Below are 113,325 nucleotides of genomic sequence, written 5' to 3' on the forward strand. Positions count from 1 at the left end.
TGGGCCGCGAAGCAGATCGGCGTGGGACAGCTGGGCCGGATGCGTGCCGGGGCAGCACTGATCGCGCGCGGCGAGTTCTCCATCGTCATCGCGGGTCTGGCCGTCGCGGCCGGCGCCGTGGAGAGCGAGCTGGCCGCACTCGCCACGGCCTACGTGCTGATCATGGCCGTCGCCGGACCCATCGCAGCCAGGGTCGTCGAGCCCGTGACGCTGCGCGTGCTGGCGGCGCGGGGTCCGACGTCATGAGACCGGCCTGTTGCAGCGATGCCTTCTTCGCCAAGAGCGCTGCCCGAGCCGCTGACCGGTCCCGGGTCCACTGCGCGACCACCTCGTCGGCGTCGACGCGGCCGATGGGTACCTGAGGTCCCACGGGCGCCCGCAGCCAGTCCATGATGCGCGCGTTCAGGTCCTTGACGATCGCACGGACCGCGTCCTCGGACCGTACGTCCCGCAGCGCCTCCGGGAGACGCTCGACCTCCTTGCGCAGGCGGAGCGGCGTCGGCAGAAGAGCATCGCCCGAGAGGTTCTCGCGCTTCAGATACCCCCGCACCCAGGACAACTCGTCGGTGCTCGACGGCGGGATCGGCTTGCCGAGGCCCGGCAGGTTCTCGAAGGCGCCGTTCTCCTGAGCGGACGCGATCTGCCGGTCCACCCACGTCTGGACACTGATGTCCGACGGCTTGCGTTCCGTCATGCGACGAGACCTCCTGCGCTGCTGTGCCTATCCGACGGGGTCGGACCCGAGCTCCTCCACGAAGTCGCGGACCAGTTGCTCCGCGATCACCCGAGCCTTGACGTTGGCGGCCTGACTCATCGTCGCGATGTGGTCGAAGGCCGCCTCCGGCGACATCCGCTGCGTGACCATCAGCAGGCCCACTGCCTGACTCAGGACACTGCGGCTGTCGAGCGCCGTGCGCAGCGAGGACACCTCGCGTTGCGCGCTGCCGAGCAGCTGCTCCCGCAACCGGGCGAGCTCGAGGTGCACCCGGACACGTGCGACGAGCTCCGCCGGCTGGAACGGCTTGGTCACGTAGTCGTCCGCACCGAGGCGGAGGCCTTCGACGACCGACTCGGATCCCGCACGTGCACTGAGCAACACGATCGGGACGCGCACCAGCCGGCCGTCGGACCTCGCCTCGTCGACGAGCGAGAGACCGGAGCGTCCCGGCAGCATGATGTCGCTGACGATGACGTCCGGCGGGTGGGCGCGGGCGTGCGCCATCGCGGAGTCGACATCGGCGAACATGGTCACGTGCCAGTTCTGTTCGCGGAGCAGTCCGACGAGGTAGTCGCGCATGTCGGCGTTGTCCTCGACGAGCACCACCTGGCGCTGATCGGGTGCCGGATCGGTCCGGACGCCGTCCAGCGGTCGCCAGGTGTCGGCTTCACCGATGTACCCGGCGCCCAACGCTTCCGCGACCTCCTGTGTGGTGGCGTCGGAGGCGGGCGGCGCGGACGCCACCGTGCGGGGAAGCGTCACGGTGAACGTGGATCCCGTGCCGTCCGGGCCGTCGCTCACGTCGATGGTGCCGTGCAGGGCGGCCACGAGGTCGCGCACCAGGGAGAGTCCGACGCCGGACCCCTCGCGGCTGCGACCGGCGGCGGCCGCGACCTGATAGAACCGGTCGAAGATCTTCGCTCGGTCGGCCTCGGGGACACCCGGTCCCGTGTCCGTGACCGTCAACGTCACCGTGTCCGCGTCGTCTCGCAGGCTGACGGTCACCGATCCCGCCGTCGTGAACTTGACCGCGTTGGACACCAGGTTCATCACCACGTGAGTCCACATCGTGCGGTCCATCTCGGCGAAGCGGTGGGTGACGTCGTCGAGTGCGAGGTGCAGTTCCACGCCGGCCCGCGCCGTCGCGTCGCGGAACATCGAGGCGCAGTCCGTGGTGAGCGAGACGATGTCGGTCGGTTCGAGAGACACGACGAATCCGTCGGCATCGCCGCGGGCGACGTCGAGCAGGGTGTCCACCAGTCGCTGCAGTCGCAGTGCCGCGCGCCGCGCGGTCTGCAGCGATCGCACCCGGTGCGGCGGCAGTGGGTTCTCCTGGTCGTCCACCACGTCGCCCAACGGACCCAGGAGCAGTGTCAGCGGGGTGCGGAACTCGTGGCTGACGTTCTCGAAGAACCGGGTCTTGGCAGCATCCAGCTCTTCCAGGTCGCGAGCCCGGCGGCGTTCTGCCGCATACGAGTACGCATCCGTCAGCGCCGTCGAGATGCGTCCGGCCACCAGATCGAGGAACACGCGGTACGGCTCGTCGAAGCGCCGCAACGCGCTGATGCCGGCCACGAGAACGCCGACGGGTCGGCCCGACGACGCGTGCAGGGGGAGCACGACGGCGGTCGTGCCCACGATCTCGCCGACACCGCTCGTGCTGACGCGATCGATCACGCCGCGATCGACGGTCGTGGCGGTGTGCGGCCGACCGGGGAGCGTCGTGGACGTCGAGGCGACGGGACGGATCTCGCCGAGTTCCGCGTCGTGGGTGGTGCGGAGGTGGATAGACGCGAACGGCACGTCGGCCTCGTTGCCGGCGAGCAGGTCCAGTGACGCCCGGCAGACGTCGTCGATGTCGCGGGAGGCCACGGAGATCGAGCCCAGCTCGTGCAGCACCGACATGCGGCGCTCCGCCAGCACCTGCTGGGTCACGTCGGTGGTGGCGACGAAGACCCCGTTCACCGTGTCGCCGGAACCGAGGATCGGGCTGTAGGAGAACGTGAAGAACGTCTCCTCGAGGTAGCCGAAACGGTCCAGCAGGACGCGCTGACGGGTGCGATGGACGGCGGTGCCGCGCAGGGCGTCGTGCGCCAACGGGCCGAGCTGCTCCCAGCCGACGCGCCAGCAGTCCGCGGCGCGCTGGCCCACGGCCTCGGGAAACAGGTCGCCTGCCATCGGGGTGTAGGCGTGGTTGAAGAGCTGGACCAGATCCTCGCCCCACCACACGAGCTGTCCCACCTCGGACGGGAACAGCGTGCGGATGGCGGTCACCAGTGCGTCCGGCCAGTTCTCGACCGGTCCGAGTGACGTCGTCGACCAGTCGAACTCGCGATGGGCGGTCGAGGTGGCGTCCGTGCCGGGGAACAGCTCGTCGCGGGTCGTCACGCGACCACGTGCATCATGCGAGCACACCCGTCATGCGCTGTGTGCTGTCGTCGTCCCCGGCATTCCTGATGAACCTTCCTCGCGCGTCTCCGTACAGTGTAAAGGTGCGCGCGGGGTGGTGACGACTGCGAGCGGATCAGGCCAGCGCACTCCCGGCGAGCCACTCGGACCACGGGACGCTCCAGTCACCGTTCTGCCACTGCTGCAGCGGTGCACCGCCGGTGTCGCGCACCTCGACGACGTCGCCGGGCACCGAGAAGTCGTAGAACCAGGACGCGTTGGCCCGGCTCAGGTTGAGGCAGCCGTGCGAGACGTCGGTGTTGCCCTGCGCCCACACGGTGTCCTCGAGTTCGTGCAGGTAGATGCCGTCGTTGCTGATGCGCGTCGCGTAGTTGATCGACTCCTTGTACCCGAGGCGCGAGTTCACCGGCAGCCCGTACGTCGAGGAGTCCATGATCACCGGGTTCGCCTTGTCCAGCACGGTGTAGACGCCGGGCTGAGTCCAGAACGTCAACGTCTGGCCACCGACGGTCTCGCTGCCGCCCATGCCCATCGACGTGGGCATGGTGCGCACGAGCGTGCCGTTCTCGTACACCTCTACCTGCTTGGTGTCGTCGTCGGCGACGGAGACGTGCGAGTCGCCGATGGTGAACGACGTGGTGACGTCCTCCTGTCCGAAGAGGCCCTCACCGACCTCGACGCCGTACACCTTCGCGGAGATGGTCACCGCGGTTCCGGGCGTGTAGTAGTTCTCCGGCCGCCAGTGGACGTTCTGGTCGTCGGCCCAGTACCAGGATCCGGTCACGGCGGGCGTGGTCTGGACGGACAGCGTGCGCTCGGCGGCGGCGCGGTCACCGATGGGCTCGTCGAAGTGCACCACCGCGACGATGCCGACGCCGAAGGTGCCCCCGTCCGTGAGCAGGTTGCCGCCCGACGTCACGAAGGACGGCAGCGTGTAGTTGTCCGGCTCCAGGGTCGTGAACGTGCTCGTCTGCTCGTGCGCGGCGCCGTCGGTCGCCTCGGTGTCGATCTCCAGTGAGTACTGCTTCCCGTAGCCGAGCGTGGTGGCCGGCTTCCAGGTGGATCCGTCGGGTGTCACGACCCCGTCGACGACGACACCGTCCGCGTTCGTCATCCGCACCGCGGTGATGGTGCCGTTCGACGCCGTCACGCTCACCGGCGCGAGCGGGTTGACGTCGGCCGCGCCGTCCGGCGGGTCGAGGGTGAGGGTCGGCGCGGGTGCGGCCTGCGTCGTCTCCGGCGCGCCGCCGGAATCACCTCCCGAGCCGCCGTCACTCGATCCGATGGTGCAGGCCGAGGCCAGCAGCATCACGAACGCGAGGCACGCCAGGAGAACGGTGCGGAGAAGGGCAGGACGGGACGACATGCGGGTGCTCCGTAAGGTGCGGAATCGGGTAGCGCGACGACATGGCGCTGACCACCACGGTAGCGCGTGCGCGGCGCTCACCCCCGCCGAGCGGGAGTGCGGGTTCGATGGAAGCATCGCGGGCATGACCACGACTCGCCGCCGATCCTCCGTCCCGGACGCGTTGCCGCCCCAGGTGGTCGTCCTCTTCGGTGCCACCGGAGACCTGGCCAAACGCAAGCTGCTCTCGGGGATGATGCACCTCGTCCTGTCCGAACTGGCGCCGCGGATGCGCGTCGTCGGTACGTCGTTGCAGGAGATGACGTCGGACGAGTTCCGAGCGATGGCGAAGGAGGCGATCGAGCAGTTCTCCACGCGCACACCGACGGAGGACGAGTGGGACCGCTTCGCGACTCGCCTGACCTACGTGCCCCAGACCGCCGGCCCGCAGGCGTTGTCGGACGCGGTGGCAGCGGCGGAGAAGGAACTCGGGGACGGCGTGCAGCGGCTGCACTATCTGTCGGTACCGCCGTCCGCGGCGCTCGCCGTCATCGACATGCTTTCCGAGGCGACGCTCGTCGAGCGGGCCCGCATCATCATGGAGAAGCCGTTCGGCACCGATCTCGCCAGCGCCGTCGCGCTCAACGCGGCTGTGCACGAGACCTTCGCCGAGGAGCAGATCTTTCGCATCGACCACTTCCTCGGCAAGGAGCCGGCGCAGAACATCCTCGCGTTCCGCTTCGCCAACGGTCTCTTCGAGCCGATCTGGAACCGCACGTTCATCCAACACGTGCAGATCGACGTGCCCGAGACTCTGGGACTGGACGGCCGCGCCGGCTTCTACGAGTCGACGGGTGCCTTCAAGGACATGGTGGTGACCCACCTGTTCCAGGTACTGGCCTTCACGGCCATGGAACCGCCCACCGCGCTGGAACCCGAGGCGATCAAGGAGGAGAAGAACAAGGTCTTCCGCTCCATGCTTCCCCTCGATCCGCGGAACGTCGTGCGCGGCCAGTACTCCGGCTACCGCAGCGAGAAGGACATCGCCCCAGACTCGGACACCGACACCTTCGTCGCCCTGAAGTGCCACATCGACAACTGGCGGTGGGCGGGTGTGCCGTTCTATCTCCGGACCGGCAAGAAGCTGGCCGAGGGGCAGCGCATCATCTCGATCGCGTTCCGGGAGCCGCCCAAGTCGATGTTCCCGGCGGGCTCCGGCGTCGGCGCCCAGGGGCCGGACCACCTGACCTTCGACCTCACCGACTCGTCGAAGGTGTCGCTCTCCTTCTACGGCAAGCGGCCGGGCCCGGGCATGCGCCTGGACAAGCTCAGCATGCAGTTCGCGCTGCACGAGACGGAGAGTGCCGCAGACGTTCTGGAGGCGTACGAGCGGCTGATTCTCGATGCGATGCACGGGGATCACACGCTGTTCACCACCTCCGAGGGCATCGAGCGGCTGTGGGAGGTCTCGGCACCGCTGCTCGAGGACCCGCCGCCCGTCCGGTCCTACGCGCCGGGATCGTGGGGTCCCAACGCGATCCACAGTCTGGTCGCGCCCGATGCGTGGCGGCTGCCGTTCGAGCGCGAGTGGCGCGGGGAGTGACCTAGTTGCAGGTACTCGGCGCCGGTGTCCCGGCGAACCGGCCGTCCAGCCATTCCGCCGGCGCACTTCCGAGGTTCAGGATGCCGTGGCCCTGCCCCGGTGCCTCGCGGATCTCGATGGTGTCGCCGAGTGTGCACGCTCGCTGCACCGCGGCCACCGTCCACTCCGGGAGTGCGAGTCGATCCAGTTCGCCGTAGCCGACGAACATGGGCGCGGTCGCCGCGGCGCCCGGCACTCCGGCCTCGGTGAGCCACGCGCGCAGACGATCTGCGGCGGCCTCGTCCACCGGTGCGTAGTCCGCCGGTGTGACAGACTCGGCGATCGCGCTCTCGAGCCCGTCGTTCTCGCCCTCGCAGGCGGCGAAGACGTCCCGGCGTTCGTACAGCACACCGCGGAGGTAGTCGGTCACCTGGAGGTCGGGGTGCGCGACGGACAGCCCTGTCAGGACCGACGGCACCAGCGCGACCTGTTCGGCGGTGAGTGTTCCGGCCACCATCGCGTCGACGAGCGGGCTCAGGTCGGTCGCGGGGGACATGCTGATGGTGCCGACGAGGCGGAGTCCGTCGCCGTAGTCGGCGGCCCGTTCGTTGGCGGCCCACACCGCCTGCCCGCCCTGGGAGACGCCGTAGCCGATCCAGGAGTCGGACGCCGTCGGTTCCACCTCGCGCGCTGCGCGCACCGCGTCGATCACGTTGTTGCCGGCCGTGGCGGCATCGAGGTACGGGTGCGGCCCCGGGGTGCCCAGGCCCTCGTAGTCAGTCATGGCGACCACGTAACCGTTGGCAAGGAACGGGATCACGGTGGTGAGCGCCCCCAGCAGCCCAATGTGGGTGGACGGCGCGCACCGACTGTCGGTACCGGTGGTCGCGTGGCCGACGGAGACGACCGGCCACCCACCCGCCGGTGGGTCGCCGCGAGGAACGAGGACCAGCCCGCTCACCTCGGTGGCGGAGCCGTCGATGCCGGAGGTCGAACGGTAGAGCACCGTCTTCGACACCGCCGTCAAGGTGGCGAGCGCGGGATAGCCCGCGAAGTCACGAGGGGTGCCCAGCAGTGAGCCCGCGGCGACGTCGGTGAGAGAGTCGACGGCCGTCTCCGGGGCCGACTCTCCCGGTAGCCCAGCGCAACTCGCGCAGAGGACGGCCAGCACCGACAGCCAGGTCAGCGCGACGTGGCGGCGCGCGGTCGTCGTCTCGATCGCGGCCACCGCACGTCACTCCCCGTCGGAGCGCAGGTCGGCCGTGTTCCGGCTCAGCACGCCGACGGGATCGGCACACGCGCGGGCGAGGGCACGGTCGACCGTCTCGGTCTCGATCATGCCGCTGCAGAACGACGCCGAGTACGAACGTCCGCCCTGGACCTGCGAGACGAGGATCGAGATGCCGTCCGGGCCGTCTGGTTCGAGAGAAGCCGTCATCTGCCGGGGCCGACCGTCGTCGAGCCAGGGAAGGTGGTCGTAGATCGAGAGGGTGCCCAGGTCGCTCACCGCGAGTCGCGGTCGGTCGGGCACCGTGACGACGTCCTCGCTCGGCGCCGGTGCCGGGGCTGTCCGGTGACCCTTGAGAGTTGCTCGGGCATCGGCCATTCCGAGCACGGCGATGGGCCAGCCGGAGTCGATGACCTGCTTCATGACACCGGCGACGTCACCCGGCGTCGGCAGCACGGGCAGGCGGACCGGGATACCGATCGCGAAGTTGCCGTGTTCCGCGCGGTGCTTCTCGTCGAGGTATCGGCGGCAGTTGAAGAGGATCATGACGTGCTCGTCGAGGGGCACACCCTCGGACCGTAGAGCGGCGACGAGCAGGGCCACCGAGACCGACGCGCCGGTGGCGCCCGGCGCGTTCGCCTTCGACCACGATCGCAGTGCCGCCACCTGCTCGGGACGCATGTAGGCCGCGCGCGCGGTCTTCGTCGACTCCCAGTGCTCGATACGGCGCGTCGGCACTCCGTCGGCCGTCGCGTCACGCCGCTTGTGGACGGCGCGCAGGCGCCGGAAGTCCTGCAGCGCGCGAGGGTTGGATCGGTAGTGCCGTCGAAGAGCGCTCCACGTGGCGTTTCTCGGCAGCGACGGCGCCATGCTGCGTGCCATCGCGAAGCCCGGGTCGCTGGCAGCGGCACCGACCATGGTCACGCCCATCAGGCCGTCGCCCACTCCATGGGAGTAGTGGACCACGGCGTAATCACCGCACAGCACGATCTCCACGGGGGCTCGCACGCCCTCGCGGGTACGCACGCGATCCATCAGCTCACCGAGGTCGTCGGTGGCCAGATCCGGCCTGCTGGTGACGGCGGTGCCGGCGCCGATGTCGGTGCGGTACGCCCAGTGTCGCTGATCCGCACGCGGATCGAGACGGATGCGGGAGGTGGGGGACGCGTTCTCCGCCGCGGCGAGCATGGCCCGCGCAGCCTCGACGTCGAGCCCCGCCACGGGTCCCACGACCGCCAGGTTCTGGGCGGGCGCGAACGTGCGGTCGAGTTCGGTCGACGGGTACTCAGACTGCGGCATCGATCACCTCCTGCATCCGTGAGCGGAAGTTGGCTCGCGAGAATCCTTCCGCCCAGACGCGGATCTGCGCTCGATCGAACTGGGCCGGGTCGAACGACGTCATGGCGTCGGCGAAACCGGTGACGATCTCGTCGTCGGTACCGGGCTGCACGTGCAATCCGGTGGTGCCGTGGATGACCGAGTCGACGGCACCACCCTCACCGAGCGCGATGACCGGGGTACCGGTGGCCATCGACTCGACGGGAACGATGCCGAAGTCCTCGATGCCGGGCATCAGCAGTGCACGCGTGGAGCGGTGGAGCTCGAGCAGCTTCTCGTGCGAGACGCGGCCGAGGAACACCGTCTTCGGTCCGGCGAGGGCGCGGCACTGCTCCATCGCGCGGCCGTCGCCGGCGACGATGAGCGGTACGTCCGCCAGGGCTGCCGCACGGATCGCGATGTCGGGACGCTTGTACGGCACCAGGCGACCGGCGAGCAGGAAGAAGTCCTCACGCTCCACCGTCGGATCGGGAGTGAAGCCCTCGGTGTCGACGGGTGGGTGCACCACCACGGCGTCGTCTCGTCCCCACCAGCGCGAGATGCGGTCCGCTACGGCGGTCGAGTTGGCGACGACGGTGGTCAGACGCGGCGCGGCTCCTGTCTCGCAGCGCCGTGCGACGGCCGACAGTGCCGTGAGGATCGCGGCACCTGCACGGCCGCCGCCCTCACCCGCCCGCAGTTCCGGATCCCACGCCCAACGCGCCGGGCTGTGCACGTAGGCGATGACGGGAGCGTCGGTCGCGTGCACGGCCTGCGTCGCGAAGGCGTGGTGGCTCACGACGACGGCCTCGGCGTCGCGCAACGGCAGACGACGGAACGCCGTCGGCATCAGCGGCAGGACCGGGGCGTAGGACCGCTGACCGATGCCGTTGTAGATCGAGTTGAGCCACGTGGTGTTCGGCGGCGTGGTCAGCCCGGCGGGAGTTCCCTCGGGACGGGCGATGGGTGCGTACACGCGCGCACCCGGCCACTGCAGAGCGAGCTGTTCGACGACGTGCTCGGATCCGGCGATCTCGGTGAAGCGCTCGTGGACGATCGCGATCTTGTCAGTGTCTGGCATTGTGTCCGACCTGTTCCTCGGGGCGCTGGGAGGCCGTGCGTCCACCCGGGGCGGGATCGGACCGGCGCTTGCGGCCGGACGGTTGCACGACGAGGTGAGTGTGGATGCCGAACGTCCGCAGCTGCTTCAGCACTCCCTCGGCAGCTCGGCGGTCGCGTCCACCGGACGACAGTAGTACCACCGCGGTCTCGACGTCGTGCACGTCGACGAAGGTCCACCACTCGCTCGTGAGGTCGGCCCCGACGAGTGCGTCCGGGTGGCGGGGCTGCCCGCCCGTGGAGAGGGAGGTGGGAGCCGGATACACGGCGTCGTCACCGACGAGTACCAGCACGTTCTGCTCGATGCGACCGTGAGCGGCGTGGCGAGCGCCGGCCGACCGGGTGCCGTTGCCGTTGCTGCCGTTCCCGTTGGACGACGACGCGCCCCGGTCCGACGCGGCCACCGTCGCGGCGACGATGGGCGGCAGGCCCGTGGTCACCTTCGGATCGAAGTCGGCCTGGTACTTGCGAGCGACGCGGCGGGCCCACGCGGGCCGCGGACGACGCCCGAGTCGACTGCGCAGCAACACGATCAGCTCGGCGGCGACGATGAACGCCACCAGACCCGCGACGGAGGCCTCCGAGGCCGGCATCGGTGAGACGGGGGCGGTGCTCTGCTCGGGCACGGCGAGCACCACCAGCTGGTTCCCGCCGCCCGTGCTCTGGAGCTGTGTCATCTGGTCGCGGAGGTCGGCGAGCGACTGGTCCGACGCGGAGCGGGCGGGGTCGCCCGGGATGAGCTGGGAGTTGCGCGCCTCCTCGGCGGCAATCGAGGCCTGGACCTGCTCGAGCTGCCCCTGTGCGTTGCGGGCGGCGTTGGCCGACGACGCCTGCGACACCGTGGTCACCGTGGTGCGGGCGACCTCGAGGGCGAGCTCGGGGGAGTCCGCGGTGACGGTGAAGGTGAGCAGCGCCGGCGACGTTCCCGGGGCGAGCTCGAGGTGGGAGGCGAGCTCACCGGCGTCCCAGCCGGTGTCGACCTGCGACAGCACCTGATCGAGCACGTCGTTGTCCGCGGCCAGCCCGATGAACGGGGCGCGCAGCTGCTCGATGAACGCGTCGCCGGGGATCACCTCGCCGGTCGCCCGGATCTCCGTCACGACGGATGCCGCGTACTGCTTCTCGGTGCCGTACTCGCGGAGGGCGAAGACGCCGGCGCCGACGATCAGCGCGATGATCAGAGCGGGAAGGAACGCGCGTCCCAGTTCCCGCATGTGCCCGGCGAGATCTATCGGCGGAGGTACGTCTCCGCGGTGCACGGGGTCGTCTACGGGCGCCAACCGAATCTCCTCGAGTTGCTGGTGCGCGTGCGGTCATGCCCGGTCGACGGCATGTCCCATTCGATACTACGCAGGGACGGAGACCATTCCTGCGTAGGTGAATTGCCGTGTGTCACCGTTCGGGAGATCGGTTCGCGGGCCGTCGTGAAACCGACGCGGTACCCATTCTGGGCGCGTGAGGAATGGCTGATGGCTCTTTCTGTCGTGGCATTCATGCGGTCAATTCCGTCAACAGTCGGGGGAGGGTGACCGAGATGTCGTGACGCGTCGCGACGGTGTCCCGCGCGCGTGCTCCCATGTCCGCGCGCGCCGCGTCGTCGCCGAGCACCCTTCGCAGAGCGTCGGCCAGTGCCGCCGCGTCACCCGGCGGGACCAGCACGCCCTCCCCGCGAGCGAGGAACTCGGTGGGACCGCCGTGATCGGTGGCCACCACCGGCACCCCGTGGGACATGGCCTCGAGGACGGACAGGGGCCCCGCCTCGGGGAGAACGCTGGCCGACACCACGACGTCCCACCGGCGCAGCGCGCTGTCGGGATCGACGTGCCCGAGGAAGCGGACACGTCCCGCGAGATCGGGACGTGCTGCCCGCGTGTGCAGTTCGTCGACGTACGCCTGATCGCCGGAGAAGCTGCCGCCCGCAAGTTCGACCATCACGTCGTCGAGCTTCGCGACCGCGTCGAGCAGGACGAGGTGCCCCTTCCACGGAGTGAGGAGCGCGAGCATGCCCACGACGGGCGGCGAGTGCGTGGGGGCGGCGAAATCCTCCACGGGCCACGGCACGCCGTAGGGCACGATCTCCACCTCGATGCCGAGGTCGCGTACCGGTGCCGCCGCGGCGGACGTGCACGCGACCGCGCGGCGGACGGCGCCTCGACTCGCCGATGCCACGGCGCGCTGGCGTCCCGCCGCGATCGCATCGTGCACCAGCCAGGCGACACCGTGCGGTGGCCGGGCGAGTCGCGCTGCGGGCAGGGCGAACAGCGAGTTGACGACGGTGTGGGTCGCCGGCCGTCGCGTCACCGCACGCAGCGTCCGTGCCGCCGACACCCACCGCGCCGCCATCCTCGCCGCGGCGCCGATGCGGGCGACTCCCTGCTCTCCGCCCAGGCCCAGCTCGGGGATCGCGACGTGCACCGCGGCGTCGGGCAGCGCCTCGGACAGCGCCCCGACGGGACAGACGACGGTGACGCCGCCCGGCCCCCGCAGTGCCTCGGACACCAGCGACAGCAGCATCTTCTCGGCACCCGAGATGTTCGCGGTGTGCGCGACGAACACGGTGGTGCGATCCGGAGTCACGAGGCGACCTCCGGGGCAGGAGAGTTGCTGCGCGAGTCACGCTTGGTCAGGAGGAACCCGCACGCGGCGACCAGGAGCGCCGCGACGACCGAGATCAGGAACCACAGGGACGGTGCCGCGTCGACGAGCAGTGTCGCCCCGACCGTCACCGCGGCCGTGACGGCGGCGAGCACGAGGATCGGCGACACGGCGAGCAGCCCCGACATGGGCATGCTGCGCTCGATCACGACCCACAGCATGATCACCGTGACACCGAACGTGACGACGGTGGCGATGGCGGATCCGTTGTAGGACAACCTCGGGATGAGCGCGACGTTGAGGCCGATGTTGAGAGCGAGGCCGAACAGCGCGACGAGCGGGTAGTGCCGCTGCATCCCCGCGGAGGCGAGCAGGAAGATGCCGAGCAGGATGAGCGACATGATCGCGGCACCGAGGACGAGGAGCCGTGCCGCGTCGGAACCGGGAGCGAAGCGCTCGCCGTAGAGCAGGCGGATGAGCGGCTCGGCAGAGGGCCAGAAGCCGGCGACGGCGACGGCGCCGAAGGTCGCGAAGTACAGTCCCGCGGAACGGGATCGGGCGCGGAACGTGGCCGTCTCGCTCGGCCAGGCCGCCACGAGGAGGGTGCTCACCGGCGCCACGGCGGCCAGCGCGATGGTGTCCATCATGTCGGAGAACTTGTAGCCGATGGAGTACAGGCCGACCGCGTCGAAGGTGTCGAGAAGGCTCAGCATCAGGACGTCGATCTTCAGCATCGCGATGGTCAGCGCGAAGCCGATCGCGAGGGGAATCGCCTCGCGGAGGTAGGCACCCCACCGGTGGACGTCGATGTGACGAGACGGGCGCAAGCCCACCGACCGCCGCCGCACCGCGAGACCCTTGCCGACCGCGCGGAACGCCTCGTTGAGCACGGCCGGCAGCACGAAGATCAGCAGCACCGGCGCGAAGACGGCGGCGAGGATCGTGAGCACCAACTGCAGGCCCTGGCCCAGGCTCTCGATGACCGCGACCAGCAACAGTCGATGGCGAGCCTGGAACAGCACGGAGAGTGCGTGGGACGGCGTCGCGAACACCACGACGAGGCCGCCCAGTGCGGTCGCCGCGACGACCTCACCCGGGTACTGCAGCACCACGACGTAGCCGACGGCGAGCACGTACCCCACGAGTCCGAGCACGGTGCGCAGTGCGAGGAACGACGAGGCGGTGCGGCCGATCTCCTCGGCGTCGTCGTCCATCAGTCGGGCCAGGACGACGCGGCCGACGCCGAGGTCGGTGACGACGGACATGAGTCCGAGCAGCGCGAAGACGAAGCTGAACTGACCCCACCCCTCGGGGCTCAGCGAGCGGGCCACGATGACGCTGCCCAACCAGCCGAGTCCCGCCACGATCACGCGGGAGATCAGCACCGCCGCGGTCGCCCGCGCCGCCGCCTTCGGATCGGCGGCGAGCGCGCGATAGTCGGGTGCCATGGTCTCAGGTGCCGTCGTCTCAGGTTCGGGGGTCTCGGGTTCGGGGATCACGGCACCCTCGACGGTGATGTCGTCGTCCATCAGAGCAGGCCTGCGTCCCGGTAGGCGTCCGCGGTGCGCTCGGCGGTCCGGGCCCACGTCAGGTCGGCCATCGCGTGCAGGGCCTCGGTCACCAGGTCCGCGCGCGCCGTCTCGTCGAACATCAACGGGCTCAGTGCCTCCGCCCAGTCGTCGACCCGCTCGTTGTCGAGCAGCACGGCGCCCTTGCCGACCACCTCGGGCAGGGCGCCCACCGCGCTCGCGACCACGGCGCCGCCGCACGCCATCGCTTCGACGGGGGGCAGCCCGAAGCCCTCGTAGCGCGACGCGTACGCGGTGACGGTCGCCGCCGCGTACAGCGCGGGCAGGTCCTCCACGTCGACGTAGCCGAGCCCGTTCGCGTAGCGGGGTGCGTCCGGGCCCGTGGACCCCGCGCCCGCCAGGAAGAAGGGCACGCCCAGCTTCTCCGCGGCGTCGGCGACCAACTGCACGTTCTTGCGCGGCTCCACGGTGCCCACCTGCATGACGAAGCGTTCGGGCAGACCGTACTTCGCGCGCACCGTCTCCACCGCGCCGTCCTCCGGGGGCACGGCCCAGGCTGCCGGGGCGAGTTCGACGACCGCGGCGTCGCGGCCGCTGACGGCCTTGATGCGGTCGGCGGTGAATTGCGAGACGGCGATGAGCAGGTCGGCCTTGCGCAGCGACCGTCGCACGAGGCGCTGTTCGCCGGCGGCGCGGAAGCGACTCGACGCGGACGGCATGTCGATGACCGAGATGTCGTGCACCGTGGCGACGGTGGCGCCCCGGCCGACGAGGGGGAGATCGACGTCGAGCCCGTGGACCACGTCGTGCGATCCGACCGGGAGCGCACCGAGCACCGCGCGGACGGCACCGCCGGACACCGGCCGGGGGAGCGCGTCGACGCCTGTCGGCAGCTCGCCGATCGCGTCCTTCTGGACGACGGCGGCGAGGTCCGTTCCGGGGAGACGGCCGGGCAGCTCCCTCAGGAGCTCACGGATGTACGTCTGGACGCCGCTGCCGCCGGGACGGAGGGCGAGGGCCCCGAAAACGATTCGTGTTGTGCTGCTGCGCATCCCACAACTCCTAACAAGAGCCAGAAATAGACGTCGATAGGGAAGATCTCGAAATAGGTGGCCACCAGCGACGCGAACATCGCCGCGACGATGGAGGCGCCGACACCGAGTGTCAGCGCGCCGTCCTGACCGGGGAGGGTGCGGGAGAGTCGCGTGCACCAGATCAGGGCGGTCACCAGGAGCGCGAGGACGGCCCACAGTCCGATCGGACCGAGTTCGAGAGCCGTCTTCACGTAGTAGTTGTCGGGCTGGTAGTTGGTGGACAGCCCGAGCGACCCGGTGATGTTCTCACCCTGCGCCGACGAGATCCGGTCCGCTGCCGCACCACTCGACCCGAGCCCCTCGCCGAGCCAGTGGGTGCGCACCTTCTCGATGACCTCGTTCCATCGACCGCCACGTTCGTTCAGGCTGCTCGACGAGAAGAAGACCGACGTGATCTTGGGGACGAACGGCAGGATCGCGCCGACGAGCGCCGCCATGATCACGAGCAGACCGCCGAGTGCGCGGAACCGGATGATGGTCATGTAGATCAGCCCGACCGCGAGTCCGAGCAGCGCCGCTCGCACGATGGCACTCGACATGGCGACCACCATGAACGGGCTCGCGCACAGGAACAGCAGGTTGCGCCGGCGCATGGGGTTCGCGAGCGCCACGGCTCCGCCGACGAGCAGCGACAGCATCACGTAGAGCCCGAACGGGAAGGGCAGGTTGAACGTGCTGAACGTGCGGAGCAGCCCGCCCGACGTCCGGACCTGGGTGCCGTACTCGTACCCGATCGCCACGAGCGCCGCCGGTCCCGCGAGCAACTGGGCGATGCCGACCAGGGACGTGAACGCGCCCATGCCCATGAGGATGCTGACGAGGTGGTCCCGGTCGCGGGCGTCGAACGGCGCGAGCCACAGGATCGCCACCAGCAGCAGGTAGAAGAACGTCACCTTGATGCCGACGAAGCCGATGACCCCGAACGACAGCAGTGCCGACGCGGTCCCGAACACCACGAACAGGGCTGCGGCCGGCCACCAGGGCATCAGCAGTGTCGGACGACGCGGGCCCAGCGCTCGACTGCGCCGGATCCAGGCGCTGCCGAGCGTGAAGATCACCAGGCCCTCCTTCCAGCCGGCGACGAAGCCGGGCAGCGGAAGGATGGCGAGGAGACCGTTCAGCGGGACGAACGCGGCCAGCAGCAGCACCCCGAGCTGCGGTCGGTGAAAGACCGCGCGTGCCACCAGGAAAGCGACGACCAGCACGACGACCGCGGCGAGACCCTCGAGGACGATCAGCATGACGGGACCGCCGACACGGTCAGTCTTCCGCCTTCTTCAGGACCGCGGCGATGGTGAGGAACAGGATCTTGATGTCGAGGGACAGCGACCAGTTCTCGATGTAGTAGTTGTCCCACTCGGCGCGGTCGGCGATGGACGTCTGTCCGCGCAGTCCGTGCACCTGCGCCCACCCGGTGACACCGGCCTTCACCCGGTGCCGCTCACCGTAGCGGCGGATCTGCATCTCGAACAGATCCACGTACGCGGGGCGCTCCGGTCGGGGACCCACGAGGCTCATGTCGCCGCGAACGACGTTGAGGAGCTGGGGCAGCTCGTCGAGCGACGTCTGACGCATGATCTTGCCGATACGGGTCCGGCGATCGACGCCCTCGACGCCGCCCGGAGCGGCGCCCTCGACGCGAGTGAACTCGGCGTCCGAGGCACGCGGCGGACGCATGGACCGGAACTTCAGGCAGCCGAACGGTTTTCCGTCACGGCCGATGCGCTCCTGGGAGAAGAAGATGGGTCCGGGGGAGCTCGTCTTGACCAGCAGCGCGAGCACCAGGAAGACGGGGGACAGGACCAGCACGCCCAGTCCGGCCAGGGTGCGGTCCATGACGCCCTTGACGACGAACTGCCAGCCCTTGGGGTCGGTGTGCGGCAGCACCATCAGGGGCAACCCGCCGAGATGCTCGACGCGGGTCCGCACGCCGACGGTGTCGAACAGGCGCGGTACCAACCACACTCGCATGCCGTTCGAGTGGGCGGTGCGGATGGCCTTGACCAGACTCTCGGTCGGAACGTCCGAGAACCCGATGACGAGCTCCTCGGCGCCGGTCTGCTCGATGGCTTGCGCGAGCTGCGACGGTGTGCCCATGTAGGGGACGGTCAGTGCCTCGGGAGTGTCAGGCTGCGGATCGACCGCGGGTGCCTTGTCGAGCACGCCCACGGGGTCGAGGCCGTACTCGGGGAACTGGTGCATGCGCGACGCCAGCTGGTGGGCGATGGGACCGCCGCCGATGATGAGCGTCGGAGCCGCCGACTTGTGGTTCACCCGCAGGTACCGCTGGATCGCGGTGCGCAGGAACCGCGCCACCGCCACCAGGATCGCCGCGGCGATCCACACCCGGACCATGAAGAGGCCGGGCCGGTACTCCGTGCCGATGACCAGCAAGATCGTCAGCACCAGCAGAGTGGCGAGCGCGACGGACGTCTCGACGGGACCGATCTCGTCGAGGAAGTTCCGGCGGAGTCCGCGTCGGTAGAGCGAGCGGGACGCCAGGATGAGCAGAACCAGCGGCACGAACAACCACGGCACCCAGCCGTAGTCGATGCCGCCCGTTCCCGGCCAGAACCTCGCCACGGCAACAGCCACGATCGCTGCCGTCGCGTCTGCCGCGATGGTGACCATCGTGTGTGCGGGATCGACGCGAAGACGGTCCGCTATTCCACGTTCATTGGACACCCTCGTGGCAGGGGCGTTGCGTAGCAACGTATCTCGCGATTCCAGTGTTTCGGACACAGGATTCACTCCGTACGGACCTAGTGGTTGACCGACCGAGGTCAACACTAGACCATTCTTTGGAGTTGTCTTCTCAGAATGGTCACGGCGCCATTACGGAAAAGCGACCGAAAGACAGACTAACGAGGCGAAAATGTAGATCGCGCCCGGAATGGTTCGCTCACTCGAAAATTCGCTCGCGAACCATCCACGCGATGTCCTTCAGTACCTGTACGTGCCCCGTCGTCCACTGACGTGGCTCGGCGTCCCAGACGCACAGCGTGCCCACCGCGTGACCGCCGTCGTCCACCAACGGGATGCCGAGGTAGGAGATGAAGGTCTTGTCCAGCACGCCGGGGTGGTTCATGAACTTCTCGTCGAGGCGGGCGTCCTCCACCAGCAGTGGTTCACCCAGGGCCACCGTGTGGCGGCACATTCCGGCCTCGAGGGGAATCTCCCGAGGTCGTTCCTCCTCCGGCCCGAAACCGACAGCGCTCTTGATGAACTGTCGGTCCTTGTCGATCAAGGAGATCGAGGCGCCCGGCGTGGACAACGCGTCCGCGGCCATGGCCACGATGCGGTCGTAGGCCGGTTCGGACGGGGTGTCGAGCAGCCCGGTGGCCTCGACGGCGCGCACGCGATCGGGATCGGTGACGATCGCGGGCATGTCGGATGCCGCCGGAGGTGTGGACGCGGGCGTGTCGGGCACCGGATCCGCCGTCGACTCGAGGCGCTTGAGCAGATGGCCGAGATCGGTGTCGTCCGCCTCGGCAAGTTCTTTCACCAGGCGTGTCATGACGGCGCGCCGAACATAGGCGGGCACCGTCTCGCCCACCCTCACGGCCTGCTGTTCCAGAACCTCGTTGAGGCGGGCGTCGAAGCCGTCGTTTCCCGTCGTCATTTCGCCGATACTAATGCAGGCTTGTACGGGATCGAGCGATGTGGAGAATCATCGCAGCCGGAGCCTCGCCGGTGTCCGTTTTCGCTGGTACGCCCCGCGCGGCCGCCGCTGTTAGCCTGGGCCGGTGCTCACCGATCGGTCTGTTTCGCGTTCGAGGCCGACTCGGCGCGGAGCCGGTGCCGGGTTTCTCCGGCGATGCAGCGTGTCTGGTGCCGCTGTCCTTCTCGTTCTCGTCGGTGTGCCGACACCGGCATCCGGCGCTCCGTCGGGCGAGGTACCGCGGTGCGTCGCGGAGTCCGACGGCGTCCGGGTGGGCGGATCACCCGGCGGCTCCTTCGGATTCCTGTCGGACGAGGACCTCGGACGCGAACTCGACATCGCGAGGAACGCGGGCATGTTCTCGGTCCGCATCGACATCGACTGGTCGGTGGTGGAGCCGCAGCCCGGTCTGCGCGACTGGTCGTCGACGGACAGAGTGGTCGACGCCATCGTCGCTCGGGGTATGTGCCCGTACGCCATCGTGACCTACGCACCTGCCTGGGCGCGTGTGGCGACGGCTCGGGATCAGCCCTACGCCCGGCCGGCGAGTCCGGACGCGTTCGCGGCCTTCGCGGCACTCGCCGCGGAGCGGTACCGCGACCGAATCGTGTTGTGGGAGGTGTGGAACGAGCCGAACATCACCACCTACTTCACGCCGCTGCCCGACCCGACGGTGTACGCGCTGATGCTGCGCGCGACGTACCGCGCCATCAAGAAGGTGCAACCGGAGGCGCTGGTGCTCGCCGGCGGTATGGCGCCCGCGGTGAACAACGGCACCAACATCTCGCCGACCGCTTTCCTCTCGTCGCTCTACACCCTCGGAGCGAATCGTTATTTCGATGCCTTCAACGTCCACCCGTACACGTGGCCGTTCCTTCCGAACGATCTGTCGACGGCGCCGTGGAACACGGCGATGGCGATGTGGTCGATGCACGATGTCATGAGCGCCGAGGGTGACGGCGACAAGCAGATCTGGATCACCGAGATGGGCGCCCCCACGGGAACGAACGCGAATGCCATGAGCGAGGAGGGGCAGGCCGAGTCCATCGGCATCATGCTCAATGCCCTTCTCGGCAATTCCTGGCTCGGGCCCGCGTACGTCTACAGCATGCGTGACTCGGGCAGCGACGAGTCCGACACGGAGCAGAACTTCGGAATGGTGCGCCGCGATTTCTCGCCCAAGCCTGCGCTCGCCGAGATCACGGAATTCACGGCGGAACATTCCGGCTGACGGTGCCAGGCCGGCGCAGTGTCGAACCTGAGGTCGCCCTCGGCTCACCGTCTCGGATTCGATCAGTCGTCCGGCGGCGGTGCGAGGTGCCGCTCCGGGAAGTTCAGATGGTTCGGGATGCCGTGCCGACCCTCGTCGATGACGGCAGGCGGATGCCACAGCACTGTGCCTGGGTACGGATGACTCGGGGGAGCGGTGCTGGTGGCCCACTGGCCGGCACGTTCGCCGACGAGCGGATGGTGGACGTCGCACGCCAGCGCGAGGTCGTCGATGTCGGTGAGGCCGCCCGCCGCCCAGTCGTCGACATGGTGGGCCTCGCACCGTGACGCGGGCGCCGAGCATCCCGGCCCGGTGCAGCCGCGGTCGCGGGCGAACAGGGCGAGCCGCTGGTCGGTGCTCGCGCACCGGCGGGCTCGGGCGAAGTGCAGCGTGCTGCCGGTGGCCCCGTCGAAGACGCGGAGGTAGTGGTGCGCCTCGGCCGCCATGCGCACCACGTCTGCCACGGGCATTGTGGATCCGGTGGCGGTGAGCCCGAGACCCGCTGCGGCGGTGAGCTGGTCGAGTGACACCGACACGACCACGGACAGGGGCAGACCACGATGCTGTCCGTGTCGACCCGAGGCCAGCACGTCCTTCAGGAGGTAGGTCAGTGCATCGTGATTGCGCTGGCCGGGGGTGCGGTGGTCCCACTCGGCCTCCCGGTCGCCCGACTCCTCCGCCGCGGCCGGCTGTCCTGCGTCGCCGGACGGGACAGCGTCGGTGGGGGTCGTGTCATCGTTCGCGGGCGGGGCGTCGAGATCGACTGAACCGTCGGGAGCGTTCGTTCCGGGTGCCGCGAATTTGGCGAGGAACGCGTCGAGCAGGGCGCGCAGCACCGGGTCGACGCAGAAGCGGCCGGTCGACATCGAATCGGGGCCCTGGGGGTCGATCTCGAAGAAGCGCTTCCTGGCGCGGTCGCGATCGTCGGGCTCCGCTCCGTCGGGATCGAGGTATTCGGTGAGGCGCGTCGCGATGGCCGTGAGCTCCTCCGGTCCGACCGTGCGCGCAAGGTCGGCGAGAGTCTGCTCGGCGGCGTCGCGCGTCTCGGCATCGACGGCGTGAGGGAGCTTCTTCAGGAACGAGCGGATGATCGAGACGTGTGCGTCGGCCAGCGCGCCGTCCCGCGCTGCCGCGGCCGTGTGGGTCAACGGCGGATCGAGCGTCTCACCCGTCATGGTCGTTCCGGTGCCGAGATCGCGTGCCACGGCAAGGCGGGATGCGGCGGCAGCCGTGGTGATGCGCAGCATGTGCGCCAGCGCGTGCGGAACACCGCTCGCGCCGATCGCACCGATCACAGAGTCGAATCCCGAGCCGGCCACCAGGCCGTTGAGCCAGGTGTGTGACGCGCCGGTGAGCAGGCGCCGGGTGTTCTCGGCCCCGCACACCAGCGCCAGTCGGTCCTCGCTGGTGAGCTTCGACGCGTCGAGCATGGCGATGCCCTCGACCGCGGAGCCGAGCTGGGCGAGTAGCGCGCACACGCGGGGATCGTCGACAGGTGCGGCCACAGCAGGCAGCGCGCCGACACGTCGGCCCATCTGCACCTGCCAGGCCGACCCTGGATCCCCCGATTCCATGACCTCAGACTACATGGAGTAGAACATATGTTCGATAGTAGATGTCACCGAATGTGGACAGAAGACTGCCCACCGTTCACAGGTGAACGGTGGGCAGTCGTCGATGTGCGTCGGTGTCAGCGCGAACGGTAGCTGTGCGACATCTGGCGTCCCCGGAAGTCCAGGTCGCGTCCGCCGGACAACAGTGCGACCGCGAGTGCTGCCGCGCCGACGAGTGTCAGTGTGATCATCATGTGTTTCCTCCGATCGTGCTGAGGTCGGTTCCCCTGACCGGCCCCGGCGGGAGCGTGTCCCGCCGTGCTCCATGATTGCCCGCTGCGAGGTGGTTTCCACCGGAATGAGGGGCACCCCACGTGGTGCCGATCGGGGCGACGGCGGTCACAACTGAGTGTGACGCGAGGTCACGGCTACTCGCGTAGGCCGTCCGCCAGCTCGAAGACCCGGCCCACGTAGCGGGAGACGAAGACGTCGAGCGCGTGGTCGGACAACTCCAGGCACCCCACCCGTCGGAACCAGTGTTCGAGGTCCACCAGCTTGTCGCCGAGTGCCACTCGGTGGTCGTCGAGCGCCCGGAGCTCGTCCGCGACCGCGCGCAGCTCGAGCACCTTGTCGTTCACCGAACTCTGCGTCGCACCCACCTCATCCATGACTGGAGAGCGTAGCCGTGATCGAACGTATGTTCTAGTCCGGAATCCGGTGCCGGAGCGGTACGGTGACGCCGTGCCGAACCGCTCCCGCCGCCTGCTGCGCGCCTTGGTGACCCTGACCGCCACGACGTCCGTCGCGCTGACCCCCACGGGTGTGGCGCAGGCGCAGGACCGTGATCCGGGCACTCTCGTCGGATCGACGGCGTCACCGGCCCCGATTCCGGGAAGTGTCGACGCCCGGCGCATCACCTACTGGTCGGTGGGCTCGCAGAACGAGCCGGCCCTGAGTACCGGTGGCGTCTATCTGCCGCCCGGCGAGGCGCCCGAAGGTGGCTGGCCTGTCATCGCGTGGGCCCACGGCACGTCCGGGCTCGGCGACGACTGCGCTCCGTCGGTCGTCGGCCCCACGTTGCCGGACCGCGACTTCCCGTACCTCCAGACGTGGCTGAACCGCGGCTACGCGATCGTCGCCACGGACTACGTGGGTCTCGGTACCCCCGGAGTGATGCCGTACCTGGACGGCAAGGTGCAGGCGCACAGCGTCGTCGACAGTGTCGCTGCTGCAAGGGAACTGGAGCCGACGCTGTCGAATCGCTGGGTCGCGATCGGCCAGTCTCAGGGCGGCGGCGCCGCGGTGACGACCGCGCGGTACGCCACCGAGTACGGCGGCGACGGCCTGGACTACCTCGGCGCCGTCGGGACCGGCGTGCCCGCCAACATCGAACTCGTTCTGCTTCCGCTCGGGCCCGGAGTCCCGCCCGTCGCGATTCCGGACGGTCTGACGTCGTACGTCTTCTACATCCTGGCGGGGTTGCGGGCCGCCCATCCCGAGATCGATCTGAACTCGTACCTGACTCTGCTCGGCCGGCAGTGGGTGGACACCGCCGAGACGCAGTGCGCGAACCCGTTCCACGATGCGGTGTCCGGGCTGCGACTCGGCGACATGTTCTCGCGGCCGTTGGCGCAGATCCCGAACGTGTACGGACTGCTGAACGACTACATGGGTGTGCCCACCTCCGGGTACGACCGTCCCGTCTTCATCGGCCAGGGTCTGCGGGACGTCGATGTGCCGGCACCGTCCGCCCTGTCGCTCGCGGCGGCCATGACGGCCAACGGCGAACCGCTGACCTTCCGGACCTACCCGGGCGACCACAGTCAGACGTTCCGTGACTCGCAGCCCGATGCGATCGCGTTCGTCGACCGGCTGTTCGGGCGCTGACACCGGCCGCCCCTGTGTCCTCTCAGCAGCGTCTCAGTCGTCGGGGCGACACTGTTCCCATGCGTGTACTGGTGACCGACGACGATCGTGCCGTCCGAGAATCGCTGCGACGGTCGCTGACGTTCAACGGGTACACCGTGGACCTGGCCACCGACGGTCTCGACGCCCTCGAGAAGGTCGCGGCCGAGCGACCGGACGCGCTGGTCCTCGACGTCATGATGCCCCGGCTCGACGGGCTCGAGGTGTGCCGTCGCCTGCGCAGCACCGGAGACGACCTGCCGATCCTGGTCCTGACGGCTCGTGACTCCGTGTCCGAGCGGGTGGCGGGTCTCGATGCCGGGGCGGACGACTACCTGCCCAAACCGTTCGCGCTCGAGGAGCTGCTGGCACGGCTGCGCGCACTGTTGCGACGCACCGGTGGGGAACTGGGTCCGGACAGCGAGGCCATGACGTTCGCCGATCTGTCACTCGACCCCGTCACGCGCGAGGTGCGACGGGGCGAACGGCCCATCAGCCTGACCCGCACCGAGTTCTCGTTGCTCGAGATGCTGCTCGCCAACCCCCGACGGGTGCTCAGCCGGAGCCGCATCCTCGAGGAGGTGTGGGGCTACGACTTCCCGACGTCGGGCAACGCCCTCGAGGTGTACGTCGGGTATCTGCGGCGCAAGACCGAGGCCGACGGCGAGACTCGTCTCATCCACACCGTCCGCGGTGTGGGTTACGTGCTGCGGGAAACGCCTCCGTGATGGTTGCTCCCTTCGGCCGCCGGCGGGGCGAGGCCGGGACCGACAAGGGGCGCGCGGCACAGGACGGACTCATGCGTCCTCCGATGCCCCTCACCCGCTCGGTGTCCCTGCGGTGGCGTGTCACGCTGCTCGCGGCGTCCGTGGTGGCCATCGCGGTCGCCGTCATGGCGATCGCCGCGTACGCGGTGGTGTCCCGCGCGCTGTACGGCGACGTCGACAATCAGCTGCGTACCCGGGCGAGTGCGCTGATCGAGACCAACCTCGTCGCCTTCGATCCCCGGTACGTCGCGGGCGCCACGCTCTACAGCACCGATGTCAGTGTCGCGCTGATCTTTCCGGACCTGACGAAGTACATCCCGCCGGGTTCGATCGTGCCCATCGGTGACCCCGAGATGGACGTCGCGCTGGGACAGTCGACCTCGTCGCTGCGCACCACCTCGGGAGCTCGCGTTCTCGCGGAGCGCACGCAGACCGGAAGCACGCTGGTGATCGCACAGCGGCTCGCGCCCACCGGCCAGGTCCTGGATCGACTGGCCTGGGTGCTGTTCGTCGTGGGCGGCTGTGGCGTCGTCCTCGCGGCGGTGGCCGGCACGGCGGTGGGACGCACCGGTCTGCGACCCATCGGACGGCTGACGGCGGCGGCCGAGCGTGTCGCCCGAACCGATGACCTGACCCCCATCCCGGTGACGGGCAACGACGAACTCGCCCGCCTCACCGACAGTTTCAACACGATGCTGCGGGCGCTCGCCGAGTCGCGGGCGCGGCAGAGCCGACTCGTGGCGGACGCGGGCCACGAACTGCGGACTCCGCTGACGTCGTTGCGCACCAACATGGAACTGCTGATCGCGTCGAGTCGGCCGGGTGCGCCGCGCATCCCGGAGCAGGACATGGCGGAGCTGCGTCTCGACGTGGTGGCGCAGATCGAGGAACTGTCCACGCTCGTCGGCGATCTGGTCGACCTGGCACGTGAGGACGCCCCGGAGAACGTCTTCGAACGTGTCGACATGGCGGATGTCGTCGAACGCAGCCTGGAGCGAGTTCGCAGGCGTCGCAACGAGATCGACTTCGACTCGATGACCACACCGTGGATCCTGTACGGCGACCAGGCAGGTCTGTCCCGCGCCGTCCTCAACGTGCTCGACAACGCGGCCAAGTGGAGTCCGTCGGGCGCCACCGTGCACGTGGCGATGATCGCCCGGCCCGACGGCCTGCTCGAACTCACCGTGTCCGACGCGGGTCCGGGTATCGCGCCCGAGGAACGAGAGCTGGTGTTCGAACGCTTCTACCGGTCCACCGCGTCGCGGTCGATGCCCGGATCGGGACTGGGTCTGGCGATCGTGCGCCAGGTGGTGCTCAAGCACGGCGGAACCATCGCGGTCGAGGACTCGGTCACCGGCGGCACCCTGATTCGAATCGTTCTCCCGGGGGAATCCGCCGGTCCGCAGGATCTGCTGGGAACAGGCTCGCAGGACCCACAGGCCACTGACACGATGATCTCAGCGCCCTCTCAGTCCAGCGGAGCATCGTCGATCAGGACGACGTGAGGTGACCGGTGCGAGCCGGTCATGGAGATGGAGCGAAACGCATGAACGAGGACCGAACCACTGGTGACACCGGCCGCGACGGCCGGGACGGCGCATCGGAGCCCACCGCGCAGCAGCCCGCGTACGGGGGACAGACACAGCCCCAGTACACCGGGTGGGACGGTCAACACCAGGCGGGTCAGCACCAGCAGCCCCACAACCCGTATCAGCAGCCTCATCAGCAGGGACAGAACCCCTACCAGCAGAACCCGTACCAGCAGCCGCAGTACTACGGCGGGACGGCGCCGGCGACCACGTCGCGGAAGCCGGGGCGTACAGCCCTCGTCGCAGGCGCCATCGCGCTGGCCCTGGTGAGCGGTGGAGTCGGTGGCGCGGTCGGTGCCATCGCCGCGGACGGCGGCAACGGTGGCGTGACCAACGCCCTCAATCAGCCCGTCACGCAGGCGAACCCGGCCGCCAACGCTCCTGACGGTTCGGTGCAGGCCGTGGCCGGCAAGGTGCTCCCCAGCGTGGTCCAGATCCAGGTGGCGGGCCGCACCGCCGAGGGCGAGGGGTCCGGCGTGATCCTCTCCTCCGACGGCCTCATCCTGACGAACAACCACGTCGTGTCCGGCGCGGGTGCGAACGCCCAGCTGACCGTCTCCTTCAACGACGGATCCACGTCGTCGGCGACGGTGGTCGGTGCGGACGCGTCCTCGGACATCGCGGTGATCAAGGCGCAGGGCCGCAGCAACCTGACGCCCATCGAGCTCGGCACCTCGGACGGTCTGCAGGTGGGTCAGGGTGTCGTGGCCGTCGGTTCGCCGCTCGGCCTCGCCGGCACGGTGACCTCCGGCATCATCTCGTCGCTCAACCGCCCGGTCGCGACCAGTGGCGAGTCGACGGACCAGACCACGGTGATCGACGCGATCCAGACCGACGCGGCCATCAACCCCGGCAACTCGGGCGGCGCGCTCGTGGACATGAACGGCAAGCTGGTCGGCGTCAACAGCGCCATCGCGACGTTGGGAGCGGGCGCCAGCTCGTCCGAGTCGCAGAGCGGGTCCATCGGCCTCGGCTTCGCCATCCCCGTCGACCAGGCCCGCCGCATCGCCGACGAGCTGGTACAGACCGGCAAGGCGACGCAGGCGATCATCGGCATCAGCGTCCCGAGCCGCGACGACGCCAACGGAGCCACGGTCATGGCCGTCACCGACGGCGGGCCGGCCGCGCAGGCGGGCATTCCGACCGGTGCAGTGGTCACCAAGGTCGACGACCGCGTCATCGCCAGCGGCGACGCACTCATCGCGGCGGTCCGCTCCCACGCCCCGGGCGACCAGGTCTCGGTGACCTACACACAGGGTGGCAACGAGCAGACCGTGCAGGTCACGCTCGGGACGGCCCCGAGCGGAGGCAACTGATGAAGCGACCCCGGATCGTCCGTGACCGTGGGCACCTCACGCCCATCGTCGGGCACATCGAGTCTCCGTCGGGCCCGGGCATTACGGTGAGCGACATGACTATGGATGCAGCCGTGGCCGGACGTGCGCTCGTCGTGATCGTCGACGACCGCACGGCTCACGGAGATGCCGACTCGACCGGACCTCTGGTCAACGAACTGCTGACCGAGGCGGGCTTCCTCGTCGACGGTGTCGTCGTGGTCAGCAACGACGAGGTGGACGTGCGCAACGCACTGAACACCGCGGTCATCGGCGGCGTCGACCTGGTGGTCTCCGTCGGCGGCACCGGCACGTCGCCGCGCGACGTCACCCCGGACGCGACGGCCGAGGTGCTCGACCGTGAACTCCTCGGCATCAGTGAGGCGCTCCGCTCCTCCGGACTGGCGGCGGGGTCGCTCGACGCCGGCCTGTCCCGCGGGCTCGCCGGAGTGTCCGGCAGCACGCTGGTGGTCAACTTGGCCGGGAGCCGCGCAGCCGTCCGCGACGGAATGGCGACGCTGACGCCCCTCGCCGCCCATGTCATCGGTGAGTTGTCCAGCCTTGACGGCTGACGACCCCCAGAAGAACGACCCTCGAGCCGGCGACGCAACACCCGTCGATCCGGACTTCGAGGACACTGCGAGCCGGGCCCGTGCACGACGGGCCCGGCTCGCTCGTGTGTTCGGCGACGTTCTTCCCGAGTCGACTCGAGACGACGGACCGTCGGGCGAACCACATCGAGGTGATTCGTACTCGGGCTCGGAGGAGTGGTTGAGGAGCCAGAGGCCTCCGCATTACGACTAGTTTGTGTGATCCACGTCACTGGGAGTTACCACAGTGCGAACCCGGTGTTGCCTGTCTGTTAACCGCGAATTCGCCTGAATCCGGACGACCTCCCCGCGAGTTACCGCAGGGTAGATGTGACTGGTGTGACTGGCAACCCCGGTCGAGCAGTGGTTCCGCTCGGGGTCGAGTTGAATAACGCCCACGTCACGGGCACCCGGGCACCCGATTAGCACAGTCCGACGACGTTTCGCGCCATTGGAGCTGCGGCGCGTCGTGCGGCCAAAACGCTTGTGACGCACGTTCACACGCACGAAACGTGGACGGCGGTTTTCGGACGCGACGCCGCGAACGTAGGGATTGTCACGGTCCGAATCACCCTCTAAGGTTTCGCTCAGGTTCAACGGTGGATGCTGAATCGATACGAGGACGCGTCCAACTTGTGTTCCTGCACTGCCCGACGCGTAAGCCATGAGCTTGCAGTCGCCGCCTGATACGGTTCGCTCGCAAGCGAACCGCTCGGGAGGACGTCAGAGCCCGACAGCGCACCCGAGGCGAACACGCCGCGGGACGAACATGATGAGGAAGTACATGACCGTAATTCGTAAGCCGCGGCGCAGCCGGGGGCTCAAGTCCATGAGTGCAGCAGCTGTGGCCGGTGCCTCGGTCGTCGGTCTGGTTCTCGGAACCGGAACCGCGCAGGCCGGCGTCGACGCCAGCAACACCGTCGTTGACGCTGATGGCAACTCCATCACGGTCAACCTCGAAGACACCTTCGTGAACAGCGTGTTCCCGCTCGACGGCAACCCGCTGACCCGCGAGTGGTTCGGCAACGGCCGCGTCACCTGGTCGGTCGCAGGCCCGTCTGCTGACGACTTCGAGGGCACGGTGAAGGTCGGCTACCAGGTCGGCTACCCGGGCAGCCTCGGCGGTTCGCTTTCCATCGACTGGGCTACCCCGTCGGTCACCGCGGGCTTCGACACATCCGCCGTCGTCTCGCAGGCTGGCGGCGGAGCCCCGACCTCGACTCGCTCGCAGACCAATGGCCTCAGTGCCCAGGTCGAGCTTGTTCCGGTCGCGACCGCGAACGTCACCATCGCCCCCGGACCCGGCATCACGCAGTCCGAAAGCGCGATCGCGGTTGTCGACGAGTCTGCCGACATCACCGGCGGCGAGCAGGAAGCAGCGGGCACCGACGGCTCCATCCAGCTGGCCAACGTCCACGGAACCGCCACCGGCATCCTGGGCAACGTCCGCGTCCGTCCGTACGCCTCGATCGTGTCCGCCACCGGCGACACGGCCGTCGCATACGGCCCCGTGTGGACCTTCAACTGATCCTGGCCCAGCCAGTATCAGTTGCCTGCTGATCGGTAGTCCGCTGCCACAGCAGATCTGAACACAGACGAAGCCCCATCCGGGCCATCCGGGTGGGGCTTCGTCATGTTCGTGAGGCGTGACAATGGCGTGCGACAACGGTCGGTGGCATGTCACGAGTATCCGAAGGTGCACCGCCCCACTGCGTTCCGACGTCCACGCCTCCTGTTGAATGGTCGGCATGAACTCCGGTACCGCGACTCGTGTGATGACTGCAGCTTTCGCCCTCACGGCCCTGGTGGGCCTGTCCGCCTGCAGCAGCGGGGATTCCGGGACGTCCGACGACTCGTCCGAGAACGCCACCGCCTGCACCGATTTCGAGACCACGTACGACCAGTTCACCGCCCTCGTCAAGGCCGGCCCGGCCGACACGGACGTCCAGACCTGGACCGACGCGAAGACCGCCGAGATGCAGAAGTTCCAGCCGCTCGCGGACACCGCCACCGGTGACGTCGAGTCCTCGCTCAGCACCCTCATCGGCGCGCTACCCGCCGATTCCCTCGAACTCACCGAGCCGGACAGCTCGTCCGGTCAGGCGTTCGTCGACAACTCGACGGCCGTGGTCGACGCCTGCTCCGCGGCCGGCACCGCGATCACCCTCGACGAGTTCCCGCTGGTCAAGTTCAACTGATCCCGTTCGTTCGAACAGACGACGAAGGGCTCGTCCTCACCGTGCGGTGAGGACGAGCCCTTCGTCGCGTCTGTGGGTGACTACGTGGTGGTGGTGCCCGGCGTCGTGTTTCCGGTGAGGCCGTCCGAGGTGGTCTTGACGCCGTCGGACCGGCCCTCCGCCAAGAGGTCCCGGATCTGGATCAGGATGTCCTGATCGCTCAGAGCCTTCTCCTTCTTCGTCGCGAAGCGGTTCTTCGCGGTGTTCACCGGGAGGATGAGCACGAAGTAGACGACCGCCGCGATGATGACGAAGTTGATCACCGCGGTGATGACGGCCCCGATGTTCACGAATGTCGCGTCGTTGCCGGAGCGGATCAGGAAGCCCCAGCCCAGCTCGTTGCTCGCCCCGATGGACGAGATCAACGGGTTCACGATGTTGGTGGTGAATGCGGTGACGATGGCCGTGAAGGCCGCACCGATGACCACTGCGACCGCGAGGTCGACCACGTTCCCGCGCAGCAGGAAGTCCTTGAAGCCCTTCAACATGCGATCCGCCCCTACTCTCGTCGATCATGGATTGAGCCACGACGAGAGTAACCGACCAGCGCGTCTCGATGGGCGCGGCGAAGCCCGGGACCCGGGGACGGTCACCGCAGCAGGACCGTCAGTGCATCGGAGAGCGACGCAGCGGCGACGGCCGACGCGTCGTCCGCGCGCAGGGCGACCAGAACGAGCTGGTCGCGTCGAGACACGCCCGAGCCCGGGGCGGAGACCATCACCACGGTGGCGCTCTCGGCGATCACCCCGGACGGGGACGTGTCGTCCGGCGCCGCCCGGACCACGTCGACCACGTCGCCGGCTCGAAGCAGTTGCGCCAGCTCGGGATCGGCGAGGCGGATCGGCACGATGCGGGCGTCACCGGACGGCAGGGTGGCGGACGCCAGCCGAGGCCCCAGCAGTCGGACGTCGGTGAGCGCCTCGCCGGATCGGACGGGTCCGGCGACAGTCCGTCCCACCGCGTCGTCCACCGACCGCAGCGTTCCGTCCGCGAGCAGGGACAAGTCGACGCGGGTCAGCGTGACGTCGGCGGCCGTGAGTGAGGTGCCGGGAGCGACGTCCGTGGCGGTCACGACGACCGGGACCTCGGTCCGCGACGGATCGGTTCGATAGGCCGAGACGACAGCGAGCCCCACGAGAGCAGCGGCGACGATGCGTCGAGCGGCAGGTGACCGCAGACGCGGCGGGAGAGGCGGGATGCGGTCGAACAGACGCGCGCTCAGCGGGTGATCGACCGTGGGAGACATGACGCGACCGTAGAACGAGGGCGACGCAGGAGGCCGCCAGGTTTCACGGTGCCCGGGGACAGCGGTTCAACGCTCCCCGGGTCGGACGATCAGCTTGCGGCGGCGGGGGTGGAGGTGCTGGTCGACTTCTTCTCACTCGAGGTGGTCGAGGTCGAGTCGGACTTCGTGTCGCTCTTCTTCTCGCTCGAGCTCGTGCTGTCCGAGGAGCTGCCGGAGTCGGACGAGCCCGACTCGCTGCTGCTCGAACTGCCGCGGCTGTCGTTGCGGTAGAAGCCGCTGCCCTTGAAGACGATGCCCACGGTGTTGAACAGCTTGCGAAGCTTGCCGGAGCACGCGGGGCAGACCGTCAACGAGTCGTCCGTGAACTTCTGGACGATGTCGAACCGGTTGTCACACTCGGTGCACGCATAAGAGTAGGTAGGCACGTTTCCTCCGCTGTCGGTCCCTGACTGGCACTCTACAGTCGACAGTGCCAGCGTCGGCAATCGAGGCAACGTCCGTGCAGGTGGCGCTATTCCTCAGCCGCGGCTGTCGTGGCCGAGCCGCTGCAGCCCCGACAGCGGCGTCAACACGTGGGTCATGCGCACGTCGTGCGTCTCGGTGGGCAGCGCGTCGACCAGGTCGTCGTCGTACACCACGCCCACCAGCCACGCGTCGGGCCGGACGGCATCGAGTGTGCGGTCGTAGAAGCCGGCGCCTCGGCCGAGACGACCGCCGCTGCGATCGACGGCGAGTGCGGGTACCAACACGATCGACGCGTCCGCGACGGTCTCGGGAGGAAGCGTCGGGCCGGACGGTTCGCGCAAGCCGTACGCGGCCGCGACGAGCGAGTCGGGTCCGCGGTACTCGGCCCAGGACAGCGGCCCCGGTTCACGCGCGACGGGCAGCAGCACTCGCAGTCCGGCGGCCAGTGCGGAGTCGAGCATGCTCGCATCACCGGGCTCGCTACCCACCGGTACGTAGGCGGCGAGAGTGTCGCCGCCGCGCTCCCGCGCATCGGAGGCCAAAACCGACACGGCGTGAGAGAGTGCCTCTGATGCCCGCTCTCGTGCGTGGACGTCTCGCTGCTTGCGGGCAGTGAGTATGCGTGTCCTCCACTCGAGTTTGTCGTCACTGATCACGGGGGAAACCCCAGTGTCTCGCGAAGGACGATTCGCGGTCTACATGGATAGGGTGTGCGCATGAGCTCAGCAAACAGTGAGTCCGTGGCCGGTGGCAAGAAGCCGTCGTTCCGTACGGCCGTCGTACCCGCTGCAGGCATGGGAACACGTTTCCTCCCCGCCACGAAAACGGTACCGAAAGAGCTACTGCCGGTGGTCGATACGCCCGGAATCGAGCTCGTGGCCGGAGAAGCTGCCGATTCCGGCGCGCAGCGCCTCGTCATCGTCACCTCGCCCGGCAAGGATGGTGTGGTCGCCCACTTCGTCGAGGATCTGGTGCTGGAGAACAAGCTCGAGGCGAGCGGCAAGCTCGAGATGCTCGAGAAGGTCCGTGTCGCGCCCGGTCTTCTCGACGTCCAGTCGGTGATCCAGGCGGAGCCATTGGGTCTCGGACATGCCGTCGCGTGCGCCGAGGAGGTGCTCGACGACGACGAGGACGCGATCGCAGTGCTGCTCCCGGACGACCTGGTGATGCCGCGGGGTGTGCTCGACGTGATGTCGCGGGTGCGTGCCAAGCGCGGCGGAACCGTGTTGTGCGCCATCGAGGTTCCCGAGGACGCGGTGTCCGCGTACGGAGTGTTCGACACCGAGATCGTGCCCGACGCAGTGAACCCCAACGTGCTCAAGGTCAACGGCATGGTGGAGAAGCCCAAGAAGGAGGACGCGCCGTCGAACTACGCGGCGGCCGGCCGATACCTTCTGGATCGGGCCATCTTCGATGCGTTGCGACGCATTCAGCCCGGCGCCGGCGGCGAGTTGCAACTCACCGACGCCATCGCTCTCCTCATCGAGGAGGGGCATCCGGTACATGTGGTGGTGCACCGCGGAGTGAGACACGACCTCGGAAATCCCGGGGGTTACCTCCGCGCTGCGGTTGACTTCGCACTGGAACGCGAAGATTACGGTCCGGCATTGCGCGAGTGGCTCCAGGAGCGCTTGAGCGACAGCTGGGCACCGGAGCTCACGACCTACGAGTGACGCCCGGTCGACACGGATGACGGAAGGTGCGGATGCGCTCGGTTGAGGAGCAGCAGTCGAGAGTGACGGCTGCAGCGGTTGCCCCCCGGCCGGTGCGAGTCGCCATCTCCGAGGCGCAGGGTCTGCTCTGCGCGGAGGAAGTGGTGACCGAGCGCCCGCTGCCCGGATTCGATCAGGCAGCCATTGACGGCTATGCGGTCCGCAGTGTGGACATCGCTGCCGCGGGGTCGGCCACCGACGACGACGGCGCACCCGTCGACATCTCGCTGCCCGTGGTGGGCGAGGTCGCGGCGGGGTCGCGTCAGCCCATCCGTCTGCAGCCGCGGCAGGCGGTGCGCGTCGACACGGGTGCACCGCTGCCCACCCTCGCGGACGCCGTTCTGCCCGTGGATCGAGCGAAGTTCGCGCGCGGCCGCATCGAGGTGCTCGCACCCGTGCGTTCCGGAGAGTACGTGCGCCGCATCGGCGACGACGTGCAGCCCGGCGACGTCGCCGTGCGGTCCGGGACCATCATCGGCGCAGCGCAGGTAGGGCTCCTCGCAGCTGTGGGCCGCGACAAGGTCCTGGTGCATCCCCGTCCCCGCCTCTCGGTCATCTCGATCGGCGGCGAACTCGTCGACATCGAACGCACACCGGGCCAGGGCCAGGTGTACGACGTGAACAGCTACGCCCTCGCTGCCGCGGCGCGGGACGCGGGCGCGGACGTCAACCGCATCGGCATCGTCAGCGGTGACGCGAAGCGGCTGCGCGAGGTGGTGGAAGGGCAGCTCATCCGCTCCGAGATCGTCGTCATCGCCGGAGCCGTCGGCGGCAGCGCGTCCGAGGAGATCCGCGAGGCGCTCGAGGACTTCGGCGACATCGAGGTCGGCCGCGTGGCCATGCACCCCGGATCGGTGCAGGGCTTCGGCCAGCTCGGTCGCGACGAGGTACCCACCTTCCTGTTGCCGTCCAACCCGGTGAGCGCGCTCGTCGTCTTCGAGGTCATGGTGCGGCCGCTCGTGCGCATCGCGCTCGGTCGACGCCAGCCCATGCGCCGCATCGTCACCGCCCGCACCGTCGGACCCATCACGTCCATCGCCGGGCGCCGCGCCTACCTGCGTGGCCAGCTCATGCGGGACGAGGGCACGGGGGAGTACCTCGTGCAGGCACTCGGCGGTGCTCCCGGCAGCTCGTCGCACCTGCTGGCGACGCTGGCGGAGGCCAACTGCCTGGTCATGGTCGACCCCGAGGTGACCGAGGTGCGGACCGGCGAAGAGGTCGACGTCGCATTCCTCGCGCAGCGCGGCTGACGCTCCGTCCTCTTCGCTAAGGTTTCGAAGTATGCCGCGATCGTGGTCGAGCCATCCCGGATGGCCGGCGAAGCTGGGACCTCTCGTGGTTCCCGCGGGCGAGGTGACGGTCCGACCGGTACGTCTGCGTGACGCCGCGGTGTGGTCGCGGACCCGCATCGACAACCGCGCGCACCTCGAACCCTGGGAGCCCACCGGTGAGGCGCCGTGGGACATGCGGCACGCGATGTCGTCGTGGCCGCCCCTGTTCTCGAGCCTCAAGGCCGAGGCCCGGCGCGGGATGATGCTGCCCTTCGCCATCGAACTGAACGGCACCTTCGTCGGGCAGCTGACTGTCGGCAACATCGTCCGCGGAGCCCTTCGATCGGCGTGGATCGGCTACTGGGTGGCCAAGGACGTCGGCGGGCAGGGGGTTGCCACGGCAGCACTCGCACTCGGCGTCGACCACTGCTTCTCGTCGGCCGGGCTGCACCGGCTCGAAGCCACCGTGCGGCCGGAAAACGCTGCCAGCCAAGCGGTTCTGCGCAACGTCGGGTTCCGCCAGGAGGGCCTGCTGCAGAGGTACCTCGACGTGGACGGTGCGTGGCGCGACCACATCCTCGTCGCCATGACGGTGGGGGAGACGCCCGGAACGGTGGCGGACGTGCTGGTGCGCAGTGGTCGGGCGGCGTGGGCTCGGTAGTCGCCTTGCGATTCCCGTAGGGGTTCCGTGTTCCCGCGCGTGCTGCAGTGTCCGCGGGAACACGCAAGCACTGCGGGAAGTTCGGCCTGTGACTGGAGTGACATGAGTGCACTCGTGTCGGCGCGTCGTCGTCGGCGGTTCACCGCGCCCCACTACGCTGACGTGCAAGCTCACATGAATGTGATTCACGTCAGGAGGTGGTGGGTGTGCCCAATTCGGTGATCTGGATCGGCCTCGTCGCCATCTGGCTGTTCGTGCTCGTGCCGATGGTGGTCACATCGCGCCCGCGTATCCGCCGCACCACCGACGTCGCGCTCGCGACACGGGTCCTGCACCGGGGCGGAGCGCGGCTCCGCGTCGATCCCGGTCCCGCGGCAGGGCACCGCAGCGACCCCGACTGGCGCCCGTCCGACGACGACCTGCACTCGACCGACTCGCTTTCGGAGGATCCGATGGAGACCCAGCACGGCCACGAGAGCGACGAGCACGTCGACGAGTACTTCTCGGAGGACTTCGTGCCGCAGCGACGCGGCCGCGGCGGCTTCGATCCCGAGGCCGACGCCATCGCCCGCGCCGCCCGCTACGCGTTCCGTCAGCGCACGGTGCTCGGCTCCGTGTTCGTCATCGCGATGTCTGCAGCGCTGGGATTCCTTGCGAGCCCGATCTTCTGGTGGGTCTTCGCCGTCACCATCGTCGGGCTGTCGTCCTACCTGTTCTACCTCCGCCGCCAGGTGCGCATCGAGGAAGACATCCGTCGTCGTCGTATGCAGCGTCTGCAGCGCTCGCGCCTCGGTGTCGAGTCCAGCACCGACCCGGAGCTCAAGCTCACTCCCGAGCGCCTGCGTCGTCCTGGCGCCGTGGTGCTCGAGGTGGACGACGAGGACCCGGCGTTCGACCATCTCGAGCACTACGACGAGCACGTCGGCGACTCCCACCTCGACGTCCGCATGCGCCGCGCAGCGGGGGAGTGACCGGATTTCTGGCAGTCCCGCGGGGCTGCTAGAGTTCGAGACGATCCTGGTTCGCCGGGTCAGGGGCTGTGGCGCAGTTGGTAGCGCGTCTCGTTCGCATCGAGAAGGTCAGGGGTTCGATTCCCCTCAGCTCCACCACGTTCGACTCTCGTCACAGCGCATCGCGGAACTCGTCCAGGAACGGCGACGGCGTCTCCCGTCGGATCCGCCACGACCGCACCAGCCACATCTCGACGAGCTCGGGCCGTACGCGGCCCAGTCTCGCCCACTCGTCGAGCACCTCGCAGTAGTCGAGGTAGCGCCGCACGGTCATGGCCGACACCGAGGGATTGTCCACCCACCCCAGGTGCACGAGTTCCGACAGCGCCTGCTGGTCGAGGAGTTGCGGGCGGTGCAGCATGGTCTCCGACCCGATCGCCCACACGTACAGGGACATCGGAACGCGCCCGAATCCCGTGGCCCTCGGCCAGCCCGACCAGTCCCGGTGCGGACCGACGTCGATGAGCGCCGGCGCGCGGCGGCACTCGTCCAGTGCCTGCCGAACACCGTGCAGCCGACGGTCGCCGGCCGGCTCCTCGAGGTCCCGCGCATCGGGGAAGCGGCGAGCGCGGTCTCGGTCTCGATGACCGACGAGCCATGCGGCGCAGTGGTAGACGGTGGTCAGATCGCACCCGCTCCCGATGGTCTGCAGATCGCCGCGCCGCAGGAACCCGGTGCCGGTCTCGACGACGTCTCCGTCCTGACCTCGGGCGCGGACCCGCACCGGGATGCGCGCGCTCGTGAGACGACTGTTCCACCAGTCGAGGTCGATCTCCGCGAGATCACCCAGCACGTCGTACTCGTACGAACGGGTGCTGCACCACGCGAGGCACGCTTCGGGGAGCGCCGGCGTCGTCGTCATGTCGGCGATGGTGGCAGGTCCCACCGACAGCCTCGGTCGGGTTTGCAAAGTGTCTGTAAAGACTGCCCGCAGCCGTGCCTCATATGGCGCCGGTCACACCTAGTGTTCGTTCGGTGCATCCCCTGCACCGGACCGAAAGGTGACCATCCATGGCCACGACAGCCATCCCCGCGGGGCCTCCCTCGACGAAGCGGGCGGTGTTCAACACCATTCGCGGATCACTCGGCAACCTCGTCGAGTGGTACGACGTGTACGTCTACACGGTCTTCGCGTCGTACCTGCAGTCGAGCTTCTTCGCCGACGGTGAGCCCAACGCGGGCATCTACACGATGGGCATCTTCGCGATCACCTTCGTGATGCGCCCGATCGGGTCGTGGTTCTTCGGTCGGTACGCGGACCGGCACGGGCGTCGTCCCGCGCTGGTGTTCAGCATCTCGCTCATGGCGGGCTCGTCCCTGCTCATCGCGCTGACCCCGACGGCCGCGTCCATCGGGTCGGCCGCCGTGGTCATGCTCGTCCTCTGCCGCCTGCTGCAGGGCTTCGCGACGGGTGGCGAGTACGGCACGTCGGCGACGTACATGTCCGAGGCGGCGACGCCGGGGCTGCGCGGATTCTTCTCCTCGTTCCAGTACGTCACCCTGGTGGGCGGTCACGTCCTCGCCCAGGTCACACTGCTGATCCAGCAGAGCGTCCTGACCGACGAACAGATCGCCTCCTTCGGATGGCGCATCGCGTTCGGTATCGGCGCCCTCGGCGCCGTGGTCGTGCTGTTCCTGCGTCGGAGCATGGACGAATCCCTGCAGACCGAGGTCGACGGCAAGCGCAGCGGCTCGATGACCGAGCTGTTCACCGCGTACCCGAAGCAGCTGCTCATCTGCTTCCTCGTGACCCTCGGCGGGACCGTCGCGTTCTACACCTACAGCGTCAACGGGCCGCTCATCGTCAAGAGCACCTACGCCGATCAGGGCATGACGGCGACGTGGATCAACCTCGCAGCGCTGGTGCTGCTCATGGTGATCCAGCCACTCGGCGGACTGCTGAGCGACAAGATCGGGCGCAAGCCGCTGCTCGTCGGGTTCGGCATCGCGGGTGTGCTGTGGTCGTGGACCTTCCTGAACCTGCTGCCGCGCGTCGAGACGCCGATGGTGTCCTTCCTGCTGCTCGCCGGCACCTACGTCATCCTCACCGGCTACACCTCGATCAACGCGATCGTGAAGGCGGAACTGTTTCCGGCGCACGTGCGCGCTCTGGGACTGGGACTCGGCTACGCACTGGCCAATTCGATGTTCGGTGGCACGGCTCCGGTGATCTACGAGGCCGCCAAGGAGAACGATGCGCTCGACGCCTTCGGCATCTACGTCACCATCGCCATCGGTGTCTCGCTCGTCGTGTACGTCTTCGTCCTGAAGAACCGTGCACCGACCTTCCTGGACGCCGAGCAGGCACGCCGAGCGGACAGGAACGAGGCGGCCGTGTCCTGAGGTCCGTGCGTTAGGCTTTCCGCGCCGGACGGGAGGGCCTGACGATGCAGATTCTCGTCGTCGAGGACGACCTCGGAGTCGCCGACGCACTCACACAGTCGCTGCGTCGGCAGGGCTGGGCGGTGCGGCACGCCGCGACCGGGACCGCGGCGCTCGACATGGTGGACGACGCCGATCTCGTCCTGCTCGACATGGGGCTCCCGGATCACGACGGCCTGTGGGTCTGCCGCCGGATCCGGGAGCACTCGTCCGTTCCCATCGTGGCGCTCACGGCGCGGCGCACCGAGGATTCCGTGATCGGCGCTCTGCGTGCGGGTGTCGACGACTACGTCACCAAGCCGTACAGCTTCGCGGTGCTGCTCGCACGGCTGGACGCGGTCGTGCGGCGCAGTGTCGGACGCGTCGCCACCGAGCCGGCCGTCGATCTCGGCTTCGACCTCGCTCGGGACACCCGCGAGGTCACCGCACCCGACGGCTCCGTGCGCACGCTCACCGCGAAGGAATGCGAACTGCTCGTGGCACTCTCCCGCACACCGGACCGCCCCGTGAGCCGCGCCGCGCTCATGGAGGAGGTGTGGGACACGACGTGGGTGGGTGCCTCGCGCACACTCGACGTCCACGTCGCGTCACTGCGGAACAAGCTGAAGGACGTCGCCCGGATCGAGTCGGTGCGCGGTGTCGGCTATCGACTGGTCGCTCCGGCCGAGCCCGACGCGTGAGGAGACGGCTGCTCGCACTGGCGATCACGTTGACGGCCGCCGTGCTGGCGGCTCTCGTCGCGCCGCTCGTGGCCGCCCACGCGGAGGAACGGGCGATCACCATCCACGAACGGCGTCTGGCCGCCGCGACCCGGTTCGCCACCCTGGCCGACAGCGTCGGTGACGCGAGCTCACTGGGACCCGATCTGATGCGGTACGGCGAGGTCACGGAGAGCACCCGCACGTGGATCGTCGACATCGACGGATCGGTGCTCGCACCGGCAGGCTCGGATCTGCCGGCCGACGTGCCGGGTCTGGCGGGCGCGGTACGCGACGCGCTCGCGGGAACACCGACCTCCGCTCCGACTGCGCTGTGGCCGTGGCAGACCGAGCCGTTGATCGTCGCGACGCCCATCGGCCGGGACGCGCAGATCCTCGGTGCCGTCGTCATGCTGGAGGACACGTCGGCCGCGCGGGACAACGTGCAGCGAGCGATGGTGCTCGCCGCGGCGGGCGGCGCCGTCGTCCTCGCGCTCGTCGCCTGGCTCGTGGGAGTGCCACTCGTCGGCTGGGTGGTACGGCCGGTCGACGATCTGACCACCCGCGTCGAGCAGCTGTCCCGTGGCCGCACTCCGACCGAGGGACGCCACGTCGGGCCGCCCGAACTCCGGCGGCTCGCGGAGTCGTTCGACGACATGGCGGCGAACGTGGAGCACTCCCGGCAGCAGCAGCGCGAACTGGTCGCGGACGTGTCGCATCAGTTGGCCAATCCGCTGACGGCACTGCGGCTCCGGCTCGAGAACCTGGCCGTGGACGATCCGGCCGTCGAACCGGTGCTCGCCGAGACCGAACGCATGGCGCGCTCACTCGACGCGGTGATCGAGATCAGCCGCGCGGGAGGCTTCGACCGACGCTCCTCCGAGGTGGACGTCGCCCGGCAGCTTCGCGAGCGGGTCGCGCTGTGGGCGCCGTTGTTCGGGGATCTGCTGACCGTCCGGGTCGACGTCGACACCGCCCCGGCGTTCCTGGAGGAGGACCTCGTCCCCACGGTCCTCGACGTCCTGCTGGACAACGCCCTGAAGTACGCGGAGGGTCGGTCCGTCGACGTCGCGCTGGAGCAGGCCGGCGACGCGTGGCGAGTGACGGTGCGCGATCACGGTGACGGCGTCAGTGCCGCCGAAGCCGCCGAGCTGGGGCGGCGCTTCCATCGACTCGACCGGCACGCCGGCGTCGAGGGCACCGGACTGGGTCTCGCGATCGTCGTCCTCCGCATCCGCGACGCCGACGGGGACGTGGTCTTCGACCCCGCCGATCCCGGCCTGCGGACGGTCATCTCACTTCCCGCGCGTCTCGATCGCGGAACCACCGCAGCGCCCCCGGATGCAGCGGGACCGGCTGGGTGAACATCCCGGCGGCGACGGTCGGCTGCCGGACGTCGGGGACGGTTCGTGCGATCGCGTCCTGACGGTCGAAGACGACGGACGTGAACCCGTAGGCCGTGTCCTCGCGGAGCGTCGGCGTCGCGATGAGGTAGGTCTTCACGCTGACAGTCTGGACGGCGGCGGGCAGACGGTACGGCCCGGCCGGCAGCGGACCGGTGACGTACTGCGGACCCCACGTCGACACGATTCCCTCGACCAGTCCACCGAGATCCAGCGCGCGGACCGGTGTGCGCGCGCCCAGCTCGACCAGTGCCCGCACCGGGAACCCGCTGACGAAGGCCAGCGCGTCGACGCGTCCGGTGCTCAGCGCCGCCGTCGCCTCGCCGAGCGGTTGCGCGACGAAGTCGACGTCCGCCGTGTCCACTCCTGCTGCGGCCAGGCACCTCTCGGTCACCGACCGGGTACCCGAGTCGGTCTGGCCCGCGCTCAGGCGCACGCCCGTCAGATCCTGGATGCCCGTGACCGGGGAATCCACCGGGACGAGGATCTGCAGGAAGCTGTCGTAGAGCCGGGCCAGCGCGGTCAGGGGGACCGGGGAGTCGAAGGCTCCCTCGCCGCGCACCGCGTCGAGCGCCGTGTCGCCGAGACAGAACGCGACGTCCGCGGTGCCCGACGAGAGGTCGAGCACGTTTCCCACGGAGCCGCCGGTCACGACGACCTCCGAGCGCACACCCGGCAGCACCTGCGTGGCCTCTGTGCGCAGAGCCGCGCCGTACTCGTCGAACACCGCACCCACGTTGCCGGTGGCGATGCGCAGTCGGCCGGAAGCGTCCTGCCACCACGTATCTCGGGAACACCCCGCCAGGGCGGCGGCGGCCGCAGCCGCGCCGGCCCCGCGGAGGAACTGCCGTCGGCCGAGCACGCGTTCAGCATAGGCCGGGGCCGGTCCGTCAGCGCTGAGTGAGCCGCGACCCGGTCTCGACGGAGACGACGTCCGAGCCGAAGAGCCCGTCGACGATCTGGTGCACGCCGGTGGCCAGTTCCTGTGCGGCGACCGGATTGAGCATGTCGGCCATCGACGGGATGCCGATGTCGACGGCGGCGTCGAAGGCCATCTCGACGGCGCCGTCGCCGGTCTCCCGCACCGCCCACCGGCCGTCGAACGATCCCAGGTCGCCGCTCGACTGCTCGAAGGTGACGGTGCGGCCGGGCACGTCGACGGTGTCCGTCTCGACCCACTGCAGCAGACCGCCGCGGAAGTGGGTCGACCACGACGACGATCGAACGTACCCGGCCGCGTCCCGCGACTCGGGATCCGTCACGGTGATGCGGTCGACCATGGGTACGTGATCGCCGAAGGAGGCGAAGTCGCTGACCCGATCGAACACGTCGTCCGGAGTGACGCCGGTGAGGGTGGCGATCACACTGATGATGCTGGGGGACATGAGAACTCCTCGAATGGAATCGACGGTCAGGCGGACTGCAGGACGGGATAGGCGCCGGGGGAGCGCTCCACCAGATGTCGGGCGGTGAGGCGGGCGGAGCGTTCGATGGTGCCCGCCGTCTGCGCGGGAGGGAGGGGTCCGGACCCGAGCGACGTGGGAAACGGGCTGGTGTTGAACAGGTTCGCGACGGAGGCGAGGAGATTGGCGAACTTCGTCTGCGACGCGGGGTCGAGCAGGTCGAAGAAGGCCGGCTTCCACAGGCGCTGGAACACGTCCGGGTGCAGCCGGCGAGGCGCGTCCACCGCGATCCCGAGGCGGGTGGCCTCGTCGACCAGCACGGCGACGAGCGAGTCGATGTCCAGTGCCGCGGCCCCGCTGGTGACCCACACGTGCTCGCGGTCGTACTGCCGCGGGTGGTTCACCACCGTCGCGATCGACCGTGCGACGACGTCGCACGGCACGAAGTCGTACTGCAGCGCGTCCTCGCACAGGACGACCGGCAACGTCCCGCGCAGGAAGGCGCGCACGAGGGTGTGCAGCCCCTGCAACTCGGAGATCTCACCGGTCTCGGAATCGCCGCACACGATGGACGGGCGGACGATGGTCCAGTCGACGCCGCTGCTCCGCACGAGATCCTCGCCGTCCCTCTTGCTGGCGATGTACGCACCGGGGTGCATGGTGGCGAGTCCGCCGGTGACGTCCGGGATCACGGGTTGGCCGACGAAGGCGGTGCTGACGTGCACCAGGCGTGCCGACGCGTCCCGGGAGAGCTCCACGATGTGGCGGACTCCGTCGACGTTGACGGCCCGGGTGGACGCATCGTCGATCCCGAAGTCCACGACGCCGGCGCAGTGCACGACGGTGTCCACGTCGCGGGTGAGGGCGGACCACGTCCGGTCGTCGAGTCCGAGGTGTGGCGCGCGGAGGTCGCCGCGGACAGTGATCCCCGAGTGCTGCACGGCCCGTCGACCTTCCAGCACGACGACGTCGTGGTCCTCGGTGAGGGCGCGGAGCGTCGGCAGTCCGACGACGCCGGAGGCTCCGGTCAGCAGAATCGTCATCGGTGTCCTTTCGAGAACGTCTCGCGCAGTGCGTCGCCGACGGCGGTGAGCATCCAGTCGACATCAGCCTCGGTCATCGTGGCCGGGGGAGTGAAACGCACGACTGGACTGGCGTTCAGGGAGTGGTTGGCCACGACGCGCCGGTCGAGCAGCGCGAGCAGGAAGCGGCCGGCGGTGCCGGCGTCGCCGAAGTCCAGCCCGATGAGCAACCCTCGACCGCGGACCTCCACGGTCCCGAGATCCGCTGTGAGTATGCGCAACTCGTCGAGCAGTCGTCCGCCCGTCCGTGCGGATCGCGCCACCAGCTTCTCGTCGTCGATGACCTCGAGCGCGGCGCACGCGGCCGCCATCCCCAGCGGCGCACCGGAGAACGTCGACGTGTGGATGCCGAAGTCGATGTCGAAGGCACGGAAGGCGCGCGGTGTCGCGACGGCGGCCGACACGGGAATCACGCCGCCGCCCAGACCCTTTCCCACGAGGACGATGTCGGCGTCGACGGCGTCCCGCTCGCTCTCCCACATCAGGCCGGTGCGTCCGAGGCCGGTCATGATCTCGTCGATCACGAGGAGGGCTCCGCGTTCACGGCACAGTGCCGAGGCGACCGCGAGGTAGTTGCGGGGCGGCAGCACGACCCCGCCCTCGCCCTGCACGGGTTCGAGGACCACGCAGGCGTCGGAGGCGTCGTCGCCGAGTGCGTCCGACAGTGCCTGGACGTCGCCGTACGGAACTGTGGTCGCCGCGGTGAACAGTCGACGGAACGGGTTCTGATACGACGGATTCGCCGTGAGGGCGAGCGCGCCGAGGGTCTTGCCGTGGTAGCCGCGGCTCGCCCCGATCAGGCGATGGTGGCCGGCGCTGCAGGCCATCTTGACGGCGGCTTCGGTGGCCTCGGTTCCGGAGGCGCCGAAGTAGACCTTCGACAGCGAGTCCGGCAGGCGGGCCGCCAGTGCCGCCGCGGCCTCGGCCACCCGAGGTTCGAGCAGGGTGCGGGTGGAGACGGGATGGCGTCCGAGCTGGGCGATCACCGCGTCGACGACGCGGGGATGCCGGGCGCCGAGCAGGAGGGTCCCGTACCCGCCGCAGTTGAGGTACTCGACGTCGTCGGTCGACCACAGTCTGGCTCCGAGCGAGCGGTCCTCGACGATGTCGCCCAGCATGGAGGCCACGCGTGCACGAGACTCGGACAGATGCGCGCGGGTGTGGCTCTGCACCCGCCCGTCGAGGGACGTCGAGATCGACATGGTGTGGCTCCCGAGACGAGGAGAAGCGATGAGGCGTGCGGCCCGGCGGGCCGCCGCGATCACCGACGGTAACCCCGGCTGCAGGTGGCGTCAAAGCCACCGATGAGTCGTATGATGTTGCGCCACAACAGATGGAGCGAACCACCATTATCCTGTGGGGCAGCTCCGAGTGGCTGGTCCGGTGACCACGGAGTGAATCCGGATCATCAGAAATTGTGCGAATATCGGTTCACCGGGACCGGCCGTCGTCAGATCTTCTTGCGGGCCCGGTACGCGGCGACGTTGGCGCGGTTGCCGCAGTTTCCGGTGTCGCAGTACCGCCTCGATCGGTTGCGGGAGAGGTCGACGAGCACCGCGTCGCAGTCCGGTGCGTCGCACAGGCGGAGCCGCTCGAGCTCGTCCGACCGCACCATGTCGGCGAGGGCGACGGCGGTCTCGGCCGTCATGCGATCGGCGAGGGGCGCGTCGTCGTCGCTGACGTGCATGTGCCAGCCCCAGTCGCCGTGGCGGGTGAGGTACGGCCGGGCGTCGGATGCGGCCAGCATCGCGTTGACGACGGGTACGACGGCGTCGGGTTCGCCCGTCTCCCACAGCGCCCGCCAGGCCGGGCGCAGGGCCCGCACGGCGTCGAGTTCCTCCTGTGTGCCGTCGCGGCGCCCCGTCCACTCGTGCTCGTCGAGCATCGACGACAGGGTGCTCACGTCAGGGAGGTAGTCCTCGCCGTTCGCGGCGGTGTTGATCAGCGCCGCCGCCCAGACGAGGGCGGTGCGTGTGTCATGAGCAAAAAGCATTTGACTCCTGACCTTCCGGGTCTCTAGTGTCATGACCAATCTACAGTTACGGTCATGACATGACGGGCGACGTACCCGGCGGTGTGGCCGGATCCTCGAAAGGGCCGCTCATGGTGTCCTCCCGTTCCGGTGTCGCGTTCGCCGTGACCTCCGCGATCGCGTTCGGAATGTCGGGCCCGTTCGCGAAGGCGCTCACCGACACCGGGTGGTCGCCCGAGTCCGCGGTGCTCGCTCGCATCGTGGGCGGTGCGGTGATCCTCCTGCCCGTCGTCGTCCTGCTGCGCCGCGGCGCACTCCGCGGGGTGCTCTCGGCTCCCGTCACCGTCGTCGCGTACGGGGTCGTCGCGGTGGCAGGAGCCCAGGTCTGCTTCTTCAATGCGATCCAACACCTCTCGGTGGGTGTCGCACTCATGCTCGAGTACCTCGGGCCGGTCCTGGTGATCGGCTGGATCTGGATCACCACCCGGCGGCGCCCCCGCCCGACGACGATGGCGGGTGTCGCACTCGCGCTCGGCGGTGCGCTGGTCGTGCTCGACGTGTTCGACGGCGCCGTGTTCGATCCTGTCGGCGTGCTCTGGGGACTGTCCGCCGCCGTGTGTCTCGCGTTCTACTTCGTGGTGTCCGCGAAACAGGGTGACGCCGTCGATCCGTTGGTTCTCTCGGCCGCCGGACTGGCGGTGGGCGCCATTGTGGTCGGCGTCGCCGGAATGCTGGGAATGGTTCCGTTGCAGGTGTCGACGAACGACGTCGCTCTCGACGGCCGGGCGTGGCCGTGGTGGACTTCCGTCGCAGTGCTCGCCCTGGTCTCCGCAGCCGTCGCGTACGTTTTCGGGATCATGGCGTCCCGCGCCCTCGGGGCATCGACCGCATCGGTGATCGCGCTGGTCGAGGTGCTGTGCGCGGTGGTTGCGGCGTGGCTCCTGCTCGGCGAGACGGTGTCTCTCACTCAAATCGCAGGTGGTGCAGCAATTCTGACGGGAGCCGCCGTGGTGCAGTGGCGATCCGATGCACCGCCGCCCGTGGAGGCGCTGCCGGCCTCGGCAGGAATGGACGGATCTCACGGGGTATCCGTTCTCCCCTGACGCGGCACTGTATGGTGAGGGCGCGTCGTGGTATTCGGCGGGTGGGCACTTCTCCGGGCGGGGTCGCGAGTGCCGGTCCGCCGGAATGTCAGTGACCACCACGCGGACATCGAAGCCGTTGCACGGGAGCCCGTCATGACCATCGAATTCGTCGACCTCGCGGAAACGTGGGTTGCGGGTCTCCCTGTGCGTAGCCCGAAACGGGCGTTGGGCTCTCTCTACGACACCAATCTCGAACGTGCGTGGTCCGGAATCCTGAACCAGGACATCGGTGAACCGCTCGGGTCGATCTACACCGACTTCGTTCCCGCGATCGGGTCCTACAGCACGCAGATCGTCGGGTACCGCGTCGCGGACGGTGACGTGCGCCGCGGGCACATCGTGGCGCGTGTGCCGGCGGGGCGCTATGCGAAATTCTCCGCGGTCGGCAATTTTCCGCAGGTCCTGACGACGCTGTGGAACGAGATCACCCACGCGGAGGAGATGGGGTCCTTCACTCGCGCCTTCACCGGTGAGTTCGAGGTGTATCCCCACGCATACAAGATCGAGATGTACGTTCCGGTCGCGACGCCCGGCTCGCGGGGCGTCGGCGGTGCGGGATGACGTTCCGTCTCGTGGCTCGTCCGAGCATGGTGTTCGGCGGACTGGTCGTGCCCGGTGTCGATCCCGGACCCGAGGGCAGCGCCAGCGATCTCGTCGTGTTCCTGCGAGAGCGTATCCGCGAACGTGAACCGGAGGACGCCGACGTCTACACCGTCTACGTCCCGGATCAGCGTGGTGTCTGCAACGTCGTCGTCGGCGTACCTCGTGGGAACGTCGACGACGTGCCGATCGGCGACGTCTTCGTCACGGTTCCGTCGGGAGCGTTCGCGGTCTTCACGCCGTCGATGACGCTGCCCGACCGGGCGGAGGACGCGTGGGCGCAGGCCGAGGAGGCCATCGCCGACGGCTCGATCGTGCGCGCCGGCGGGGTGGAGTTCGAGTGCCTCTCAGCCGACGGGAACGTCGAGATCTTCGTCGCCGTCTCGCTGCAATGACGTGCGCCGACGTCCGGTGCCGACGGACGAGAAGTCGGCTCTCGCCGAGATAAAGAACCTACCGACGAGTAGAAGCAGTCGGAGCGGTGCCTGGACTCGCTCGAGCGCTGGTCGTCATTGTGATTTTGTCTCGAGTGCATTTCTGTGGCGGTGTTCGAGTCCAACCTGTGCCTATCATGATCACGCGCAGTAGAAGGGTGTGACACGGGATTCACACCGGCGGTTCGGAGCACCGGTCCGAACGCGCGTGACTAGTGGGGAGTAACAATGGTCAGGCAATTACGTGCAGAGGCAACGCGGTCCGCGGCCCTGCGGGCTGCCGCCGATCTGTTCCTGCGGGTCGGCCACGCCACGGCGACCCTGAGCCAGGTCTCGGCGGAGTCGGGTGTGACCAAGGGCGCGCTGTACTTCCACTTCGCCTCCAAGGAAGAGCTGGCGCGTGCGCTCGTCGACGAGGGTCGTGAGCGTGTCGCGGCCGCCTGCACCGGAATGGTCGACAGCCGTTCTCCCGCACTGGAATCCGTCATCGGGATCACGTATTCCGTTCTCGACCTTGCCAATACCGACAACCTGGTGCGCATCATGTACCGCCTGCAGCTCGAGGTGGACGCACCGGACCCCACGCGGGGGAGCGTCTTCGGTACGTGGCAGAACATCTTCTCGCACCTCTTCGAGCGTGCCATCGAGCACGGTGACGTCATCGACTCGCTGGACGCCGAGACCGCGTCCTGCCTGGTCTCGGAGATGCTCAGTGGCGTGCTGATGGTCGCCGAGGGCACTGCGCGCCTCGACGGTGCCGCCGTGCGCATGGAGCAGGTCTGGCACACCATCCTGCCCTCGCTTGTGCCGCCGGCGAAGCTCCCGTACTTCCGCGAGTTCGCCTCGCGAAGCCTCTCCAGCTTCGTACGCGATCGCTCGGGTGCCGACGCCACCAGCGACACCGGCGTCTCCAGCAACCACTAGCGTTCGGCGCTCTCCCGGCGCACACTGTGACGTGAGACACACGGCATCGTGTGTCGACCGCACGAGTGACGTCGGGAGAGACCCATGGAAGACATCGCCACGCGCGAACGCACCGACCGCCGCATGTCCGACAACGAGCTGCGCAAGGCCATCCGCGTGCTGCAGTCACGCGCGGACGACGCTCGGAAACGCGGTGACGCCGACGATGCCGCACGCATCGAACGCACTGTCCGCGACTACCAGGACGAGATGACCACCCGCCTCTGAACTCGGCCGGGCGGGGACAGCTGTCAGCTGGGTCCGAAGCGCTCCGTGCGGATGTTCGCCGGTGCATGTCCTCGCTCGACCAGCATGTCCGCGACCGTGTCGACGAAGCTCGTGGGCCCGCAGATGTAGCACCGCGGCTCGAACTCGGCGGGCCACCCGTGCGCGTCGAGATCCTCGATCGTGATGCGGCCGAGCGGCCTGCGGGAGCCGGTGGGAGCGCGCCGCGTGTAGAGCGTGGTGACGTCGACTCCCGCGGGCGGATGCGCCCACTCGTCGGCGAAGTACACCTCCGCCGGTTCACGGACCGAGTAGAGCACGCGGAACGGCACCCGGCCGCCGCTCGATCCCGCCGCGGCCTGCGCGCGGACCATCGCGCGGAGCGGAACGATGCCCGAGCCGCCGCCCACCAGCAGGACAGGCGGTGACGGGGTCTCGGTGGGTGCCGACGGCCGCCAGACGAACCACCGGCCGACGGGTCCGCGGATCTCGAACCGGTCGCCCACCTCGACGGCGCCGACGAGGTAGGGGGACACCTCGCCGTCGGAGACGTTCTGCACGGCGATCTCGATGCGCGACGTGCCGTCCGGTGCGGAGGCGAGGGAGTAGCTGCGCTGCGCGCTGTACCCGTCCTCGGCGGTCAGCTTCACGTCCACGTGCTGTCCGGCGAGATGTCCCGGCCAGCCGTCGACGTCGAGCACCAGCGTCGAGGCGGTCGGTGTCTCGCGCCGCACCTCGAGCACGGTCGAGACGAGCCAGGGCCTGGCCCCGACCCCGGCCGTGGATCCGGTGGTCACGTCAGTCGCCCTGGTATCGCTGCTCGCGCCACGGGTCGCCGTAGTCGTGATAGCCGCCGCGCTCCCAGAATCCCTGTTCGTTCTCCTCGGTGAGCTCGATGCGCGAGACCCACTTCGCCGACTTCCAGAAATACAGGTGCGGCACGAGAAGCCGTGCGGGACCGCCGTGTTCGCGTGCGAGCGGCTCTCCGTCGAACTCGGTGACCAGCCAGGCCTTCCCGTCTCGCAGGTCCTCGAGGGGCAGATTGGTGGTGTATCCGTCGAAGCCGTGCACGACGACGTACCCCGCCTCGGTGTCGAGACCGTCCAGCAGCACGTCGAGACTCACGCCATTCCAGTTGGTGTCGAGCTTCGACCACTTGGTGACACAGTGGATGTCGACCGTCGGGGTCTCGTGCGGCAGCGCGGCCACCTCGTCCCACGTCCAGGTCCGGGTCTCACCGGTCTCGGACGTGATGGAGAACGACCACGTGTCGGTCGCGACCACGGGCGCGGGCCCGATGGCGAGAACCGGGAAATCGTTGGTCAGGTACTGGCCGGGGGGAGTCCGACCGTCGTCGCCGCGCCGGCGGCCCACGAATCCCTTCGAGATCAACGCCATGGTGGCAGATTCTGCGCCGGTCGTCGGGCCTCTGACAAGTCGGAGCGCGCACACTCGACCGGTAGTGTCGGGCACCACAGCAGGCCGGCGAGGGGGGAGTGCGACGCGATGGTGCAGAGCAGGCTGAGAGGGAGACGTCCGCGACGGTCGTGGACCGACCTGCGCGGGGCGATCGTGCTGGTCACCGGCGCCGCCAGCGGCATCGGTCGCGCCACGGCGATCGAGGCCGCGCGGCGTGGGGCGCGGCTGGTCGTCACGGACATCGCGGAGGCGGGACTGGCGGCCACGGCCGCCACCATCGCCGAGAACGGCGGCAGCGTCGTCGCCTCGCGTGCGCTCGACGTCTCCGACCACGACGCCGTCGCCTCGTTCGCGGACGCCGTGCACGCCGAGGTGGGGAGCGTCGACGTCGTCATGAACGTGGCCGGGATCTCCGCGTGGGGCACCGTCGAGAACATGGCCCACGAGACGTGGAAGGCGCTGATCGACATCAACCTGATGGGCCCGATCCACGTCACCCAGTGCTTCGTTCCCCCGATGATCGCGGCGGGTCGCGGTGGGTACCTGGTCAACGTGTCGTCGTCGGCCGGCCTGCTCGCGTATCCGTGGCACGCGGCGTACAGCGCCAGCAAGTTCGGCGTGCGCGGCATGTCCGAGGTGTTGCGCTACGACCTCGCCCGGCACGGCATCGACGTCTCGCTCGTGGTCCCCGGGGCGGTGCGGACACCGCTCGTCGAGACGGTGGACATCGCCGGCGTGGATCGCGACGACCCACGCGTGACGAAGCTGACCGCACGCTTCGAGGCCCACGCCGTGTCGCCCGAGGTGGTCGCGGAGAAGATCCTGACCGGGATGGCGAAGCGGCACTTCCTCGTCTACTCGAGCAACGACATCCGGGTGGGGTACTGGGTGTCGCGCAAGTTCGCGCGCCCCTACGAGATGACCATGCAGGCGGCCAACGACTACTTCTCCCGACTGCTGCGCTGACCTCACGCGCGTGTCGCGGCGGAGCGCGTGCCGAGTCGGCGCTCACGCACTACCGTTCTGGCATGGACGCGACGGCTCCGCTGGGAGCGGATTCCGAGGTGGGAACGCTCCGGACGGTCATGCTGCACCGCCCTGGCGACGAGCTGCGCCGACTCACCCCACGCAACAACGATCAGCTGCTGTTCGACGGGCTGCCGTGGGTGGACCGCGCTCGCGACGAGCACGACGCCTTCGCCGACCTGCTGCGAGGACGCGGTGTCGAGGTCCTCCTGCTCGGTGATCTGCTGACCGAGACCCTGGCCCTCAGCGGTGCCGCACGCGTGCAGGGTGTCGCCGCCGCGGTGGAACCCCGGCGGCTCGGACACGTGCTCGCCCGGGACCTGGCGACCTACCTCCGCGGCCTGCCCGCACCCGAACTGGCGACCGTGCTGATGGCGGGCATGACCTTCGACGAACTGCCGGTCGCGGACGACTCGGGTGTCTCGCTGGTCCGGCGCATGCACCACGGCGGCGACTTCGTCATCGAGCCGCTCCCGAACCTGCTGTTCACCCGCGACTCGTCGTTCTGGATCCAGCAACGCGTCGCGATCACGTCGCTGGCGCTGCGGGCCCGCGCTCGGGAGACGTCGCTGACGGATCTGATCTACGCCTTCCATCCACGATTCCTCGGTGTGCGCCGGGCCTACGAGTCGCACACCGCGCCGGTGGAGGGCGGCGACGTGCTGCTGATGGCGCCCGGCGTCGTCGCCGTGGGAGTCGGTGAACGCACCACGCCCGCCGGTGCCGAAGCGCTCGCGCGCAGCCTCTTCGACGACGACCTCGCGCACACCGTGCTCGTGGTGCCCATCGCGCAGGAACGGGCGTCGATGCACCTGGACACCGTGTGCACGATGGTCGACACCGACGCGGTGGTGATGTACCCGATCATCCAGGACACGCTGTCCGCGTTCACGATTCGTCGCGAGGACACCGGTGTGACCATCACCGGCGCGGGCCCGTTCCTCGACGCCGCGGCCGACGCCATGGGTATCGGCAAACTGCGGGTCATCGACACCGGACTCGACAACGTCACCGCCGAACGTGAGCAGTGGGACGACGGGAACAACACGCTCGCACTGGCTCCCGGCGTCGTCGTCGCGTACGAACGCAACGTCGAGACCAACGCGCGCCTCGAGGCGTCGGGCATCGAGGTGCTGCGCATCTCGGGATCGGAACTGGGATCGGGCCGCGGCGGACCCCGCTGCATGTCCTGCCCCGTCGCCCGCGATCCCGTCTGACCTCTGGCCTTCCCGCTGTTGTCCGGCCGGCCTCCGGCCTTCCCGCTGTTGTCCGGCCGGTCAGAGGACCGTGCTCACCGTGGCCGCCGGGCGCGCCAGGACGGTGCCCTTCTCGCCGACCACGAAGGGCCGCTCGATGAGTACCGGATGCGTCAGCATGGCGCGCAGGACCGTCTCGTCGTCGGCATTCGCGAGATCGAGTTCCTTGTACAGTGTCTCGCGCTTGCGCACAGCGGTGCGCGGGGTGAGGCCGGCATCCGAGATGAGGGCTCGCAACGTCGCCTCGTCCGGCGGGGTGGTCAGGTAGGGCACGATGGTCGGCTCCACCCCCGCGTCGCGGATGGCCGCGAGTACGTTGCGGGACGTCGAGCACCGGGGGTTGTGATAGATCGTGACGGACATGGAGCAAGTATGGCGGGAGTGGGACCGATGAGGTTCACGATCGACGGTGCGTCGGGGACGGCGCCGTTCGACCAGGTGCGGTCGCAGATCGTGGCCGCGGTGCGGTCGGGGCAGCTCATCGCGGGATCGAAACTGCCGACGGTGCGAGCTCTCGCGGCGACGCTGGACCTCGCTCCCAACACGGTGGCGAAGGCGTACCGCGAACTCGAGAAGGACGGCGTGATCGAGACCCGGGGGCGGTCGGGCACCTTCGTGGCGGCCGGCGGCGATCCTTCGGCCGGGGCAGTGCAACTCGCGGCCACGGAGTACGTCCGCGCGGCGCGTCGCGCCGGCATCGACGACGAGGTGGCTCTGCGCTACGTCCGGACGGCGCTCACGGACTTCTGACACCACTTAGGTTGACGCTTCAACCTAAGTGTGTCATCGTGATCCCGAATCCACCCCGACCCATCAGAGGATCACTGTGAAGACACCTGTCGTCGTTCGAGACATCGCCGCACTCGTCGCGCGCATCGCCCTGGGCGTCGTGTTCGTCGCCCACGGGTGGCAGAAACTGCGTACCAACGGGCTCGACGCCACCACCGCCGGCTTCGAGGGCATGGGCATTCCGGCCCCGCAGGTGTCGGCGTACTTCGCCACCTTCGTCGAGCTCATCGGTGGAGCCGCTCTGATCCTGGGCGTGCTGACGTCCGTCGCGGCTCTGCTGCTGGTCGTCGACATGGTCGGCGCGCTCGTCTTCGTGCACCTCGACAAGGGCGTCTTCGTCGGCGAGGGCGGCTGGGAACTGGTCGTCGCACTCGGCGCCGGAGCGCTTCTCCTCGCGGCAGTCGGCTCGGGCACGTACAGTGTCGACCGCGCATTCCGCCGTCCGAAGTCACGTGCACGCGTATCGTCCTGACCTGCGAAAACAGTCTGTGAACTTGCACCGGGGCGTCGAGGCGAGCAACGTGACGTCTCATGACATCGCGTATGGACACGGACACAGGACCGGCTGACACCCCACGCGATGATGCCGCGGACGTTCCCTCGTCCGCGGCATCTGCCGTGCTGCCCACCTCCGCGCACCCCGATGCGCAGGACCCCGGGTCGCAGGAACCGGCGCCGCGGCGCGCCACCCTCGACCCCGTGGTGTTCGGCGTCGCGGCAGCCGTTGTCACGGGCATCATCGTCTGGGGACTGGCCGGACCGACGAGCCTCGAGAACGTGACGTCCTCGATGCTGGACTGGCTCGTCACCAACATGGGCTGGCTGTTCATCATCTCCGCCACCGGTTTCGTGCTCTTCTGCATCTACCTGGCGATGTCGAAGTACGGACGTATCCCGCTCGGCAAGGACGGGGAGAAGCCGGAGTTCAAGACCGTCAGCTGGATCGCCATGATGTTCAGCGCCGGCATGGGCATCGGGTTGATGTTCTACGGCGTCTCCGAGCCGCTGACGCACTTCGTCACGCCGCCGCCCGGCACCGACAGCAGTGTCGGAACGGCCATGGCCACCACGATGTTCCACTGGAGCCTGCATCCGTGGTCCATCTACGCCGTCATGGGTCTCGCCGTCGCGTACAGCACCTATCGCCGCGGCCGTCGTCAGCTCATCAGCTCCGCCTTCCTCCCCCTGCTCGGCCGCCGCGCCGAGGGCCCGATCGGCAAGGTCATCGACATCCTCGCCATCTTCGCGACGCTGTTCGGTACCGCCGCCTCCCTCGGACTCGGTGCGCTGCAAATCGGTTCGGGTGTCGAGGTCATCGGCTGGCTCGGTGAGGCCGGCACGCTCCTGCTCGTCGCCATCGTCGCGCTGTTGACCCTCGCCTTCGTCGCGTCCGCGGTCTCCGGCGTCGCCAAGGGCATCCAGTGGCTGTCCAACATCAACATGGTGCTGGCACTCGTCCTCGCACTCTTCGTGTTCGTGCTGGGCCCGACGGTGTTGATCCTCAACCTGATTCCCACCACCATCGGCGACTACGCGAGCCAGCTGTTCCACATGTCGGCTCGCTCGGCGGCGTCGTCCGATCCGGAGACCGCGTCGTGGCTGTCGTCGTGGACGATCTTCTACTGGGCCTGGTGGGTCTCCTGGACCCCCTTCGTCGGCATGTTCCTCGCCCGCATCAGCCGTGGCCGCACCGTTCGTGAGTTCATCATCGGTGTCATCGTGATCCCGAGTGCCGTGAGCCTGGTGTGGTTCTCGATCTTCGGCGGAGCCGGTATCGGCGAACAGCGCGACGGCATCGACCTGGCCGCGCGCGCCAGCAGCGAGTCTCAGCTGTTCGGCATGCTCGAGAACCTGCCGCTCTTCGGGCTGTCGACGGTCGTCGTGATGATTCTCGTGGCCGTCTTCTTCGTCTCCGGTGCCGACGCGGCGTCCATGGTCATGGGCACCCTCAGTCAGCGCGGAACCCTCGAGCCCAGCCGCTGGGTCGTCGTGTTCTGGGGAGCCATCACCGGTGGCACCGCCGCGATCATCCTGTGGACGGGCGGCGCGGACGCGCTCAACGGCTTGCAGACCATGACAATCATCGCCGCGGCGCCGTTCGTGCTGGTCATGATCGGGCTGTCGGTGTCGCTCTACCGCGACCTGTCGCACGATCCACTGGTGCTCACGCAACGTCGTCGACGTCTCCGGCTGACGAAGGCCGGGCGCACCGAGCTCTGAGCGGTCAGCGCCAGCTCGGCAACCAGAGCTGCTGCTGCCACGTCTCCTGACTGATGGGCAGACCCGTGAGGATCGGCCAGAGCCACACGAAGTTGGCGATCACCACGGCGACGTACAGCGAGACCAGCAGCAGACCGAGCGTGCGGCGCTCGCGACCCTGCCCACCGCGGAGTCCTCGCCCGAGGATGTCGCCGAGGACCAGGGTGACGCCCATGACGAGGAAGGGCGCGAGCGCCGCGGCGTAGAAGAAGTACATCTGACGGTCGAGGGTGAGGAACCACGGCAGGATGCCGGCGCCGTAGCCGACGAGCACGGCGGCGTAGCGCCAGTCGCGGCGGGCCACGGTGCTCCACAGCGCCCAGCCGAGCATCGGGAACGCGACCCACCACAGAGCAGGCGTGCCGATGAGCATGACGGCCTTGACGCAGTTGCCGCCCGTCGAACAACCGGTGATCTGCTGCCCGTCGGCGAAGTAGTAGAGCATCGGCCGCAGACCCATCGGCCACGTCCACGGCTTGGACTCCCACGGGTGGCGGTTACCGGCCGAGTTGGTCAGTCCGGCGTGGAAGTCGAGGACGTTGCCGCTGTAGTACCAGAGCGAGCGCAGAGCGGCGGGCACGAACGAGAACGGTCCGCCCGTCCCGATGTCGGTGCCCACGGCGTTCCGGTCGACGCCGGTCTCACTCGCGAACCAGCCGGCGTAGGTGGCCAGATAGACGACGAGCGGAATCGCCACCAGCGCGTACAGCGCGGGTCCGACGTCGCGCACGGCGGTGCCGACCCACGGCCGGGTGACCCCGTACTGGCGACGCGCCGCGACGTCGAAGGCGACGCTGAGCAGTCCGAAGAACGCGACGAAGTAGATACCCGACCACTTCGTTCCGCACGCCAGACCGAGCAGGAGTCCGCCGCCGAACCGCCACCAGCGGACGCCGAGACGCGGGCCCCACGTGGTCATCTCCATGCGGCCCTCGACGGCGACCCGGTGCAACCGCTCCCGGACGTCGTCCCGGTCGCGGACCAGAGCGCCGAACGCGGCGACGACGAACACCACCATGAAGATGTCGAGCATGCCGACTCGGGACGTCACGAACGTGACACCGTCCACGATCATGAGGATCCCGGCGATCGCGCCCAGCAGCGTCGAGCGCGTCATGCGGCGCACGATGCGGACGACGAGGAGAACGAGGATCACACCGAAGACGGCCGACGACAGCCGCCAACCCCATCCGGTGTAGCCGAACAGTGCCTCGCCGACGGCGATCAGCTGCTTGCCGACGGGCGGGTGGACGACGAGGCCGTAGGCCGGGTTGTCCTCGACGCCGCCGCCGGTGAGAACCTGGTAGCCCTGCGGGGCGTAGTGCTTCTCGTCGAACACCGGGGTGCCGGCGTCGGTCGGATAGCCGAGCATCGTGAAGCGGGTGACGGCCGCGAGGACCGTGAGGACCGCGGTGACGATCCATCCGCGCATGCGGTCGGTGGGCCCGAACACTGCGGGCGGGAGAGCGGGGCGCGGCGCGGTGAGGTACTCGTCGGAACCGTCGCGACCGGTGGGGATACGCGCGGTCACGAGGGTCACGATTCGATCGTAGGCTAGATGCCGACGGCGACCGCGGTCGTGACCGACGAGCGAGATGAGGACGACGCGTGCTGGTACTCGGTGCGACACCGATGGGGGACCCCGCAGACGCGTCGCCCCGACTGCGCGACGCACTGGCCACGGCCGATGTCGTCGCGGCGGAGGACACGCGTCGCACGAAGTCCTTGGCCACGGCACTCGGGGTGCAGATCACCGGTCGCGTCGTCAGTTTCTACGACCAGGTCGAGGTCGATCGGGTTCCCCTGCTGCTCGCCGAGATGCGCGAGGGGCGGCGGGTCCTGCTGGTCACCGACGCCGGTATGCCCTCCGTGAGCGACCCGGGTTACCGACTGGTGGCCGCGTGCGCAGAGGCGGGGATCGGCGTGACCTGCCTGCCCGGGCCGTCCGCCGTGACCACCGCACTGGCCCTGTCGGGGTTGCCGGTGGAGCGCTTCTGCTTCGACGGATTCGCCCCTCGCAAGCGTGGTCCCCGGCAGGCGTGGATGCGCACGCTGACGACGGAGAGCCGCGCCGTCGTGTTCTTCGAGGCCCCGCACCGCATCGCGGACTGCCTCGCCGACGCGTCCGAGGTACTCGGCCCCGATCGGCGCGCCGCGGTGTGCCGGGAATTGACCAAGACCTACGAGGAAGTGAAGCGAGGGACGCTGGGGGAGTTGGCCGCGTGGGCCGCCGACGGCGTGCGCGGCGAGATCACGGTGGTCCTGGCCGGAGCCGAGCCCGTCAGTGCGGATCCCGCCGACCTCGTCGCGGAGGTGGAGGATCTCGTGTCCGCCGGACTCGGCCTCAAGGACGCGTGCGCACGGGTGGCCACCACGACGGCGGCGGACGTGTCCAAGCGTGCGCTCTACGAAGCGGTGCTGGTCGCGCGCGGCTGACGCCGACGCCGCGACGTCAGCCGACGACCTGCTGGCGCAGTCCGTCGGTCGCCGTCTCGAGGACGGACTTGGTCCCGCGCTTGACGATGAATCCCGGCACGGGGATCTTCGGGTCGAGCGTGATCTCGAACTCGAGGTGGGTGCCCTTGTCGGTCTCGCTGAGGCGGTACTCCGCGTGCTGCGACTTCTGCTGGGTGCTCTCGACGACGTCCCACGCCACCGACATGTCGGACCACGTGAAGCGCAGCACCTGCTCGTCGGTGAATCCCATGACGGCGACGGTCATCTCGGCGAGGACGGGACGACCCTGATCGTCGCGCTCGCGCACCGAGACCTTCTTGTGGATCGACGACCATGCCGGCAAGCCCTCGAGGTCCGCGATGACCGCGAGCACGTCGGCCGGTGGTGCCTCGATCTCGACTTCTCTGTTTCCGCTGACAGCCATGGCGTGAATGTAACCGACCGTCCACACCTACAGGGCGGTTTGGGTCGGTGTCGTGATCATGTCCCGGTGCCGGCCAGGGGAACTGTGCCGCGGCGGACCTGCTCGTCGACGAAGACGGCGATCTCCGAGATCGCCCGCGCCGACTCGGGAACGAAGTCCGCGGCGTGGAACACGTGCACCTGGTCCTGCCACACCTGGAGACGGCACTCGATTCCGGCGTCCGCCAGGCGCTCCGCCATCAGTTCCGAGTCGGCGTAGACCATCTCGGTGGATCCGACCTGGATCAGGACCGGCGGGAGGGCGGACAGGTCCGCGTCGACGGGACAGACGCGGGGACCACGCTTGCCGTCCACGACGATGCGGGCCTCGACCTCGTCCGCCAGCTCGGTGAGCGCCGGCACGGCGCCCTTGGGGAAGACCGAGCACAGGGACGCGTTGGGATGCAACATCTTCCGCGTCGGATCGAGATCGGTGAGCGGAGACAGGGCGATGATGCCGCCCGCGGGCGGCAGACCCTGGCTCTGCAGGGCGAGCGCCACCATGAAGGCCAGGTAACCGCCGGCGGAGTCACCGGCGATGAAGATCTGTTCGGGCAGGTACCCCGCGTCGAGCAGGTAGCGGAAGCCGTCGACCCCGTCCTCCACCGCGTGCGAGATGGGGTTGCGCGGCATCATCCGGTAGTCGACCGACAGCACGTCGGCACCGGTGGACTGGGCGATGCGCGAGACGAGCCGGCGGTGGCTGTTGAGGCCGCACACCACGAACGCGCCGCCGTGGAGATACAGGATCACGCGATCGCGGTCCGCGCGGCGGGTCGGTCGCTCGGACCTGCCGTCGGCACCGACACGACGCGGGCTGTCCGTGCGGACCCACTCGGCCCGGCACTCGTCGAGCCGCACGGGCGCGACGGTGGTGTCACCCACGGGTGGGAGGAGTCGGCCGGCCTGGTCGACCATCGACATGGGCCACGGCAGGCTGTGGGTCCGGGCCCACACGCCCAGGAAGGGACGGACCGTGCGGCGCAGGTACGCGGCGAGAAGCTTGGACTGCATGCTGCCGCCCTCGAACTCCTGGCGGTCCACGGCTGTGCCGACGCCGAGGGCGCGTCGCACCCGGCGACTGGCGGACGTGCGTGTCAGCGACGACGGTGCGGTCATCTCGGCCGAGGCGATGCTCATGGGTGGCCCTCCACTTCCTTGCTCGTACTGGGAATCGCACGATAGGGCCGAAACGAAACACTTCTCGAGGAATAGTTGTTGCCGGGGTCACACCGTGACCCCACGTTGTCGCAATAGTTGTGGGTTCGTTACTTCCGGGTAGCACAGTGAACCTGCAGGTGAGCCGCACCGTGACCACGCGGTTCCGCAGTTCGAGAGAGGTCCGCCCCCATGCCCTTCATGCCGGTCACAGAGTCGATGTTCCTACTGGCCGAGACGCGCGAGCACCCCATGCACGTCGGGGGACTGCAGCTGTTCGTGCCCCCGGAGGACGCCGGCGACGACTTCGGGATGCAGCTCTACGAGACGTTCCAGGCCGCCACCGACGTCTACAAACTGTTCCGCAAGCGGCCGGCGCCGCCGGTGAACTTCATGGGCACCGTGCGCTGGATCTACGACGAGGAGCTCGACTTCGAGCATCACGTCCGGCGCATCATGCTGCCGCGGCCGGGCCGCATCCGCGAGCTGCTGCGCTACATCTCCGCCGAGCACAGTGCGCCGCTCGATCGGCATCGCCCGATGTGGGAGCTGCACATCATCGAGGGCCTGGCCGACGGCCGCGTCGCGCTCTACAGCAAGATCCACCACTCGCTGGTCGACGGTGTCTCGGCGCTCAAGTTGTTCGAGCGCACCCTGACCACCGATCCCGAGGCCCGTGACTGCGGCCCGATCTGGGACCCGGCGCTGTTCGAGCGGCCGAAGAAGAAGAGCACCGAGGTCGCGAAGGTCGACGACGGTGGCGTCCTGTCGCTGCTGTCCACGGGCGTCAAGGCGGCCGGTGAGCTCGCCGGGGTCGGACCCGCCGCGGCCCGGATCGGTCTGAACAAGCTGCGCGGCAACGAGATGGTGTTGCCTCTGACCGCGCCGCGGACGATGCTCAACGTGCCGATCGGCGGGGCACGCCGCTTCGCCTCGCAGCAGTGGTCCAAGTCGCGGATGAAGGACATCGCGGCAGCGCTGGGGGTCACGTTGAACGACGTGGTGCTGACGATGTGCTCCGGGGCGCTGCGGTCCTATCTCATCGACCGCAACGCACTGCCCGACCAGCCGCTGATCGCGATGGTGCCGGTATCCATGCGGGAGGCCGGCGCGGACGCGGACGGCGGTAACGCCGTCACCACGGTGCTCTGCAACCTCGGTACCGATCAACCCGATCCGGAACGCCGTCTCGCCGCCGTCGTCTCGTCGATGAACGAGTCGAAGGCGATGATGCGCACCCTGTCTCCGCTGCAGGCGCTGAGCTACGGTGCCGCCGTGATGGCCCCTCTGTTGCTCACTCCCGTACCGGGATTCGTCCGCAACACCCCGCCCCCGTTCAACGTGATCATCTCCAACGTGCCCGGCCCGAAGTCCGAGATGTACTGGAACGGTGCGCGACTGGACGGGGTGTACCCGGCGTCGATCGTGCTCGACGGTCAGGCGCTCAACATCACCCTGGCCACCAATGCCGACAACGTGAATTTCGGACTGGTCGGAGATCGACGGAGCGTGCCGTCCCTGCAGCGGATGCTCACGCATCTCGACACCGCACTCGAGGAGCTCGAGAAGTTGGCCGACGGGTGAGTCTCGCTCTGCGGCCCATGGTTCCGCGGGACCCGAACGAGGAACATCGAGCGGCGAGTTCGCTGGAACTGTTCTTCGATCTTGTCTTCGTCGTTGCGGTGTCGTTCGCCTCCGTGGAACTCGCCCATCTTCTGGAGGAGGACCACATCGCGTCGGGCATCGGTGCCTACGCGATGGTGTTCTTCGCCATCTGGTGGGCGTGGATGAACTTCACGTGGTTCGCCACGTCGTTCGACACCGACGACTGGCTGTACCGCGTGACCACCATCGTGCAGATGGCCGGCGTACTGATCCTGGCCAGCGGTGTTTCCGACGCGATGATCGACTACGACTTCACGCTGGTGACCATCGGCTATGTCGTGATGCGACTGGCGATGGTGAGTCAGTGGATACGGGCGGGGCTGCGCAACAGCGAGTTCCGCGGTACTGCGATGCGATACGCGGTGGGCATCACCGTCGTGCAGGTGTTGTGGGTCGCCCGACTCGCGCTTCCCGACAGCGTCGCGGTGCTCGGGTTCGTCGCGCTGGTGGCCGCGGAGCTCGCCGTCCCGGTGCTGGCGGAGCGCGCGGGACGGACGCCGCTGCACGGCGAGCACATCGCCGAGCGCTACGGTCTCTTCACCCTCATCCTGCTCGGTGAGTCGTTGCTGGCCTCGGCGACGGCCATTGTCGGCGGCATCAACGAACACGATCACACGGTCGAACTCGTCGGCCTCGCGATGGCCACGCTCGTCGTCGTCGCCGGCATGTGGTGGCTGTACTTCTCGGTGTCGCAGGAGGATTCGGTCGGAGCGAGACTCGGCCGCTCGCTGAGCTTCGGCTACACGCATTACTTCGTGTTCGCGGCCGCGGGCGCGGTGTCCGCGGGTATCGAGGTGGCTGTCGCGCACATCGAGGGTGACGGAGTGCTGTCGGACCGTCGGTCCTCCGCCGCGATCACGATTCCGGTCGCGGTCTTCGTGCTGGGGTTCTGGATGGTGGCGATGCGCCGCCGGTCGTCACGGCTGGTGAACGTCGTGACGCCGGTCGGCGGTGTCGCCGTGCTCGCGGCCACGGCGGTACCCGGGTCGGCCGTCGTCAGTGGGGCCGTGACGGCCGTGATCCTGCTCGCCGTGGTCGGTACGACGGTCGCCGATCGGTCCGCTCACTCCTCCGGTTCGACGTAGCGGGGGAAGACGCCGGTAGGCTTGGGCAGCGCGATGCCGGGCGTGAGACGCGTTGTCAGCGAGTCGAACTCGCGTTCCGTCACCCCGAGCAGATCGAGCAGCTTCGCTGTGCTGTCGGGCATGAACGGCTGGGTCAGCAGGACGGTCACGCGGAGCACCTCGAGGGTCACGTACAGCACCGTCGCCATGCGGGCCGGACCCGTCTTGCGCAGAACCCACGGTTCCTGCGACGAGAAGTAGCGGTTGGTCTCCGCGAGTACCGACCAGATCGCGTCGAGCGCCAGGTGCATCTCGACGGCGTCCATGTGGCCGCGCACCACGGCGTGAAGGGCATCGACGCGAGCGAGCATCGCCTCGTCGTCGGCGGTGAACTCGCCGGGTGTCGGCACCTGCGCATCGCAGTTCTTGGCCACCATGGACAGGGACCGCTGAGCCAGGTTCCCCAGTTCGTTGGCCAGGTCGGCGTTGATCCTGGTGACGATCGCCTCGTGGCTGTAGCTGCCGTCCTGTCCGAACGACACCTCGCGCAGGAGGAAGAAGCGCAACGAGTCCAGGCCGTACTCCTCGATCAAGGCCGCCGGGCTGACGACGTTGCCCACCGACTTGGACATCTTCTCGCCCTTGTTGGTCAGGAAGCCGTGCGCGAACACGCGTTTCGGCAATTCGACACCTGCCGACATCAGGAACGCCGGCCAGAACACGGCGTGGAATCGCACGATGTCCTTGCCGATCATGTGGACGTCGGCCGGCCAGAACTTCCGGAACGACTCGCTGTCGGTGTCGGGGTAGCCGACGCCGGTGAGGTAGTTCGTCAACGCGTCGACCCACACGTACATGACGTGGTCGGGATCGCCGGGAACCTGGACACCCCAGTCGAAGGTGGACCGTGAGATCGACAGGTCCTTGAGACCGGACTTCACGAAGCTCGCCACCTCGTTGCGGCGACCCGCCGGGAGAATGAACTCGGGACGCTCCTCGTACAGCGCGAGCAGCTTGTCCTGGTACGCGGACAGCCGGAAGAAGTACGTCGACTCCTCCGTCCACTCCACCGGGGTGCCCGACTCGGTCGCGATGCGGGAACCGTCGTCCTGCAGCGTGGTCTCGCCCTCGGCGTAGTACGCCTCGTCCCGCACCGAGTACCACCCGCTGTACGAGTCGAGGTAGATGTCGCCGTTGTCGGTCATCTTCTGCCACAGGTCGCGGCTGGCCTCGAGGTGGTCGGCGTCCGTGGTGCGGATGAACCGGTCGAACGTGATCTTCAGCGACTCCTGCATGGCCTGGAACGCGTCCGAGTTCCGACGCGCGAGATCCGCGGTGGAGATGCCCTCCTTCGACGCCGTCTGCGCCATCTTCAGACCATGCTCGTCCGTTCCCGTCAGGAACCGCACGTCGAACCCGTCGAGCCGCTTGAACCGAGCGAGGACGTCGGTGGAGATGTACTCGTACGCGTGGCCGATGTGGGGATCACCGTTCGGGTAGGCGATAGCGGTCGTGATGTAGAACGCAGGCTTGGTCGAACCGGTCTCAGTCATGGTGCGCCTACTCTATCTTTCGTGCCGAGAGACCGTCCCGCCCCCGACTTGCCCACTCCGCTCGCACCGCTCGTGGACGCGCACACGCACCTCGACGCGTGCGGGGCCACCGATGCAGCGTCGGTCGCGGCGATCCTCGATCGTTCCGCATCGGTGGGCGTCGGACGCGTCGTCACCGTCGCGGACGACCTGGACGCTGCTCGCTTCGCCGTCGCCGCCGCACACTGGGATTCCCGCGTGTACGCCGCCACCGCGATCCATCCGACGCGCGCGAACGTGCTCACCTACGAGGTCCGCGCGGAGATCGAACGCCTCGCGCGAGATCCCCGCACCGTCGCCGTGGGGGAGACGGGGCTCGACTACTACTGGCCGGGGAAGCTCGACGGCTGCGCCTCGGTCGAGGAGCAGGTCGACGGGTTCCGGTGGCACATCGACCTGGCCAAGCGCGTCGGGAAGCCGTTGATGATCCACAACCGCGACGCGGACCACGACGTTCTCGCGGTGCTCCTCGACGAGGGCGCGCCGGAGACGGTGATCTTCCACTGCTTCTCGTCCGGTCCCGAGATGGCGCAGGTGTGCGTCGACGCCGGCTACGTGCTCAGCTTCTCCGGGACGGTGAGCTTCAAGAATTCGCACGAGTTGCGGGAAGCGGCCCAGGTGGTGCCGGACGGACAGTACCTGCTCGAGACCGACGCGCCGTTCCTGACACCGCACCCGTTCCGCGGTGCTCCGAACGAGCCGTATTGCCTGCCCTACACGGCCCGTGCGCTGGCCGAGGCGACCGGCCGAACTGCTGATGACGTCGCGGCGTCGGCGACCGCCACGGCGGAGCGGGTCTACCGGCTCTAGTTCTGGGGCGGGAACTCGCCGTACGGGGTGATGGTGTTCCCGGTGATGTCGAACTCGACGAACGAGGTGTTCGACGGGCAGCAGAACGCGTCGTCGGGGTTCAGCCACCGGTAGCGCACCGTGACCGTGCTGTCGGTCGCACCGACCACCGAGGTGTAGCTGTACGCGTCCGACGTCGCGGTCCCGAGGTAGTCACCCGAGTTGGTGAAGAACAGGACGTGCGACTGCACGGTGCCGTTCCGGATGCCGGTCCCCGTCGCCCGCGCCCATTCGAGCGTCGGACATCCGTCCGCGCTGGTGCCGGGCGTGTGATCGTCGATCACGAAGGCCCCGCCCTGCGAGTCGGTGCCCAGGTTCGCGACGGCGGTGCGCACGTTCAGCGAACTCGGATCGACGCACGGCACCACCTGCGCCGGCAGCGCCGGTGCGGGTGCGGGCACGGTGACCGTCTCGGTCTGCGTCTCCACCCTCGTCTCCGGCGCGGGTGCCGGTGCGGGGGCCGGAGCGGACGACGAGGGTGCCGGGTCGTCGGCAGGGAGCGCCGTCCCGGTCGTACCGGCGGAACCGCACGACACTGCGGCGGCGGCGCAGGCCGCCACGGCGAGAACGGCCATCGAACGCGGGAGAGTGGTCACCGGGCCTCCAGGGTGTCCGTACCGAGCGTCCTGCTCGGCGGTCGAAGGGTGTGTCGGCGACCACCACCCGATCGTTACCGATGCTCAGGTCACGATCGGGTCGCGGCGTCGGATCAGTCGTCGTCTCCGTACGTCTCCACCAGTCGATCGAACTCGGCACGGTCGATCACGCTGGGCTCGTTGATGGCCAGAGCCTGCGCGTACTTGCCCGCGAGGTGGTAGTCGCGGCCCAGGGGACCGCGCTCACCGTCCTCGTCGTCGTCCTGCGTGCTCGCTCCGGGCGGCACCTCGTTCTGCAGACCGTTCGTCTGCGCACCCAACCGAGCGTCGATCTTCGCCGTGATCTTCTGCATGATCTCTTGGTCGTCGCTCACTGTCGTGCCTCTCGTCGGTGTAGCGGCTTCTCGGTGCGGGGCCCGCGTCTCACAGAACCTTGTCGAGGAAGTCCTTCGTTCGCTCGTGCTGCGGGTTGCCGAACAGGTCGTCCGGCGAACCCTCCTCGACGATGTACCCCTCCGCCATGAAGATCACACGGTCGGACACCTCGCGGGCGAAGCCCATCTCGTGCGTGACGACGACCATCGTCATGCCGCCCTTCGCCAGATCGCGGAGGACCTGCAGGACCTCGCCGACCATCTCGGGGTCCAGCGCACTCGTGGCCTCGTCGAACAGCATGATGTCCGGGTCCATCGCCAGTGCACGTGCGATGGCGACGCGCTGCTTCTGCCCACCGGACAACTGCGCCGGCTTCGCGTTCTCCTTGTCGGCGAGGCCCACCTGGGCCAGCAGACGAACGGCGTTCTCGCGCGCCTTCGACTTGTCCGACTTCTTCGTCTCCACGGGCGCGAGCATCACGTTCTCGATGACGCTCATGTGGGGGAAGAGGTTGAAGTGCTGGAACACCATGCCGATGTGCTGGCGCACGGAGTCGAGGTTCACCTTCGGATCGGTCAGGTCGAAACCGTCGACCACGACCGTGCCGCCCGTGATGTCCTCGAGCTTGTTGAGGCACCGGAGGAAGGTGCTCTTGCCGGAACCGGACGGGCCGATGACACACACCACCTCGCCCGAGTGGACGTCGACGTCGAGGCCCTTGAGCACCTCGAGATCGCCGAACGACTTCTTCAGTCCGATGGCGCGGATCTTGACCTCGGCCGCAGCGGCGTCGGGCGCGGTGGTCTCGGTGCTCACTTGTTGATCCTCTTCTCGAGACGGTTCGACAGCATCGTCAACGCCATGATGATGACGAAGTACATGACGCCGATGATCAGCCACATGTTGAACGACTGGAAGTTGCGGGCGATGATGATCCGCCCCGACTGGGTGAGTTCGGCGAGGCCGATCACCGACAGGATCGAGGTGTCCTTCAGCGTGATGACGAACTGATTGATGTACGACGGGATCATCGTCCGGATCGCCTGTGGCATCACGACCTTGCGCATGGACGTCAGGTAGCTGATACCGAGACTGCGCGAGGCCTCCATCTGGCCCTTGTCCACCGACAGGATGCCGCCGCGGACGATCTCCGCCATGTACGCACCGGCGTTGAGCGACAGCGTGATGATGCCGGCGGTGAACGCCGACATCTGGAAGCTGAGCGCGGCGGGAATGCCGAAGTAGATGAAGAAGGCCTGCACCAGCAGTGGCGTGCCGCGGAAGATGGCCACATAGGTGGCGCCGATCCCGCGCAGCCACGCCTTCGTCGACACCCGGAAGAGTCCGAAGACGGCGCCGAGGATCAGGGCCAGCACGATGGAGATGACCGTCAGGACGATGGTGAGCCAGAGGCCCTTCAGCAGTTCCTTGTACTCGCTCTTGATCAGTCCGGGGATCGAGTTGTCCGTCTCGTCCGCCGCGGCGCCGATGTAGGTACCGAGGATCTCGTCGTACTGGCCGGACGACCGCAGGTTGGCCAGTCCGGTGTCGAACGCGGCGAGCAGCTCGGGGTTCGCGCCCTTGTTCACGGCGAAGCCGTAGTTGCTCGGCGACTCCTTCTCCGTGACCGTCTTCAGACCGTTCCCCTGGGTGATGCCGTACTGCAGCACCGGGTAGTCGTCGAACACGGCGACCGAGTTCCCGGTGCGCACCTCGTCGTACATGCTCGCGGAGTCGGCGAAGTACCGCGTCGTGAAGCCGTACTGCGCTTTGATGCTCTCCGCGAAGTCGGCGCCCTCGGTGCCGTTCTTGACCGCGACCTGCTGCCCGGAGAGATCGTCGTACGAGGTGATCGACGAGTTCTCGAGCACGGCCATCTGCACGCCGGACTCGAAGTAGGGCTCGGAGAAGTCGAACACCGCCTCGCGTGCCGGCGTGATCGTCATGCCGGCGATGACGCCGTCGGCCTGGTTCGCCTGCACTGCCTGCAACGCCGCGTCGAACCCGAGGGGCCGGATGTCGACCTGGAAACCCTGGTCCTCCGCGATCGCTCGGATCAGGTCCATGTCGATGCCGACGAACTGACCGTCGGAGTTCTGGAACTCGAACGGTGCGAAGGTCACGTCGGTGGCGATGGCGAACGTGCGACCCTCCACCGGGCTCGGGGGCGCCGGCTGGGCCTGCGCTGCGGGTGCGAGCACCAACGCGACGAGTGCCACGACGGCGGTGATCGCCGGGAGGCGGCGCAGTCGGTGCCACCGTCCGCGTTCGGATCGCGGTGGGGAGGTCGGATTCACGAAGAGCCTTCCGTTCTGGTGCAGGTGAACAGTCGGCTCGGACCCTATCGGCCGGGGGGCTCGTGACGACCCTTACCGGAAGGTAGGAACGGTCGACGGCCTGCTCGGGGCCGCGAAGTTGCCGAACCTGTGCCCGCTCGTTACCGTATCGTGATCGTATGACCCCGATGCGAGCCTCTCGGCCTCGTGATCGTCTCGACCCGGCAAGGAAATCGAAGTTGCGTTGTTCGTCCGTGATGTCCGTTCGACCAGTCGTGTCCACCGGGGCGGGAGCGCGGTGACGATGTCGCACGTCGCCAGACTCAACTCCGCCCGGTCCCGCCTGCTGTACGTCGTGGTGGCCGCGCTTCTCGCCACACTCGTCGTGGGAGCGAGCGTCGCCGTGGCCCGCCACAAGACCGTCACGATCGACGTCGACGGGCAGCAGGTCCAGCTCTCCACGATGACCACCGACGTCCGCAGCGCCCTCGAGGCCGCCGGATATCAGCCCACCGAGCGGGACGAGGTCGCGCCCGCCGCGGACGCGACCCTCGCCGACGGAGAGACCGTCACACTCAAGCGGGCCCGCGAGGTGACTCTCACCGTGGACGGTGCGCCGACGACGGTGTGGACCACCGCCTCCACCGTCGCCGAGGCCAAGGATCAGTTGGGCATCGCTCCCGACGTCCACATCGACGAGTCGGAGTCCGACCCGCTGCCGCTCGACGGTGCTTCCGTCAACGTCGTGCTGCCGAAGTCCGTGACCCTCGCCGACGGGGCCGCGTCGCCCGCACCGATGCGGCTCGCCGCACCCACCGTCGGCGAGTTCCTCGCCGCGGCCGGTGCGCCTCTCGAACAGAACGACACGGTCGCCCCCGCGGCGGACGAGCCGCTCGTCGAGGGCGCCGTGGTCACGGTGACCCGCGATCGGACGGAGACCGTCAGCGTCACCGAACCCGTCGTCGCGCCGGATCAGCGCATCGAGGATCCGACGATGAACATGAGCAAGACGATCGAGGAGTCCGCCGGCGCTCCGGGCGAGCAGAACGCGACCTACTCGGTGAACAAGGTCAACGGTGTCGAGGTCTCCCGCACGCTCGTGAAGGCCGACGTCACGACACCGCCGGTCGCCAAGACCGTGCGCGTCGGTGCCAAGCCCGGCACCGAGGTGCCGCCGGTCGAGAACGGCGCCGTCTGGGACGCCCTCGCGCAGTGCGAGGCCACCGGGAACTGGGCCATCAACACGGGCAACGGCTTCTTCGGCGGCGTGCAGTTCGACCAGAACACCTGGGAGCGGCAGGGCGGGCTCAAGTACGCGGCGCGCGCCGACCTGGCCACCCGCGAGGAGCAGATCGCGATCGCGTCGCAGACCCAGCGCACCCAGGGCTGGGGCGCCTGGCCCTCCTGCACCAGCAGGCTCGGGCTGCGCTGACATACGCTCCACCCGTGTCCGAACCTCCCGTCTCCCCGCCGACGTCCGATTCGCCGGCGTCCGATTCCGCAGCCGGCCCGGCACGCGTCCGCCTGCTGGGGCCCGCGGAGGTGCGCACCCTCGCGGCCGAGCTGGGCGTCCGGCCCACCAAGACCCTCGGCCAGAACTTCGTCCACGACGCGAACACGGTGCGACGCATCGTGACCGCGGCCGGAGTCGGTCCGGACGACACGGTGCTCGAGGTGGGGCCGGGACTCGGATCGCTGACCCTGGCGTTGCTCGACGTCGTGCACGACGTGGTCGCCGTCGAGATCGACCCCGTTCTGGCGCAGCGTCTTCCGCAGACCGTCGCCGAGCGCGCCGAGTCGCGAGTCGACCGGTTGGCGGTGGTCGGTGCCGACGCTCTGCGCGTGCGTCGCGACGAGATTCCCGGCGCGCCGACAGCACTGGTCGCCAACCTCCCGTACAACGTGGCGGTGCCGGTGCTGCTGCACCTGCTCGCCCTGATCCCCACCCTGCGCACCGCGCTGGTGATGGTGCAGTCGGAGGTGGCGGACCGGCTGGCGGCTCCTCCCGGCAGCAAGACCTACGGGGTGCCGAGTGTGAAGGCCGCGTACTTCGGCGACGTCCGCCGCGCGGGCGCCGTGGGCCGTTCGGTGTTCTGGCCGGTGCCGCAGGTGGAGTCGGGTCTGGTGCGCGTCGATCGGCACGAGAATCCGCAGTGGCCGATGGACGAGACGTTCCGCCGCACTCTTTTCGCCGTCGTGGACGCGGCATTCGCGCAGCGGCGCAAGACGTTACGTGCGGCTCTGGCGGGGTGGGCCGGATCGGCGGCCATGGCGGAGACGCGGCTCGTCGAGGCCGGGATCGACCCGTCGGCGCGCGGGGAGACGCTCGACGCCGCCGCGTTCGTCCGACTGGCGCAGACTACCGGTGGTCACGAGTCCTGACACGGGCGGTGCTCGTCGCGGGCACGGGCGTATCGGGCGGCGACACGGTCGAGTCGCCGTGACTCGACCTCGCAGGCGTCGATCAACTCCTGTGGGCCGCACACCGTGAAGTCCACGTCGAAGGCGGCGAGCCACCGCGCCATCGACGGGTAGGTGTCCGCGGTGATCGAGACCTCGCACCGCTCGTCGTCGAGCCGGGCGAGGGTGCCCCACTGCGGATCGACGCGGTCCTCGACCCGTTCGAACGGCACGTGCAGCACGACCCGTCCGCGGGCGGCCGAGAACGCCTGATCGATGCCCCTCGACACGAACTCCGCGGCGCCGCCCTCGGGCAGGGCCCGAGGAGTGAAGCGAGGCCCCGTCGGCACCTTCGGATCGAGGCGGTCGACGCGGAACGACCGCCAGTCCTCACGGGCGAGGTCCCAGCCCACGAGGTACCACCGCAACCCCGACCGCACGAGCCGGTACGGCTCCACCTCACGCCGCATGGTGTCCCCGCCGTGGGTGCGGTAGTCGAACCGCAGGCGTTCGTGGTTCTGACACACGGTCGCCAGTGCCGTCAGTACCGACGCGTCGACGCTCGACTGCACCGGACGTGACTGCACGACGTCGATCTGCAGTGCGTCGAGTCGGTGACGCAACCGTGACGGCATCACCTGCCGCAGCTTGGTGAGGGCCCCGATCGACGACTCCGCGGTGCCGGTGACGGACGCGGACGCGCCGCTCTGCAGCCCGAGCGCCACGGCGATCACCTCGTCGTCCGTCAGCAGCAGGGGTGGCATCTCCGCGCCGGCACCCAGCCGATACCCGCCGCCGACGCCGACCGTTCCGTCCACCGGATAGCCCAGCGACCGCAGCCGGTCGACGTCACGGCGCACGGTGCGCGGGGTGATCTGCAGCCGTTCGGCCAGATCGGCCCCGGACCAGTCGCGCCGGGTCTGCAGCAACGACAGCAGAGCCAGCAGTCGGGCGGACGTCTCGCGCATGTCGACATGATGCACCCGACAGCGGACAGTTCGGGTCCTCGATCCGGTTCGGTACTCGGGCGCACGCCGACTACAGTGATGAGACGTGCTCACAGTCGTTCCGCGGCCGGTCTCGGTCCGCGCTCCCGCCAAGGTCAATCTGCACCTTGCCGTGGGTGACCTGCGCCCCGACGGCTACCACGAACTCACCACCGTCTTCCACGCGCTCTCCCTCGTCGACGACGTCTCCGTCGTGGCCGCGGAGACACTGTCCGTCAGCGTGTACGGGGACGATGCGGGCATCGTTCCCACCGACCACACCAACCTGGCGTGGAAGGCGGCCGAACTCGTCGCCGCCCATGCCGGTCGTCGGCCGGCCGTCGCCATCAGCATCGACAAGGGCATTCCCGTCGCGGGGGGCATGGCCGGGGGCAGCGCCGACGCGGCCGCGACCGTCGTCGCGCTGGACGCGCTCTGGAACCTCGGCCTGTCCCGCGAGAAGATCATGGACTTCGCGGCGCAGCTCGGTAGCGACGTCCCGTTCTCCGTCGCCGGTGGCACGGCCGTCGGCACGGGTCGCGGCGAGAAGCTGCTGCCGGTGCTCTCACGCAACTCCTTCCACTGGGTGCTCGCTCTCGCGAAGGGCGGTCTCTCGACTCCCGCGGTCTACCGCGAACTCGACCGGCTGCGCGAACGGGGAGCGCCGCCGCGCCTCGGCGCACCCGACGAGCTGATGCAGGCCCTGGCGTCGGGCGATCCGGCGCGGGTCGGGCCGCTCCTGGGCAACGACCTCCAGGCCGCGGCGCTGTCCCTCGAACCAGGCCTTCGCCGCACCCTGCGCGCCGGCACCGAGGCGGGTGCCATCGCCGGCATCGTCTCCGGGTCCGGCCCCACCTGCGCCTTCCTCTGCGCCTCCGCCGACCATGCGGTCGAGGTCGGCGCGGAACTGTCCGGCGCCGGCGTCTGCCGCACGGTACGCGTGGCACGTGGACCGGTGAGCGGAGCGCGAGTGCGCACCGAACGCGACCAGAACGACACGAACCGGGGACAACACTGATGGCCAACCTGATCAACCTGGAGCAGGTCTCCAAATCCTTCGGCGTGAAGCCGCTCCTCGACGGCGTCTCGCTCGGTGTCCAGGAGAACGAGCGCATCGGCGTCGTGGGCCTGAACGGCAACGGCAAGACCACCATGCTCGAGGTGCTCGCGGGCGTCGAGCAGCCCGACTCGGGCCGGGTGAGTCGCGTGGGAGGACTCCGGATGGCCGTCGTGACGCAGCGTGGTGTCCTGCCGCCCGGGTCCACCATCGGGGACATCGTCCTCGCGCCGCTCGGTGTCGCCGAGCACGAGTGGGCCGGTGACGCCCGGATCCGCAGCGTTCTGGACGGCATCGGCATCACCGGTCTCGGGCTCGACGCACCGGTCGAGCAGTTGTCGGGCGGTGAGCGCCGACGCACGGCGCTCGCCGCCGCACTGGTGCAGGACCTCGACCTGCTCGTGCTCGACGAGCCGACCAACCATCTCGACGTCGAGGGCGTCCAGTGGCTCGCGGAGCATCTGGTGAACCGGCGGTCCGCACTGGTCGTCGTCACCCACGATCGGTGGTTCCTCGATACCGTCGCCACCCGCACCTGGGAAGTGGTGAACGGTCAGGTCGAGACGTACGAGGGCGGCTACGCCGACTGGATCTTCGCTCGCGCGGAGCGCTCTCGCCAGGCAGATGCCGCGGAGGATCGTCGCCGCAACCTCGCCCGCAAGGAGCTGGCCTGGCTGCGCCGCGGCCCGCCCGCTCGTACCTCGAAGCCGCGCTACCGCATCGAGGCCGCCGAGGCCCTCATCTCGGACGTGCCGCCGCCGCGCGACTCGGTCGCGTTGTCGAAGTTCGCGCAGACCCGGCTGGGCCGCATCGTCATCGAGCTCGAGGACGCCACGCTGGCGACCCCGGACGGCCGCGTACTGGTGGAGGACTTCACGTGGCGCCTCGCGCCGGGGGAGCGCATCGGTCTCGTCGGCGTCAACGGCTCCGGCAAGACGACGTTGCTCCGCACCATCGCCGGCGAGCTCGAACCCGCGAAGGGCCGCCGCATCGAGGGCAAGACGGTGCGCATCGGCTGGCTCCGCCAGGAGCTCGACGACCTGCCCGTCGGGATGCGCGTGCTCGAGGCGGTCCAGGACGTCGCGGAACGAATCCAGTTGGGCGACAGGGAGATCTCTGCCGGACAGCTCGCCGAGCGGCTGGGCTTCACGCCTGCACGGCAGCGCACGCCCGTCGGTGACCTGTCCGGTGGCGAGCGCCGTCGACTGCAGCTGACACGCGTGCTGATGTCCGAGCCGAACGTCCTGCTCCTCGACGAGCCGACCAACGACCTCGACATCGACACGCTGCAGCAGCTCGAGGATCTGCTCGACGGCTGGGCCGGCACCATGATCGTCATCAGTCACGACCGGTACCTCATCGAGCGCGTCTGCGACTCGACGTGGGCTCTGTTCGGCGACGGCAAGCTCACCAACCTGCCGGGTGGCATCGAGGAGTACCTGCGGCGTCGCGCGCGAATCGCCGCAGCCGACGACGCGGCTCCGGGAATGACGTCGGGCGGGGGAGCGAAGCCGGCCGCGGCCAAGGGCGGTGCCGACGAGCGCGCCGCTCGCAAGGAACTCTCGAAGCTCGAGCGCTCCCTGGTCAAGCTCGACGATCGGGTGCGCGCACTGCACGTCTCGCTGGCCGAGGCGGCGACGGACCCGGCGACGTTGCAGTCGCTGAACGCCGAGTTGCTCACCGTCGTCGCGGAGAAGGACTCCGTCGAAGAGCGCTGGATGGAGCTGGCCGAGGAACTGGGCTGACACGGTCTACCCTCGCGTTCAGGCGGTCGATCGGCGACCGCGTTCTGCGCGAGGAGTGACGATGACATCCGTCGTGTCCGAGGTCATGGGCTCGGAGTTCGAGAAGCTTCACCCGAAGGTGCAGTGGCGCTTCGGTTTCGGTGCGGACGATCATGTGGCGCAGTTCGGCACCGGTGTCATGGAGACCATCACGCACTCTCCGCTGCTGCCGCCGCCGGCCCTGTGGCTCGGTGGCAAGCGGCGGATGGTCCCCTCCGACTCGGGCGAGAACATCCCCTTCACCATTGCCAACTACGCGTACACGGACGAGCTGGGCAGGTCCACGCTGGCGTTCGTCCGGCGGTTCCAGTTCCCCGGCCACGAGGTGGCACTCGACTCGGTGATGGTCGTGGGATCGCGCGGCGCACTCGACTACATCGGTGCCGGCCCCGACATGGTGGTGCACACCCAATGCTCCGCGGACGCCGACGGTGGCCTGCGGCTCGACAGCGGTCTGCCCCGGTTCCTCGCTCCGCGTGGGTCGATCAAGCCGCCGGGTCTCCTGTCGGCGGAGACCATCGGCCGCGAGTGGTGGGACGAGGAGCAGCAGCGCCACCGCATCGACATCGAGGTGCGTGGCCGCACGCTCGGGCGGCTGTTCCGCTACACCGGATGGTTCACGGCCACACAGGAAACCTGCCTTCCGACCGATCTGCCCGCCGAATTGGGGCCGGGGCGTACCGATCCCAGGGAGTGATCCCTGGTCGGACCCCGAAGTGACTGGTGGGGAATTTTTCTCACAACCGTCACCAATCCCCCATGGGACCCGGATCCGAATGGTGGATGACACAACCGACAGCGGCCGGTGATCATCACCGGCGGTGAGCGGCTATCAGATCCGTACAAGAAGGGTTCTCGCCATGAGCGTCACCAAGAGCAAGAGTGCAGTAGCAGTCGGCTTCGCAGCAGTTGCACTCCTCGGACTGTCCGCATGTTCGTCCGACGACAGCAGCAGCACCACCGAGACCACCGCGAGCAGCAGCATGGAGTCGATGACCTCGTCGGCCATGTCCTCCTCCACCGCGATGAACTCGAGTGCCGATCCGGCCTCCAACCTCGTCGGCTCGGGCTGCGCCGCCTACGCCGAGCAGGTCCCGGACGGTGCCGGCTCCGTGAGCGGAATGGCTGCCGATCCGGTCGCCGTCGCCGCCTCCAACAACCCGATCCTCACCACCCTGACCGCAGCGGTCTCCGGTGGCCTGAACCCGGGCGTCAACCTGGTCGACACGCTGAACGGCTCCGAGTTCACCGTCATCGCCCCGACCGACGACGCGTTTGCGAAGATCGACCCGGCCACCATCGAGACGCTGAAGACCGATTCCGCGCTGCTCACCAAGATCCTCACGTACCACGTGATCCCCGGCCAGATCGCTCCCGACGCCATCGCCGGCGAGCAGACCTCGGTCGAGGGCCAGGCAGTCAACGTCACCGGTGAGGGCGACACGCTGAAGTTCAACGACTCGAACCTGGTCTGCGGTGGCGTCAAGACCGCCAACGCGACCGTCTACCTGGTCGACTCGGTCATGATGCCCCCCGCCTGATCCTTCTCCACAGGGATCATGAGGACGAACACTCTCTTCGCGGCGGTCGTCCCCCGACTGTGTCCGTCGTGAAGTAGTACGAGGCGACCCGAGATTCTTCTCGGGTCGCCTTCGTGCGTCACGGGGACGGATGACGACAGCACGAGAAAGGCCCCCGGCGATGCCGGGGGCCTTTCTCGTGTGTCAGGGGAGGATCAGCGGAAGCCCTTGGCGGGGTTCTGCAGATCGAGCACCACCGTCGTGCCGTTGGAACGCACGTGCAGCTCGGGGCTCGCGAGCCCACCGGAGGTGAGGTACTCACCGAGGAGCTGCAGCAGCTCGTCGGGGCCGGTGGAGGAATCCATCGGGCGCGTGTCGCGGCTCGTGATCTCGTTCTGGGTCAGCCGTCCCGCGATGCGGATGGACGCGATGCCCATGGCCGTGCGGCGGTCGGGGCTCGGGTGACGGCCCGAAGCGAAGCTGCTGCCGTTCGACGATCCGTTGGTGGACGTGCTGCCGCCAGGCAACGCGTGTTCGGAAATCTGATCACTGGTTGTCATGTCGACCTCACTTTTGCTCGGAGTGACGCTCGAAGGTGTCCCGTTGGATCGGTGGGCTGGTGCCTTGCCGATCTTGATCCCCGTAAGGGGCCCACTTGATCCATCGCTCATTACTCGGACTGCTCCTCGATCGTCTCGGTACGTGACTCGAGTACTTCCGAAGAACAAACCAGAAGTACGTTCGAACAGAAAAAAAGTACCACGGGAAGGAAACAGCGAACAGTTTTGACCCTATGGATTGGAGATGACACCAATCTTGGGGTGAGGTGGTGTGGAGATGTCCCAGAGGATCAGTCGGCTGCGGCGACCAGCGGCTCGAGCAGCAGGTCCGGCAGCTCCTTCTGGATGTACTGCAGCCGCCACTTGTCACTGACCAGCGCCAACATCACGCCGTCCGTGCGGGTGAACACCTCGACGCCGCGCTGGCGACCGAGCTCCCCGGCGGACGCCGCGTCGGTGCGTCGAGCGATCGAGTAGCCCAGGGGCTCCATGCGCGCCTCGACGCCGAACTCCGACTTCATGCGCGCGGACACCACTTCGAACTGCATCGGACCCACGGCGGCGAGGACGGGCGACGCGTCTCCGCGGATGTCGTTGCGGAGGATCTGGACGACACCCTCCTGATCCATCTGATCCACGGCGCGACGGAACTGCTTGTACTTGCTCGCGCTCTCCGCACGGAGGACGGCGAAGTGCTCGGGAGCGAAGGACGGGATCGGCGGGAACTCGACCTTGCGATCCGCGTACAACGTGTGGCCGGGAGCGAGCGCGGTGGCGTTGACCAGCCCGACGACGTCGCCGGGGTAGGCGTTCTCCACCGTGGTGCGCTCGCGGCCGAACACCGTCAGCGCGTACTTCGTCGTGAACGGTTTGCCCGTCTGGGCATGGGTGACCACCATGCCGCGCTCGAAGACTCCGGAGACCACGCGCATGAAGGCGAGGCGGTCGCGGTGTGCGGTGTCCATGCCGGCCTGCACCTTGAACACGACCGCGCTGAAGGGGTCGGTGACCTCGCGCTCACCACCGGCCACGTCGGGACGGGGGCCCGGGGCCGGAGCGAACGAAACCAGGGTGTCGAGGATCTGGTGTACGCCGAAGTTCAGCATCGCCGACGCGAAGATCACCGGAGACGTCCGGCCCGCGAGGAACTCGTCCTCGTCGTGGCGCTGCCCGCTCTCGACGAGCAACTCGCTCTCCTCGACGGCGGTGGTCCAGTCGTCGCCCTCACGGGACTGCGCCGCCTCGGAGTCCATGAACTCCTCGGGTGCGATGGTCGCGCCACCGGCCGTGCGGGTGAAGTGGATGTACTGGTGCTCCGACACGTCGAGCAGTCCGCGGAAGTCACCCGCGATACCGACGGGCCAGTACAGCGGGGTCGGCGTCAGACCGATGCGCTCCTCGATCTCGTCGAGCAGCTCGAGGGGGGAGCGGCCCGGCCGGTCCCACTTGTTGACCACGGTGATGACCGGGATGCCGCGGTGCCGACACACCTGGAACAGCTTCAGCGTCTGCGGTTCCAGACCCTTCGCCGCGTCGATCAGCATCACGGCGGCGTCCACCGCGGTCAGCACGCGGTAGGTGTCCTCCGAGAAGTCGGCGTGACCCGGGGTGTCCACCAGGTTGATGGTGTGATCGGCGTATTCGAACTGCAGCGCCGTCGAACTGACGGAGATACCGCGCGCCTTCTCCATCTCCATCCAGTCGGAGACGGTCGAGCGGCGACCCGACTTCCCGTGGATCGCACCGGCCTCAGAGATCTTCCGCGCGTGCAGAGCCAGGGCCTCGGTGAGCGTCGACTTGCCCGCGTCGGGATGCGAGATCACCGCGAAGGTGCGACGACGCTCCACCTCGCGCCGGAGGTTCTTCGGCGGGGTGGTGCCGGCGGCGGTGACCGCGGTGGTGGTGTCGGTGTCGACGGACGGGGTGCTCACGAAGGCCTTTCTTCGGTGACCGCAGCTGTGCGGATCACTGGTCGGAACGTACCCAGGGTACTCGGCCGACACGCCGAGCCCGTCCGTCCGTAACAGCGGTCACCGTCGTCCGGATGTAACAGTGGTGCGCGCACCCGGCACGCACCACCGACGAGGGAGTGACGTTGAGCAGGTTCACCGAGGAGATGTACGCGACCGCGGCCACGACCGAGCGGGGTCTCGTCACCGGTGAGCCCGACGCACCGTTGCGGCAGACGTGGGGCGACATCCATGCGGTCGCGCGCCGGATGGCCGGCGGGCTCGCCGCGGCAGGGGTCTCCCGCGGGGACGCGATCGGCATCCTGGCCGGTCAGCCGGTGGACATCGCGCCGTCGTGCCAGGCGGCGTGGATGCGCGGCGCGTCCGTGACCATGCTGCATCAGCCGACGCCGCGCACCGATCTCGCCGTGTGGGGTGCCGACACCGAGACCGTCATCCGGATGATCGACGCCGCCGCGGTGGTGCTCGGTGCACCGTTCGACGCCGCGGCGCCCATCCTGGAGGAACGCGGGATCACCGTGCTGACGATCGACGACCTGCGCGGCGGTGAGGACACCGATCCCGTGCCCACCGACGAGTCCGACATCGCGCTGCAGCAGCTCACGTCCGGATCCACCGGATCTCCCAAGGCCGTGCGCATCACCCACGAGAACTTCTACGTCAACGCCTACGCGATGATCGATCGGATCGAGTACTCGCTCGAGGACGACGTGATGGTCAGCTGGCTCCCGCTGTTCCACGACATGGGGATGGTCGGGTTCCTGTCGGTGCCGATGCAGGTCGGTGCCGAGGTCGTCAGCATCACGCCGATCGACTTCCTGCGTTCTCCGCTGCTGTGGGCCCAGCTGATCGACAAGTACCGCGGCACCGTCACCGCCGCCCCCAATTTCGCGTACTCGTTGCTCGCGCGCAGGCTGAAGCAGGCGTCCGCCGACACGGCCCTCGATCTGTCGTCGTTGCGCTACGCGTGGAACGGTGCCGAGCCGGTGGATCCCGACACGATGCTCGCCCTCGCGGAGGCGGGCGCCCGGTTCGGGCTCGCCCCGACGGCTCTCGCACCCGTCTACGGGATGGCGGAGACCACGCTCGCGGTGTCGATCCCGGTCCGTGATCAGGGCCAGGTGCTCGACGTGGTCGACGCGGACCTGCTCGAGGTGATGGGCCGCGCCGTTCCGTCGACCAGGGGCAACGTCCGTCGTCTCGCGACGCTCGGGCGGATGGTGCCGAATCTCGAGGGGCGCGTCGTCGACGCCGAGGGCCAGGTGCTCCCGAGTCGCGGCGTCGGTGTCATCCACGTGCGGGGGCCGGCGGTGACGCCCGGATACATCACGGTGGAGGGCTCGGTGTCCGCGCAGGACGACGACGGGTGGCTCGACACCGGAGACATCGGGTACTTCACGGAGGAAGGCCTGGTCGTCGTCTGCGGGCGCATCAAGGACGTCATCATCATGGGCGGCCGCAACATCTATCCGACCGACATCGAACGTGCCGTGGGCACCGTCGCGGGCGTCCGGCCGGGCAATGCCGTCGCGATCCGTCTCGACGCGGGGCAGAAGCGGGAGAGCTTCGCGGTCGCGGCGGAGACCAACGAGATCGCCGACCCGGATGCGGTCAAGCGCATCGAGCACGACATCGTGCACGCGGTGTTCTCGGAAGTGGGGGTTCGTCCTCGCACGGTCGCGGTGCTCGGTCCCGGCACCATTCCGAAGACGTCCTCGGGCAAGCTCCGCCGCGCGAACTCGGCGTCGCTCCTCGGCTGAGCTCAGCGCATCAGGGTCGGTGGATGCGGTTCTGCGCGTTCTCGAGGCTGCCCTTCAGGAGCAGCTCCACTGCGTCCGCGGCCTCCTCCAGCACTACCGCCACCTCGTCGCGCTCGGACGCGGCGAAGGGCTTGAGCACGTACGACGCCGGATCCATCCGGCCGGGCGGCCGCCCCACCCCGACCCGGACACGGAGGTAGTCCTTGGTGGACAACGACTTCGAGATCGAGCGCAGCCCGTTGTGCCCGCCCTCCCCGCCGCCGACCTTGAGCCGCACCTGACCCAGATCGACGTCGAGTTCGTCGTGCACGACGATGATGTCCGCCGGCGCCACGGAGAAGAACCGGGCCAGGTTGGCGACCGGGCCCCCGGACTCGTTCATGTACGACCGCGGCTTCCCCAGCACGACCGGGCGAGTTCCGAGCCGTGCCTGGAGCACGTCGGAGTTGCTGCGCTTGTGCGACGAGAACGACCCTCGCATCCGCTCCGCCAGGGTGTCGACGACGACGGCGCCGACGTTGTGTCGGGTGCGCTCGTACTGCGGCCCGGGATTGCCCAGGCCGATGACGAGAGCAGGGCGATCGGTCATGTGCGGCAGTCGCTTTCAGCTCGTGGCGTGCGGGGTCGTGCGGAGTGGGGGAACGAGAAACGGCGCGCCTCCGGTGAGGGAGGCGCGCCGCGGTGGTGCTCGGTGGATCAGTTCTCGTCTGCTGCTGCGGCCTCGTCGGCGGCGGAGCTGTCCTCGACAGCCTCCTCTTCCTCGGCGGCGACGTTGCTGGCGAGATCGCCCGCGCCCTCGGCCTCGAGTGCAGCCTCGCTGGGCGCCTCGACGACGTTGACGAGGAGGAGCTCGGGATCGGAGATCAGCGTCGCGCCGGACGGCAGCTCGATCGACGAGGCGAGGATCTGGGTGCCGATCTCGGCGTCCTCGACGGAGACCTCGAACTGCTCGGGGATCTGGGTCGCGTCGACCTCGATCTCGATGACGTTGGCATCGGTGGTGACGAGGGCGCCGGGCGCCGCGTCGCCGGTGACGACGACGTTGATCTCGACGGTGACCTTCTCGCCGCGACGGATGACGAGGAGGTCGGCGTGCTCGATGTAGTTACGGATCGGGTGGACCACGACCGACTTGGTGAGGGCGAGGTGCTTCTCGCCATCGACCTGGAGCTCGATGACGGCGTTGGTGCCGTCGGCGCGGAGCACGGCGGCGAACTCGCGGGACGGGAGCGAGAGGTGCTTGGGCTCGGTGGCGTGTCCGTACAGGACGGCGGGGACGAGACCGTCGCGGCGGGTGCGGCGGGCTGCGCCCTTGCCGAACTCGGTGCGGACGGTGGCGTTGAGAACGTTGGCCATGGGACGGGGCTCCTCGGAAGATCTGGTGTGACTGCGGTCTGAAACGGCTGCGGTCCGGTGTGACTGCTGCGGGTACTACTCGCTCGGCGTGGACACGAACGAGGACGGCTGCGAGACCGCGCCTGCGTCGATCACGGTGACGTACGCACTGCGCACTCGTCACCCTCGCCGAGACAACGGCGTGAACACTACCCGAACGCGCCGATCGGCCGCGAATCGCCCCTGCTCGTCACCGTTGGCGGCGGGTCACCGCTCCGACGACAGAGCCCGGCACTCGTCCACGGCGTGATCGATCTGATCGAGGGTCAGGAAGTAGTGGGGAGACGCCCGGACGACGGAGTCCAGTCCGCGGGCCGTCATGTCGAGCAGAGTCGACGACGCCGGGCTGACGGAGACGGTGATGCCGCGCTCCGCCAGTGCGTCCTTCAGCGCGGCGGGCGCGGCGCCCTCGACGGTGAAGGTCACGATGCCGGTGTGGTGGTCGCCCAGGTCGTGCACCGCGATGCCGTGCACCTCGGCGAGGGCGTTCCGCAGCCGCTCGGCCCGCACACGTACCGCGGCCTCCACCGCGCTCGGTCCGAGTTCGAGCAGGAGATCGACGGCGGCGCCGAGACCGAGCCGGGCGGCGACGTCGTGTTCCCATGTCTCGAACCGGCGCGCGTCGTCGGCGACGGTGTAGGAGTCGGGGCCGGTCCAGGACGCACTGTGCAGATCCAGGGATCGCGGCTCCAGGGTGTCGAGCACCGACGGGGCGACGTGAAGGAAACCGGTGCCGCGCGGTCCTCGCAGCCACTTGCGTCCCGTCGCGGAGAGAGCGTCCACACCGAGCTCCGCCACGTCGAGGGCGATCTGGCCCACCGACTGACAGGCGTCCAGCAGCACGAGGGCCCCGTGACGGTGGGCCAGGTCGACGATCTCCCGGACCGGGTTCAGCAGGCCGCCGTTGGTCGGCGCGTGCACGAGCGAGACCAGCGCGACGCGGTCGTCCATCATCCGCTCGAGAGCCTCGAGATCGATGCGTCCGGACGGGTCCACGGGAATGGTGTCGACCACCGCGCCGGTCGCCCGCGCCCGCTGCAGTGCGGCGATCGCGTTGGTGGCGTACTCGACGGTGGAGACCAGGATGCGGTCACCGGGGGAGAGCGGTACCGCGTAGAAGAAGTCGCACCAGGCCCGCGTGGCGCTGTCGGACAGTGCCACGGTGCCGGTCGGGGCTCCGATCAGCATCTCCACGGACGTGCGCACCGCGGCGAGATCCTCCGAGCGTTCACGCGCTGCGCGGTATCCGCCCACCTCGGCCTCACGGCGCAGGTGCTCGACGACCGTCTCGACGACGCGCTGTGGCGGCAGCGACGAGCCGGCGCTGTCGAGGAACACCCCGTGCTCGGCGGCAGGGGTGTCGGCGCGGGCGGCGAGCACGTCGACGGTGTCCGTCTCGGGGGTGGCGTTCACAGTGACGCCGACACTACCGGCGACCGCGCGCGGGAGCGATTAGTCTGTGAAGGGCGGGGGTAGACGTCATCCGGACACGCAGTGTCCGTTCCTCTTCCCGTACGCAGTGCCCGTTCCACTTCACGCTCCACCGTCACCCCGCGGAGGCATCCATGACGGCCGTTTCCGGCACTCTCAGTTCGCGGCCCGCCGCCGAGGCATACCTCGCCCGGGTCTGTTTCAAGGTGGGGCCGCCGACTCTGATCGGCGCAGAACTCGAATGGTTCACCCGGACCCCGTCCGGTGCACGTCCCACTCTCGACTCGCTCGCCGAGGCACTGGGTGCCCACACCCCGCAGTCTCTTCGGCCCGAGTCCCCCGCACTCGCCCTCCGCTCCGGAAGTGTCGTCTCCGTCGAGCCCGGTGGTCAGATCGAATTGTCGTCCTCGCCCGCCACGTCCCTCGCCTCCGTCGTCGAGGCGTTGCGCGACGACGAGCAGACGTTGACCCGCCTGCTCGACTCGCACGGGATCTCCCTCGCCGGAGGCGGCGCGGACACGCTGCGACCTCCCGACCGCCTGCTCACGCTGCCGCGCTACTGCGCGATGGAGCAGCGCTTCGAGCAGTACGGCCCGTACGGCAAGCTCATGATGTGCAACACGGCCGCGGTCCAGGTCAGTGTGGACGCCGGCGGCGACGACGAGCAGATCCGACGGCGCTGGGCCACAGTGCATGCCGTGGGTCCGGCATTACTGGCGGCGTTCGCGACCACGCCCGCTCTGTACGGCGTTCCCGACGGTCGGTGGGCCTCGCAGCGCATGCGCACCTGGTTCGAACTGGACCGCACCCGCACGCGTGTTCCGCTCGGGGTCGATCCCGTCCGCGACTACGCAACCTGGGTCATGGACGTCCCGCTCCTGTGTGTGCGACGCGACGGGCGCCTCGCCGCGCCGCCGCGCGAGGCCACGTTCGCCCAGTGGCTCGAGGGTGACCTGGACGACGACATGGGTCGGCGCCCCACGACGGCCGACCTGGACTACCACCTGACGACGGTGTTTCCCCTCGTGCGTGCGAGCGGCCACCTCGAGATCCGGTACCTCGACGGCCAACCCGACGGGGCGTGGGAGGTGCCGATGTACGCGGTGGACGCCCTGCTGTCCTCCGACTCGGTCGCCGGCCAGGCGCTGGACCTGGCGGAACCCACCCTGAACAGGTGGGAGGACGCGGCGCGGGACGGACTCGCCGACCAGGCGCTGCGGCGCGCTGCGGTGGAGCTGCTGACACTCGCGGCCGACTCCAGCCACGGCGAGGCGCGTGAAGCCCTGGGCCGCGCGGCGACGCGCTGCTCCGCCGCCCAGCCGCCGACGGCACCAGGGACAGCGGCGACACCACCACGAGGCGATGCTCGGAAGGAGTTCTCACGATGACGGCGAACACGACGGTCGACGCGGTGGCGCTGCGCGGCCGGCTCGAGTCGATGCTGGTGCGTAGCCGAGCCCGGACCCTGGCGCTCACCCGGTGCCTCGACGAGGACGGGCTGCGCGAGCAGGTGTCGCCGTTGATGAGCCCACTGGTCTGGGATCTCGCCCACATCGGCAACCAGGAAGAGCTGTGGCTGGTCCGCGACGTGGGCGGCCGAGACGCGGTGCACCCGGAGATCGACGACCTCTACGACGCGTTCCGCCACGCACGGTCCACCCGGCCGGGGCTGGATCTGCTGTCGCCCGACGAGGCGCGTGCCTACGTCGACACCGTGCGCGCCCTGTCACTGGATGCGCTGCAGCGCTGCACCTTCGACGAGAGTCGGCTGGTGGAGAACGGCTTCGTCTTCGCGATGGTCGCGCAGCACGAACAGCAGCACGACGAGACGATGCTGGCGACACATCAGCTGCGCACCGGCGACGCCGTGCTGGACGCACCCGACGCTCCCCGCGCCCAGCTGCCGCCCGCCCACGACGTCGAGGTCATCGTCCCCGGTGGCGCGTTCGAGATGGGAACCGGCGACGATCCGTGGGCCCTCGACAACGAGCGGCCCGCGCACACTGTCGAGGTGCCCACCTTCGCGATCGACGCGGCTCCGGTGACCAACGGCGAGTACCTCCAGTTCATCGCCGACGGTGGCTACGACCGCGAGGAGCTGTGGACCGAACGCGGCTGGGCACACCGCACCGAGGCCGGTCTCACCGCGCCGCAGTTCTGGTCGCAGGACGACGACGGTGTGTGGTGGCGTCGAGTCTTCGGACGTGCGAAGCAGATTCGAGCAGCGCAGCCCGTGGTTCACGTCAGCTGGTTCGAAGCCGACGCCTACGCCCGCTGGGCCGGCAAGCGCCTGCCGACCGAGGCGGAATGGGAGAAGGCGGCACGCTTCGACCCCGCGTCCGGGCTCTCCCGGCGCAACCCCTGGGGCGACGACGACGCCGACGACCGGCACGCGAATCTCGGTCAACGCCACCTCGAACCCGCCGACGTCGGCGCGTATCCCGAGGGAGCCTCGCCGCTCGGCGTCGAGCAGCTGATGGGGGACGTCTGGGAGTGGACGTCGTCCGACTTCGAGCCGTACCCCGGGTTCGAGATGTTCCCCTACCCGGAGTACTCCGAGGTGTTCTTCGGCGGCGACTACAAGGTGTTGCGCGGCGGCTCGTTCGGCACCGACCAGACGGCGGTCCGCGCGACGTTCCGCAACTGGGACCACCCGATCCGGCGCCAGATCTTCGCCGGCTTCCGGTGCGCCCGCGACGTGGGACACCGGTAGCGGATGTGCCGACACGTCGGCTATCTCGGACCCGCGCGCACCGTCGGAGACGTGCTCACCGCGGGCCCGACATCGCTGCTCACCCAGTCGTACGCACCCCGCGAGATGCGCGGCGGCGGCACGATCAACGCGGACGGCTTCGGTGCGGCCTGGTGGTCGAACGGCACCGCGTCGTCGTATCGGAGTGCGATGCCGATGTGGGGTGACCCGGCCGTCACCGACACGCTCACCCACGTCCGCTCGGTGGCGGTGATGGGGGCCGTGCGGTCCGCCACTGTCGGCATGCCCGTCGAGCGGTCGGCGTGCGCGCCCTTCGTCGAGGGTCGATGGGCGTTCAGCCACAACGGTGTCGTGCGCGGATGGCCGCAGTCGGTCTCCGCGCTCGCCGAGAAGGTGCCCGTCGAGTCGCTGCTGCGGTTGGCGGCACCCACGGATTCCGCTGTGCTGTGGGCGATTCTGCAGCAGCGGCTACTGGACCGCGATCCGGCGGACGCACTCGCCGGTCTGCTGGCGGACGTCGACGCCGCCGCCCCGGACTCGCGCGTCAACCTGCTGCTCGGCGACGGCGAGTCGCTCTGGGCGACGACGCTCCACCACTCGCTCTCCGTCCGGTACGACGAGGACAGCGTCGTCCTCGCGTCCGAACCGCTCGACGATCTGCCCGGATGGCAGCAGGTGCCCGATCGGTGCCTCGTCTCCGCCCGACCGGGATCCGTGAACATCACCACCTTCTGACCGCTCCACCCCTGCACCTTCCATGCTCGTCAGCACCGAGGAGTTCGTCATGACAGCGCCGTCACTGGACATCCACATCACCGAGGGTGATCTACAGGAATCGCTGCGGGAAGATGCCCGCCGCGGGCTCACCGCGACGCCGAAATGGTTGCCGCCGAAGTACTTCTACGATGCCGTGGGCAGCGAACTGTTCGAGCGCATCACCGAGTTGGACGAGTACTACCCGACGCGCACCGAGCGCGCCCTGCTGACCGAACGGGCCGCGGAGATCGCCCGCGTGACGGGAGTGGAGGTGCTGGTCGAGTTGGGCTCCGGATCGTCGGACAAGACCCGGGTGCTGCTGTCCGCGGGTCTGGAACACGGCACCCTGCGTCGCTACGTCCCGCAGGACGTGTCGCCGTCGGCGTTGACCGGTGCGATGGAGGAGTTGTCGCGCCAGTACCCGGACCTCGAGATCCACGGTGTGGTGAGCGATTTCACGAGCACCGGCGGCCCGGACAGTGGTCTGTTCTGGGTCCCCACCGGCGGGCGCAGGACGTTGGCGTTCCTGGGCGGCACGCTGGGGAACCTCGTGCCGCAGGAGCGCGCCGAGTTCCTCTCCGCCATCTCGAACACCCTCGACACGGGGGAGTTCCTGTTGCTCGGGGTCGGGCTGGTCATCGACCCCGCGATTCTGGTGCCCGCGTACGACGACGCGCAGGGAGTGACGGCGCAGTTCGACCTGAACGTGCTCTCCGTGTTGAACGGACAGCTGAACGCCGACTTCGACATGGACGACTTCGAGCACGTCGCCGTGTGGGACGAGCGCAACGAGTGGATCGAGATGCGGCTGCGCGCACGTCGCGACCACACGGTGCGCGTCGCGGACCTCGACCTGAACGTGCAGTTCGCGGCGGGCGAGGAGATGCGGACCGAGATCTCCGCCAAGTTCCGACGCGAGTCGATCACCGGCGAACTGGCCGCGGCGGGGCTGACGGTCGACGAGTTCTGGACCGATTCCGACGAGCGCTTCGCCCTGGTGCTGGCCCGGAAGTAGGGCGCCCGACGACGACACTCCCCGCGGACGAGGTCCGCGGGGAGTGTCGGTCGGTGACGTCGTTTCTCAGGCGTTGCCGTTGAACAGGCTGGTGACGGACCCGTTCTCGAAGACCTCACGGATGGTCTTGCCGAGCAGGGGTGCGATGGAGAGCACAGTCAGCGACGGGAACAGCTTGTCGTCACTGATGGGCAGCGTGTTGGTCACGACGACCTCCTTGGCGCCGCACGACGCGAGGCGCTCGGCGGCCGGGTGGCTCAGCACGCCGTGCGTGGCGGCGATGACGACGTCGCCCGCGCCGGCCTCCTTGAGCACCTTCACCGCGCCGGCGATGGTGCCACCGGTGTCGATCATGTCGTCGATCAGGATGCAGGTGCGTCCCTCGACGTCACCGACGACTCGATTCGACTTGACCTGGTTGGGCACCAACGGATCTCGCGTCTTGTGAATGAACGCCAGCGGCGCCCCGCCGAGCGAGTCGGCCCACTTCTCCGCGACGCGCACGCGGCCGGAGTCGGGGGAGACCACGGTGATGTGCTCGAGGTTGTAGCCCTCACGGATGTGGTCGGCGAGCTGGCTGTGCGCGTGCATGTGGTCGACCGGGCCGTCGAAGAAGCCCTGGATCTGGTCGGTGTGGAGATCGACCGTGATGATGCGGTCGGCACCGGCCGTCTTGAGCAGATCGGCGACCAGGCGCGCGGAGATCGGCTCGCGGCCGCGGTGCTTCTTGTCCTGGCGGGCGTAGGGGTAGAACGGCAGGATCGCGGTGATGCGCTTCGCGGATCCGCGCTTGAGCGCGTCGATCATGATGAGCTGTTCCATGAGCCACGTGTTCAACGGGAACGGGTGGCTCTGGAGCACGAAGGCGTCGGAACCGCGGACGGACTCCTCGAAGCGGACGAAGATCTCGCCGTTCGCGAAGTCGCGGGCGGTCTGCGGGGTGACCTCGATCCCGAGTTCCTTCGCCACCTGCTCGGCGAGCTCGGGATGAGCGCGACCGGAGAAGAGCATCAAGTTCTTCTGGTTGTCGATCCAGTTGGCTGTGGTCACTGCTCTACTCGCCGTCCTTCGGTTCGTGCACGTGTGATTCCTCGGTCGAACGGGCGCGTTCGGCGGCCTCTGCCGCCGGCGTTCCCGGACGTTTCTTCTGCACCCAGCCCTCGATGATCCGTTGCGGACCACCGGAGACGGCGAGCGCTCCCGCCGGTACATCATGGCGTAGGACGGTTCCGGCGCCCGTGTAGGCCCCGTCGCCCACGCGCACCGGCGCGATGAACATGGTGTCGGAACCGGTGCGCACGTGCGAACCGATCTCGGTGCGGCTCTTGCCGACGCCGTCGTAGTTGACGAAGACGCTGGAGGCACCGATGTTGGAGTGCTCGCCGATGCTGGCGTCGCCGACGTAGGTCAGGTGCGGCACCTTGGAGTGTGCTCCGATGGTCGCGTTCTTGGTCTCCACGAAGGCGCCGAGCTTGCCGTGGTCGCCGAGGTCGCTGTTCGGCCGCAGGTAGGTGAAGGGCCCGACCGTCGCTCCGGCACCGATCACCGAGTCGGATCCGTGCGAGCGGACCACCGTCGCGCCCTCGCCGACCGACACGTCGGTGAGTGTCGTGTCGGGCCCGATGATCGCGTCCTCGCCGATGACGGTGCGTCCGTGCAACTGCGTGCCGGGGTGCAGCACGGCGTCGCGTCCGACGGCGACCTCGATGTCCACCCACGTCGACGACGGGTCGATCACGGTCACGCCGGCGCGCATGTGGCGGGCGAGGATGTGCTCGTTGAGGATGCGGGTGACCTCGGACAGCTGCACTCGGTCGTTCACGCCGCGCACCAGCGACGGGTCGGTGAGCTGGGTGCTGAACACCGGCAGGCCGCGTCGGCGCGAGATCTTCAGGACGTCGGTCAGGTACAGCTCGTGCTGCGCGTTGTCGGTGCCGAGCGAGTCGAGAGCCACCCGCAGCGACTGCGCGTCGAAGGCGTAGACACCCGAGTTCACCTCGGTGATGGTCAGCTGATCGGGAGTCGCGTCGGCGTGCTCGACGATCTCCTGGACCTGGCCGGACCCGTCGCGGACGATGCGGCCGTAGCCGTTCGCGTCGTCGGGGACGAAGGTGAGCACCGACACCGCGACGGGCTCCGCGGAGGAGTGGTGATCGTGCAGCAGTGCCTGCAGAGTGTGGGCGTCGAGCAGTGGCACGTCCCCCGCGGTGACCACCACGGTGCCGTCGAAGTCGGCGGGCAGCGACGCGAGGCCGCACTGCACCGCGTGACCGGTGCCGTGCTGTTCGGCCTGCACCGCGATGTCGATGGTGCGACCCAACGTCTCGGCCAGATCGGCGACGGCGGCCGAGACCTTCTCGCGGTCGTGCCCGACGACGGTGACGAGGTGATCGGGGTCCACCCCGTCGGCCGCGTGCAGAGCGTGCGCGAGCATGGACCGACCGGCCAGTTCGTGCAGAACCTTCGGAATCTTCGATCGCATTCGGGTTCCCGCCCCCGCGGCGAGCACGACTACAGCGACCTTCGACGTCATGAATCTCCTCGACCGACTTCGGATGTGTCCCGGGCGGGGGACCCGCCACACTCGTCGCCACGGCTCCGCCGCCCTACGACAGCAGTTCCGCCGCTGTGGCGTCACGGCTCCGCCGCCAGGATTCGAACCTGAACTATCTGAACCAAAATCAGAGGTGCTGCCATTACACCACGGCGGATCACAGCCTCGGCTGGCGTGCGCCGAGCGCGTCGATCCTCGCACGAGTGCACCCGCTCCGTAAAACGCTCCGCAGGCCTCACTCGCCGCGCAGTGCTCGCGTGTCACAGTGATTCCATGACCTCGACGCCCGACGCGCCCCGCGAGCCCGATCAGCCGCGTGCACCCGGTGACGCCGCCCTACCGGATCGTGCGCCCCGCGTCCGGATGACGGGGACCGCGCGCCGGGCCCAGTTGATCGAGATCGGCCGCACGCTGTTCGCCGAGCGTGGCTACGAGGCCACGTCCATCGAGGAGATCGCGCAACGCGCGCAGGTGAGCAAGCCGGTCGTGTACGAGCACTTCGGCGGCAAGGAGGGTCTCTACGCCGTGGTGGTGGACCGCGAGATGTCCACGCTGCTGTCCATGATCACGTCGTCGCTGACAGAGAACCGGTCCCGGATCCGGGTCGAACGGGTGGCGCTGGCCCTGTTGACGTACGTCGAGGAGCGCAGCGACGGGTTCCGCATCCTCGTGCGCGACTCCCCGGTCGCCGCGGCCGAGGGGACGTACTCGAGCCTGCTGAACGACGCCGTCGGCCAGGTGGGGCACATCCTGGCGGGCGACTTCTCCCGCCGAGACATCGACCCGGCCAATGCCCAGCTGTACGCCCAGGCATTGGTCGGAATGGTGTCGATGACGGCGCAATGGTGGCTGGACGAACGGTCTCCCTCGAAAGAGGTGGTGGCCGCGCACATCGTGAACCTGTGCTGGAACGGGCTCACGAATCTGGAGCCCGATCCCCGGTTGGGGAGCTGAAAGCGCGAGTGTCACCGGAGGTGGTCACGGTGGACCACCTCGTCGGTCGTGACGACACGACGCTCGGACTCCGGGACGAGTGCTCGTGCTGTGTAGTGGTCCAGTGGTACCGTTCTCGCGTTGTTCACGGATTGAATGCCCCAAACTTTCGAGGCGGATCGCATGGTCAGACAGGCACGCGCCGAGATCACCAGAGACACGGTGCTCGCGGGGGCCGCCCATGTCTTTCTACGGCTCGGGTACGCCAATGCCAGCCTCAGCGAGATCATTTCGCAGTCGCAGGTCACCAAGGGAGCTCTCTACTTCCACTTCGGGTCGAAGGAGGAGCTGGCTCGCGCCGTCATCGACGAGGGCGTGCGGCGGCTCACCACGGCGTGCCGCGCCCTGGACGACGGCCGGATCCCCGCTCTCGAGGCCGAGATCGGTGTCTCGTACATCACGGTCGATCTGGCGATCACGGATCCGATGGTCGCCGCGATGTTCCGGCTCAAGCATCAGATCGGCGACTACCGCGGTACCGGTGAGAACGTCATGGAGGGCTGGGCCGAGTACCACACCGGCCTGGCGCGTCGGGCGATCGACGAGGGCGACCTCGAGGCCGACCTCGACCCCGTGACCACCGGAATGCTGTTCCTGGAGGTCATCGTCGGCGCCCACATGGTCGCGGTGGCCACCGACAGCACCAAGGAGTTGTCGGCGCGCATGGAGCGGCTGTGGCACTACCTGCTCCCGTCGCTGGTCCCCGGTCGCAAGCTCGACTACTTCCGTGAGTTCGCCGCCCGCCGGGTCCTGCGCTACGGCGCCTGACGACGAGCGGCCACGTCGCGGTCGCCTCGGTCGGCCCACGGTCGTTTCTGTCGGCGATTGCTCCTAGAATCGATACCGAGTCGTCACCGACCGATCGATCTCCGTGAGGGGTGTCGAGCGTTGCGGGTGCACGATCGTGTCGTCTTTCCGTCAGGAGTTCTGCTGGTGTCCTCGCCGTCCGTCCATGTTTCTCCCGCGCAGACCCCGGACGACGGTGCGGGCCGGATGTCGGGCCTGCTGGAATTCGCACTGCGTGACGCGTCGCTGGCGCAGATCGTCGATCTGTCCGGCCGCCGCGAGGCCACCCTGGTGGCACCCACTCCGGCACGGGCGTTCATCGCTGCGGCCATGTCCCGCACCACACCGGTCCTGCTCGTCACCGCGACGGGCCGCGAGGCCGACGATCTGACGGCCGAGCTCACGGAGATGGTGGGCGGCGCCGTGGCGCAGTTCCCGTCCTGGGAGACGCTGCCGCACGAGCGTCTGTCTCCCGGAGCGGACACCGTCGGTCGTCGTATCGAGGTGCTGCGGCGCCTCGCCCGGCCGGAGGACGCCGACTACGGCGTCCCGCTGAAGATCATCGTCACCACGGTGCGCTCGGTGCTCCAGCCGATGGCGCGTGGACTGGGCGAGATCGAGCCCGTCGGCCTGCGCGTGGGGGCGGAGTTCGACTTCGAGGAGTTGCAGAAGCGACTGGTCGAACTGGCCTACACGCGTGTCGACATGGTCGGCAAACGCGGTGAGTTCGCGGTCCGCGGCGGCATCCTCGACCTGTTCTCGCCGACGGCGGATCACCCCGTCCGTGTCGAGTTCTGGGGTGACGAGGTCACCGACCTGCGCGCCTTCTCGGTCGCGGACCAGCGCTCCATCCCCGACGTGGAGGTCGACACGGTCATCGCGCCGCCGTGCCGGGAGATGATTCTCGACGAGGCTGTACGGGAGCGCGCGGCGCGTCTCGCCGCCGACAACACCGGCGACCCGATCCTGGTGGAGATGCTCGAGAAGATCTCCGCCGGCGTTCCGGTCGAGGGCATGGAGGCGTTGCTGCCGGTGCTGAAGGCCGGCGGCCTCGAACTGCTGACCGACGCGCTGCCCGACGGCGCGCACGTGCTGGTCTGCGATCCGGAGAAGGTGCGTACGCGCGCGACGGATCTGGTGCGGACCGGCAAGGAGTTCCTCGAGGCGTCGTGGACGGCCGCGAGCATCGGTGCGGCCGCACCGCTCGACACCGCAGCGCTGGACACCAGCAGTGTGACGGACGAGAGCGCCGTCCTCGACCTCGATCTCAGCGCGTCCGCGTACCGGTCGCTGCGGCAGGTCCGAGAGTCTGCGGAGGCGGCCGGTCGGCCGTGGTGGACCGTGGGCCCGCTCGCCTCGGGCAGTGACGAGGAGATCGTGCTCGACGTCGACGCGGCGCCGGACGTGCGCGGCTCCGAGGAGGCACTCGCGACGCTCTTCCAGATGTTCACGGCGCACCTCGCGTCCGGCGGCCGCGTGGCCGTCGTCGTCGCGGGCGCGGGAACGGCGCAGCGCACGGTCGAACGCCTGCGGGAGGCCGGTGTGCCGGCGCTCCCTCTCGATGCCGGTGCCGAGCCCGGCTCCGACGTCGTCGGCGTGATGTGCGGGTCGTTGCACTCGGGTCTCGTCCTGCGTGACGCCGGCCTGGTGGTGGTGACGGAGGCCGATCTCACCGGCAACCGGGTCGCGGCGGCCGGCGACGGCAAACGGTTGCCCGCGAAGCGTCGCAACCAGGTCGATCCGCTCGCGTTGACGGCCGGCGACATGGTGGTCCACGACCAGCACGGCATCGGCCGCTTCGTCGAGATGGTCGAGCGGACCATCGGCGGGGCACGCCGTGAGTACCTCGTCGTCGAGTACGCGCCCAGCAAGCGCGGCCACCCGGGCGACCGCCTCTTCGTTCCCATGGAGTCGCTCGACCAGTTGTCCCGCTACGTCGGCGGGGAGATGCCGAGCCTGAGCAAGCTGGGCGGATCCGACTGGACCAACACCAAGCGCAAGGCCCGCAAGGCCGTCCGCGAGATCGCAGGGGAGCTCGTCCAGCTCTACGCGGCGCGGCAGGCGGCGCCCGGTCACGCGTACGGGCCGGACACCCCGTGGCAGAAGGAGATGGAGGACGCCTTCGCGTTCACCGAGACCGTCGACCAGATGACCGTCATCGACGAGGTCAAGGCGGACATGGAGAAGCCCGTCCCGATGGACCGAGTGGTCATCGGCGACGTCGGTTACGGCAAGACCGAGGTCGGCGTCCGGGCGGCGTTCAAGGCCGTCCAGGACGGCAAGCAGGTAGCGGTGCTCGTTCCCACCACCCTGCTGGCCCAGCAGCATCTGCAGACCTTCACCGAGCGGATGGCCAACTTCCCGGTGACGGTCAAGGGGCTGTCCCGGTTCTCCGACGCCGCCGAGTCGCGGGAGACGTTCGCCGGCCTCGCGGACGGCACGGTGGACATCGTCGTGGGAACGCACCGATTGCTGCAGACCGGTGTGCAGTGGAAGGACCTCGGGCTGGTCATCGTCGACGAGGAGCAGCGCTTCGGCGTCGAGCACAAGGAGCACATCAAGGCGCTGCGCACGCACGTCGACGTCCTGACGATGTCGGCGACACCGATTCCGCGCACGCTCGAGATGAGCATGGCGGGCATCCGCGAGATGTCGACCATCCTGACGCCGCCCGAGGAGCGGCACCCCGTCCTGACCTACGTCGGTGCCTATCAGGAGAAGCAGGTGGCGGCGGCGATCCGCCGTGAGCTGCTCCGTGACGGCCAGGTCTTCTACGTTCACAACCGCGTGAGCAGCATCGACAAGGCCGCCGCGAACATCCGACGGCTGGTGCCGGAAGCGCGCGTCGTGGTCGCACACGGTCAGATGAACGAGGACGCGCTCGAGAAGACGGTGCAGGGGTTCTGGGAGCGTGAGTTCGACATCCTGGTCTGCACCACCATCATCGAGACGGGCCTCGACATCTCCAATGCGAACACGCTGATCGTCGAGCGAGCCGATTCGTTGGGTCTGTCCCAGCTCCACCAGTTGCGTGGGCGTGTGGGTCGCAGCCGGGACCGTGGCTATGCCTACTTCCTCTACCCGCCGGAGAAGCCGCTCACCGAGACGGCGTACGACCGGTTGGCCACCATCTCGCAGAACTCCGACCTCGGTGCTGGTATGGCCGTGGCGATGAAGGACCTCGAGATCCGCGGCGCGGGCAACGTGCTGGGCGCGGAGCAGTCCGGCCACGTCGCCGGTGTGGGATTCGACCTGTACGTCCGACTGGTCGGCGAGGCGGTGGAGGCCTACCGCGCCGTGGCCGACGGCCGCCCCGTCACCACCGACGAGGCGCCCAAGGAGGTGCGCATCGACCTCCCCGTCGATGCCCACATCCCGCCGGACTACGTCACCAGCGACAGGCTCCGACTCGAGGCGTACCGCAAGCTGGCCGCGGCGCAGAACGACGCCGAGATCCGCGCGGTCATCGACGAGCTGACCGACCGCTACGGGCCGGTGCCGGCCGAGGTCGCCCGGCTCGTGGCCGTGGCCGTCCTGCGCATCCTGTGCCGTTCCTACGGCATCGTGGACGTGCAGATGGCGGGGACCATGGTGAAGTTGGCGCCGATGGACCTACCCGACTCCAAGCAGATACGGTTGAAGCGGCTCTACCCCAGCGCACAGTATCGGGCGACCACCGGCACGGTGCAGATCCCGATTCCGCGTGTGGCAGGTGGTGGAGTCGGTTCGGCCCGTGTCCGCGACGAGGAACTTCTGCAGTTCGTCGCCGACGTACTGCTCGCGATGGACGGGCAGCCCGCGGGCTCCGTACGAGTCGAGCAACCGATCGGGGTGTGAGCGCGCGATGACGATTCTGCTGCTGGATCCCCTGCGGCCCACCATGGTGCCGGTGCAGGCCGTGACGTTGCTGGACAAGCCCGTGGGCTTCACCGAAGAGGTGCCGGTCTCCATCCGCTGGCGCCTCACGGGGTTCACCTCCGCGGGCGACGACGAGCCCGAGGTGCTCATCAGCACCAGCCGCGACAACCCCGACGTCCAGGAACGCATCACGCGCGGCGAGGACGTCATCGAGGTGCCGGTGCCCCGCGGCGGCAACCTCGCCGAGGCCGTCTTCGTCATCGACAAACTGCGCTCACTCGGCGGATGGGAGGCGCAGCAGACGCACGAGTCGCTTCGCGGGTACCTCCTCGAGGAGACCTACGAACTGCTCGATGCCATCGAGACCGGCGATGCGGACTCCATCCGGGAGGAGCTCGGCGATCTGCTGCTGCAGGTCATCTTCCACGCGCGCATCGCCAAGGACGCGGGCGCCGAGGCGTTCGACATCGACGACGTGGCGTCCACCCTGGTGGCCAAGTTGACCCACCGCAGCCCGCACCTGGCCGACACGTCCGGCGCCCCGATCGACATCGGTGCGCAGGAGAAGGCCTGGGAGGAGCGCAAGGCCGCGGAGAAGGTACGCGCGTCGTGTCTCGACGGCATCGCCATGGCGCAGCCGTCGCTCGCGCTCGCCCAGCAGGTCACCACCCGAGCGGTCAAGGCCGGGCTCCCTCAGGACTTCGTCCCGGAGTCCATGCTCTCGGTCCGCATCGACATCTCGGGTGATCACGGCGCCACCAGCGCCGAGGACTCGCTGCGCCGCACCGTCAACGAGTTCGTGGCCGACGTACGGGCCGCGGAGCGCGGCGCCGCCATGGACGGAGTCCGATCGGCCGAGATGGACGCACGAGCGTGGTCCAAGTACTGGCCGGGAACCGACATGTTCGGCCGACCGCTCGCGGCGACGGGGACGGACGACGCACGCGTCGCCGCGTCCCACCATCGGCCGCAGGCGGACGAGAAGAACCGCTGACCGTCTAGCCGAAGAGCGTCGAGCCCCAGTAGTCCTCGCTGCCTTCCGGAACTCCCGGTGGGCAGGCGAAGACCGCCGAGCCGACGTGGGAGATGTACTCGTTCAGGGCATCTCGTCGCGCGAGAGCTTGCTGCATCGGCACGAACTGGGTCTGCGGATCGCTGCAGAAAGCGACGAAGAAGAGCCCCGCGTCGAGGTGGCCGAAGCCGTCGGAGCCGTCGGTGAAGTTGTACCCGCGGCGAAGAATCTTGATGCCGCCCAACGACTCCGACGACGCCAGTCGTACGTGCGCGTCCTTCGCGATGGTCGAGGAGCCGAGGTCGACGGTGTCGAACTCGGCCGTGCCGCCCAGTGGCGCGCCGGTGGCCTTGGACCGACCGATGACGCGTTCCTGTTCGCCGAGCACCGCGCGGTCCCACGGTTCGATCTTCATCCGGATGCGCCGCGCCACGAGGTAGGTGCCGCCCGTCATCCAGTCGGACTCGCCGCCGTTCACCCACACGTGCTCGTCGACGGTCGCCGCTTCCTCGGCCTTGATGTTGTTCGTGCCGTCCTTGAAGCCGAAGAGGTTGCGCGGTGTCGCCTGGGCGGTCGACGTCGACGCGGTGCGACCGAAACCGAGCTGCGACCACCGCACCGACGCGGTGCCGAACGCGATGCGCGCGAGATTGCGGATGGCGTGCACCGCCACCTGCGGATCGTCGGCGCAGGCCTGCACCGCGATGTCGCCACCGCTCCTCGCCGGGTCGAGGTCGTCGCCGGGGAATCGCGGAAGATCCTGCAGTGCAGCCGGTCTGCGGTCACCCAAGTCGAACCTGTCGAAGAACGACGGGCCGAAGCCGATGGTCAGCGTGAGGTTGGACGGCATCAGGCCGTAGGCCTCGCCGGTGTCACCGGGCGGCTCGTACTGTCCGCCGCCGACCACGCCACCGGGCACCGACTCGGCGCCGACGGTGAGACGTTCGGCCATCGCCGTCCACTTCGTGAGCATCGCGACGATCTCGTCGCGCGAGGTGGTCGTCACGTCGAAGGTGACGAAGTGCATGCGGTCCTGTGCGGGCGTGACGATGCCCGCCTGGTGGACGCCGCGGAACGGCACCACGGCCTCGGCCGCGTCGGCGACCACGGGTTCGGGTGCGGTCGACCGGCCCAGCGCGGCACCGGCGCCGACCGCGAGTGCGCCGGCTCCCACGCCACCGAAGAGCGCGCGGCGCGAGAGGCGTCGACTCGGCGGGGTGGTGGCGGCGTCCGTGTCGGACGTCCGCTCAGGCGCCTGCGACGACACCCTGGACCTGGCTCACCGATGCGGACAGGGCGTCGATCTTCTTCGACAGGTCCTGGCGCTGCGGCTCGGTGACCGTGTCGTAGGAGACGAAGCCGTCACCCTGGCGGTACTTCGCGAGCTCGGTGTCGAGTTCCGCGAAGCGCTGCTCGATGGTGGCCGCGAGTTCCGGGTCCCGCTCGGACAGCACCGGAGCGAGCGCCGCCACCGCTGCCTGCGATCCGTCGACGTTCGCCTGGAAGTCGTACAGGTCGGTGTGGGAGAAGAAGTCCTCCTCACCGGTGATCTTCGTCTGGGCGACCTCGTCGAGGAGGCCCTGTGCGCCGCCCGCCACCGTGATCGGGTCGATCACGAAGTCGGGGGACTGCACGCCCGCGACCAGTTCGTCGACGTCCGCCTTCAACTGCTCGGCGATCGCGTTCGTGTCCGGCTGGAGCCCCTGTGCCCACAGGTCCTTCTCCAGGCGGTGGAACCCGGTCCACTCGGCACCCGGCTCGACGTCCGGCTCGCGCAGGTCGATGCGGGGGTCGAGATCGTCGGGGAAGCTCTCCGCGACGGGTTCGATGCGCTCGTAGTAGGTGCGGACGAGCGGGAACTGGGCCTTGGCGCCCTCGACGTCGCCGGACGTGACCGCGGTGACGAACGACGCCGTCGTCTCCTGCAACGCCGTGACCTGGCTGACGACGTAGCGCTTGTAACCGTCGGCCGCCTCGGCGAGCGTCCCGTCGGCGTCGGACCCCTTGGAGTCACCCGTGACGACGAAGTCGCCGCGGAGGCCGTCGCCGACCATGCCCGGCTTGCACGCGGTCTGGTACGTGGCGGGCTCGGGCAGCGCGACGATGAGCTGGCGGGAGACGCCGGGCCCGATGTTCTCGATCTCGCCCATGACGCGGTCGCCCTCGCCGTAGACGTAGAACTCGGTGACCTTGGAGCCGTTGTTGGTCACCTGGAAGGTGGAGCTGCCCGTCTGTGCACTCGTCGTACCGACGTCGCACGAGCTGTCGGTCGCGTCGACCACGATGTCGCCGCCCTCGGCCGAGGTCGCGGCCTCCTTCTCGGTGCAGGCCGTGAGTGCCAGCGGCAGCGCGGCGGCGCAGAAGAGGAGGCGGGTGGTGGTGCGCATGGAGTGGTGCCCTTTCGGGAGCGGGGAGGACGGTCGGCTCGGGAGCAGGGAGATGCGAGTCAGGAAGCGGCGGGTTGTGGCTGCGGTGCGGTGACTCGTGGCACGGCCTTCGGCCGCCGGAGGAACAGGGGCAGGACGACGACGAGGTAGAGCACCCAGGCCGCGACCTGCAGAACGGTCGGCTCGGGGCGGAAGTTGAAGATGCCGGCGACGACGGTGCCGTACCAACTGCCCGCGTCCCAGGTGTCGCTGATGTCGAACGCGGTCGCGCTGCCGCCGGGGAGGATTCCGCCGATCTGCAGAGCCCGCAGTCCGTACGCCAGGATTCCGGCGGCGACGAACACGAGGAAGACGCCCGTCCAGCGGAAGAACCGGGCGAAGTCGATGCGTACTGCTCCGAAGTACAGGAGGACGGTGAGGAATGCAGCGACGGCGATTCCGGCCAGCAGACCCAGCAGCGGCCAGGAACTGCCGTTGGTGTTCTCCGCGTAGCCGACCATGAGGAGCGCCGTCTCGATTCCTTCGCGCCCGACCGCCAGGAAGGCGAGCGATGTGACGGCCACCGGCCCGACGTCGAGCGCGCGGGCCATGCCGGCCTTCAACGTGCCGGAGATGGAGGCGGCGGCCGACCGCATCCACAACACCATGCCGGTGACGATCGCGACGGCGATCAGCGAGGCGATGCCGGCGATGATCTCGGCGGTGAGGCCCGTGACCGTCGAGGTGCCGAGGTGGATGACGGCGAACACGACGGCGACCATGCCCACGGCGGCCAGGACACCCGTCCACACCCACTTCAGCGCGTCGCGGCGGTCGGATTTCACGAGGAACGCGACCAGGATCATGACGACGATGCCGGTCTCGAGTCCCTCCCGGACGCCGATCAGTCCGCTGCCGACCATCTGCGTCACGACGGACGGCGCGGACGCGACGACGACTGTGGACACGGCGGGATCTCCCGGGCTCGACTGGAGTGGGGCGTCTTAGGCAAGGCGACCCTCATACGAAAGGTGAACATACACCGGCTTCGGGGTGCGAAACAGCCGCCGACCAGGACTTTTGAAGACCTTTACCCTTCTATTACTTTGACTCGGGATGATGGAGGCATGCTCCCACCGCGCTCCCGGCGCCTCCGCGTCGTCGCGGCTGCGCTCGCCACGGCCGCCGTCGTCTCCGGCTGCGGCGCCCTCGATCTGGATCCGGGCAGACCCGCGGTGGAGATCCCGGAGGGAATCCCGCCGGGGCCCGGAGCGCCCCTGCCGCCGATCGACGTGGACGCGCCCGGTCGCTCGGCCGACCTGCTCGCCGGCTGGGCGGAACCGCTGGTCGACCCCACCGGCATCGGCCGCACCGCGCTCGAGGCATACGGCCACGCGGCCGCGGTCATGGCCCGCTCGTCACCGGGGTGCGGTCTGGCCTGGACCACGCTCGCCGGGATCGGCCGCATCGAGAGCCGCCACGGCACTTTCGGCGGGTCGTCCGTCGGTCCGGATGGCACCGCGACCCCGCCCATCCGCGGAGTGCCCCTCGACGGCACCGCCGGCAACGCGGAGATCGCCGACACCGACGGTGGAGAACTGGACGGCGACACCGTCTTCGACCGCGCGATGGGACCGATGCAGTTCATCCCCGAGACCTGGCGCAAGTGGGGCGTCGACGCCAACGGGGACGGCCGCGCCGACCCCGACAACCTCGACGACGCCGCACTCACCGCGGGCCGCTACCTCTGCGCCCGCGGGGGAGACCTCACCACGCCGGAGGGATGGCAGGCCGCCCTCATGGCCTACAACCTGTCGGGGGTCTACCTGAGGGACGTCCGCGACGCGGCCTCCGCCTACTCCGTCGGTGCCCGGCCGTCCTGACGTCGACCTCCTCCGGCCTGCCCGCCCGATCACCGACCGGCCTCCGGCCTGCCCGCCTGATCACCGACCGGCCTCCGGCCTGCCCGCCTGCGCGTCGAATATCGAGCGTGGCGGCTGCGGCGGCTAGTCTGTCTTCGAGCCGCGCCCGACCACGGGTGACCGGTTCGCGCCCGAAGCTGTGTGTTCAACGCCTGACTAGGAGTTCATTCGTGGCCATCATCGAACAGGTCGGAGCTCGCGAGATCCTCGACTCACGTGGCAACCCCACGGTCGAGGTCGAGGTCGCGCTCGACGACGGCACGCTGACCCGTGCAGCGGTGCCCTCGGGCGCCTCCACCGGTGAGCACGAGGCCGTCGAGCTCCGCGACGGCGGCGATCGCTACGGCGGCAAGGGTGTCGAGAAGGCCGTCAACGCCGTGCTCGACGAGATCGCGCCGGCCGTCATCGGCCTCGACGCCATCGAGCAGCGCACGGTCGACCAGGCACTGCTCGACCTCGACGGCACCGCCGACAAGTCGCGCCTCGGCGCGAACGCCCTGCTCGGTGTCTCGCTCGCCGTGGCCAAGGGTGCCGCGGAGTCCGCCGGACTGGAGCTCTTCCGTTACCTGGGTGGACCCAACGCCCACATCCTGCCGGTGCCGATGATGAACATCATCAACGGTGGCGCCCACGCCGACAGCGGCGTCGACGTGCAGGAATTCATGATCGCCCCCATCGGTGCGCCGACCTTCAAGGAGGCCCTGCGCTGGGGCGCCGAGGTCTACCACGCACTGAAGTCGGTCCTCAAGGCCAAGGGCCTGTCGACCGGGCTCGGCGACGAGGGCGGTTTCGCCCCCGACCTCGCGGGCACCAAGGCCGCACTCGACCTCATCTCGGAGGCCATCGGCAAGACCGGCCTCACGCTGGGCTCCGACATCGCTCTCGCGCTCGATGTCGCCGCCACCGAGTTCTTCACCGCCGGAAAGGGATACGCCTTCGAGGGCAACACCCGCACCGCGGAGGAGATGTCGGCGTTCTACGCGGACCTGCTGAACCAGTACCCGCTCGTCTCCATCGAGGATCCGCTCGACGAGAACGACTGGGACGGCTGGGTCGCCCTCACCGACAGCATCGGTGACCGGGTCCAGATCGTCGGCGACGATCTGTTCGTCACCAACCCGGAGCGCCTCGAGGAGGGCATCGTCAAGGGAGCCGCCAACGCTCTCCTGGTGAAGGTCAACCAGATCGGCACGCTGACCGAGACCCTCGACGCCGTCGATCTCGCACACCGCAGTGGCTACCGCACGATGATGAGCCACCGCAGCGGCGAGACCGAGGACACCACCATCGCCGATCTCGCCGTCGCCGTGGGCAGCGGACAGATCAAGACCGGTGCCCCGGCTCGCAGCGAGCGCGTCGCCAAGTACAACCAGCTGCTGCGTATCGAGGAGGCACTCGGCGACGCCGCGCGCTACTCGGGCGAGTTGGCGTTCCCGCGGCTCGACTTCACCTCGAAGGACAGCTGAGCTCACCGATGGCGGACCGGGACTCTCGACGCAGTGCGGCACGGCCGGGTGGCCGTTCGCCGCGCCGTGACGCGCGTCCCGGTCGATCCACGCGCCGCGACGGGTCCGGGGCCTCGCAGCCTCGGACCGTCGCCGGTGCGGTCAACGACGTCGTCACCGAAGGTGCCGCGCTGGTCGGTCGGCGCGGACGTCGCCGCGGAGGCGAGAAGAAGGAACGCACGTTCCTCGGACTCTCGACAGGCAAGGCCGTCGTCCTCGCCGTGGTCATCTGTGCGTTGGCCCTGACGCTCGCGGTTCCGTTGCGCACGTACATCTCCCAGCGCGGGGACGCGGCTCAGGTCGCCGCCGAGCGGGTGGCGCTGGAGCAGCGCGTGGCCGAGCTGCAGATCCGCAAGGACCAGACGGACGATCCTGCCTACATCACCGCGCAGGCGCGCGAGCGTCTCGGCTACGTCATGCCCGGTGAGACCCCCTATCAAGTCCAGTTGCCCGGCGCGCGTGCACGATCGGACGTCGAGAACGATCCGCCGCCGCCCCCGCCCGGACCCTGGTACAGCGACCTGTGGTCCACGGCGACCACCCCACGGTGACGCCTCGGTGCACGCCGATCCACCCGATCCGGAAATGAGTCAGACCCAGTGAGCGACGTGTCGCGCGAAGACCTCGACGCCGTGTCCGCCCAGCTCGGACGAGAGCCGCGCGGCGTGCTCGAGATCGCCTACCGCACCCCGGACGGCCGTCCCGCCGTCGTCAGGACGGCGCCGAAGCTGCCCGACGGAACGCCGTTCCCCACCCTCTTCTACCTCACGGATCCGCGTCTGACGGCCGAGGCCAGCCGCCAGGAGTCCGCCGGCGTGATGCGCGAGATGACCGAGCGGCTGCAGCAGGACGAGGATCTGGCCGCGGCCTACCTGCGCGCCCACGAGGCGTATCTGGCCGAGCGCAACGAGATCGAGTCGCTCGGAACCGATTTCACCGGCGGCGGGATGCCGGACCGGGTCAAGTGCCTCCACGTGTTGATGGCGCACTCGCTGGCCAAGGGGCCGGGGGCCAATCCGCTGGGCGACGAGTCCGTGGCACTGGCCGCCGAGGGTCCCCTGCGCGGCACGGCGTTGCCCGCCGACTGGCCCACCATCGAGGAGCTTCGAGCATGAGGGTCGCTGCGATCGACTGCGGCACCAATTCGATCCGTCTGCTCGTGGCCGACGTGGACGACGACGGTCTCCGAGACCTCGCGCGTGAGATGCGTGGGGTCCGGCTGGGGCAGGGTGTCGACGCGACCGGGTCGTTCGCACTCGAGGCGATCGACCGCACCGAGGCGGCGCTGCGGGAGTATGTCGACATCATCACCGCGCTGGGCGGTGTCGACGCGGTGCGCATGGTTGCGACGTCGGCCACGCGCGACGCCGACAATCGTGATCTGTTCTTCGACATGACGCGCCGGACACTCGCCTCCGTCGCGGACGGCGCAGTGGCCGAGGTCATCTCGGGAGACGAGGAGGCTCGTCTGTCGTTCGCCGGTGCGGTCGGCGATCTGGATCCGGACGAGGGGCCGTTCCTGGTGGTCGATCTCGGCGGCGGCTCCACCGAGCTGGTTCTCGGCGACGCCGACGGCGTACGCGCCGCCTACTCCGCCGACATCGGATGCGTTCGGCTCACCGAGCGGTGCCTGCGATCCGACCCGCCCACCGAGGCCGAGCGCAGGGCAGGGCAGGCCTTCACCTCGGAGCGCCTCCAGCCGGCGTTCGACGCGGTACCCGTGAAGGATGCGCGCACCTGGGTCGGGGTTGCCGGGACGATGACCACCCTCTCGGCCGTGGCACAGAATCTTCCCGCCTACGATCCGGACGCGATCCACCTGTCGCGCATCCCGTTCACCGATCTGCGCGACGTCTGTGATCGTCTGCTCGGCATGACGAGGGCGGACCGTGCCGTGCTCGGCCCGATGCACCCCGGTCGCGTCGACGTCATCGGCGGCGGATCCCTCGTCGCGGCCACACTCGCCGAGAACATCGGTGGCGAAGCCGGAATCGACACCCTGGTCGTGAGTGAGCACGACATTCTCGACGGGATCGCTCTCAGCCTCGCCGGGCGGTGATCACTCGGGCTTCGGGCCGAGCTTCCTGACAGTCACCGGAGCGCGGCACTCCCACGCCTCCTCGATCAGTTCACGGAGTTCGTCGACGTCCACTTCGGGCAATCGCACGAGCACCGACGCATGACCCTCGTAGTGATCTGTGGTGAAGAACGCTGCCGGGTTCGAGCTGATGAGGGCCTCGCGGTCCTCGACGCTCGGTCTGCGGAGCAGCAGAACATCGGGCATCTCGTGGACCCGTGCGAACAGTCGGTCCTTCACGCGGAAGCCGGGAGTGCCGTACGACGGCTTCTCCGTCACCTCGCGCAACGCGAGTGCGATACGCCTGACGTCGTCCTCTGTCGCCATGAACGAAGTGTGCCACCTGCGGTCCTGCATCGCCGCAGATCGAGGGTGCAGGGATGCCTCTTGCCATCGGGCGGGACCACGGGAAAGGTCGATCGAGGCCGTTGTGGTCCCCGACACGCCGATCGCTCGACGACCAGGAGGTCACCATGGCAGTCCGCGACACCGACGCACCCGCGGAGAAGGGTCTGGCGCGAACGGCCCAGGCGCTGGCGCGAGGTACCGAGAAATGGTTCCCCGACGCCTACATCTTCGCGCTGGTCGGCGTGCTGGTGGTGGCGCTCGCCGCATTCGCGAACGGATCGTCGCCGCAGAACGTGGTCGACGCGTTCGGCAACGGCTTCTGGGACCTGACGGCGTTCACCCTGCAGATGGCCATGGTGGTACTCACCGGATACGTGGTGGCGACGTCACCACCCGTGGCGCGGCTCATCACGAGACTGGCCGCGCTGCCGAACAATCCACGCACGGCGGTCAGCTTCGTCGCGCTCATGTCGTGCTCGGTGTCGTTCCTGAACTGGGGTCTCAGCCTCGTCTTCGGTGGACTGCTCGCTCGTGCCATCGCCCGGCGACGCGATCTGAGCGTCGACTACCGCGCGCTCGGCGCCGCGGCGTTCATGGGCCTGGGTGCGGTGTGGGCACTGGGCATGTCGTCGTCCGCGGCGCAGCTCCAGGCCACCGCGAGCTCGCTCCCGCCGGCTCTGCTCCGGATCACCGGAGTCCTCGATTTCGGCACCACCATCTTCACGTGGCAGTCACTGGTCATGTGCGTGATCATCATCGTGCTGACCGTGATCATCGCGCACTTCTCCGCGCCCACCGGTGCGGCGATCAAGACCGCCGAGGCCTTGAAGGTCGACCTCGACGACACGATCTCCGAGCCGCCGACGCGCACCCGTCCGGGCGAGTGGCTCGAGTACAGCCGCATCCTGCCGATCCTCGCCGGGGCGATGACGCTGGGTTGGCTGGTGTCGCAACTGCTCTCGAAGCCCGTGCTGTCGGTGGTGAGCAGCCTCAACGGCTACTTGCTGGTGTTCCTGATGCTGGGACTCGTGCTGCACGGCACACCGCGGCGGTTCCTCGATGCCGTCGCCAAGGCCGTGCCCGCCACGGCGGGCATTCTGGTGCAGTTCCCGCTGTACGCCGCGATGGCCGCGATTCTGACCACATCCGAAGGGCGGGGCGGAGTCACGGTGTCCGAGCACCTCGCCACGTTCTTCACCGAGGTCGGTGGCGGCGGAGCCTTTGCCGTGGTCATCGCCGTCTACACCGTGATCCTGGGGCTGTTCGTCCCGTCGGGCGGTGGCAAGTGGTTGGTCGAGGCGCCGTACGTCATGCAGTCCGCGACGGACGTGCAGATGAACCTCGGCTGGACGGTGCAGATCTACAACGTGGCCGAGGCGCTGCCCAACCTGATCAACCCGTTCTTCATGCTGCCGCTGCTCGCCGTGCTGGGTCTGCGGGCACGCGATCTCATCGGGTTCACGTTCCTGCAGTTCCTCTTCCATTTCCCGGTGGTGTTGCTGCTCGTCTGGTTGCTCGGGACGACGTTTACCTTCGAGCCGCCCGTCATCCCGGCCTGAGCGCTGCCGGCCGCGTCGCGCTCCCGCGCGCAGCGAGTCGTACGCTGATCGCCATGTCGGAGATCCTGGTGACCGTGTCGGAGTTGTCCGCAGCGCTGACGTCGCCGCGCCCGCCGGTGCTGCTCGACGTGAGGTGGGCACTCGGTGATCCCGACAACCACCAGCACTACCTCGACGCGCACATCCCCGGCGCCGTCTTCGTCGACCTGGGCTCGGAACTCGCCGGTCACGGAGAGCCCACGGACGGGCGACACCCCTTGCCCGAACTCGACGATCTGCAGATGCATGCGCGGCGATGGGGCATCGACGCCGACTCGTTCGTCGTCGTCTACGACGCCACCGGCAACATGGCTGCGGCTCGGGCGTGGTGGCTGCTGCGCTGGGCTGGCGTCGAGACCGTGCGCATGCTCGACGGTGGACTCGGCCTGTGGCGGGCGGCCGAACTACCCACGCGGTCGGGCGAGGAGACGGCGCCGCGAGCTGGGGACGTGACGCTGTCCGAGGGCCATCTGCCGACGGTGACGGCGGACCATGCCGCGACATTCCCCGGCCGTCTCCTGGACGCACGTGCGGGGGAGCGGTACCGCGGCGAGGTCGAGCCCGTCGACCCCCGTGCCGGCCACATTCCCGGCGCTCTCAATGCACCGACGTCGGACAACGTGACCGGCGACGGAGCGTTCGTAGCACCCGATGTACTGCGAGATCGGTTCGCGACCATGGGTATTCGGCCCGGTGACGAAGTGGCCGTCTACTGCGGATCCGGTGTGACCGCGGCGCACGAGATCGCAGCGCTCGCACTCGCCGGTATCGATGCGGCCTTGTTCCCGGGATCGTGGTCGGCGTGGGCGTCCGACCCACGACGGCCGGTCGAGACGGGATCGGGCGTCTCCTGAACGGCGCGCGATAGGCTGGCCCGAGCAGGCCCCCATAGCCCAATTGGCAGAGGCGACGGACTTAAAATCCGCTCAGTGTCGGTTCGAGTCCGACTGGGGGCACCAGAGTCCGTATGGATCCAGATTCCTGGACCAGGACAGTGCTTTTCGGGTTCAAGCGTCGAGCCGTATCAGTCCGTGTGGCGACGCTTGCTCGACCACGGCAGCTCGTCAAATCTCAGTGCCGCAAAGCAATGTCGCAGTGACACTCTGCAACTGGACCTCGTTCGGGCCGTGCTGTGATGGTCCGTACCGACGGAGCCGGAGCCAGCCACGCTTTCATGACATGGCTGCAAGCGAGTGTCGTGGTCAACCGGCTTCGCGCTCACCGATGCGACGGCGTGGGTCAGCGACGCTACCGGCCCACTCGAGCTGACGACGTGGCCGACCGGGATGCGCGTGATCATCAGGAAGGAACGCCTGCACCCCGGCGCGCAGTCGAGTTCACCGATGCCGACTGTCGTCGATCGACCGCGTTCGCCACTGACACCGTTCGCGCTCAGGTGCAAGATCTCGAACTGCGGCACCGTCGTCGCGCCCAATCTCCCTTGGACGGGTTCGATCGGAACCGCATCTGGCCGGCGATGTTCCAGTCCGCCAAGGATGTGAAGTCGTGAGTCAGACGCGCGGCTTCGCCGACCACGAGGCACTCGGATGGAAACCCGAACCTGTTCGGCTACTACTGTTCTCGATCTCAGGACGCATCTCGACTCATGCCCGCCCTGTTCATCTCATCGAAGTGTCCCGATACTGGAACGGCTCGGGGGCAGGAAATGCGACCGGTCGCGTTCGAGCCGGACCGAGCAACGCCGGTCCGAGAAAAATGGTGAAGACTTTTTATTCAGTACGCCGTGGGTGCGTCGATCGATCGGACTTCTACAGGTTGATGCCGAAGGTGTTGAGTATCGGTTGCAAGACGTTGACCAGGAAGTCGCCGATGACGAACCCGACAGCTTCAACGGCGGGTCTGGCCCACTCGGGTGCCCAAGGATACGGGTATGGGCTACCGGGCGATGCGTTGGCGACGCCCGATGTCATGAAGAGCACGAAGCTTACGGTGACGGCGACTGTGGCAATTCTGAGTCTTGTCATACCTGTGGAATCGCTCTTCGCGAGTCCGCTGTTACGCAAACGGTCGGTCGAGTGGTATCGAGAGATCATCGAGTTGAATCACCCGAGGTTCGGTGCTCGCACCGACCCTGTTGTCGATCGCGCGGGCAATACTCGAGCCGCTCCCACCCTGTCCAGCGACCCGTTCGAGATCAAAAGCAATTGACGAGATGCTCACCAGTTGGGCCGCGCCGAGGTTTCGTGTCGTGCATCCAGCGGTCGATCGTTGGTGACTCGAGGGGTTTCGGTGCTTGTCGGTGTGGGCTCGAGAACTGGATCTATTCGCCGTGATGGGTCCCCGGGCTTCAGAACACGCACTCGGGGTCGCGGCAGTCGATCCGCTCTCGCCGTAGTCTTCGGTCCGCAGTTCACGTGGCACGACTGGACTTGCGCTCTCTACAGTGTCGGTTCCAGTCCGACTGGGGCGCCAGAGTCCGGATGGATCCAGATTCGTTCACCAGGCCGCGCGTTTCGAGTGCCAGTGTGGACCGACGTTTTCGAGTGGACAACCGAGACAGTGGATCTCAGATTCGTGCGGGACCAGGCGCGCTGTCAGGCGCTGGAACTATTCATAACTCTTCTCGCGCTTATATAAGTCGAATGTGGTAGTTTTCTTCTCGTGAGCGCGTTCGATGTTCTCGGCGACCCGGTGCGTCGGCGCATCCTGGAGTTACTCGCCGAGGGTGAGCAGACTTCCGGCGCGATCACGGACGTGATTCGGGCCGAGTTCGCGTTGTCGCAGCCTGCTGTCTCCCAGCATTTGCGTGTACTGCGTGAGCACGGATTCGCATCGGTACGGGCAGAGGGTGCCCGTCGGTTCTACGCCGTGGAGCCCGGGCCGTTGAGCGAAGTCGACGCGTGGCTGGACCGGTTCCGCAAATTCTGGGACCAGAGGCTCGACGCACTCGAGACCGAGCTTGCCCGCGGGAGGCGCACCACCAGGAGATCTGCCGGCGACGAGCTCGGCGCAAACAAAGAAGCCTAGACACAAGCGTTTCCTATTGGACGGAGCACGACGATGAGAGATGTACTCGACGAACTTTCCGCGGCCCGCCGAAAGATGGGCGCGGCAACCCTTCCCGCCGGGGAGGCCTACACGATGGAGCTCAGGCGTCGCTACGACGCGCCCCTCGATGACGTGTGGGACGCCATCACCAACCCTGAGCGGATCGGTCGCTGGATGAAGCCGATCACCGGCGACCTTCGTCTCGGCGGGTCATTCGAGCTCGACGGCGGGGAACACGGCGAGATCCTCCGGTGCGAGCCACCGCGTCTGCTGCGGGTGTCCTGGATGTTCGGACCCGGCGCGGACGAGTGGCCGGGAACGAGCGAGGTCGAAGTCCGCCTGTCCGCTGGCTCGAGCGGAGGCACCGAGTTCGAGCTGGTCCACGCTGCGGCCGTCGGTGAGCCCATGTTCCCCATCTACGGTCCCGGTGCGGGTGGTGTCGGCTGGGACCTGCATCTGCTCACGCTGGCGAGCTTCCTCTCGGGCGGCGAGGTGCTCGAGCACGAGAAGTTCAGTGCGTCGTCCGACGGTCGCGAGTTCAGTCGGCGTAGCGCCGCCGCGTGGGGTGAGGCCCACCTGGCCGGCGGCGGGGAACCGGGCCACGTCGCAGCTGCGGTCGAGGCCACCACCGCGTTCTACCTGCACACCGGTGATACGCGATGATGTGACCCGGAATGCGGGGTTCAATGGACCGTGCGGGGGCGTGTGGTGACGACGCCGCGATGAAGTCGTTCCAGCGTTGCCTGTGCGAGCTCACTCCGATCGAGTTCGAGACAGCCAACAGGGCCGCACACGCGGCATGATCTGATCGACGGATAGCGCAGGGGTCGCAAGTGAACAAGTATCGAGTCCACTTGCTTTGAGGTGAATCCAGATCCGGCGACGTGAAATCCGTACTTTCTGGACCAGGGCCATGCACTTCGGCCCCCGCGACCTCGAAGGGTTACTCAACGAAGAGGTGCGCTGAAACACTGTTCGTAGGAATGTCAGTCAAGTGCTGGCGAGCGACGCCGGTGCAGGCCAGGAGCATCGGTGGGCAATGGAAGTGCCCGAAGCGCATGACACGAAGCCGCGGCACGCGTTTCCGAAGAGTCAGATGGCGCAGCGCGTGCCGTCATCCGGCAGCTCGAGGTCTATCAGGTAGTCGGCGATCACGCCGTCGACACAGGCATTGGCGGAGATGATCGTCCCGTGCTGGTTTCCGTCGACCGTGAGCAACCGCGCACCGAGGGTCTCGGCCAGGCTGATGCCGCCTTCGTGAGGCGTCACGGGGTCCCCGGTGGCCGAGACCACCAGCACTTCAGGGAGTCCGTCGATATCGGTGGCGTAGGGGTATCCGAGTGTGGGCTCGGCCGGCCAGAACTCGCAACCGTCCTGCGCAGGGGGTGCCGTTCCGGGATCGAGGAACGGCACCGCCTCGTTGAGATCGTGGCCGAGCCGGGTCATTTCTTCTTCGGTGAACCGTTCTTCGTCGAGGCAGTTGATGGCGAAGAGTGCTTCGAACGAATTCGTGTACTCCCCATTGTCGGATCGGCCGTAGTACCCGTCACGGATCGCGAGGAGAGCGTCGGGTCGTCCGGCTTTCAGCTCCGTCAGCCCCGCGATGATGGCGGGCCAGCCGGCTTCGGAGTACAGGCCGGAGACAATTCCCTCACCGGCGGCGAGGAAGCCCACCTCTCGTCCGTCACTGGCCACCAGCGGCTCCTCCTCGAGGGGCTGGAGGAGGTTCTGCACCACCGCGGTCGCCTGCGCCGGATCTGTTCCGAGCGGGCACGCGTTCTGTGTCACGCAGAAGTCGGCGAGACGCTGGAAAGAAGCCTGCAGTCCCTCGCTGAGCTGGATCCTGCGGTCCGCGGTGTCCATGAGGGGATCCACCGCGCCGTCGAGAACGAGAGCACGGACATTCTCGGGAAACATCTCGGCGTACACCGAACCGAGTCGGGTGCCGTAGCTGACTCCCGCATAGGTGAGCTTGTCGTCGCCGAGTGCGGAGCGGAGCACATCCATGTCGCGAGCGACGTCCCGTGTTCCGAGGTGGGCGAGTATCTCGTCGCTTCCGGAGCCGTCGGCGCACTTGTCGACGATGGCCCGCGCGGATTCTTCGGTCCATTCGCCGAGTGCCGACAGGGGTGCGTCGGCGTCGCGCTCCTCATCGGAGTAGCAGTCGATAGCCGGGTTGCTGAGACCGACTCCTCGCGGATCGAAGCCGACGATGTCGAAGCGCTCGGGGATGGGGCCTCCCGTCCACAGGGCATTCACGAGCGGGGCGAGCGTGGTCCCCGCCGCTCCGGGACCGCCAGGGTTCAGCAGGACAGAGCCGATCGGGTTTTCGCCGGTAGCGGAAATGCGCGAGACGGCGATCTCGATGGTCTCGCCGTCGAGGTCCTCGTAATCCATCGGCACGGTGAGCATCGCGCATTCTGTCTTTTTTGCCGCCTCGACGACCTGGGGAACCGGCGGCTGGGAGTCCACGATGCCGGCGTCGCATGCTCCGAACTCGAGCGACTGCTCCATGAACCGGTCGAGGCCACCGCCGTTCGCGCTGTCGTCGTTCGGCGCCGCGCCGGAGCATCCGGCGATCAGGAGCACTGAGGCAGCAGCCGCGGCCATCGTCGGCTTCGGCCATCGTCGTCGCTCGTATTTCCGTCGGATGATGGTCGGAATCGTCTGAGGCATGGTGAGTTTCCCTTCGTGGGTTCAGCTTGCGAGTTCGTCGATCCAGCTCGATCGCATCCGTAGAGCTCGTTCCGTGCTGCCGAGGACAGCGGCGAGTCCGATGATCAGATTGACGTGGAGCGGTAGTCGGACGGGTGAGGTGAAGGTGCCGATCGAATCGGCGATGGGGGGAATGAGAGAGAGGGATGCGATGATCTGCGGCACCTCCACGCAGAGGCCGCCGATGACGAGCACGATCGAGATGAGACCGATGACGCGACTGGGACCCGGATGCCGGTGGTGCAGCCTGGCGCGACGCCCCTCTGCGGATGCGGGATCGGGAGACAACAACTGCTCGGTGCCGTCGTCGCGCACGTAATGGCAGCGCTTCAGTCCGAACCCTGTGGCCGCGACCTCGATGTGTCCACCGGGGACGGGGAAGCGGGTCGGCATCTTCGCGTAGGACTGCAATGCGCCGTCGACGTAGAGGCGAGCGCGTACCTCACCGTCCTTCGCGTCGCCCATGTGTCGAACGTCGATGGCGTAGGTCGACGTCGTGCCGTCGGGCGCGGACAGCCTGATCGTGCGGAGCGATCTGCCGAACATCTGCCACCAGCGGTAGCGGCGGAGCGGTTCACCCGATCCGGCTCGAATGCGCCGGTAGCGCCACTGTCTGATTCCCATCTGCTCAGTCCCCGATCCAACTAGTACAGCGTGATAGCTTGCCAAGAAACTAGCACACTGTGATGGAGGACGTCGTCGTCAAGATGGAGTGTCGGAAACGAGCGCCGTGCGGCTGCCATGGCGGGTCGATTGGTACGCTGTGACAGCGGTTCGTGAGATCACGCGCCAGCTCGGGGCCGGGGGGAGTCGAACACCATGGATGATCGCGTGAGCGAGCCCAGCACCAGGGATCGCATTCTGATCGCAGCCGCGACGATGGTGTCCGAGGATCCGGGCACCCGGCTCAGTGTCCGAGCGGTCGCCGCGCGAGCCGGGGTCAGTACCGGATCTCTGCGCCACTTCTTCCCGAACCAGCGAGTGCTGATGGACGAAGTCGCCGCGGCTGTCACCGGGCTGGTGGCGAACAGAAACGCCATCGACGATGCCGCTGTGCCTGCCGAGACGCGCCTACTGGCCTGTATGCAGCAGGTGTTGTCGGCCACAGGGACCGGTGAGCAAGCCCGCGACACGTGGCGACGGACGTTGGGAACGTATCTCGCCTCGGAGCTCGACGCCAACGTCATCGACACGTACCTCGCTTTCAGCGCGGCCGGACTCCGGCACATAGAACACTGGCTGGACGTCCTCGACGAAGAAGGTGCACTGCCGCCGGGCGACAACACCCAGCGCGCCGCCTATCTCAACGTGATACTGGACGGGCTGTCCGTGGCACGAGCCCTCCCGACCGATGCTGCTCGCATTCGCTCGGAAACGGACGTTCTGCAGCACGCCATTTCGATGCTCTTTCAGGACGCTGTACCGATGCCGAAGGGCGACTCGGACTGACTTCGACGATGAGCGCGAGGTGATTGCCG

The 113,325-nt window shown here is 68.6% G+C and carries 108 protein-coding genes and 3 tRNA genes (1 of these 111 only partly in view); 60 read left to right on the forward strand and 51 right to left on the reverse strand.

From position 1 onward, the window contains the following. Positions 1 to 246, forward strand: partial view of a cation:proton antiporter gene (locus tag HQ314_RS11430; RefSeq protein ID WP_027504134.1) — the final stretch only. Its footprint begins 930 nt before the window's first position; 246 of the gene's 1,176 nt are visible here — the last part of the coding sequence; its start codon lies off the left edge, out of view; it ends in the stop codon at positions 244 to 246. On the opposite strand, the gene HQ314_RS11435 is transcribed toward HQ314_RS11430, so the two are convergent. The 3 genes from HQ314_RS11435 to HQ314_RS11445 all read right to left on the reverse strand — a co-directional run bounded on the left by HQ314_RS11435 (position 161) and on the right by HQ314_RS11445 (position 4,493). Continuing rightward, positions 161 to 694: a DUF1992 domain-containing protein gene (locus tag HQ314_RS11435; RefSeq protein WP_222650125.1), complete on the reverse strand. Its 534-nt coding sequence runs from the start codon at positions 692 to 694 to the stop codon at positions 161 to 163. The genes HQ314_RS11430 and HQ314_RS11435 overlap by 86 nt on opposite strands. 27 nt (positions 695 to 721) lie before the next feature. Next, positions 722 to 3,106 carry an ATP-binding protein gene (locus tag HQ314_RS11440; protein WP_222650126.1) on the reverse strand — a complete coding sequence of 795 codons (2,385 nt, stop codon included), beginning with the start codon at positions 3,104 to 3,106 and terminating at the stop codon, positions 722 to 724. Between the two features lie 136 nt (positions 3,107 to 3,242). Further along, entirely contained in the window at positions 3,243 to 4,493 is a 1,251-nt protein-coding gene (locus HQ314_RS11445) for an Ig-like domain-containing protein (protein WP_222650127.1), read from the reverse strand. A gap of 124 nt (positions 4,494 to 4,617) precedes the next feature. Between HQ314_RS11445 and zwf the strand changes: the two genes are divergently transcribed. Then, positions 4,618 to 6,075, forward strand: a complete 1,458-nt coding sequence (gene zwf, locus HQ314_RS11450) for a glucose-6-phosphate dehydrogenase (protein ID WP_056447015.1) — start codon at positions 4,618 to 4,620, stop codon at positions 6,073 to 6,075. 1 nt (position 6,076) lies between these two features. On the opposite strand, the gene HQ314_RS11455 is transcribed toward zwf, so the two are convergent. The 10 genes from HQ314_RS11455 to HQ314_RS11500 form a co-directional block, all read right to left on the reverse strand. After that, positions 6,077 to 7,282, reverse strand: a complete 1,206-nt coding sequence (locus HQ314_RS11455) for a lipase family protein (RefSeq protein WP_308119362.1) — start codon at positions 7,280 to 7,282, stop codon at positions 6,077 to 6,079. A 6-nt stretch (positions 7,283 to 7,288) separates the two neighbouring features. Further along, a complete protein-coding gene (locus HQ314_RS11460; protein ID WP_222650128.1) occupies positions 7,289 to 8,581 on the reverse strand; it encodes a hypothetical protein in 1,293 nt (430 codons plus the stop codon). Then, positions 8,568 to 9,680, reverse strand: coding sequence for a glycosyltransferase (locus HQ314_RS11465; RefSeq protein ID WP_027504128.1), 1,113 nt, complete (start codon positions 9,678 to 9,680; stop codon positions 8,568 to 8,570). Before HQ314_RS11465 ends, HQ314_RS11460 begins: the two co-directional genes overlap by 14 nt. Continuing rightward, positions 9,667 to 10,998 carry a hypothetical protein gene (locus HQ314_RS11470; RefSeq protein WP_222650129.1) on the reverse strand — a complete coding sequence of 444 codons (1,332 nt, stop codon included), beginning with the start codon at positions 10,996 to 10,998 and terminating at the stop codon, positions 9,667 to 9,669. Before HQ314_RS11470 ends, HQ314_RS11465 begins: the two co-directional genes overlap by 14 nt. A 211-nt stretch (positions 10,999 to 11,209) precedes the next feature. Further along, positions 11,210 to 12,295: a glycosyltransferase family 4 protein gene (locus HQ314_RS11475; RefSeq protein ID WP_308119363.1), complete on the reverse strand. Its 1,086-nt coding sequence runs from the start codon at positions 12,293 to 12,295 to the stop codon at positions 11,210 to 11,212. Beyond that, positions 12,292 to 13,842, reverse strand: coding sequence for a flippase (locus HQ314_RS11480; protein WP_261781632.1), 1,551 nt, complete (start codon positions 13,840 to 13,842; stop codon positions 12,292 to 12,294). The genes HQ314_RS11475 and HQ314_RS11480 overlap by 4 nt, the downstream gene beginning before the upstream one ends. Further along, positions 13,842 to 14,894, reverse strand: a complete 1,053-nt coding sequence (locus HQ314_RS11485; RefSeq protein ID WP_056447022.1) for a glycosyltransferase family 1 protein — start codon at positions 14,892 to 14,894, stop codon at positions 13,842 to 13,844. Before HQ314_RS11485 ends, HQ314_RS11480 begins: the two co-directional genes overlap by 1 nt. Next, complete coding sequence (locus HQ314_RS11490; protein WP_222650130.1) at positions 14,804 to 16,177, reverse strand: O-antigen ligase; 1,374 nt, start codon at positions 16,175 to 16,177, stop codon at positions 14,804 to 14,806. The genes HQ314_RS11485 and HQ314_RS11490 overlap by 91 nt, the downstream gene beginning before the upstream one ends. Before the next feature lie 19 nt (positions 16,178 to 16,196). After that, complete coding sequence (locus tag HQ314_RS11495) at positions 16,197 to 17,567, reverse strand: sugar transferase (RefSeq protein ID WP_081821047.1); 1,371 nt, start codon at positions 17,565 to 17,567, stop codon at positions 16,197 to 16,199. A 271-nt stretch (positions 17,568 to 17,838) separates the two neighbouring features. Beyond that, on the reverse strand, positions 17,839 to 18,558 hold the full coding sequence (locus HQ314_RS11500) for a GAF domain-containing protein (RefSeq protein WP_027504123.1): 720 nt from the start codon (positions 18,556 to 18,558) through the stop codon (positions 17,839 to 17,841). A 202-nt stretch (positions 18,559 to 18,760) separates the two neighbouring features. Between HQ314_RS11500 and HQ314_RS11505 the strand changes: the two genes are divergently transcribed. Further along, positions 18,761 to 19,828: a cellulase family glycosylhydrolase gene (locus HQ314_RS11505; RefSeq protein WP_308119364.1), complete on the forward strand. Its 1,068-nt coding sequence runs from the start codon at positions 18,761 to 18,763 to the stop codon at positions 19,826 to 19,828. Between the two features lie 62 nt (positions 19,829 to 19,890). Here the strand turns inward: HQ314_RS11505 and HQ314_RS11510 are convergent, their stop codons facing one another. Both HQ314_RS11510 and HQ314_RS11515 read right to left on the reverse strand, forming a co-directional pair. Then, positions 19,891 to 21,441 carry an HNH endonuclease signature motif containing protein gene (locus HQ314_RS11510; protein WP_222650132.1) on the reverse strand — a complete coding sequence of 517 codons (1,551 nt, stop codon included), beginning with the start codon at positions 21,439 to 21,441 and terminating at the stop codon, positions 19,891 to 19,893. Positions 21,442 to 21,848: 407 nt separating this feature from the next. Next, a complete protein-coding gene (locus tag HQ314_RS11515) occupies positions 21,849 to 22,088 on the reverse strand; it encodes a hypothetical protein (RefSeq protein ID WP_027504121.1) in 240 nt (79 codons plus the stop codon). A 73-nt stretch (positions 22,089 to 22,161) separates the two neighbouring features. Here HQ314_RS11515 and HQ314_RS11520 point away from each other — a divergent pair, with 73 nt between their 5' ends. The 7 genes from HQ314_RS11520 to HQ314_RS11550 all read left to right on the forward strand — a co-directional run bounded on the left by HQ314_RS11520 (position 22,162) and on the right by HQ314_RS11550 (position 29,803). Next, positions 22,162 to 23,307, forward strand: coding sequence for a lipase family protein (locus HQ314_RS11520; RefSeq protein ID WP_374197836.1), 1,146 nt, complete (start codon positions 22,162 to 22,164; stop codon positions 23,305 to 23,307). A gap of 59 nt (positions 23,308 to 23,366) precedes the next feature. Then, positions 23,367 to 24,053 carry a response regulator transcription factor gene (locus HQ314_RS11525; protein ID WP_027504120.1) on the forward strand — a complete coding sequence of 229 codons (687 nt, stop codon included), beginning with the start codon at positions 23,367 to 23,369 and terminating at the stop codon, positions 24,051 to 24,053. A 71-nt stretch (positions 24,054 to 24,124) separates the two neighbouring features. Further along, the gene (locus HQ314_RS11530) at positions 24,125 to 25,597 is read left to right on the forward strand and encodes a HAMP domain-containing sensor histidine kinase (RefSeq protein WP_261781667.1); all 1,473 of its coding nucleotides are present in this window, start codon (positions 24,125 to 24,127) and stop codon (positions 25,595 to 25,597) included. 41 nt (positions 25,598 to 25,638) lie between these two features. Further along, positions 25,639 to 26,997 (forward strand): S1C family serine protease, encoded by a 1,359-nt coding sequence (locus HQ314_RS11535; protein ID WP_222650134.1) that lies wholly within the window; start codon positions 25,639 to 25,641, stop codon positions 26,995 to 26,997. Positions 26,998 to 27,092: 95 nt separating this feature from the next. Next, on the forward strand, positions 27,093 to 27,587 hold the full coding sequence (locus HQ314_RS11540) for a molybdenum cofactor biosynthesis protein B (RefSeq protein ID WP_197027709.1): 495 nt from the start codon (positions 27,093 to 27,095) through the stop codon (positions 27,585 to 27,587). 802 nt (positions 27,588 to 28,389) lie between these two features. Continuing rightward, positions 28,390 to 29,133, forward strand: a complete 744-nt coding sequence (locus HQ314_RS11545) for an MspA family porin (RefSeq protein WP_222650135.1) — start codon at positions 28,390 to 28,392, stop codon at positions 29,131 to 29,133. A gap of 247 nt (positions 29,134 to 29,380) precedes the next feature. Beyond that, positions 29,381 to 29,803 carry a hypothetical protein gene (locus tag HQ314_RS11550; RefSeq protein ID WP_056447534.1) on the forward strand — a complete coding sequence of 141 codons (423 nt, stop codon included), beginning with the start codon at positions 29,381 to 29,383 and terminating at the stop codon, positions 29,801 to 29,803. An 80-nt stretch (positions 29,804 to 29,883) separates the two neighbouring features. Here HQ314_RS11550 and mscL read toward each other — a convergent pair whose 3' ends face one another. The 4 genes from mscL to HQ314_RS11570 all read right to left on the reverse strand — a co-directional run bounded on the left by mscL (position 29,884) and on the right by HQ314_RS11570 (position 32,206). Continuing rightward, positions 29,884 to 30,330, reverse strand: a complete 447-nt coding sequence (gene mscL, locus HQ314_RS11555; RefSeq protein ID WP_222650136.1) for a large-conductance mechanosensitive channel protein MscL — start codon at positions 30,328 to 30,330, stop codon at positions 29,884 to 29,886. A 101-nt stretch (positions 30,331 to 30,431) separates the two neighbouring features. Continuing rightward, positions 30,432 to 31,088, reverse strand: a complete 657-nt coding sequence (locus HQ314_RS11560; RefSeq protein ID WP_222650137.1) for an SAF domain-containing protein — start codon at positions 31,086 to 31,088, stop codon at positions 30,432 to 30,434. A gap of 89 nt (positions 31,089 to 31,177) precedes the next feature. Further along, positions 31,178 to 31,513 carry an FmdB family zinc ribbon protein gene (locus HQ314_RS11565; RefSeq protein ID WP_222650138.1) on the reverse strand — a complete coding sequence of 112 codons (336 nt, stop codon included), beginning with the start codon at positions 31,511 to 31,513 and terminating at the stop codon, positions 31,178 to 31,180. Between the two features lie 93 nt (positions 31,514 to 31,606). After that, complete coding sequence (locus HQ314_RS11570) at positions 31,607 to 32,206, reverse strand: 5-formyltetrahydrofolate cyclo-ligase (RefSeq protein WP_373428394.1); 600 nt, start codon at positions 32,204 to 32,206, stop codon at positions 31,607 to 31,609. A 63-nt stretch (positions 32,207 to 32,269) separates the two neighbouring features. Between HQ314_RS11570 and HQ314_RS11575 the strand changes: the two genes are divergently transcribed. The 5 genes from HQ314_RS11575 (at position 32,270) to HQ314_RS11595 (ending at position 36,306) form a co-directional block, all read left to right on the forward strand. Next, positions 32,270 to 33,226, forward strand: a complete 957-nt coding sequence (locus tag HQ314_RS11575) for a UTP--glucose-1-phosphate uridylyltransferase (RefSeq protein ID WP_051612960.1) — start codon at positions 32,270 to 32,272, stop codon at positions 33,224 to 33,226. Between the two features lie 32 nt (positions 33,227 to 33,258). After that, positions 33,259 to 34,515: a gephyrin-like molybdotransferase Glp gene (gene glp / locus HQ314_RS11580; RefSeq protein WP_027504112.1), complete on the forward strand. Its 1,257-nt coding sequence runs from the start codon at positions 33,259 to 33,261 to the stop codon at positions 34,513 to 34,515. A 31-nt stretch (positions 34,516 to 34,546) separates the two neighbouring features. Beyond that, entirely contained in the window at positions 34,547 to 35,197 is a 651-nt protein-coding gene (locus HQ314_RS11585; RefSeq protein WP_027504111.1) for a GNAT family N-acetyltransferase, read from the forward strand. Between the two features lie 206 nt (positions 35,198 to 35,403). Further along, complete coding sequence (gene glpR / locus HQ314_RS11590) at positions 35,404 to 36,168, forward strand: gephyrin-like molybdotransferase receptor GlpR (RefSeq protein ID WP_027504110.1); 765 nt, start codon at positions 35,404 to 35,406, stop codon at positions 36,166 to 36,168. A 62-nt stretch (positions 36,169 to 36,230) separates the two neighbouring features. After that, positions 36,231 to 36,306 (forward strand) — tRNA-Ala (locus HQ314_RS11595). Between the two features lie 13 nt (positions 36,307 to 36,319). Here HQ314_RS11595 and HQ314_RS11600 read toward each other — a convergent pair. Further along, entirely contained in the window at positions 36,320 to 37,069 is a 750-nt protein-coding gene (locus HQ314_RS11600; RefSeq protein ID WP_222650140.1) for a hypothetical protein, read from the reverse strand. Between the two features lie 149 nt (positions 37,070 to 37,218). On the opposite strand from HQ314_RS11600, the gene HQ314_RS11605 reads away from it, so the two are divergent. Genes HQ314_RS11605 through HQ314_RS11615 form a run of 3 tightly spaced genes read left to right on the forward strand, consistent with a single transcriptional unit; the run spans position 37,219 to position 40,651 of the window. After that, positions 37,219 to 38,550 (forward strand): MFS transporter, encoded by a 1,332-nt coding sequence (locus tag HQ314_RS11605; RefSeq protein WP_222627659.1) that lies wholly within the window; start codon positions 37,219 to 37,221, stop codon positions 38,548 to 38,550. A gap of 44 nt (positions 38,551 to 38,594) precedes the next feature. Further along, complete coding sequence (locus HQ314_RS11610; RefSeq protein ID WP_027504108.1) at positions 38,595 to 39,269, forward strand: response regulator transcription factor; 675 nt, start codon at positions 38,595 to 38,597, stop codon at positions 39,267 to 39,269. Next, positions 39,266 to 40,651 (forward strand): HAMP domain-containing sensor histidine kinase, encoded by a 1,386-nt coding sequence (locus HQ314_RS11615; protein WP_027504107.1) that lies wholly within the window; start codon positions 39,266 to 39,268, stop codon positions 40,649 to 40,651. The genes HQ314_RS11610 and HQ314_RS11615 overlap by 4 nt, the downstream gene beginning before the upstream one ends. Here the strand turns inward: HQ314_RS11615 and HQ314_RS11620 are convergent. The 5 genes from HQ314_RS11620 to HQ314_RS11640 form a co-directional block, all read right to left on the reverse strand. Continuing rightward, on the reverse strand, positions 40,578 to 41,552 hold the full coding sequence (locus HQ314_RS11620; protein ID WP_222650141.1) for a TAXI family TRAP transporter solute-binding subunit: 975 nt from the start codon (positions 41,550 to 41,552) through the stop codon (positions 40,578 to 40,580). The genes HQ314_RS11615 and HQ314_RS11620 overlap by 74 nt on opposite strands. A gap of 28 nt (positions 41,553 to 41,580) precedes the next feature. Further along, positions 41,581 to 42,075, reverse strand: coding sequence for a type II toxin-antitoxin system RatA family toxin (locus HQ314_RS11625; RefSeq protein WP_222650142.1), 495 nt, complete (start codon positions 42,073 to 42,075; stop codon positions 41,581 to 41,583). A gap of 26 nt (positions 42,076 to 42,101) precedes the next feature. Next, positions 42,102 to 43,136 carry an SDR family oxidoreductase gene (locus tag HQ314_RS11630; RefSeq protein ID WP_222650143.1) on the reverse strand — a complete coding sequence of 345 codons (1,035 nt, stop codon included), beginning with the start codon at positions 43,134 to 43,136 and terminating at the stop codon, positions 42,102 to 42,104. Next, positions 43,133 to 44,377, reverse strand: coding sequence for an aspartate aminotransferase family protein (locus HQ314_RS11635; protein WP_222650144.1), 1,245 nt, complete (start codon positions 44,375 to 44,377; stop codon positions 43,133 to 43,135). Before HQ314_RS11635 ends, HQ314_RS11630 begins: the two co-directional genes overlap by 4 nt. Positions 44,378 to 44,625: 248 nt before the next feature. Next, positions 44,626 to 45,168, reverse strand: coding sequence for a CGNR zinc finger domain-containing protein (locus HQ314_RS11640; protein ID WP_222650145.1), 543 nt, complete (start codon positions 45,166 to 45,168; stop codon positions 44,626 to 44,628). 59 nt (positions 45,169 to 45,227) lie between these two features. On the opposite strand from HQ314_RS11640, the gene HQ314_RS11645 reads away from it, so the two are divergent. The 5 genes from HQ314_RS11645 to HQ314_RS11665 all read left to right on the forward strand — a co-directional run bounded on the left by HQ314_RS11645 (position 45,228) and on the right by HQ314_RS11665 (position 48,517). After that, positions 45,228 to 46,250: a DMT family transporter gene (locus HQ314_RS11645; protein WP_222650146.1), complete on the forward strand. Its 1,023-nt coding sequence runs from the start codon at positions 45,228 to 45,230 to the stop codon at positions 46,248 to 46,250. Between the two features lie 135 nt (positions 46,251 to 46,385). Continuing rightward, entirely contained in the window at positions 46,386 to 46,853 is a 468-nt protein-coding gene (locus HQ314_RS11650; RefSeq protein ID WP_027504104.1) for an effector binding domain-containing protein, read from the forward strand. Beyond that, positions 46,850 to 47,287, forward strand: coding sequence for an effector binding domain-containing protein (locus tag HQ314_RS11655; RefSeq protein ID WP_027504103.1), 438 nt, complete (start codon positions 46,850 to 46,852; stop codon positions 47,285 to 47,287). Before HQ314_RS11650 ends, HQ314_RS11655 begins: the two co-directional genes overlap by 4 nt. A 267-nt stretch (positions 47,288 to 47,554) precedes the next feature. Beyond that, a complete protein-coding gene (locus HQ314_RS11660) occupies positions 47,555 to 48,250 on the forward strand; it encodes a TetR/AcrR family transcriptional regulator (protein WP_051612955.1) in 696 nt (231 codons plus the stop codon). Between the two features lie 84 nt (positions 48,251 to 48,334). After that, positions 48,335 to 48,517, forward strand: a complete 183-nt coding sequence (locus tag HQ314_RS11665; protein WP_056447066.1) for a hypothetical protein — start codon at positions 48,335 to 48,337, stop codon at positions 48,515 to 48,517. Positions 48,518 to 48,540: 23 nt separating this feature from the next. Here HQ314_RS11665 and HQ314_RS11670 read toward each other — a convergent pair whose 3' ends face one another. Then, complete coding sequence (locus HQ314_RS11670; RefSeq protein ID WP_222650147.1) at positions 48,541 to 49,311, reverse strand: ferredoxin reductase; 771 nt, start codon at positions 49,309 to 49,311, stop codon at positions 48,541 to 48,543. Position 49,312: 1 nt separating this feature from the next. Further along, positions 49,313 to 49,912 carry a sulfite oxidase-like oxidoreductase gene (locus HQ314_RS11675; protein WP_056447072.1) on the reverse strand — a complete coding sequence of 200 codons (600 nt, stop codon included), beginning with the start codon at positions 49,910 to 49,912 and terminating at the stop codon, positions 49,313 to 49,315. 108 nt (positions 49,913 to 50,020) lie between these two features. On the opposite strand from HQ314_RS11675, the gene HQ314_RS11680 reads away from it, so the two are divergent. Both HQ314_RS11680 and arcA read left to right on the forward strand, forming a co-directional pair. After that, positions 50,021 to 50,899 carry an SDR family oxidoreductase gene (locus HQ314_RS11680; protein ID WP_222627644.1) on the forward strand — a complete coding sequence of 293 codons (879 nt, stop codon included), beginning with the start codon at positions 50,021 to 50,023 and terminating at the stop codon, positions 50,897 to 50,899. Positions 50,900 to 50,961: 62 nt separating this feature from the next. Continuing rightward, positions 50,962 to 52,176 (forward strand): arginine deiminase, encoded by a 1,215-nt coding sequence (arcA, locus tag HQ314_RS11685; protein WP_027504489.1) that lies wholly within the window; start codon positions 50,962 to 50,964, stop codon positions 52,174 to 52,176. A 60-nt stretch (positions 52,177 to 52,236) separates the two neighbouring features. Here arcA and arsC read toward each other — a convergent pair whose 3' ends face one another. Then, complete coding sequence (arsC, locus tag HQ314_RS11690; protein WP_027504100.1) at positions 52,237 to 52,578, reverse strand: arsenate reductase (glutaredoxin); 342 nt, start codon at positions 52,576 to 52,578, stop codon at positions 52,237 to 52,239. Between the two features lie 27 nt (positions 52,579 to 52,605). Between arsC and HQ314_RS11695 the strand changes: the two genes are divergently transcribed. The 3 genes from HQ314_RS11695 (at position 52,606) to HQ314_RS11705 (ending at position 55,224) form a co-directional block, all read left to right on the forward strand. After that, the gene (locus HQ314_RS11695; RefSeq protein ID WP_222650148.1) at positions 52,606 to 52,965 is read left to right on the forward strand and encodes a GntR family transcriptional regulator; all 360 of its coding nucleotides are present in this window, start codon (positions 52,606 to 52,608) and stop codon (positions 52,963 to 52,965) included. Between the two features lie 76 nt (positions 52,966 to 53,041). After that, positions 53,042 to 53,476: a DoxX family protein gene (locus HQ314_RS11700; protein ID WP_027504098.1), complete on the forward strand. Its 435-nt coding sequence runs from the start codon at positions 53,042 to 53,044 to the stop codon at positions 53,474 to 53,476. A gap of 59 nt (positions 53,477 to 53,535) precedes the next feature. Next, entirely contained in the window at positions 53,536 to 55,224 is a 1,689-nt protein-coding gene (locus HQ314_RS11705; RefSeq protein ID WP_261781633.1) for a BCCT family transporter, read from the forward strand. 4 nt (positions 55,225 to 55,228) lie between these two features. On the opposite strand, the gene HQ314_RS11710 is transcribed toward HQ314_RS11705, so the two are convergent. Further along, the gene (locus HQ314_RS11710) at positions 55,229 to 56,695 is read right to left on the reverse strand and encodes a dolichyl-phosphate-mannose--protein mannosyltransferase (RefSeq protein WP_222629038.1); all 1,467 of its coding nucleotides are present in this window, start codon (positions 56,693 to 56,695) and stop codon (positions 55,229 to 55,231) included. A 176-nt stretch (positions 56,696 to 56,871) separates the two neighbouring features. Between HQ314_RS11710 and rsmI the strand changes: the two genes are divergently transcribed. Further along, positions 56,872 to 57,699, forward strand: a complete 828-nt coding sequence (gene rsmI, locus HQ314_RS11715; RefSeq protein ID WP_308119367.1) for a 16S rRNA (cytidine(1402)-2'-O)-methyltransferase — start codon at positions 56,872 to 56,874, stop codon at positions 57,697 to 57,699. Between the two features lie 16 nt (positions 57,700 to 57,715). On the opposite strand, the gene HQ314_RS11720 is transcribed toward rsmI, so the two are convergent. Next, on the reverse strand, positions 57,716 to 58,144 hold the full coding sequence (locus tag HQ314_RS11720; protein ID WP_027504095.1) for an SRPBCC family protein: 429 nt from the start codon (positions 58,142 to 58,144) through the stop codon (positions 57,716 to 57,718). Between the two features lie 56 nt (positions 58,145 to 58,200). Beyond that, positions 58,201 to 59,196, reverse strand: a complete 996-nt coding sequence (locus tag HQ314_RS11725) for an alpha/beta hydrolase (protein ID WP_155956926.1) — start codon at positions 59,194 to 59,196, stop codon at positions 58,201 to 58,203. A 336-nt stretch (positions 59,197 to 59,532) separates the two neighbouring features. Here HQ314_RS11725 and HQ314_RS11730 point away from each other — a divergent pair, with 336 nt between their 5' ends. Together HQ314_RS11730 and HQ314_RS11735 are read left to right on the forward strand one after the other, a co-directional pair. After that, positions 59,533 to 60,924, forward strand: coding sequence for a wax ester/triacylglycerol synthase family O-acyltransferase (locus tag HQ314_RS11730; RefSeq protein WP_222650149.1), 1,392 nt, complete (start codon positions 59,533 to 59,535; stop codon positions 60,922 to 60,924). After that, complete coding sequence (locus HQ314_RS11735) at positions 60,921 to 62,090, forward strand: low temperature requirement protein A (protein ID WP_308119368.1); 1,170 nt, start codon at positions 60,921 to 60,923, stop codon at positions 62,088 to 62,090. The genes HQ314_RS11730 and HQ314_RS11735 overlap by 4 nt, the downstream gene beginning before the upstream one ends. Here HQ314_RS11735 and metG read toward each other — a convergent pair. Beyond that, positions 62,069 to 63,622, reverse strand: a complete 1,554-nt coding sequence (metG, locus tag HQ314_RS11740; RefSeq protein WP_222650150.1) for a methionine--tRNA ligase — start codon at positions 63,620 to 63,622, stop codon at positions 62,069 to 62,071. The two genes, HQ314_RS11735 and metG, sit on opposite strands and share 22 nt — an antisense overlap. 21 nt (positions 63,623 to 63,643) lie before the next feature. On the opposite strand from metG, the gene HQ314_RS11745 reads away from it, so the two are divergent. Beyond that, positions 63,644 to 64,471, forward strand: a complete 828-nt coding sequence (locus HQ314_RS11745) for a TatD family hydrolase (RefSeq protein WP_222650151.1) — start codon at positions 63,644 to 63,646, stop codon at positions 64,469 to 64,471. Here the strand turns inward: HQ314_RS11745 and HQ314_RS11750 are convergent. From HQ314_RS11750 to HQ314_RS11765, 4 genes are all read right to left on the reverse strand, one after another. Then, on the reverse strand, positions 64,468 to 65,106 hold the full coding sequence (locus HQ314_RS11750) for an LppP/LprE family lipoprotein (protein WP_222650152.1): 639 nt from the start codon (positions 65,104 to 65,106) through the stop codon (positions 64,468 to 64,470). The genes HQ314_RS11745 and HQ314_RS11750 overlap by 4 nt on opposite strands. Before the next feature lie 113 nt (positions 65,107 to 65,219). Next, positions 65,220 to 65,480, reverse strand: coding sequence for a hypothetical protein (locus HQ314_RS11755; protein WP_027504090.1), 261 nt, complete (start codon positions 65,478 to 65,480; stop codon positions 65,220 to 65,222). 49 nt (positions 65,481 to 65,529) lie between these two features. Continuing rightward, on the reverse strand, positions 65,530 to 66,297 hold the full coding sequence (locus tag HQ314_RS11760; RefSeq protein ID WP_081821039.1) for an amino acid ABC transporter ATP-binding protein: 768 nt from the start codon (positions 66,295 to 66,297) through the stop codon (positions 65,530 to 65,532). Continuing rightward, positions 66,294 to 67,682: an amino acid ABC transporter substrate-binding protein/permease gene (locus tag HQ314_RS11765; RefSeq protein WP_373425295.1), complete on the reverse strand. Its 1,389-nt coding sequence runs from the start codon at positions 67,680 to 67,682 to the stop codon at positions 66,294 to 66,296. The genes HQ314_RS11760 and HQ314_RS11765 overlap by 4 nt, the downstream gene beginning before the upstream one ends. Before the next feature lie 379 nt (positions 67,683 to 68,061). Between HQ314_RS11765 and HQ314_RS11770 the strand changes: the two genes are divergently transcribed. Further along, positions 68,062 to 69,189 (forward strand): resuscitation-promoting factor, encoded by a 1,128-nt coding sequence (locus tag HQ314_RS11770; RefSeq protein WP_222629006.1) that lies wholly within the window; start codon positions 68,062 to 68,064, stop codon positions 69,187 to 69,189. Positions 69,190 to 69,281: 92 nt separating this feature from the next. Beyond that, entirely contained in the window at positions 69,282 to 70,139 is an 858-nt protein-coding gene (rsmA, locus tag HQ314_RS11775; RefSeq protein ID WP_051613059.1) for a 16S rRNA (adenine(1518)-N(6)/adenine(1519)-N(6))-dimethyltransferase RsmA, read from the forward strand. On the opposite strand, the gene HQ314_RS11780 is transcribed toward rsmA, so the two are convergent. Next, on the reverse strand, positions 70,127 to 71,125 hold the full coding sequence (locus tag HQ314_RS11780) for a YafY family protein (protein WP_222650153.1): 999 nt from the start codon (positions 71,123 to 71,125) through the stop codon (positions 70,127 to 70,129). The genes rsmA and HQ314_RS11780 overlap by 13 nt on opposite strands. A gap of 85 nt (positions 71,126 to 71,210) precedes the next feature. Here HQ314_RS11780 and HQ314_RS11785 point away from each other — a divergent pair, with 85 nt between their 5' ends. The 4 genes from HQ314_RS11785 (at position 71,211) to HQ314_RS11800 (ending at position 75,525) form a co-directional block, all read left to right on the forward strand. Then, positions 71,211 to 72,161: a 4-(cytidine 5'-diphospho)-2-C-methyl-D-erythritol kinase gene (locus HQ314_RS11785; RefSeq protein WP_027504084.1), complete on the forward strand. Its 951-nt coding sequence runs from the start codon at positions 71,211 to 71,213 to the stop codon at positions 72,159 to 72,161. After that, a complete protein-coding gene (locus tag HQ314_RS11790; RefSeq protein ID WP_027504083.1) occupies positions 72,161 to 73,945 on the forward strand; it encodes an ABC-F family ATP-binding cassette domain-containing protein in 1,785 nt (594 codons plus the stop codon). Before HQ314_RS11785 ends, HQ314_RS11790 begins: the two co-directional genes overlap by 1 nt. A gap of 61 nt (positions 73,946 to 74,006) precedes the next feature. After that, positions 74,007 to 74,681 (forward strand): DUF4166 domain-containing protein, encoded by a 675-nt coding sequence (locus HQ314_RS11795; protein WP_222650154.1) that lies wholly within the window; start codon positions 74,007 to 74,009, stop codon positions 74,679 to 74,681. A gap of 163 nt (positions 74,682 to 74,844) precedes the next feature. Continuing rightward, positions 74,845 to 75,525 carry a fasciclin domain-containing protein gene (locus HQ314_RS11800; RefSeq protein WP_027504081.1) on the forward strand — a complete coding sequence of 227 codons (681 nt, stop codon included), beginning with the start codon at positions 74,845 to 74,847 and terminating at the stop codon, positions 75,523 to 75,525. Between the two features lie 194 nt (positions 75,526 to 75,719). Here the strand turns inward: HQ314_RS11800 and HQ314_RS11805 are convergent, their stop codons facing one another. Continuing rightward, a complete protein-coding gene (locus tag HQ314_RS11805; RefSeq protein WP_231476131.1) occupies positions 75,720 to 76,064 on the reverse strand; it encodes a hypothetical protein in 345 nt (114 codons plus the stop codon). Between the two features lie 290 nt (positions 76,065 to 76,354). Next, positions 76,355 to 77,995: a peptide chain release factor 3 gene (locus tag HQ314_RS11810; protein ID WP_222650155.1), complete on the reverse strand. Its 1,641-nt coding sequence runs from the start codon at positions 77,993 to 77,995 to the stop codon at positions 76,355 to 76,357. A gap of 164 nt (positions 77,996 to 78,159) precedes the next feature. On the opposite strand from HQ314_RS11810, the gene HQ314_RS11815 reads away from it, so the two are divergent. Continuing rightward, a complete protein-coding gene (locus HQ314_RS11815) occupies positions 78,160 to 79,794 on the forward strand; it encodes a fatty acyl-AMP ligase (protein ID WP_222650156.1) in 1,635 nt (544 codons plus the stop codon). A 10-nt stretch (positions 79,795 to 79,804) separates the two neighbouring features. Here the strand turns inward: HQ314_RS11815 and pth are convergent, their stop codons facing one another. From pth to HQ314_RS11830, 3 genes are all read right to left on the reverse strand, one after another. Further along, positions 79,805 to 80,383: an aminoacyl-tRNA hydrolase gene (gene pth, locus HQ314_RS11820; protein ID WP_222627615.1), complete on the reverse strand. Its 579-nt coding sequence runs from the start codon at positions 80,381 to 80,383 to the stop codon at positions 79,805 to 79,807. Positions 80,384 to 80,490: 107 nt separating this feature from the next. Then, a complete protein-coding gene (locus HQ314_RS11825; protein ID WP_056447089.1) occupies positions 80,491 to 81,150 on the reverse strand; it encodes a 50S ribosomal protein L25/general stress protein Ctc in 660 nt (219 codons plus the stop codon). Positions 81,151 to 81,396: 246 nt separating this feature from the next. Then, positions 81,397 to 82,602 carry an aminotransferase class V-fold PLP-dependent enzyme gene (locus tag HQ314_RS11830; protein WP_222650157.1) on the reverse strand — a complete coding sequence of 402 codons (1,206 nt, stop codon included), beginning with the start codon at positions 82,600 to 82,602 and terminating at the stop codon, positions 81,397 to 81,399. A 152-nt stretch (positions 82,603 to 82,754) separates the two neighbouring features. Between HQ314_RS11830 and egtA the strand changes: the two genes are divergently transcribed. From egtA to egtD, 4 genes are read left to right on the forward strand one after another with little or no spacing between them, the layout of a single operon-like run. After that, a complete protein-coding gene (gene egtA, locus HQ314_RS11835; RefSeq protein WP_222650158.1) occupies positions 82,755 to 84,008 on the forward strand; it encodes an ergothioneine biosynthesis glutamate--cysteine ligase EgtA in 1,254 nt (417 codons plus the stop codon). Next, complete coding sequence (egtB, locus tag HQ314_RS11840) at positions 84,005 to 85,333, forward strand: ergothioneine biosynthesis protein EgtB (RefSeq protein WP_222650159.1); 1,329 nt, start codon at positions 84,005 to 84,007, stop codon at positions 85,331 to 85,333. Before egtA ends, egtB begins: the two co-directional genes overlap by 4 nt. A gap of 3 nt (positions 85,334 to 85,336) precedes the next feature. Further along, on the forward strand, positions 85,337 to 86,068 hold the full coding sequence (egtC, locus tag HQ314_RS11845) for an ergothioneine biosynthesis protein EgtC (protein WP_222650160.1): 732 nt from the start codon (positions 85,337 to 85,339) through the stop codon (positions 86,066 to 86,068). 49 nt (positions 86,069 to 86,117) lie between these two features. Next, positions 86,118 to 87,104: an L-histidine N(alpha)-methyltransferase gene (gene egtD / locus HQ314_RS11850; protein WP_222650161.1), complete on the forward strand. Its 987-nt coding sequence runs from the start codon at positions 86,118 to 86,120 to the stop codon at positions 87,102 to 87,104. Between the two features lie 66 nt (positions 87,105 to 87,170). Here egtD and HQ314_RS11855 read toward each other — a convergent pair whose 3' ends face one another. From HQ314_RS11855 to HQ314_RS11865, 3 genes are all read right to left on the reverse strand, one after another. Then, positions 87,171 to 88,154 carry a ribose-phosphate diphosphokinase gene (locus tag HQ314_RS11855; protein WP_204866510.1) on the reverse strand — a complete coding sequence of 328 codons (984 nt, stop codon included), beginning with the start codon at positions 88,152 to 88,154 and terminating at the stop codon, positions 87,171 to 87,173. Between the two features lie 4 nt (positions 88,155 to 88,158). Further along, positions 88,159 to 89,637 carry a bifunctional UDP-N-acetylglucosamine diphosphorylase/glucosamine-1-phosphate N-acetyltransferase GlmU gene (gene glmU / locus HQ314_RS11860; protein ID WP_222650162.1) on the reverse strand — a complete coding sequence of 493 codons (1,479 nt, stop codon included), beginning with the start codon at positions 89,635 to 89,637 and terminating at the stop codon, positions 88,159 to 88,161. 107 nt (positions 89,638 to 89,744) lie between these two features. Beyond that, positions 89,745 to 89,815: transfer RNA gene (locus tag HQ314_RS11865), tRNA-Gln, on the reverse strand. A gap of 206 nt (positions 89,816 to 90,021) precedes the next feature. On the opposite strand from HQ314_RS11865, the gene HQ314_RS11870 reads away from it, so the two are divergent. The 4 genes from HQ314_RS11870 to HQ314_RS11885 all read left to right on the forward strand — a co-directional run bounded on the left by HQ314_RS11870 (position 90,022) and on the right by HQ314_RS11885 (position 96,289). Then, positions 90,022 to 90,612, forward strand: a complete 591-nt coding sequence (locus HQ314_RS11870; RefSeq protein ID WP_027504068.1) for a TetR/AcrR family transcriptional regulator — start codon at positions 90,022 to 90,024, stop codon at positions 90,610 to 90,612. 162 nt (positions 90,613 to 90,774) lie between these two features. After that, positions 90,775 to 91,419 (forward strand): ScbR family autoregulator-binding transcription factor, encoded by a 645-nt coding sequence (locus tag HQ314_RS11875; RefSeq protein WP_027504067.1) that lies wholly within the window; start codon positions 90,775 to 90,777, stop codon positions 91,417 to 91,419. Positions 91,420 to 91,584: 165 nt separating this feature from the next. Further along, a complete protein-coding gene (gene mfd / locus HQ314_RS11880) occupies positions 91,585 to 95,274 on the forward strand; it encodes a transcription-repair coupling factor (protein WP_374197837.1) in 3,690 nt (1,229 codons plus the stop codon). Positions 95,275 to 95,281: 7 nt separating this feature from the next. Then, positions 95,282 to 96,289: a MazG family protein gene (locus tag HQ314_RS11885; RefSeq protein ID WP_222650163.1), complete on the forward strand. Its 1,008-nt coding sequence runs from the start codon at positions 95,282 to 95,284 to the stop codon at positions 96,287 to 96,289. A 4-nt stretch (positions 96,290 to 96,293) separates the two neighbouring features. Here the strand turns inward: HQ314_RS11885 and efeB are convergent, their stop codons facing one another. From efeB to efeU, 3 genes are read right to left on the reverse strand one after another with little or no spacing between them, the layout of a single operon-like run. Then, positions 96,294 to 97,574: an iron uptake transporter deferrochelatase/peroxidase subunit gene (efeB, locus tag HQ314_RS11890; protein WP_222650164.1), complete on the reverse strand. Its 1,281-nt coding sequence runs from the start codon at positions 97,572 to 97,574 to the stop codon at positions 96,294 to 96,296. Next, entirely contained in the window at positions 97,555 to 98,694 is a 1,140-nt protein-coding gene (gene efeO / locus HQ314_RS11895; RefSeq protein WP_222650165.1) for an iron uptake system protein EfeO, read from the reverse strand. Before efeO ends, efeB begins: the two co-directional genes overlap by 20 nt. 59 nt (positions 98,695 to 98,753) lie before the next feature. Beyond that, complete coding sequence (gene efeU, locus HQ314_RS11900) at positions 98,754 to 99,596, reverse strand: iron uptake transporter permease EfeU (protein ID WP_222650479.1); 843 nt, start codon at positions 99,594 to 99,596, stop codon at positions 98,754 to 98,756. 204 nt (positions 99,597 to 99,800) lie between these two features. Between efeU and HQ314_RS11905 the strand changes: the two genes are divergently transcribed. The 5 genes from HQ314_RS11905 (at position 99,801) to HQ314_RS11925 (ending at position 104,159) form a co-directional block, all read left to right on the forward strand. Then, a complete protein-coding gene (locus HQ314_RS11905) occupies positions 99,801 to 100,556 on the forward strand; it encodes a lytic transglycosylase domain-containing protein (RefSeq protein ID WP_222650166.1) in 756 nt (251 codons plus the stop codon). A 209-nt stretch (positions 100,557 to 100,765) separates the two neighbouring features. Beyond that, positions 100,766 to 102,061: a phosphopyruvate hydratase gene (gene eno, locus HQ314_RS11910; RefSeq protein WP_204866520.1), complete on the forward strand. Its 1,296-nt coding sequence runs from the start codon at positions 100,766 to 100,768 to the stop codon at positions 102,059 to 102,061. A gap of 8 nt (positions 102,062 to 102,069) precedes the next feature. Next, positions 102,070 to 102,651, forward strand: coding sequence for a septum formation initiator family protein (locus HQ314_RS11915; protein WP_222627602.1), 582 nt, complete (start codon positions 102,070 to 102,072; stop codon positions 102,649 to 102,651). Between the two features lie 48 nt (positions 102,652 to 102,699). Continuing rightward, complete coding sequence (locus tag HQ314_RS11920) at positions 102,700 to 103,215, forward strand: DUF501 domain-containing protein (protein WP_222627604.1); 516 nt, start codon at positions 102,700 to 102,702, stop codon at positions 103,213 to 103,215. After that, on the forward strand, positions 103,212 to 104,159 hold the full coding sequence (locus tag HQ314_RS11925) for a Ppx/GppA phosphatase family protein (protein ID WP_222650167.1): 948 nt from the start codon (positions 103,212 to 103,214) through the stop codon (positions 104,157 to 104,159). Before HQ314_RS11920 ends, HQ314_RS11925 begins: the two co-directional genes overlap by 4 nt. Here HQ314_RS11925 and HQ314_RS11930 read toward each other — a convergent pair whose 3' ends face one another. After that, the gene (locus tag HQ314_RS11930; protein ID WP_027504058.1) at positions 104,160 to 104,504 is read right to left on the reverse strand and encodes an MmcQ/YjbR family DNA-binding protein; all 345 of its coding nucleotides are present in this window, start codon (positions 104,502 to 104,504) and stop codon (positions 104,160 to 104,162) included. It lies immediately after the preceding gene. Between the two features lie 146 nt (positions 104,505 to 104,650). Between HQ314_RS11930 and HQ314_RS11935 the strand changes: the two genes are divergently transcribed. From HQ314_RS11935 to HQ314_RS11965, 7 genes are all read left to right on the forward strand, one after another. Then, complete coding sequence (locus HQ314_RS11935; protein WP_027504057.1) at positions 104,651 to 106,084, forward strand: short-chain fatty acid transporter; 1,434 nt, start codon at positions 104,651 to 104,653, stop codon at positions 106,082 to 106,084. 53 nt (positions 106,085 to 106,137) lie between these two features. Further along, positions 106,138 to 106,977, forward strand: a complete 840-nt coding sequence (locus HQ314_RS11940) for a sulfurtransferase (protein WP_261781634.1) — start codon at positions 106,138 to 106,140, stop codon at positions 106,975 to 106,977. A 28-nt stretch (positions 106,978 to 107,005) separates the two neighbouring features. Continuing rightward, positions 107,006 to 107,082: transfer RNA gene (locus HQ314_RS11945), tRNA-Leu, on the forward strand. A 314-nt stretch (positions 107,083 to 107,396) separates the two neighbouring features. Then, on the forward strand, positions 107,397 to 107,633 hold the full coding sequence (locus HQ314_RS11950; protein WP_222650168.1) for a hypothetical protein: 237 nt from the start codon (positions 107,397 to 107,399) through the stop codon (positions 107,631 to 107,633). Next, positions 107,630 to 108,292, forward strand: coding sequence for a hypothetical protein (locus HQ314_RS11955; RefSeq protein ID WP_222650169.1), 663 nt, complete (start codon positions 107,630 to 107,632; stop codon positions 108,290 to 108,292). The genes HQ314_RS11950 and HQ314_RS11955 overlap by 4 nt, the downstream gene beginning before the upstream one ends. Positions 108,293 to 108,745: 453 nt before the next feature. After that, positions 108,746 to 109,111, forward strand: a complete 366-nt coding sequence (locus HQ314_RS11960; protein ID WP_222650170.1) for a metalloregulator ArsR/SmtB family transcription factor — start codon at positions 108,746 to 108,748, stop codon at positions 109,109 to 109,111. A 33-nt stretch (positions 109,112 to 109,144) separates the two neighbouring features. Then, positions 109,145 to 109,795 (forward strand): SRPBCC family protein, encoded by a 651-nt coding sequence (locus HQ314_RS11965; RefSeq protein WP_222650171.1) that lies wholly within the window; start codon positions 109,145 to 109,147, stop codon positions 109,793 to 109,795. Positions 109,796 to 110,224: 429 nt separating this feature from the next. Here the strand turns inward: HQ314_RS11965 and HQ314_RS11970 are convergent, their stop codons facing one another. Next, entirely contained in the window at positions 110,225 to 111,808 is a 1,584-nt protein-coding gene (locus HQ314_RS11970) for an alpha/beta hydrolase (protein WP_222650172.1), read from the reverse strand. Positions 111,809 to 111,829: 21 nt separating this feature from the next. Next, complete coding sequence (locus tag HQ314_RS11975) at positions 111,830 to 112,471, reverse strand: hypothetical protein (RefSeq protein ID WP_222650173.1); 642 nt, start codon at positions 112,469 to 112,471, stop codon at positions 111,830 to 111,832. Between the two features lie 207 nt (positions 112,472 to 112,678). Here HQ314_RS11975 and HQ314_RS11980 point away from each other — a divergent pair, with 207 nt between their 5' ends. Then, positions 112,679 to 113,296, forward strand: a complete 618-nt coding sequence (locus HQ314_RS11980) for a TetR/AcrR family transcriptional regulator (protein WP_222650174.1) — start codon at positions 112,679 to 112,681, stop codon at positions 113,294 to 113,296. Positions 113,297 to 113,325 lie beyond the last annotated feature (29 nt).

This window comes from Rhodococcus sp. BP-332, from assembly GCF_019836065.1.
Taxonomy (GTDB): Bacteria; Actinomycetota; Actinomycetes; order Mycobacteriales; family Mycobacteriaceae; genus Rhodococcoides.

What these genes read in the sequence shown, in the direction of transcription:
- HQ314_RS11435 (WP_222650125.1), bottom strand. Translation starts at nt 694, where the DNA reads ATGACGGAACGCAAGCCGTCGGACATCAGTGTCCAGACGTGGGTGGAC.
- HQ314_RS11445 (WP_222650127.1), bottom strand. Translation starts at nt 4,493, where the DNA reads ATGTCGTCCCGTCCTGCCCTTCTCCGCACCGTTCTCCTGGCGTGCCTC.
- zwf (WP_056447015.1), top strand. Translation starts at nt 4,618, where the DNA reads ATGACCACGACTCGCCGCCGATCCTCCGTCCCGGACGCGTTGCCGCCC.
- HQ314_RS11460 (WP_222650128.1), bottom strand. Translation starts at nt 8,581, where the DNA reads ATGCCGCAGTCTGAGTACCCGTCGACCGAACTCGACCGCACGTTCGCG.
- HQ314_RS11465 (WP_027504128.1), bottom strand. Translation starts at nt 9,680, where the DNA reads ATGCCAGACACTGACAAGATCGCGATCGTCCACGAGCGCTTCACCGAG.
- HQ314_RS11480 (WP_261781632.1), bottom strand. Translation starts at nt 13,842, where the DNA reads ATGGACGACGACATCACCGTCGAGGGTGCCGTGATCCCCGAACCCGAG.
- HQ314_RS11485 (WP_056447022.1), bottom strand. Translation starts at nt 14,894, where the DNA reads ATGCGCAGCAGCACAACACGAATCGTTTTCGGGGCCCTCGCCCTCCGT.
- HQ314_RS11490 (WP_222650130.1), bottom strand. Translation starts at nt 16,177, where the DNA reads ATGCTGATCGTCCTCGAGGGTCTCGCCGCGGTCGTCGTGCTGGTCGTC.
- HQ314_RS11495 (WP_081821047.1), bottom strand. Translation starts at nt 17,567, where the DNA reads ATGGTCACCATCGCGGCAGACGCGACGGCAGCGATCGTGGCTGTTGCC.
- HQ314_RS11500 (WP_027504123.1), bottom strand. Translation starts at nt 18,558, where the DNA reads ATGACGACGGGAAACGACGGCTTCGACGCCCGCCTCAACGAGGTTCTG.
- HQ314_RS11510 (WP_222650132.1), bottom strand. Translation starts at nt 21,441, where the DNA reads ATGGAATCGGGGGATCCAGGGTCGGCCTGGCAGGTGCAGATGGGCCGA.
- HQ314_RS11515 (WP_027504121.1), bottom strand. Translation starts at nt 22,088, where the DNA reads ATGGATGAGGTGGGTGCGACGCAGAGTTCGGTGAACGACAAGGTGCTC.
- HQ314_RS11525 (WP_027504120.1), top strand. Translation starts at nt 23,367, where the DNA reads ATGCGTGTACTGGTGACCGACGACGATCGTGCCGTCCGAGAATCGCTG.
- HQ314_RS11530 (WP_261781667.1), top strand. Translation starts at nt 24,125, where the DNA reads ATGCGTCCTCCGATGCCCCTCACCCGCTCGGTGTCCCTGCGGTGGCGT.
- HQ314_RS11535 (WP_222650134.1), top strand. Translation starts at nt 25,639, where the DNA reads ATGAACGAGGACCGAACCACTGGTGACACCGGCCGCGACGGCCGGGAC.
- HQ314_RS11540 (WP_197027709.1), top strand. Translation starts at nt 27,093, where the DNA reads ATGACTATGGATGCAGCCGTGGCCGGACGTGCGCTCGTCGTGATCGTC.
- HQ314_RS11545 (WP_222650135.1), top strand. Translation starts at nt 28,390, where the DNA reads ATGACCGTAATTCGTAAGCCGCGGCGCAGCCGGGGGCTCAAGTCCATG.
- HQ314_RS11550 (WP_056447534.1), top strand. Translation starts at nt 29,381, where the DNA reads ATGACTGCAGCTTTCGCCCTCACGGCCCTGGTGGGCCTGTCCGCCTGC.
- mscL (WP_222650136.1), bottom strand. Translation starts at nt 30,330, where the DNA reads ATGTTGAAGGGCTTCAAGGACTTCCTGCTGCGCGGGAACGTGGTCGAC.
- HQ314_RS11560 (WP_222650137.1), bottom strand. Translation starts at nt 31,088, where the DNA reads ATGTCTCCCACGGTCGATCACCCGCTGAGCGCGCGTCTGTTCGACCGC.
- HQ314_RS11575 (WP_051612960.1), top strand. Translation starts at nt 32,270, where the DNA reads ATGAGCTCAGCAAACAGTGAGTCCGTGGCCGGTGGCAAGAAGCCGTCG.
- glp (WP_027504112.1), top strand. Translation starts at nt 33,259, where the DNA reads ATGCGCTCGGTTGAGGAGCAGCAGTCGAGAGTGACGGCTGCAGCGGTT.
- HQ314_RS11585 (WP_027504111.1), top strand. Translation starts at nt 34,547, where the DNA reads ATGCCGCGATCGTGGTCGAGCCATCCCGGATGGCCGGCGAAGCTGGGA.
- HQ314_RS11600 (WP_222650140.1), bottom strand. Translation starts at nt 37,069, where the DNA reads ATGACGACGACGCCGGCGCTCCCCGAAGCGTGCCTCGCGTGGTGCAGC.
- HQ314_RS11605 (WP_222627659.1), top strand. Translation starts at nt 37,219, where the DNA reads ATGGCCACGACAGCCATCCCCGCGGGGCCTCCCTCGACGAAGCGGGCG.
- HQ314_RS11610 (WP_027504108.1), top strand. Translation starts at nt 38,595, where the DNA reads ATGCAGATTCTCGTCGTCGAGGACGACCTCGGAGTCGCCGACGCACTC.
- HQ314_RS11625 (WP_222650142.1), bottom strand. Translation starts at nt 42,075, where the DNA reads ATGTCCCCCAGCATCATCAGTGTGATCGCCACCCTCACCGGCGTCACT.
- HQ314_RS11630 (WP_222650143.1), bottom strand. Translation starts at nt 43,136, where the DNA reads ATGACGATTCTGCTGACCGGAGCCTCCGGCGTCGTCGGACTGCCGACG.
- HQ314_RS11635 (WP_222650144.1), bottom strand. Translation starts at nt 44,377, where the DNA reads ATGTCGATCTCGACGTCCCTCGACGGGCGGGTGCAGAGCCACACCCGC.
- HQ314_RS11640 (WP_222650145.1), bottom strand. Translation starts at nt 45,168, where the DNA reads ATGCTTTTTGCTCATGACACACGCACCGCCCTCGTCTGGGCGGCGGCG.
- HQ314_RS11645 (WP_222650146.1), top strand. Translation starts at nt 45,228, where the DNA reads ATGACGGGCGACGTACCCGGCGGTGTGGCCGGATCCTCGAAAGGGCCG.
- HQ314_RS11650 (WP_027504104.1), top strand. Translation starts at nt 46,386, where the DNA reads ATGACCATCGAATTCGTCGACCTCGCGGAAACGTGGGTTGCGGGTCTC.
- HQ314_RS11655 (WP_027504103.1), top strand. Translation starts at nt 46,850, where the DNA reads ATGACGTTCCGTCTCGTGGCTCGTCCGAGCATGGTGTTCGGCGGACTG.
- HQ314_RS11660 (WP_051612955.1), top strand. Translation starts at nt 47,555, where the DNA reads ATGGTCAGGCAATTACGTGCAGAGGCAACGCGGTCCGCGGCCCTGCGG.
- HQ314_RS11665 (WP_056447066.1), top strand. Translation starts at nt 48,335, where the DNA reads ATGGAAGACATCGCCACGCGCGAACGCACCGACCGCCGCATGTCCGAC.
- HQ314_RS11675 (WP_056447072.1), bottom strand. Translation starts at nt 49,912, where the DNA reads ATGGCGTTGATCTCGAAGGGATTCGTGGGCCGCCGGCGCGGCGACGAC.
- HQ314_RS11680 (WP_222627644.1), top strand. Translation starts at nt 50,021, where the DNA reads ATGGTGCAGAGCAGGCTGAGAGGGAGACGTCCGCGACGGTCGTGGACC.
- arcA (WP_027504489.1), top strand. Translation starts at nt 50,962, where the DNA reads ATGGACGCGACGGCTCCGCTGGGAGCGGATTCCGAGGTGGGAACGCTC.
- arsC (WP_027504100.1), bottom strand. Translation starts at nt 52,578, where the DNA reads ATGTCCGTCACGATCTATCACAACCCCCGGTGCTCGACGTCCCGCAAC.
- HQ314_RS11695 (WP_222650148.1), top strand. Translation starts at nt 52,606, where the DNA reads ATGAGGTTCACGATCGACGGTGCGTCGGGGACGGCGCCGTTCGACCAG.
- HQ314_RS11705 (WP_261781633.1), top strand. Translation starts at nt 53,536, where the DNA reads ATGACATCGCGTATGGACACGGACACAGGACCGGCTGACACCCCACGC.
- HQ314_RS11710 (WP_222629038.1), bottom strand. Translation starts at nt 56,695, where the DNA reads ATGCGCGGATGGATCGTCACCGCGGTCCTCACGGTCCTCGCGGCCGTC.
- HQ314_RS11720 (WP_027504095.1), bottom strand. Translation starts at nt 58,144, where the DNA reads ATGGCTGTCAGCGGAAACAGAGAAGTCGAGATCGAGGCACCACCGGCC.
- HQ314_RS11725 (WP_155956926.1), bottom strand. Translation starts at nt 59,196, where the DNA reads ATGCAGTCCAAGCTTCTCGCCGCGTACCTGCGCCGCACGGTCCGTCCC.
- HQ314_RS11730 (WP_222650149.1), top strand. Translation starts at nt 59,533, where the DNA reads ATGCCCTTCATGCCGGTCACAGAGTCGATGTTCCTACTGGCCGAGACG.
- metG (WP_222650150.1), bottom strand. Translation starts at nt 63,622, where the DNA reads ATGACTGAGACCGGTTCGACCAAGCCTGCGTTCTACATCACGACCGCT.
- HQ314_RS11770 (WP_222629006.1), top strand. Translation starts at nt 68,062, where the DNA reads ATGTCGCACGTCGCCAGACTCAACTCCGCCCGGTCCCGCCTGCTGTAC.
- HQ314_RS11780 (WP_222650153.1), bottom strand. Translation starts at nt 71,125, where the DNA reads ATGCGCGAGACGTCCGCCCGACTGCTGGCTCTGCTGTCGTTGCTGCAG.
- HQ314_RS11790 (WP_027504083.1), top strand. Translation starts at nt 72,161, where the DNA reads ATGGCCAACCTGATCAACCTGGAGCAGGTCTCCAAATCCTTCGGCGTG.
- HQ314_RS11795 (WP_222650154.1), top strand. Translation starts at nt 74,007, where the DNA reads ATGACATCCGTCGTGTCCGAGGTCATGGGCTCGGAGTTCGAGAAGCTT.
- HQ314_RS11800 (WP_027504081.1), top strand. Translation starts at nt 74,845, where the DNA reads ATGAGCGTCACCAAGAGCAAGAGTGCAGTAGCAGTCGGCTTCGCAGCA.
- HQ314_RS11805 (WP_231476131.1), bottom strand. Translation starts at nt 76,064, where the DNA reads ATGACAACCAGTGATCAGATTTCCGAACACGCGTTGCCTGGCGGCAGC.
- pth (WP_222627615.1), bottom strand. Translation starts at nt 80,383, where the DNA reads ATGACCGATCGCCCTGCTCTCGTCATCGGCCTGGGCAATCCCGGGCCG.
- HQ314_RS11825 (WP_056447089.1), bottom strand. Translation starts at nt 81,150, where the DNA reads ATGGCCAACGTTCTCAACGCCACCGTCCGCACCGAGTTCGGCAAGGGC.
- egtA (WP_222650158.1), top strand. Translation starts at nt 82,755, where the DNA reads ATGACGGCCGTTTCCGGCACTCTCAGTTCGCGGCCCGCCGCCGAGGCA.
- egtB (WP_222650159.1), top strand. Translation starts at nt 84,005, where the DNA reads ATGACGGCGAACACGACGGTCGACGCGGTGGCGCTGCGCGGCCGGCTC.
- egtC (WP_222650160.1), top strand. Translation starts at nt 85,337, where the DNA reads ATGTGCCGACACGTCGGCTATCTCGGACCCGCGCGCACCGTCGGAGAC.
- egtD (WP_222650161.1), top strand. Translation starts at nt 86,118, where the DNA reads ATGACAGCGCCGTCACTGGACATCCACATCACCGAGGGTGATCTACAG.
- glmU (WP_222650162.1), bottom strand. Translation starts at nt 89,637, where the DNA reads ATGACGTCGAAGGTCGCTGTAGTCGTGCTCGCCGCGGGGGCGGGAACC.
- HQ314_RS11870 (WP_027504068.1), top strand. Translation starts at nt 90,022, where the DNA reads ATGACGGGGACCGCGCGCCGGGCCCAGTTGATCGAGATCGGCCGCACG.
- HQ314_RS11875 (WP_027504067.1), top strand. Translation starts at nt 90,775, where the DNA reads ATGGTCAGACAGGCACGCGCCGAGATCACCAGAGACACGGTGCTCGCG.
- HQ314_RS11885 (WP_222650163.1), top strand. Translation starts at nt 95,282, where the DNA reads ATGACGATTCTGCTGCTGGATCCCCTGCGGCCCACCATGGTGCCGGTG.
- efeO (WP_222650165.1), bottom strand. Translation starts at nt 98,694, where the DNA reads ATGCGCACCACCACCCGCCTCCTCTTCTGCGCCGCCGCGCTGCCGCTG.
- efeU (WP_222650479.1), bottom strand. Translation starts at nt 99,596, where the DNA reads ATGGTCGGCAGCGGACTGATCGGCGTCCGGGAGGGACTCGAGACCGGC.
- HQ314_RS11905 (WP_222650166.1), top strand. Translation starts at nt 99,801, where the DNA reads ATGCTCCCACCGCGCTCCCGGCGCCTCCGCGTCGTCGCGGCTGCGCTC.
- HQ314_RS11915 (WP_222627602.1), top strand. Translation starts at nt 102,070, where the DNA reads ATGGCGGACCGGGACTCTCGACGCAGTGCGGCACGGCCGGGTGGCCGT.
- HQ314_RS11925 (WP_222650167.1), top strand. Translation starts at nt 103,212, where the DNA reads ATGAGGGTCGCTGCGATCGACTGCGGCACCAATTCGATCCGTCTGCTC.
- HQ314_RS11930 (WP_027504058.1), bottom strand. Translation starts at nt 104,504, where the DNA reads ATGGCGACAGAGGACGACGTCAGGCGTATCGCACTCGCGTTGCGCGAG.
- HQ314_RS11935 (WP_027504057.1), top strand. Translation starts at nt 104,651, where the DNA reads ATGGCAGTCCGCGACACCGACGCACCCGCGGAGAAGGGTCTGGCGCGA.
- HQ314_RS11940 (WP_261781634.1), top strand. Translation starts at nt 106,138, where the DNA reads ATGTCGGAGATCCTGGTGACCGTGTCGGAGTTGTCCGCAGCGCTGACG.
- HQ314_RS11965 (WP_222650171.1), top strand. Translation starts at nt 109,145, where the DNA reads ATGAGAGATGTACTCGACGAACTTTCCGCGGCCCGCCGAAAGATGGGC.
- HQ314_RS11970 (WP_222650172.1), bottom strand. Translation starts at nt 111,808, where the DNA reads ATGCCTCAGACGATTCCGACCATCATCCGACGGAAATACGAGCGACGA.
- HQ314_RS11975 (WP_222650173.1), bottom strand. Translation starts at nt 112,471, where the DNA reads ATGGGAATCAGACAGTGGCGCTACCGGCGCATTCGAGCCGGATCGGGT.